The organism is Streptomyces sp. NPDC059850, assembly GCF_042731515.1.
GTDB lineage: Bacteria > Actinomycetota > Actinomycetes > Streptomycetales > Streptomycetaceae > Streptomyces.
In genome coordinates, this window is the sequence record NZ_JBHWJI010000033.1 from 1 (window position 1) to 103,196 (window position 103,196).

The 103,196-nt window shown below is 72.4% G+C and carries 108 protein-coding genes and 2 pseudogenes; 62 read left to right on the forward strand and 48 right to left on the reverse strand.

Features of this window, described 5'->3' with window-relative positions; translation table 11 throughout:
* Nucleotides 1-242: 242 nt before the first annotated feature.
* The 6 genes from ACFV9T_RS25225 to ACFV9T_RS25250 are packed head-to-tail and all read right to left on the reverse strand — an operon-like array spanning nucleotide 243 to nucleotide 6,467.
* Nucleotides 243-1,262, reverse strand: coding sequence for an aldo/keto reductase (locus ACFV9T_RS25225; protein WP_385444128.1), 1,020 nt, complete (start codon nucleotides 1,260-1,262; stop codon nucleotides 243-245).
* Nucleotides 1,259-2,143, reverse strand: coding sequence for an ATP-binding cassette domain-containing protein (locus tag ACFV9T_RS25230; RefSeq protein WP_385444130.1), 885 nt, complete (start codon nucleotides 2,141-2,143; stop codon nucleotides 1,259-1,261). Before ACFV9T_RS25230 ends, ACFV9T_RS25225 begins: the two co-directional genes overlap by 4 nt.
* Nucleotides 2,140-3,000 carry an ABC transporter ATP-binding protein gene (locus tag ACFV9T_RS25235; RefSeq protein WP_385444132.1) on the reverse strand — a complete coding sequence of 287 codons (861 nt, stop codon included), beginning with the start codon at nucleotides 2,998-3,000 and terminating at the stop codon, nucleotides 2,140-2,142. The genes ACFV9T_RS25230 and ACFV9T_RS25235 overlap by 4 nt, the downstream gene beginning before the upstream one ends.
* The gene (locus tag ACFV9T_RS25240; protein ID WP_385444133.1) at nucleotides 3,000-3,956 is read right to left on the reverse strand and encodes an ABC transporter permease; all 957 of its coding nucleotides are present in this window, start codon (nucleotides 3,954-3,956) and stop codon (nucleotides 3,000-3,002) included. Before ACFV9T_RS25240 ends, ACFV9T_RS25235 begins: the two co-directional genes overlap by 1 nt.
* Before the next feature lie 3 nt (nucleotides 3,957-3,959).
* A complete protein-coding gene (locus ACFV9T_RS25245; RefSeq protein ID WP_385444135.1) occupies nucleotides 3,960-4,889 on the reverse strand; it encodes an ABC transporter permease in 930 nt (309 codons plus the stop codon).
* Nucleotides 4,890-4,892: 3 nt separating this feature from the next.
* Nucleotides 4,893-6,467, reverse strand: coding sequence for an ABC transporter substrate-binding protein (locus ACFV9T_RS25250; RefSeq protein ID WP_385444136.1), 1,575 nt, complete (start codon nucleotides 6,465-6,467; stop codon nucleotides 4,893-4,895).
* Nucleotides 6,468-6,654: 187 nt separating this feature from the next.
* On the opposite strand from ACFV9T_RS25250, the gene pdxA reads away from it, so the two are divergent.
* The 3 genes from pdxA (at nucleotide 6,655) to ACFV9T_RS25265 (ending at nucleotide 11,216) form a co-directional block, all read left to right on the forward strand.
* A complete protein-coding gene (gene pdxA, locus ACFV9T_RS25255) occupies nucleotides 6,655-8,910 on the forward strand; it encodes a 4-hydroxythreonine-4-phosphate dehydrogenase PdxA (protein ID WP_385444309.1) in 2,256 nt (751 codons plus the stop codon).
* A 46-nt stretch (nucleotides 8,911-8,956) separates the two neighbouring features.
* Nucleotides 8,957-9,757, forward strand: coding sequence for a DeoR/GlpR family DNA-binding transcription regulator (locus ACFV9T_RS25260; protein WP_385444310.1), 801 nt, complete (start codon nucleotides 8,957-8,959; stop codon nucleotides 9,755-9,757).
* A 490-nt stretch (nucleotides 9,758-10,247) separates the two neighbouring features.
* Nucleotides 10,248-11,216 (forward strand): alpha/beta hydrolase, encoded by a 969-nt coding sequence (locus ACFV9T_RS25265; RefSeq protein WP_385444138.1) that lies wholly within the window; start codon nucleotides 10,248-10,250, stop codon nucleotides 11,214-11,216.
* A 13-nt stretch (nucleotides 11,217-11,229) separates the two neighbouring features.
* Here the strand turns inward: ACFV9T_RS25265 and ACFV9T_RS25270 are convergent, their stop codons facing one another.
* Complete coding sequence (locus ACFV9T_RS25270; RefSeq protein ID WP_385444139.1) at nucleotides 11,230-11,817, reverse strand: HhH-GPD-type base excision DNA repair protein; 588 nt, start codon at nucleotides 11,815-11,817, stop codon at nucleotides 11,230-11,232.
* A gap of 232 nt (nucleotides 11,818-12,049) precedes the next feature.
* Between ACFV9T_RS25270 and ACFV9T_RS25275 the strand changes: the two genes are divergently transcribed.
* From ACFV9T_RS25275 to ACFV9T_RS25285, 3 genes and pseudogenes are all read left to right on the forward strand, one after another.
* A complete protein-coding gene (locus tag ACFV9T_RS25275; RefSeq protein ID WP_385444141.1) occupies nucleotides 12,050-12,835 on the forward strand; it encodes a sigma-70 family RNA polymerase sigma factor in 786 nt (261 codons plus the stop codon).
* Nucleotides 12,836-12,859: 24 nt separating this feature from the next.
* Complete coding sequence (locus tag ACFV9T_RS25280; RefSeq protein WP_385444143.1) at nucleotides 12,860-13,531, forward strand: dienelactone hydrolase family protein; 672 nt, start codon at nucleotides 12,860-12,862, stop codon at nucleotides 13,529-13,531.
* Between the two features lie 80 nt (nucleotides 13,532-13,611).
* A pseudogene (locus ACFV9T_RS25285) lies at nucleotides 13,612-13,779 on the forward strand (haloacid dehalogenase); the annotation flags it as partial.
* Between the two features lie 54 nt (nucleotides 13,780-13,833).
* On the opposite strand, the gene ACFV9T_RS25290 reads toward ACFV9T_RS25285, so the two are convergent.
* On the reverse strand, nucleotides 13,834-14,895 hold the full coding sequence (locus tag ACFV9T_RS25290) for an ATP-dependent DNA ligase (RefSeq protein WP_385444145.1): 1,062 nt from the start codon (nucleotides 14,893-14,895) through the stop codon (nucleotides 13,834-13,836).
* 94 nt (nucleotides 14,896-14,989) lie between these two features.
* Here ACFV9T_RS25290 and ligD point away from each other — a divergent pair, with 94 nt between their 5' ends.
* The 4 genes from ligD to ACFV9T_RS25310 all read left to right on the forward strand — a co-directional run bounded on the left by ligD (nucleotide 14,990) and on the right by ACFV9T_RS25310 (nucleotide 19,329).
* The gene (gene ligD, locus ACFV9T_RS25295) at nucleotides 14,990-15,994 is read left to right on the forward strand and encodes a non-homologous end-joining DNA ligase (protein ID WP_385444146.1); all 1,005 of its coding nucleotides are present in this window, start codon (nucleotides 14,990-14,992) and stop codon (nucleotides 15,992-15,994) included.
* Nucleotides 15,995-16,028: 34 nt separating this feature from the next.
* Nucleotides 16,029-17,021, forward strand: a complete 993-nt coding sequence (locus ACFV9T_RS25300; RefSeq protein WP_385444148.1) for a GlxA family transcriptional regulator — start codon at nucleotides 16,029-16,031, stop codon at nucleotides 17,019-17,021.
* 102 nt (nucleotides 17,022-17,123) lie between these two features.
* Nucleotides 17,124-17,972, forward strand: a complete 849-nt coding sequence (locus ACFV9T_RS25305) for a PhzF family phenazine biosynthesis protein (protein WP_385444312.1) — start codon at nucleotides 17,124-17,126, stop codon at nucleotides 17,970-17,972.
* A gap of 172 nt (nucleotides 17,973-18,144) precedes the next feature.
* Nucleotides 18,145-19,329 (forward strand): trans-sulfuration enzyme family protein, encoded by a 1,185-nt coding sequence (locus ACFV9T_RS25310; RefSeq protein WP_385444150.1) that lies wholly within the window; start codon nucleotides 18,145-18,147, stop codon nucleotides 19,327-19,329.
* 12 nt (nucleotides 19,330-19,341) lie between these two features.
* Here ACFV9T_RS25310 and ACFV9T_RS25315 read toward each other — a convergent pair whose 3' ends face one another.
* Entirely contained in the window at nucleotides 19,342-19,785 is a 444-nt protein-coding gene (locus ACFV9T_RS25315) for an Lrp/AsnC family transcriptional regulator (protein WP_385444152.1), read from the reverse strand.
* A 171-nt stretch (nucleotides 19,786-19,956) separates the two neighbouring features.
* Between ACFV9T_RS25315 and ACFV9T_RS25320 the strand changes: the two genes are divergently transcribed.
* Both ACFV9T_RS25320 and ACFV9T_RS25325 read left to right on the forward strand, forming a co-directional pair.
* Nucleotides 19,957-21,255 (forward strand): amidohydrolase family protein, encoded by a 1,299-nt coding sequence (locus tag ACFV9T_RS25320; RefSeq protein ID WP_385444154.1) that lies wholly within the window; start codon nucleotides 19,957-19,959, stop codon nucleotides 21,253-21,255.
* Nucleotides 21,256-21,315: 60 nt separating this feature from the next.
* Entirely contained in the window at nucleotides 21,316-22,128 is an 813-nt protein-coding gene (locus ACFV9T_RS25325) for an MBL fold metallo-hydrolase (protein ID WP_385444156.1), read from the forward strand.
* Here ACFV9T_RS25325 and ACFV9T_RS25330 read toward each other — a convergent pair.
* The 4 genes from ACFV9T_RS25330 to ACFV9T_RS25345 form a co-directional block, all read right to left on the reverse strand.
* Complete coding sequence (locus ACFV9T_RS25330; protein ID WP_385444157.1) at nucleotides 22,121-23,269, reverse strand: asparaginase; 1,149 nt, start codon at nucleotides 23,267-23,269, stop codon at nucleotides 22,121-22,123. The two genes, ACFV9T_RS25325 and ACFV9T_RS25330, sit on opposite strands and share 8 nt — an antisense overlap.
* Nucleotides 23,270-23,354: 85 nt before the next feature.
* Nucleotides 23,355-25,439, reverse strand: coding sequence for a SpoIIE family protein phosphatase (locus ACFV9T_RS25335; RefSeq protein ID WP_385444159.1), 2,085 nt, complete (start codon nucleotides 25,437-25,439; stop codon nucleotides 23,355-23,357).
* Nucleotides 25,440-25,527: 88 nt separating this feature from the next.
* Nucleotides 25,528-26,382, reverse strand: coding sequence for a caspase family protein (locus ACFV9T_RS25340; RefSeq protein ID WP_385444161.1), 855 nt, complete (start codon nucleotides 26,380-26,382; stop codon nucleotides 25,528-25,530).
* A gap of 130 nt (nucleotides 26,383-26,512) precedes the next feature.
* Nucleotides 26,513-27,145: a TetR/AcrR family transcriptional regulator gene (locus tag ACFV9T_RS25345; RefSeq protein WP_385444163.1), complete on the reverse strand. Its 633-nt coding sequence runs from the start codon at nucleotides 27,143-27,145 to the stop codon at nucleotides 26,513-26,515.
* 94 nt (nucleotides 27,146-27,239) lie between these two features.
* On the opposite strand from ACFV9T_RS25345, the gene ACFV9T_RS25350 reads away from it, so the two are divergent.
* A complete protein-coding gene (locus ACFV9T_RS25350; RefSeq protein ID WP_385444164.1) occupies nucleotides 27,240-27,665 on the forward strand; it encodes a nuclear transport factor 2 family protein in 426 nt (141 codons plus the stop codon).
* Nucleotides 27,658-28,494, forward strand: a complete 837-nt coding sequence (locus tag ACFV9T_RS25355) for an NmrA family NAD(P)-binding protein (RefSeq protein ID WP_385444166.1) — start codon at nucleotides 27,658-27,660, stop codon at nucleotides 28,492-28,494. The genes ACFV9T_RS25350 and ACFV9T_RS25355 overlap by 8 nt, the downstream gene beginning before the upstream one ends.
* A 6-nt stretch (nucleotides 28,495-28,500) precedes the next feature.
* Here ACFV9T_RS25355 and ACFV9T_RS25360 read toward each other — a convergent pair whose 3' ends face one another.
* The 4 genes from ACFV9T_RS25360 to ACFV9T_RS25375 all read right to left on the reverse strand — a co-directional run bounded on the left by ACFV9T_RS25360 (nucleotide 28,501) and on the right by ACFV9T_RS25375 (nucleotide 32,828).
* Nucleotides 28,501-29,265 (reverse strand): SDR family NAD(P)-dependent oxidoreductase, encoded by a 765-nt coding sequence (locus ACFV9T_RS25360; protein WP_385444168.1) that lies wholly within the window; start codon nucleotides 29,263-29,265, stop codon nucleotides 28,501-28,503.
* A 25-nt stretch (nucleotides 29,266-29,290) separates the two neighbouring features.
* A complete protein-coding gene (locus tag ACFV9T_RS25365; RefSeq protein ID WP_385444170.1) occupies nucleotides 29,291-30,688 on the reverse strand; it encodes an MFS transporter in 1,398 nt (465 codons plus the stop codon).
* A 74-nt stretch (nucleotides 30,689-30,762) separates the two neighbouring features.
* The gene (locus ACFV9T_RS25370; RefSeq protein WP_385444172.1) at nucleotides 30,763-32,061 is read right to left on the reverse strand and encodes a flavin-containing monooxygenase; all 1,299 of its coding nucleotides are present in this window, start codon (nucleotides 32,059-32,061) and stop codon (nucleotides 30,763-30,765) included.
* Between the two features lie 47 nt (nucleotides 32,062-32,108).
* Nucleotides 32,109-32,828, reverse strand: a complete 720-nt coding sequence (locus ACFV9T_RS25375; protein ID WP_385444174.1) for an SDR family NAD(P)-dependent oxidoreductase — start codon at nucleotides 32,826-32,828, stop codon at nucleotides 32,109-32,111.
* A gap of 149 nt (nucleotides 32,829-32,977) precedes the next feature.
* On the opposite strand from ACFV9T_RS25375, the gene ACFV9T_RS25380 reads away from it, so the two are divergent.
* Nucleotides 32,978-33,916 carry a LysR family transcriptional regulator gene (locus tag ACFV9T_RS25380; RefSeq protein ID WP_385444176.1) on the forward strand — a complete coding sequence of 313 codons (939 nt, stop codon included), beginning with the start codon at nucleotides 32,978-32,980 and terminating at the stop codon, nucleotides 33,914-33,916.
* Between the two features lie 51 nt (nucleotides 33,917-33,967).
* Here ACFV9T_RS25380 and ACFV9T_RS25385 read toward each other — a convergent pair whose 3' ends face one another.
* The 3 genes from ACFV9T_RS25385 to ACFV9T_RS25395 form a co-directional block, all read right to left on the reverse strand.
* Entirely contained in the window at nucleotides 33,968-34,729 is a 762-nt protein-coding gene (locus ACFV9T_RS25385; protein WP_385444178.1) for a sulfite exporter TauE/SafE family protein, read from the reverse strand.
* Nucleotides 34,730-34,798: 69 nt separating this feature from the next.
* The gene (locus ACFV9T_RS25390; protein WP_385444180.1) at nucleotides 34,799-35,284 is read right to left on the reverse strand and encodes a hypothetical protein; all 486 of its coding nucleotides are present in this window, start codon (nucleotides 35,282-35,284) and stop codon (nucleotides 34,799-34,801) included.
* Nucleotides 35,281-35,862: an ATP-binding protein gene (locus ACFV9T_RS25395; protein ID WP_385444182.1), complete on the reverse strand. Its 582-nt coding sequence runs from the start codon at nucleotides 35,860-35,862 to the stop codon at nucleotides 35,281-35,283. Before ACFV9T_RS25395 ends, ACFV9T_RS25390 begins: the two co-directional genes overlap by 4 nt.
* Nucleotides 35,863-36,216: 354 nt before the next feature.
* On the opposite strand from ACFV9T_RS25395, the gene ACFV9T_RS25400 reads away from it, so the two are divergent.
* On the forward strand, nucleotides 36,217-37,002 hold the full coding sequence (locus ACFV9T_RS25400; RefSeq protein WP_385444184.1) for an SDR family NAD(P)-dependent oxidoreductase: 786 nt from the start codon (nucleotides 36,217-36,219) through the stop codon (nucleotides 37,000-37,002).
* A 120-nt stretch (nucleotides 37,003-37,122) separates the two neighbouring features.
* Here ACFV9T_RS25400 and ACFV9T_RS25405 read toward each other — a convergent pair whose 3' ends face one another.
* Nucleotides 37,123-38,523 carry a hypothetical protein gene (locus ACFV9T_RS25405; protein WP_385444186.1) on the reverse strand — a complete coding sequence of 467 codons (1,401 nt, stop codon included), beginning with the start codon at nucleotides 38,521-38,523 and terminating at the stop codon, nucleotides 37,123-37,125.
* A gap of 292 nt (nucleotides 38,524-38,815) precedes the next feature.
* On the opposite strand from ACFV9T_RS25405, the gene ACFV9T_RS25410 reads away from it, so the two are divergent.
* The 5 genes from ACFV9T_RS25410 to uppS all read left to right on the forward strand — a co-directional run bounded on the left by ACFV9T_RS25410 (nucleotide 38,816) and on the right by uppS (nucleotide 42,550).
* On the forward strand, nucleotides 38,816-39,682 hold the full coding sequence (locus ACFV9T_RS25410; protein ID WP_385444187.1) for a helix-turn-helix domain-containing protein: 867 nt from the start codon (nucleotides 38,816-38,818) through the stop codon (nucleotides 39,680-39,682).
* Nucleotides 39,682-39,921, forward strand: coding sequence for a DUF397 domain-containing protein (locus ACFV9T_RS25415; RefSeq protein ID WP_385444189.1), 240 nt, complete (start codon nucleotides 39,682-39,684; stop codon nucleotides 39,919-39,921). Before ACFV9T_RS25410 ends, ACFV9T_RS25415 begins: the two co-directional genes overlap by 1 nt.
* A gap of 203 nt (nucleotides 39,922-40,124) precedes the next feature.
* Entirely contained in the window at nucleotides 40,125-40,733 is a 609-nt protein-coding gene (locus ACFV9T_RS25420) for a hypothetical protein (protein WP_385444191.1), read from the forward strand.
* 65 nt (nucleotides 40,734-40,798) lie between these two features.
* Nucleotides 40,799-41,617, forward strand: a complete 819-nt coding sequence (locus ACFV9T_RS25425) for an SAM-dependent methyltransferase (protein WP_385444192.1) — start codon at nucleotides 40,799-40,801, stop codon at nucleotides 41,615-41,617.
* Nucleotides 41,618-41,731: 114 nt separating this feature from the next.
* On the forward strand, nucleotides 41,732-42,550 hold the full coding sequence (gene uppS, locus ACFV9T_RS25430; RefSeq protein WP_385444193.1) for a polyprenyl diphosphate synthase: 819 nt from the start codon (nucleotides 41,732-41,734) through the stop codon (nucleotides 42,548-42,550).
* Nucleotides 42,551-42,571: 21 nt separating this feature from the next.
* Here uppS and ACFV9T_RS25435 read toward each other — a convergent pair whose 3' ends face one another.
* Nucleotides 42,572-43,798 (reverse strand): acyl-CoA dehydrogenase family protein, encoded by a 1,227-nt coding sequence (locus ACFV9T_RS25435; protein WP_385444195.1) that lies wholly within the window; start codon nucleotides 43,796-43,798, stop codon nucleotides 42,572-42,574.
* A gap of 177 nt (nucleotides 43,799-43,975) precedes the next feature.
* On the opposite strand from ACFV9T_RS25435, the gene ACFV9T_RS25440 reads away from it, so the two are divergent.
* Nucleotides 43,976-44,635, forward strand: a complete 660-nt coding sequence (locus ACFV9T_RS25440) for a TetR family transcriptional regulator (RefSeq protein ID WP_385444196.1) — start codon at nucleotides 43,976-43,978, stop codon at nucleotides 44,633-44,635.
* Between the two features lie 42 nt (nucleotides 44,636-44,677).
* Here the strand turns inward: ACFV9T_RS25440 and def are convergent, their stop codons facing one another.
* Nucleotides 44,678-45,226 carry a peptide deformylase gene (gene def, locus ACFV9T_RS25445; protein WP_385444198.1) on the reverse strand — a complete coding sequence of 183 codons (549 nt, stop codon included), beginning with the start codon at nucleotides 45,224-45,226 and terminating at the stop codon, nucleotides 44,678-44,680.
* Between the two features lie 176 nt (nucleotides 45,227-45,402).
* Between def and ACFV9T_RS25450 the strand changes: the two genes are divergently transcribed.
* The 5 genes from ACFV9T_RS25450 (at nucleotide 45,403) to ACFV9T_RS25470 (ending at nucleotide 49,856) form a co-directional block, all read left to right on the forward strand.
* Nucleotides 45,403-46,641 carry a MurT ligase domain-containing protein gene (locus ACFV9T_RS25450; protein ID WP_009712884.1) on the forward strand — a complete coding sequence of 413 codons (1,239 nt, stop codon included), beginning with the start codon at nucleotides 45,403-45,405 and terminating at the stop codon, nucleotides 46,639-46,641.
* Between the two features lie 24 nt (nucleotides 46,642-46,665).
* A complete protein-coding gene (locus tag ACFV9T_RS25455; protein WP_385444200.1) occupies nucleotides 46,666-47,406 on the forward strand; it encodes a type 1 glutamine amidotransferase in 741 nt (246 codons plus the stop codon).
* A 156-nt stretch (nucleotides 47,407-47,562) separates the two neighbouring features.
* Nucleotides 47,563-48,588: a 6-phosphofructokinase gene (locus tag ACFV9T_RS25460; RefSeq protein WP_385444201.1), complete on the forward strand. Its 1,026-nt coding sequence runs from the start codon at nucleotides 47,563-47,565 to the stop codon at nucleotides 48,586-48,588.
* 71 nt (nucleotides 48,589-48,659) lie between these two features.
* Nucleotides 48,660-49,610, forward strand: a complete 951-nt coding sequence (locus tag ACFV9T_RS25465; RefSeq protein ID WP_385444203.1) for a cytochrome c oxidase assembly protein — start codon at nucleotides 48,660-48,662, stop codon at nucleotides 49,608-49,610.
* A 93-nt stretch (nucleotides 49,611-49,703) separates the two neighbouring features.
* The gene (locus ACFV9T_RS25470; protein WP_385444205.1) at nucleotides 49,704-49,856 is read left to right on the forward strand and encodes a hypothetical protein; all 153 of its coding nucleotides are present in this window, start codon (nucleotides 49,704-49,706) and stop codon (nucleotides 49,854-49,856) included.
* Between the two features lie 50 nt (nucleotides 49,857-49,906).
* On the opposite strand, the gene ACFV9T_RS25475 is transcribed toward ACFV9T_RS25470, so the two are convergent.
* The 7 genes from ACFV9T_RS25475 to ACFV9T_RS25505 form a co-directional block, all read right to left on the reverse strand.
* Nucleotides 49,907-51,337 (reverse strand): cytochrome P450, encoded by a 1,431-nt coding sequence (locus ACFV9T_RS25475; RefSeq protein ID WP_385444207.1) that lies wholly within the window; start codon nucleotides 51,335-51,337, stop codon nucleotides 49,907-49,909.
* A complete protein-coding gene (locus ACFV9T_RS25480; RefSeq protein WP_385444208.1) occupies nucleotides 51,334-51,957 on the reverse strand; it encodes an ATP/GTP-binding protein in 624 nt (207 codons plus the stop codon). Before ACFV9T_RS25480 ends, ACFV9T_RS25475 begins: the two co-directional genes overlap by 4 nt.
* Entirely contained in the window at nucleotides 51,938-52,300 is a 363-nt protein-coding gene (locus tag ACFV9T_RS25485) for a DUF742 domain-containing protein (protein WP_385444210.1), read from the reverse strand. Before ACFV9T_RS25485 ends, ACFV9T_RS25480 begins: the two co-directional genes overlap by 20 nt.
* Complete coding sequence (locus tag ACFV9T_RS25490) at nucleotides 52,297-52,683, reverse strand: roadblock/LC7 domain-containing protein (RefSeq protein ID WP_385444314.1); 387 nt, start codon at nucleotides 52,681-52,683, stop codon at nucleotides 52,297-52,299. Before ACFV9T_RS25490 ends, ACFV9T_RS25485 begins: the two co-directional genes overlap by 4 nt.
* Nucleotides 52,684-52,707: 24 nt before the next feature.
* On the reverse strand, nucleotides 52,708-54,243 hold the full coding sequence (locus ACFV9T_RS25495) for a sensor histidine kinase (RefSeq protein ID WP_385444212.1): 1,536 nt from the start codon (nucleotides 54,241-54,243) through the stop codon (nucleotides 52,708-52,710).
* A 376-nt stretch (nucleotides 54,244-54,619) separates the two neighbouring features.
* A complete protein-coding gene (locus ACFV9T_RS25500) occupies nucleotides 54,620-56,209 on the reverse strand; it encodes an alpha/beta hydrolase (RefSeq protein WP_385444315.1) in 1,590 nt (529 codons plus the stop codon).
* A 176-nt stretch (nucleotides 56,210-56,385) separates the two neighbouring features.
* Nucleotides 56,386-56,973 carry a TetR/AcrR family transcriptional regulator gene (locus ACFV9T_RS25505; RefSeq protein ID WP_385444214.1) on the reverse strand — a complete coding sequence of 196 codons (588 nt, stop codon included), beginning with the start codon at nucleotides 56,971-56,973 and terminating at the stop codon, nucleotides 56,386-56,388.
* 90 nt (nucleotides 56,974-57,063) lie between these two features.
* Here ACFV9T_RS25505 and ACFV9T_RS25510 point away from each other — a divergent pair, with 90 nt between their 5' ends.
* Complete coding sequence (locus ACFV9T_RS25510; RefSeq protein ID WP_385444216.1) at nucleotides 57,064-57,504, forward strand: 4-oxalocrotonate tautomerase family protein; 441 nt, start codon at nucleotides 57,064-57,066, stop codon at nucleotides 57,502-57,504.
* Nucleotides 57,497-58,519 (forward strand): zinc-binding dehydrogenase, encoded by a 1,023-nt coding sequence (locus ACFV9T_RS25515; protein WP_385444218.1) that lies wholly within the window; start codon nucleotides 57,497-57,499, stop codon nucleotides 58,517-58,519. Before ACFV9T_RS25510 ends, ACFV9T_RS25515 begins: the two co-directional genes overlap by 8 nt.
* On the opposite strand, the gene ACFV9T_RS25520 is transcribed toward ACFV9T_RS25515, so the two are convergent.
* From ACFV9T_RS25520 to ACFV9T_RS25545, 6 genes are all read right to left on the reverse strand, one after another.
* The gene (locus ACFV9T_RS25520) at nucleotides 58,476-59,294 is read right to left on the reverse strand and encodes an urease accessory protein UreD (protein WP_385444220.1); all 819 of its coding nucleotides are present in this window, start codon (nucleotides 59,292-59,294) and stop codon (nucleotides 58,476-58,478) included. The two genes, ACFV9T_RS25515 and ACFV9T_RS25520, sit on opposite strands and share 44 nt — an antisense overlap.
* Entirely contained in the window at nucleotides 59,291-59,977 is a 687-nt protein-coding gene (gene ureG / locus ACFV9T_RS25525) for an urease accessory protein UreG (RefSeq protein ID WP_385444317.1), read from the reverse strand. The genes ACFV9T_RS25520 and ureG overlap by 4 nt, the downstream gene beginning before the upstream one ends.
* A gap of 20 nt (nucleotides 59,978-59,997) precedes the next feature.
* Complete coding sequence (locus ACFV9T_RS25530) at nucleotides 59,998-60,687, reverse strand: urease accessory protein UreF (RefSeq protein ID WP_385444222.1); 690 nt, start codon at nucleotides 60,685-60,687, stop codon at nucleotides 59,998-60,000.
* Nucleotides 60,688-61,658: 971 nt separating this feature from the next.
* On the reverse strand, nucleotides 61,659-63,380 hold the full coding sequence (locus ACFV9T_RS25535) for an urease subunit alpha (protein ID WP_385444224.1): 1,722 nt from the start codon (nucleotides 63,378-63,380) through the stop codon (nucleotides 61,659-61,661).
* Nucleotides 63,377-63,682 carry an urease subunit beta gene (locus ACFV9T_RS25540; RefSeq protein WP_385444226.1) on the reverse strand — a complete coding sequence of 102 codons (306 nt, stop codon included), beginning with the start codon at nucleotides 63,680-63,682 and terminating at the stop codon, nucleotides 63,377-63,379. Before ACFV9T_RS25540 ends, ACFV9T_RS25535 begins: the two co-directional genes overlap by 4 nt.
* A gap of 16 nt (nucleotides 63,683-63,698) precedes the next feature.
* Nucleotides 63,699-64,001, reverse strand: a complete 303-nt coding sequence (locus tag ACFV9T_RS25545; protein ID WP_385444228.1) for an urease subunit gamma — start codon at nucleotides 63,999-64,001, stop codon at nucleotides 63,699-63,701.
* A 188-nt stretch (nucleotides 64,002-64,189) separates the two neighbouring features.
* On the opposite strand from ACFV9T_RS25545, the gene ACFV9T_RS25550 reads away from it, so the two are divergent.
* On the forward strand, nucleotides 64,190-65,143 hold the full coding sequence (locus tag ACFV9T_RS25550; protein WP_385444230.1) for a M28 family metallopeptidase: 954 nt from the start codon (nucleotides 64,190-64,192) through the stop codon (nucleotides 65,141-65,143).
* Nucleotides 65,144-65,162: 19 nt separating this feature from the next.
* Here ACFV9T_RS25550 and ACFV9T_RS25555 read toward each other — a convergent pair whose 3' ends face one another.
* Nucleotides 65,163-65,462 (reverse strand): type II toxin-antitoxin system Phd/YefM family antitoxin, encoded by a 300-nt coding sequence (locus tag ACFV9T_RS25555; RefSeq protein WP_385444232.1) that lies wholly within the window; start codon nucleotides 65,460-65,462, stop codon nucleotides 65,163-65,165.
* A 68-nt stretch (nucleotides 65,463-65,530) separates the two neighbouring features.
* On the opposite strand from ACFV9T_RS25555, the gene ACFV9T_RS25560 reads away from it, so the two are divergent.
* The 6 genes and pseudogenes from ACFV9T_RS25560 (at nucleotide 65,531) to ACFV9T_RS25585 (ending at nucleotide 69,320) form a co-directional block, all read left to right on the forward strand.
* Entirely contained in the window at nucleotides 65,531-66,166 is a 636-nt protein-coding gene (locus tag ACFV9T_RS25560) for an ATP-dependent Clp protease proteolytic subunit (protein ID WP_385444234.1), read from the forward strand.
* An 8-nt stretch (nucleotides 66,167-66,174) separates the two neighbouring features.
* On the forward strand, nucleotides 66,175-66,483 hold the full coding sequence (locus tag ACFV9T_RS25565; RefSeq protein WP_385444236.1) for a hypothetical protein: 309 nt from the start codon (nucleotides 66,175-66,177) through the stop codon (nucleotides 66,481-66,483).
* 305 nt (nucleotides 66,484-66,788) lie between these two features.
* Nucleotides 66,789-67,262, forward strand: coding sequence for a C40 family peptidase (locus ACFV9T_RS25570; RefSeq protein WP_385444238.1), 474 nt, complete (start codon nucleotides 66,789-66,791; stop codon nucleotides 67,260-67,262).
* Nucleotides 67,263-67,351: 89 nt separating this feature from the next.
* Nucleotides 67,352-67,480: pseudogene (locus tag ACFV9T_RS25575) on the forward strand (VOC family protein); the annotation flags it as partial.
* 76 nt (nucleotides 67,481-67,556) lie between these two features.
* A complete protein-coding gene (locus ACFV9T_RS25580) occupies nucleotides 67,557-68,762 on the forward strand; it encodes a hypothetical protein (RefSeq protein ID WP_385444240.1) in 1,206 nt (401 codons plus the stop codon).
* 24 nt (nucleotides 68,763-68,786) lie between these two features.
* Nucleotides 68,787-69,320, forward strand: a complete 534-nt coding sequence (locus ACFV9T_RS25585; RefSeq protein ID WP_385444242.1) for a DUF6328 family protein — start codon at nucleotides 68,787-68,789, stop codon at nucleotides 69,318-69,320.
* On the opposite strand, the gene ACFV9T_RS25590 is transcribed toward ACFV9T_RS25585, so the two are convergent.
* Nucleotides 69,317-69,745 (reverse strand): ATP-binding protein, encoded by a 429-nt coding sequence (locus tag ACFV9T_RS25590; protein WP_385444244.1) that lies wholly within the window; start codon nucleotides 69,743-69,745, stop codon nucleotides 69,317-69,319. The two genes, ACFV9T_RS25585 and ACFV9T_RS25590, sit on opposite strands and share 4 nt — an antisense overlap.
* A 277-nt stretch (nucleotides 69,746-70,022) precedes the next feature.
* Here ACFV9T_RS25590 and ACFV9T_RS25595 point away from each other — a divergent pair, with 277 nt between their 5' ends.
* A complete protein-coding gene (locus ACFV9T_RS25595) occupies nucleotides 70,023-70,895 on the forward strand; it encodes a helix-turn-helix domain-containing protein (RefSeq protein ID WP_385444246.1) in 873 nt (290 codons plus the stop codon).
* 9 nt (nucleotides 70,896-70,904) lie between these two features.
* A complete protein-coding gene (locus tag ACFV9T_RS25600; protein WP_385444248.1) occupies nucleotides 70,905-71,138 on the forward strand; it encodes a DUF397 domain-containing protein in 234 nt (77 codons plus the stop codon).
* A 33-nt stretch (nucleotides 71,139-71,171) separates the two neighbouring features.
* On the opposite strand, the gene ACFV9T_RS25605 is transcribed toward ACFV9T_RS25600, so the two are convergent.
* Nucleotides 71,172-72,338 carry an 8-amino-7-oxononanoate synthase gene (locus ACFV9T_RS25605; protein ID WP_385444250.1) on the reverse strand — a complete coding sequence of 389 codons (1,167 nt, stop codon included), beginning with the start codon at nucleotides 72,336-72,338 and terminating at the stop codon, nucleotides 71,172-71,174.
* A gap of 146 nt (nucleotides 72,339-72,484) precedes the next feature.
* Here ACFV9T_RS25605 and bioB point away from each other — a divergent pair, with 146 nt between their 5' ends.
* From bioB to ACFV9T_RS25625, 4 genes are all read left to right on the forward strand, one after another.
* The gene (gene bioB, locus ACFV9T_RS25610; protein WP_385444252.1) at nucleotides 72,485-73,708 is read left to right on the forward strand and encodes a biotin synthase BioB; all 1,224 of its coding nucleotides are present in this window, start codon (nucleotides 72,485-72,487) and stop codon (nucleotides 73,706-73,708) included.
* Complete coding sequence (locus ACFV9T_RS25615) at nucleotides 73,701-75,017, forward strand: adenosylmethionine--8-amino-7-oxononanoate transaminase (RefSeq protein ID WP_385444254.1); 1,317 nt, start codon at nucleotides 73,701-73,703, stop codon at nucleotides 75,015-75,017. The genes bioB and ACFV9T_RS25615 overlap by 8 nt, the downstream gene beginning before the upstream one ends.
* 56 nt (nucleotides 75,018-75,073) lie before the next feature.
* Nucleotides 75,074-75,808: a dethiobiotin synthase gene (gene bioD, locus ACFV9T_RS25620; RefSeq protein ID WP_385444256.1), complete on the forward strand. Its 735-nt coding sequence runs from the start codon at nucleotides 75,074-75,076 to the stop codon at nucleotides 75,806-75,808.
* Between the two features lie 70 nt (nucleotides 75,809-75,878).
* On the forward strand, nucleotides 75,879-76,550 hold the full coding sequence (locus tag ACFV9T_RS25625; protein ID WP_385444258.1) for a class I SAM-dependent methyltransferase: 672 nt from the start codon (nucleotides 75,879-75,881) through the stop codon (nucleotides 76,548-76,550).
* Between the two features lie 3 nt (nucleotides 76,551-76,553).
* Here the strand turns inward: ACFV9T_RS25625 and ACFV9T_RS25630 are convergent, their stop codons facing one another.
* Together ACFV9T_RS25630 and ACFV9T_RS25635 are read right to left on the reverse strand one after the other, a co-directional pair.
* Nucleotides 76,554-76,925, reverse strand: coding sequence for a fic family toxin-antitoxin system, toxin component (locus tag ACFV9T_RS25630; protein WP_385444260.1), 372 nt, complete (start codon nucleotides 76,923-76,925; stop codon nucleotides 76,554-76,556).
* Nucleotides 76,922-77,167, reverse strand: coding sequence for an antitoxin (locus ACFV9T_RS25635; protein ID WP_385444262.1), 246 nt, complete (start codon nucleotides 77,165-77,167; stop codon nucleotides 76,922-76,924). Before ACFV9T_RS25635 ends, ACFV9T_RS25630 begins: the two co-directional genes overlap by 4 nt.
* 100 nt (nucleotides 77,168-77,267) lie before the next feature.
* Between ACFV9T_RS25635 and ACFV9T_RS25640 the strand changes: the two genes are divergently transcribed.
* From ACFV9T_RS25640 to ACFV9T_RS25650, 3 genes are read left to right on the forward strand one after another with little or no spacing between them, the layout of a single operon-like run.
* Nucleotides 77,268-78,062 (forward strand): ABC transporter ATP-binding protein, encoded by a 795-nt coding sequence (locus ACFV9T_RS25640; RefSeq protein WP_385444263.1) that lies wholly within the window; start codon nucleotides 77,268-77,270, stop codon nucleotides 78,060-78,062.
* A 55-nt stretch (nucleotides 78,063-78,117) separates the two neighbouring features.
* A complete protein-coding gene (locus ACFV9T_RS25645; RefSeq protein ID WP_385444265.1) occupies nucleotides 78,118-79,017 on the forward strand; it encodes a TIGR03621 family F420-dependent LLM class oxidoreductase in 900 nt (299 codons plus the stop codon).
* Between the two features lie 52 nt (nucleotides 79,018-79,069).
* Complete coding sequence (locus tag ACFV9T_RS25650) at nucleotides 79,070-80,062, forward strand: LacI family DNA-binding transcriptional regulator (protein ID WP_385444267.1); 993 nt, start codon at nucleotides 79,070-79,072, stop codon at nucleotides 80,060-80,062.
* Here the strand turns inward: ACFV9T_RS25650 and ACFV9T_RS25655 are convergent, their stop codons facing one another.
* A complete protein-coding gene (locus ACFV9T_RS25655) occupies nucleotides 80,063-81,406 on the reverse strand; it encodes an enolase C-terminal domain-like protein (RefSeq protein WP_385444269.1) in 1,344 nt (447 codons plus the stop codon).
* A gap of 3 nt (nucleotides 81,407-81,409) precedes the next feature.
* Nucleotides 81,410-82,723 (reverse strand): ABC transporter substrate-binding protein, encoded by a 1,314-nt coding sequence (locus tag ACFV9T_RS25660; RefSeq protein ID WP_385444271.1) that lies wholly within the window; start codon nucleotides 82,721-82,723, stop codon nucleotides 81,410-81,412.
* A 210-nt stretch (nucleotides 82,724-82,933) separates the two neighbouring features.
* Between ACFV9T_RS25660 and ACFV9T_RS25665 the strand changes: the two genes are divergently transcribed.
* The 6 genes from ACFV9T_RS25665 to ACFV9T_RS25690 all read left to right on the forward strand — a co-directional run bounded on the left by ACFV9T_RS25665 (nucleotide 82,934) and on the right by ACFV9T_RS25690 (nucleotide 88,305).
* On the forward strand, nucleotides 82,934-83,899 hold the full coding sequence (locus tag ACFV9T_RS25665) for a carbohydrate ABC transporter permease (RefSeq protein WP_385444273.1): 966 nt from the start codon (nucleotides 82,934-82,936) through the stop codon (nucleotides 83,897-83,899).
* A complete protein-coding gene (locus ACFV9T_RS25670) occupies nucleotides 83,896-84,762 on the forward strand; it encodes a carbohydrate ABC transporter permease (protein ID WP_385444274.1) in 867 nt (288 codons plus the stop codon). Before ACFV9T_RS25665 ends, ACFV9T_RS25670 begins: the two co-directional genes overlap by 4 nt.
* A 12-nt stretch (nucleotides 84,763-84,774) precedes the next feature.
* The gene (locus ACFV9T_RS25675; RefSeq protein ID WP_385444276.1) at nucleotides 84,775-85,338 is read left to right on the forward strand and encodes a hypothetical protein; all 564 of its coding nucleotides are present in this window, start codon (nucleotides 84,775-84,777) and stop codon (nucleotides 85,336-85,338) included.
* A gap of 68 nt (nucleotides 85,339-85,406) precedes the next feature.
* Nucleotides 85,407-85,832 (forward strand): GNAT family N-acetyltransferase, encoded by a 426-nt coding sequence (locus ACFV9T_RS25680; protein WP_385444277.1) that lies wholly within the window; start codon nucleotides 85,407-85,409, stop codon nucleotides 85,830-85,832.
* Between the two features lie 107 nt (nucleotides 85,833-85,939).
* Nucleotides 85,940-87,304, forward strand: a complete 1,365-nt coding sequence (locus ACFV9T_RS25685; RefSeq protein ID WP_385444279.1) for a hemolysin family protein — start codon at nucleotides 85,940-85,942, stop codon at nucleotides 87,302-87,304.
* Nucleotides 87,301-88,305 (forward strand): hemolysin family protein, encoded by a 1,005-nt coding sequence (locus tag ACFV9T_RS25690; protein WP_385444281.1) that lies wholly within the window; start codon nucleotides 87,301-87,303, stop codon nucleotides 88,303-88,305. Before ACFV9T_RS25685 ends, ACFV9T_RS25690 begins: the two co-directional genes overlap by 4 nt.
* A gap of 62 nt (nucleotides 88,306-88,367) precedes the next feature.
* Here the strand turns inward: ACFV9T_RS25690 and ACFV9T_RS25695 are convergent, their stop codons facing one another.
* Nucleotides 88,368-88,589, reverse strand: coding sequence for a hypothetical protein (locus tag ACFV9T_RS25695; protein WP_039936516.1), 222 nt, complete (start codon nucleotides 88,587-88,589; stop codon nucleotides 88,368-88,370).
* 149 nt (nucleotides 88,590-88,738) lie between these two features.
* Nucleotides 88,739-88,951 (reverse strand): hypothetical protein, encoded by a 213-nt coding sequence (locus tag ACFV9T_RS25700; RefSeq protein WP_385444283.1) that lies wholly within the window; start codon nucleotides 88,949-88,951, stop codon nucleotides 88,739-88,741.
* Nucleotides 88,952-89,018: 67 nt separating this feature from the next.
* Between ACFV9T_RS25700 and ACFV9T_RS25705 the strand changes: the two genes are divergently transcribed.
* The 3 genes from ACFV9T_RS25705 (at nucleotide 89,019) to mug (ending at nucleotide 91,903) form a co-directional block, all read left to right on the forward strand.
* Nucleotides 89,019-89,789: an SGNH/GDSL hydrolase family protein gene (locus tag ACFV9T_RS25705; RefSeq protein WP_385444285.1), complete on the forward strand. Its 771-nt coding sequence runs from the start codon at nucleotides 89,019-89,021 to the stop codon at nucleotides 89,787-89,789.
* A gap of 95 nt (nucleotides 89,790-89,884) precedes the next feature.
* Nucleotides 89,885-91,318, forward strand: a complete 1,434-nt coding sequence (gene purB / locus ACFV9T_RS25710; protein ID WP_385444286.1) for an adenylosuccinate lyase — start codon at nucleotides 89,885-89,887, stop codon at nucleotides 91,316-91,318.
* A 30-nt stretch (nucleotides 91,319-91,348) separates the two neighbouring features.
* Nucleotides 91,349-91,903 (forward strand): G/U mismatch-specific DNA glycosylase, encoded by a 555-nt coding sequence (mug, locus tag ACFV9T_RS25715; protein ID WP_385444288.1) that lies wholly within the window; start codon nucleotides 91,349-91,351, stop codon nucleotides 91,901-91,903.
* 18 nt (nucleotides 91,904-91,921) lie between these two features.
* Here mug and ACFV9T_RS25720 read toward each other — a convergent pair whose 3' ends face one another.
* The gene (locus tag ACFV9T_RS25720) at nucleotides 91,922-92,341 is read right to left on the reverse strand and encodes a hypothetical protein (protein WP_385444289.1); all 420 of its coding nucleotides are present in this window, start codon (nucleotides 92,339-92,341) and stop codon (nucleotides 91,922-91,924) included.
* Nucleotides 92,342-92,475: 134 nt separating this feature from the next.
* Here ACFV9T_RS25720 and ACFV9T_RS25725 point away from each other — a divergent pair, with 134 nt between their 5' ends.
* Nucleotides 92,476-93,657: an ROK family protein gene (locus ACFV9T_RS25725; RefSeq protein ID WP_385444291.1), complete on the forward strand. Its 1,182-nt coding sequence runs from the start codon at nucleotides 92,476-92,478 to the stop codon at nucleotides 93,655-93,657.
* Between the two features lie 31 nt (nucleotides 93,658-93,688).
* Here the strand turns inward: ACFV9T_RS25725 and ACFV9T_RS25730 are convergent, their stop codons facing one another.
* Nucleotides 93,689-94,432, reverse strand: a complete 744-nt coding sequence (locus tag ACFV9T_RS25730; protein ID WP_385444293.1) for a GntR family transcriptional regulator — start codon at nucleotides 94,430-94,432, stop codon at nucleotides 93,689-93,691.
* Nucleotides 94,433-94,591: 159 nt separating this feature from the next.
* Between ACFV9T_RS25730 and ACFV9T_RS25735 the strand changes: the two genes are divergently transcribed.
* The 7 genes from ACFV9T_RS25735 to ACFV9T_RS25765 all read left to right on the forward strand — a co-directional run bounded on the left by ACFV9T_RS25735 (nucleotide 94,592) and on the right by ACFV9T_RS25765 (nucleotide 102,430).
* Entirely contained in the window at nucleotides 94,592-95,338 is a 747-nt protein-coding gene (locus ACFV9T_RS25735; RefSeq protein ID WP_385444295.1) for an SDR family oxidoreductase, read from the forward strand.
* 124 nt (nucleotides 95,339-95,462) lie between these two features.
* Entirely contained in the window at nucleotides 95,463-97,046 is a 1,584-nt protein-coding gene (locus ACFV9T_RS25740) for an alkaline phosphatase D family protein (RefSeq protein WP_385444297.1), read from the forward strand.
* Nucleotides 97,047-97,105: 59 nt separating this feature from the next.
* Complete coding sequence (locus tag ACFV9T_RS25745; protein ID WP_385444298.1) at nucleotides 97,106-97,633, forward strand: DUF1990 family protein; 528 nt, start codon at nucleotides 97,106-97,108, stop codon at nucleotides 97,631-97,633.
* A gap of 150 nt (nucleotides 97,634-97,783) precedes the next feature.
* On the forward strand, nucleotides 97,784-99,082 hold the full coding sequence (locus tag ACFV9T_RS25750; RefSeq protein WP_385444300.1) for a GNAT family N-acetyltransferase: 1,299 nt from the start codon (nucleotides 97,784-97,786) through the stop codon (nucleotides 99,080-99,082).
* Nucleotides 99,083-99,193: 111 nt separating this feature from the next.
* Nucleotides 99,194-100,876: a DUF885 domain-containing protein gene (locus ACFV9T_RS25755; protein WP_385444302.1), complete on the forward strand. Its 1,683-nt coding sequence runs from the start codon at nucleotides 99,194-99,196 to the stop codon at nucleotides 100,874-100,876.
* A gap of 67 nt (nucleotides 100,877-100,943) precedes the next feature.
* On the forward strand, nucleotides 100,944-101,828 hold the full coding sequence (locus ACFV9T_RS25760; RefSeq protein WP_385444303.1) for an ATP-grasp domain-containing protein: 885 nt from the start codon (nucleotides 100,944-100,946) through the stop codon (nucleotides 101,826-101,828).
* A gap of 71 nt (nucleotides 101,829-101,899) precedes the next feature.
* Nucleotides 101,900-102,430 carry a GNAT family N-acetyltransferase gene (locus tag ACFV9T_RS25765; RefSeq protein WP_385444305.1) on the forward strand — a complete coding sequence of 177 codons (531 nt, stop codon included), beginning with the start codon at nucleotides 101,900-101,902 and terminating at the stop codon, nucleotides 102,428-102,430.
* A 19-nt stretch (nucleotides 102,431-102,449) separates the two neighbouring features.
* Here ACFV9T_RS25765 and ACFV9T_RS25770 read toward each other — a convergent pair.
* Nucleotides 102,450-103,196: SbcC/MukB-like Walker B domain-containing protein (locus ACFV9T_RS25770; protein ID WP_385444307.1), on the reverse strand; the 747-nt coding region annotated here is incomplete at its 5' end.

Here is a 103,196-nt window from a genome sequence, read left to right on the forward strand (position 1 = left end):
GCGGAGCCCCCCAGGGCGGGGGTCCCCGGGCCAAGCCCCCAGCTCGGGAGTCCAGGGGCGAAGCCCCCAGCTCGGGAGTCCAGGGGCGAAGCCCCCAGCTCGGGAGTCCAGGGGCGAAGCCCGCAGGGCGGGGGCCCGGGGGCGAAGTCCTGGTTCGGGGGTCCGAGGGCGGAGCCCCTGGCTCGGGGCCCGGGGGCGGAGCCACTGGTTCGGGGAGGGGCGGGGTGAGGGAAGCCACGGGCTTACCTGTTGTACGCGGGCATCGGGCCCCGCAGCCTCGCGCCCACCTCGTCGCACGCCGCCACCACATCCTCCGGCAGTGGCCCCGCGGACGCCGCCGCCACGTTGGCGCGCAGGTGCTCCAGGCGGGAGCCGCCCAGGAGCAGGGCGTCGACCCCGTCGCGGCCCAGGAGCCAGCGCAGCGAGAGGTCCGTCAGGGGGATGGACGCCTCGTCCGCGATCCGGCCCAGGTCGCGGACCGCCTCGAAGAGGCGGGGGTCCCAGTAGCGCTGGCGGTACATCGCGGCGAGCTTGGAGTCGCCGAAGCGGCCGGACTCGGGGGTCTCCTCGAAGGCATGACGGCCCGTCAGCAAACCGCCGCCGAGCGGGTTGTAGACCATCGTGCGCAGGCCGCTGGTGGCCGCGTACTCCCGGTACTCCTCCTCCACGCGCCGGGCCAGCAGGTTGTACAGCTGCTGCGCCACCACCGGGCGCGGGGCGCCGACGCGGTCGGCGGTGTGGGTCAGTTCGGCGATCTGCCAGGCGGCGTAGTTGGAGACGCCGAGTGCGCGGATCTTGCCCTCGGCGACGAACTCGGCGACCGTGCTCAGCGTCTCCTCCAGCGGCGCCGCGCGGTCCGGCTGGTGGAGGTAGAAGAGGTCGACGTGGTCGGTGCCGAGGCGGCGGAGGCTGCCTTCGAGGGCCGCGCGCATGCCGCGCGCGGACAGCGGGGAGTGCTCACCGGCGTCGGCGTGCGGCATCCCGGCCTTGGTGGCGAGGACGATCCGGTCGCGGCGGCCGGGCAGCAGCTCGGCGAGGATGGTTTCGGTGACGCCCCCGGCGTACGCGTTGGCGGTGTCCACGCCCGTCACCCCGGCGTCGAGCGCGGCGTCCAGCATCGCCTCGGCGCCCGCCCGGTCCACCGTGTCGCCGAAGGTCATGGTGCCCAGCACCAGCCGGGACAGCGGCACCGGGGCACCGGGCACGCTCACTCCGCCGGGGGACGCCTGGGAGGTGGTGTGGGTCTGCGCGTGCGCGTTCACTGCGTTGCTCCTGAAGTTCGGTGATGGTCCTGGCCAGGACCACGGTCCTGACCATGGTCCTGGTCGGTCGCGATCGCGGACACGAGGGCGCGCGGTTTGCGTCCCCGCATCGTCGCCGGGTCGAGCGCCGCGCGCCGCAGCGCCCTGGTGTACGGCTGGGTGGGCGCGGCGAGCACCTCCGCGGTCGGGCCGGTTTCGACGATCCGCCCGCCGCGCATCACCACCACCTCGGAGCTGATCTCGCGGACCACGCCGAGGTTGTGGGAGATGACGATGTACGCGAGATTCTGTTCGGCCTGGAGTTCGCGCAGCAGCTGGAGCACCTGGGCCTGTACGGAGACGTCCAGCGCGGACGTGGCCTCGTCGCAGACCAGCAGCTCGGGCCCGCTGGCCAGGGCGCGGGCGATGCCGATCCGCTGGCGCTGGCCGCCGGAGAACTCGGCGGGGCGCCGCTGGAGGGCGCTGGTGGGCAGGCCCACCTGGTCGATCAGCTGGGCGGCCCGGCGGCCGCGCTCGGCGGCGGACCGCGTCCCGGCCAGCCGCAGCGGCTCGGCCACGATCTCCTCGGCGGTCAGATGCGGGTCCAGGGATCCGTACGGGTCCTGGAACACCATCTGCACCCGGCGCCGCAGCGGCCGCAGCCGCCGCTCGGGCAGGGACGCGATGTCGGCGCCGTCGAGCAAGATGCGCCCCTCGGTGGGGCGCAGCAGCCGGACGATGGCGCGGGCGATGGTGGACTTGCCGCAGCCGGACTCGCCGACGATGGCGAGCGCGCCGCCGGGCGCGACGGTGAAGCCGACGCCGTCGACCGCGCGGAACACGCCGCCCGGGACCGGGTATTCGACCACCAGGTCCTCGACGGCCAGCAGGGGTGTGGTCATCGCGAGGCCTCCTCGGGGGATGGGGCGGCGGGGGTTTCGTCCCAGGGTCCCAGCGTGGGGACGGCGGCGAGCAGATCGCGGGTGTACTCCTCGGCGGGGTGTTCCACGATCTGTTCGACGGGGCCGGATTCCACGAAGCGGCCGCCGCGCATGACATGGATGCGGTCGGAGACCAGCCGGGCCACCCCCAGATCGTGGGTGATCATGAGGATGCCGATGCCGGTGCGTTCCTGAAGCTCCATCAGGAGGTCGAGGACGCCCGCCTGGACGGTGACGTCGAGGGCGGAGGTCGGCTCGTCGGCGACCAGCAGCTCGGGTTCGGCGGCGAGCGCGATGGCGATGAGGACGCGCTGCAGCATGCCGCCGGAGAACTGGTGGGGGTAGGCGCCCCACCGGGTCTCGGGGCGGGGGATCCGTACCCGGCCGAGCAGGTCGATGCCCTGGGCGCGGGCGTCGGCGCGGGACAGCTCCGGGTGGCGGATGCGCAGCGCCTCGCCGAGCTGGCGGCCGATGGTGTGCACCGGGCTGAGCGCGGTCATCGGGTCCTGCGGGATGAGGGAGACGCCGCGGCCGCGGATCCGGCGGGCCGCGCGGGGGTCGGCGATGACGTCGACGCCCCGTACGCGGGCGGTGCCGGACAGCACGGCCAGCCCCTCGGGCAGCAGCCGCAGCAGGCCCATCGCGGTGGTGGACTTGCCGGAGCCGGACTCGCCGATGAGGGTCACGGTCTCGCCCTTGTCGAGGGTGAAGCCGACGCCGTCGACCGCGCGGACCACACCGCGCTCGGTGATCAGCTCGATCTGGAGGTCCTCGACCTCCAGCAGCGGGGCCTGCCGGTCACTCGTCGCGTCGCTCATCAGGAGCCCTCCGTCGTACGTCGCCGGGTACGGTCGCGCAGCCCGTCGCCCAGCAGGTTGACCCCGACCACCAGCAGCGCGATGACGAGACCGGGCAGGGTCACCAGCCACCAGGAGGTGGTGATGTAGTCCTGGCCGTCGGAGATGATGCGCCCCCAGGTGGCGAACGGCCGCTGGGGTCCGGCGCCGAGGTAGCTGAGCGCGCTCTCCAGCAGGACGGCCTGGGCGAGCAGCAGCAGGACGACCAGGGACGCCTGGCGGACGATGTTGGGGATGATGTGCCGGGCCAGGATGGCGATCTGGCGCAGCCCCAGCACCCGGGCGGCAGCCACGTACGGTTTCTCGCGCTCGACCAGCACCAGCGAGCGGGTCAGCCGCGCCACCTCGGGCCACTGGGCGATGGCGATGACGCAGGTGATGACGGTGACGGACGGGCCGAACAGGGCGACGACGAGCAGCAGCATCATCAGCAGCGGCAGCGACATCTGCGCCTCCAGCAGCCGGGAGACGATGGCGTCCACCCAGCGGCCGAAGTATCCGGCGGCGGCGCCCGCGACGATGCCGATGAGACCGGAGACGAGGACGGCGAGCACACCGATCGACAGGGACACCTGGCCGCCGTGCAGCACCCGGGAGAGCAGGTCGCGGCCGAGCTGGTCGGTGCCGAAGAGGTGGCCGTCGGTCAGCGGGGCCAGCCGTCGGCGGGCGAGGTCCTGGTCGTTCGCGCCGGGCAGCGGCAGCACCTGCGCGAGGGCGACGGGCACCACCACCAGCAGGGTGCACACCACGCCCGCCCACAGCTTGAGGCTCGCGCTGCGGCGGCGCCGGGTGGCGGCAGCGCGGGCCAGGTCGCGGGCGGTGACCCGGCTGGGTCGGGGCGCGGACGTGACCTGGGCGGTGGCCTGGGCGCGCGAGGGGGAACCGGCGGGGACCGGGGGTTCGAGGGCGCCTTTCATGGCTCAGGCCGCCTTTCCCAGGCGTACCCGCGGGTCGAGCAGCGGGTAGGCCAGGTCGATGAGGAGTTGGACGAGGACCGCCAGGGCGGCGGTGACCAGAACGGTCGCCTGGATCAGCGGGTAGTCGCGGGTCTCCAGAGCGCGGACGACCAGCGAGCCGACGCCGGGCCAGCCGAACACCACCTCGACCACCACCACACCGTTGAGCATCGCGGCGAACCGGGTGCCGAGCGCGGTGAGCACCGGGATGGCCGAGTTGCCCATGGCGTAACGCCAGGTGAGGGCGCGTTCGGAGACACCCCGGGAGCGGGCGGTGGTGACGTACGGCGAACTGAGGGCCGCGGCCATCTCGCGCCGTACCAGCCGGGAGATGAGTGCCATCTGCAGGGTCGCCACGGTGACGGTGGGCAGTATCAGGCCGCTCCAGGTGGTGAAGCCGGAGACGGGCAGCACCGGCATCAGCACGGCGAAGACGGTCAGCAGCATGACGCCGGTCCAGAAGTCCGGCATGGACTGTCCGGCGATGGTCAGCACATTGGCGCCGAGTTCGCGCTTGGTGTCGGCGCGGCGTGCCATCCACACCCCCAGCGGTACGGCTACCAGGGTGGTGAGCAGGATCGCGGAGAGGGCGAGGGTGATGGTGTACGGCACCCGGTCGAAGACCACCTCGAAGGCGGGGGCGTGGAAGGAGTAGCTGGTCCCGAGGTCGCCGGTGAACAGATCGCGCAGGAAGACGCCGTACTGGGTGAGCAGGCTCTGATCCAGCCCGAACTGTTCACGGATCCGGGCCAGGTCCGCGGTGCTGGGGTTCGGTCCGGCCAGGGCGGCGGCCGGGTCGCCGGGTGCCATGCGCACCAGGACGAAGACGGTGGAGAGGGTCAGGAAGATGGTCAGGACGCTCTGGCCAAGGCGGCGTATCAGATAGCGCGGCACGGCTCAGCCCTCCAGGCGCACGGCGGCGAGGTCGTAGGAGTTGAGCTGCAGGAGCCGTACGTCCCGGACCCGGGAGCGGCGGGCCAGCACCACGTCGGGGACGAAGGCCCACAGACAGGGGCGGGTGTTCCAGATGTCTTTCTGGACGGCGGCGAGCTTGGCGTTCCGGGTCTTCTCGTCGGTTTCGGCGGAGGCGTCGGCCAGCCGGGCGGCGATCTCCGGGAAGACGTAACCCTGGTAGGTGTCGCGGGTCTTCTCCTTCTCCTCGGTGCCGCCGTACATGCCCTGGAGGCTGGTGCTGGCGTGTCCGGTGGGGACGGAGAAGCCGTTGCCGAGGACGTCCCAGTCGCCTCGGCGGCCCTGCCGCCACTGCTGGATGTCGCCGCCGGGCTCGAACTGCTGGAGGGTCGGGCGGACTCCGGCGTCGCGCAGCATCTCCAGGACGGCTTCCATCACCGAGGTGTCGCCGGGGAACTCTCCGGACTCCCAGATGATCTTCACCTTGAGGTCGCGGTGGCCGAGCGCGGCGAGCTGCTTGCGCGCCTTGCCGGGGTCGTGGACGTAACCCCCGGTGCGTATCGCGCCCTTGAGGGCGAGCGGGACCACGCCCTCGGCCTGCTGGGCGGAGCCGGTGAGTACGTCGTCGACGAGGGACTTACCGTCGATGGCGTAGCTCAGCGCCTCGCGTACGCGCGGGTCGGCGAGCGGATGGCCGCGCGGTTTGCGGAAGTTGAAGAACAGCTGGTTGACGCGGGTGCCGGTGGTGCGGTCCAGGCGCACCCCGGGCAGCCCGCGCAGCTGCTCGGCCGAGTCGGGGGTGATGGTGTCGATGACGTCCAGTTCGCCGCTGCGGAGGGCGACCACCCGGCTGGACTCCTCGGGGACGAAGCGGACGCGGATCCCCGGGGTGGCGGGGCGCCGCCCCCAGTAGCGCCGGTTGGCGGCGAGCGCGTACTCACCGGTGCCGGAGTTGGCCGAGGTGACCACGTACGGTCCGGAGCCGACGCCGCCGCCCAGCTCCTCGGGCCGGTTCTTGACGGCCGGGCTGATGAGGATGTTGGCCATCAGCTGGTCGAGGATGGGCACCGGTCGCTTGGTGTGCAGGTAGAACGTCCGCTCGTCCACCGGCTCCAGCGCGGGCCGCTCGGGGAAGAGGCCCACGATGAACGAGCCGTTGACGCCCCAGTACATCTTCAGCGCGGTCGCCACGTCCTTGACGGTGACCGGGCTGCCGTCGGAGTAGCGCACCCCGGTCCGCAGCCGCACCGTCCAGCGGGTGGGCTCGGTCATCTCGAACCGGTCGGCGAGCACCAGCTCCGGCAGCAGCCCCTTGCCCATCCGGGTCAGGCCCTGGCGGACCGCGCGCTGCACCGTGACGGCCGCGTCGAACTGGTTGAGCTTGTTGTCGAGGCTGACCAGGGAACGGTTCAGCCCCAGGCTGATGGCGCCGGGGCCGGGGCCGCCGGTGGGGCCCGCGCACCCGGTGAGCGGGGCGAGGGCGAGACCTGCGGAGGCGCCCGCTCCGAGGCGGAGCATGGCCCGGCGGCTGAGGTCCGGGGCTTGGAGGATTCGGGTCATCGTCGACCTCTCGGCAGTACTAGGTGTCGCGGCGGTCACCGTGACATGGCTGCGCGCTTTACGCAATACCTCTCGCGCGGTTCGCGCAACGTGTGTCATCATCGAGACTGCGGCGACAGCGTGTCCGCTGCCTGACCACGTCTGATCACTCCCCCTGTCATGGCCATTCAAGGAGGTACCGGTGGAGATGCCGCCCTTCCGGAGGCTGCTGGCCATCGCGGACGACCTGTCCGGCGCCGCCGAGACAGCCGCCGGACTGAGTTCGCGCACAACGCGCAGTCAGGTCCACCTTCTTGGGCCCTCCGGGACACCTCCCGAGGAGCGGGCCTGCGCGGAGGTGACCGTGCTGGACCTGGATTCGCGCCACCTCCCGGCCGAGGGCGCGGCCGACGCGGTCCGCGCCGCGCTGAAGTCCGCGCCGGGCGCGCTGGTCCTGAAGAAGATCGACTCGCTGCTGCGGGGCAATGTCGCCGCCGAGGTCGCCGCGCTGGCCGCGGACGGCGCGGGCGTGGTCGTCGCCCCCGCCCTGCCGGTCGCGGGGCGCGTGGTGCGCACGGGTGTGGTGCACGTCGGCGGGGTTCCGCTGCACGAGACCGACGCCTGGCGCGCCGAGGCCACGCCCCCGCCGTCCTCACTGACCGAAGCGCTGGGCGGCCTGCCCACCACCCTGATCCCCCTCGCGACCGTCCGCGCCCCACGGCCCACCCTGCGCTCCGCCCTGCGCGCGGCGGTCGCGGCGGGCCGGGTGGCGGTCTGCGACGCGGAGACGGACACCGACCTGGACGCGATCGTCGAAGCCTCGCTGTCCGCCACCCCGCCCCCGCACCTGGTGGGCACCGGCGGCCTGGCGACGGCCCTGGGCCGCCACCGGACGGCACCCGATGGCGATCGGGCCGACGCGTCAGCGCGGGCAGAAGCTGCCACCGACCGGCCCCTGCTGGTCGTCGTCGGTACCGCCGAGCCGGGCGCCGTCGAGCAGGTGCGCCGACTGGTCGCCGATGGCGCCGTACACGTCCCGCTCGACCTGGCCGGTCTGCTGGCCGAGCCGCCCGAGGCCGCCCTGCCCCCGCTGACGGCCCCCGTCACGGTCGTCACCATCGCCCCGGCCGAGGCCCCAGGACCGCCCCGGCGGCTGGTGCACGGGTTGGCCCGGACCGTCGGCGCCGCGCTCGCGGAGCACGCGGGCGGCGTCGACCTCGTCCTGACCGGCGGGGAGACGGCGCGGCGGGTGCTGGACGCGCTCGCCGTCGACCGGCTCGACCCCGTCGGGCAGGTGCACCACGGCGCCGTACACCTCCGCACTCCCGACGGGCGGTCCGTCGTGACCCGCCCGGGCAGCTTCGGCGATCCCGACTCGCTGCGTCACATCGTCCGGGCGCTGCGCCCCCACACCCGAACGGAAGGTCCGTCCATGCCGTCCACGCCCTCCACGAATCCCTCCACCAGCCCGCTTCCGCTCATCGCGGTCACCATGGGCGACGGCGCGGGCATCGGCCCCGAGGTGATCGTCCCCGCCCTGCTCGCCCCGGAGACGCTGCGGCGCTGCCGTCCGGTGGTCATCGGGGACGCGGAGCGGCTGCGGCAGGCGGCCCGGCTGCGCGACATCGCGTGCGACATCGTCACGGTCGGGGCGCCCGCCGAGGCCGAGTTCACGCCGGGCCGGATCAACGTCATCGACCTCGGGCTGCTCCCCGCCGACCTGCCCTGGGGCGAGCTGTCGGCGGTCGCCGGGGACGCCGCGTACCAGTACGTACGGACGGCCGCCCGGCTCGCCATGGACGGTGAGGTGCAGGGCATCTGCACCGCGCCGCTCAACAAGGGAGCCCTGCACGCGGGCGGGCACTTCTTCCCCGGCCACACCGAGCTGCTGGCCCATCTGACCGGTGTCGAGGAGGTGTCGATGATGCTGGCCACCCCCACGGTGAAGGTCATCCACGTCACCACCCACATAGGGCTCATCGACGCCGTCAACAAGATCGAGCCGGGTCTTGTCGAGCGCACCGTGCGCCGCGGCCACGACGCGATGGTCCGGGCCGGGACCCCGGAGCCGGTGATCGGAGTGTGCGGGATCAACCCGCACGCCGGGGAGAACGGGCTGTTCGGCTACGGCGAGGAAGAGGAGAAGATCGTGCCCGCGCTGGAGGTGCTGCGCGGGGACGGCATCGACGCCCGCGGACCGCTTCCCGCCGACACCGCCTTCTTCCTGGCCGGGCGCGGCGACTACGACCTGATCGTGGCCATGTACCACGACCAGGGGCACGGCCCGGTCAAGGTGCTGGGCCTGGAGGCCGGGGTCAACCTCACCGTCGGCCTCCCCGTCATCCGCACCTCCGTCGACCACGGCACCGCTTTCGACATCGCCGGTACCGGCAAGGCCGACGCCGGTAGCATGATCGAGGCGCTGCGGCAGGCCGCCGACATGTCGCCCTCGCCCGCCAGCTGAAGCCCTGAAGCCACATGATCGAGAAGATCGAGAAGGACGAGTGACATTGCCGGTACAGGGAGCGCGGGCCCGGCGCGACCAGATCGTCCACCTCGCGACGACCACGGGCCTCGCCAGTGTGGAGGAGCTGTCCCGCACCTTCGGGGTCACCGCCTCCACCATCCGCCGCGACCTCGCGCAGCTGACCGCCGACGGACGGCTGGCGCGGACGTACGGCGGGGCGATGGCCCTGGTCGCCCACCCCGAGGCGTCGCTGCGGCAGCGCACCGGCGAGGCGTTCGAGGCGAAGCGGGCCATCGCCCGCTGGGCGGCATCGGCCATCCGTACCGGCGAGACCGTGCTGCTGGACGCGGGCTCGACCGTCGGCGCCCTCGCCCATGAGCTGCGCACGGCCGAGGAGCTGACGGTGGCCACGACCGGGCTCACCGCGCTCCAGGAGCTGGCCGACGTGGAGTCCGTACGGGTCGAGTGCCTGGGCGGTACGCTCCGCCCGCTGAGCCAGAGCTTCCTGGGCCCGCTCGCCGAGGCGGCGTTGGAGCGCATGACGTTCGACCGGGTCTTCCTGGGCGCGGACGGGGTGACGGCCGAACACGGCATCTGCGAGGCGGATCTGCGCCAGACCCGGCTGAAGGAGCTGATGGCCCGGCGCGCCGAGCGGGTGTACGTGCTGGCGCACGCGGCCAAGGTCGGCCGGCGCCCGTTCCACACCTGGATACGGCTGCCACCCGGCTGGACCCTGGTGACCGACAGCGGCTCCGACGAGGCGGAGATCCGGGCGCTGCGCGCCGGGGGCGTCGAGGTCGAGATCGTGGACGCCGCGACTTCACGGCGAACCGCCGAGGAATAGTGTGGACAGGGGGCGATCGGGCACCCGCCCCGAAGATGACGTGACCACCGTCTCACGAGCTTTTGGAGGACACCGTGGCACGGCAGACCGACCCGACTTCCACCGCCGCCGACCCGACGCGGCCCGACCCGGTGCCGCCGAACCCGACTCCGTCGCCCGGGCCGGGCGGACCCGAGCCGGGGCCTCGGCCTGGGCCCGTGCCCGGACCGCCGCCGGGGCCACCGCCGGATCCGGTGCCGTCCCCTCCGCCGGAGCCGCCGAGCCCCACGCCGGGGCCGCCGCCGGGCCCGTCCCCGGATCCCGTACCGCAGCCGCCGGGCCCCGATCCGGTCCCCGACCCGTCCCCGGCGCCGGGCCCGCTGACCTGACCCGGAACCCGGATTCGTCACCCAGATCCAAAACCCACCCCTCCCCCCGCTGGCGTAAGCGGAAGGGTGCGGGCGCGGCGGCGGTGAGATGGTCGGAATCCCGGACCCGTCGAGGAGCCGAGATGCCGCGCACCACACCGCCCCGCCCCGTTCTGGAGCCCGCAGCCACCGCGCTCGCCGAGGCCACCGCGAAGCCGCCGTACCTGTACCAGATGTCGCCCGCGGAGGGCCGCAGGACGGTCGACGAGCTGCAGTCCGGTGAGGTGCCCAAGCCCGAGGTGGACGAGGAGTGGATCAGCGTCACCGGGATTCCGGCCGGGAGCGTGAAGGCGCGGATCATCCGTCCGCCGAATGTCTCCGGGACCCTTCCGGTGATTCTCTACGTCCACGGCGCGGGCTGGGTGTTCGGCGACGCGCGCACCCATGACCGGCTCGTCCGGGAGCTGGCGGTCGGCGTCGGCGCGGCCGTGGTGTTCCCCGAGTACGACCTCTCCCCCGAGGCCCGCTACCCGGTGGCCCTGGAGCAGTGTTACGCGGTCGGGCAGTGGATCGTGGCGCACGGCGAGGGCGCCGGGCTCGACCCGGACCGGCTCGCGGTGGCCGGGGACTCGGTGGGCGGCAACATGACCGCCGCGCTGACGCTGCTGGCCAAGGAGCGCGGCGACGTCTCCCCCGTCCAGCAGGTGCTGTTCTACCCGGTGACCGACGCGAACTTCGACACCGGCTCGTACGAGCAGTTCGCCGACGGCTACTACCTGACCCGCGAGGCCATGAAGTGGTTCTGGGACCAGTACACCACCGACCCCGCGCAGCGCGCCGAGATCACCGCCTCCCCGCTGCGCGCGGACGCCGACCGGCTCAAGGGGCTGCCGCCCGCGCTGGTCATCACCGGTGAGGCCGATGTGCTGCGGGACGAGGGCGAGGCGTACGCGAACAAGCTCCGGGACGCCGGTGTGCCGGTGACCGCGCTGCGGATGCAGGGCATCATCCATGACTTCCTGATGCTCGACGCGCTGCGCGACACCCATGCGGCACGGGCCGCGCTCACCCTGGCCGTGGACACCCTGCGCGACGCGCTCGGCACCGCCTGAGCCCGCCGCCGCTTCAGCCCGCGCCGCCCGCCTTGGCCTGCTTCTTCATCTGCTGCTTGTACGAGCGCACCTTGTCCAGCGACTCCGGCCCGGTGATGTCGGCCACCGAACGGTACGAGGCCTCCTCGCCGTACGCCCCCGCCGCCTCGCGCCAGCCCTCGGGCCGCACGTCGAAGCGCTTGCCGAGCAGCGCCAGGAAGATCTGGGACTTCTGCTTGCCGTAGCCGGGCAGGGCGTTGAGCCGCTTGAGGAGTTCGGCGCCGGTGGCGGCGTCGCGCCACAGCGCGGCCGCGTCACCGTCGTAGTGCGCGACCAGGTACTGGCACAGCTGCTGGATCCGCTTGGCCATCGATCCGGGGTAGCGGTGCACGGCCGGTTTCTCCGACAGCAGCGCCGAGAACCGCTCGGGGTCGTACGCGGCGATCTCATGGGCGTCCAGATCGTCGGCGCCCAGCCGTCGCGCGATCGTGTACGGGCCGGTGAACGCCCATTCCATGGGCACCTGCTGATCGAGCAGCATGCCGGTCAGAAGGGCGAGGGGGCTGCGGGCGAGGAGGGCGTCGGCCTCGGGCTGCTGGGCGAGGCGAAGGGTGGCGTCCATCCCCGGCGGATACCCAGCGCTCCGGTACCGAATCCCCCGGTGTCATAATTCCCCCCAAAGATGCAGAAATGGATGGGCGATTTAGCCGAATTGCACGACCTTGGGGGGCATGCGAGCCTGGTTGCGACCGCAGAACCGACCGTGAAACCGATCGCCCCCAGAGAGCGGGACCCACCGCATCACCGCTGTGCCTCGGGCAGGCCGTGACATCGGACCACGGAGGCGAGTGACCATGCCAGCAACCGTGACTCGCTGCCGACGCCACGACGACACCCCCGACACCGGCGGCGCCTTTCTGCGCATGTCCCGGCTGCCGTCGGGGCCCGAGCGCGACGCGCTGCGCGAGGCGATCATCTGCGCGTGGCTGCCGGTCGCCAAACGGCTGGCGCTGCGCTTCCGCAACAAGGGCGAGAACATGGAAGACCTCACCCAGGTCGCCTCGCTGGCCCTGGTGAAGGCCGTCGACCGCTACAACCCGGACCTCGGCCACGCCTTCCCCTCGTACGCCATCCCCGTCATCACCGGCGAGCTGAAGCGGCACTTCCGCGACTATCTGTGGACGCTGCACATCCCGCGCAACATCCAGGAGGTCCGCTCCCGCACCCGCTCCGCGCGCGACGCGCTGGAACAGGAGCTGGGCGGCCGTACCCCGACCGTCGGGGAGATCAGCGTCCGCACCGGCATGCCGCAGGAGGACGTACGCGCCGGTCTGGAGGCCAGCGCCTCCTGCACTCCGCTGTCCCTCAACGCCGCGGTGCAGGGCGCCGAGGAGCGGCTGCTCGCCGAGACGGTCGGCGCGGACGACGCCGCGATCGAACGGGTCGTCAACCGGGAATCGCTGCGGGTGCTCATCGCGAACCTCTCCGAACAGGACCGCTACGTGCTCTACCTGCGGTTCTTCGCCGGGCTCTCGCAGAGCCAGATCGGCGAGATCCTCGGCTTCTCGCAGATGCACATATCCCGTCGGCTGTCCCGGCTCTACAGCGAGCTGCGCCAGGGGCTGCTGGCCCACGCGTAGCGCTCCTGGGAGGAAGTGGCCACGATGCGCTCCGAGACCGCACGTATCGCCGCGGACGACGCCCTGCTCGTGGGCGATCTGGCCCTTCCCGAACCGCCCGGACAGCCCATCGGGGTAGTGGCCTTCGCCCACGGCAGCGGCAGCTCCCGGCACAGCCCGCGCAACCGGGCGGTGGCCGGGGTGCTCCAGTCGGCGGGGCTCGCGACGCTGCTGTTCGACCTGCTCACGGACGCCGAGGAGCGGGTGGACGCGATCACCGCGGAGCACCGCTTCGACATCCCGCTGCTGGGACGGCGGCTGGTGGCGGCGGTCGACTGGCTCGCCGGGCACCCCGCCACCGGCGGACTGCCGGTGGGCCTGTTCGGCGCCAGTACGGGCGCGGCGGCCGCCCTGACCGCCGCCGCGGAGCGGCCGCAGCGGGTACGGGCCGTGGTGTCGCGCGGCGGCCGCCCCGACCTGGCGGGCGGGGTCCTGAACCGGGTGGGCGCGCCCGTCCTGCTGGTGGTGGGCGGGGACGACCATGAGGTGCTGCGGCTGAACGAGCAGGCCGCCGCGATGCTGGCCGCGCCGCACGAGCTGCGTGTGGTGCCCGGGGCGACCCATCTCTTCGAGGAGCCCGGGGCGCTGGAGCAGGCCGCGGAGGCGGCGCGGGACTGGTTCGCGCGCATGGCCGAGCAGCGCGGCGCCCAGCGCTGAGAGGGCCCCGGACCCCAGCGCCTCCGGGCGCCCCCGTCCGCTGCGGCATCCCGGAGCACAGCCGTGTGCCCAAGTACTACGCGCTCGGTTGGCGCGACCTGGTGGCGGTCGCCCTGTGCCCCGCCGACGCGGGCGGCCGGGGACGGCCGTACCCGGACATGGTGCTGGTGGCGTTCCGCGCGGCCGGGGCGACCCATGTGCTGGACTCGGTCGCCGACCGGCCCGCCCTGCTGCGGGGAGTCGGCTGAGGAGACATCGGGATGGTCGTCCAGAGGCCACCGGCTGCTGAGGCTTCTTGGGCCTCAGCCGCCCAGTACCTCGCTCAGGTCGTACGAAACGGGCTCCTCCAGCTGCGCGTACGTGCACTCCCCCGGCTCGCGGTCGGGCCGCCAGCGGCGGAACCGGGCGGTGTGCCGGAAGCGGTCGCCCTGCATGTGGTCGTACGCCACCTCGCACACCCGCTCCGGGCGCAGCGGCAGCCAGGACAGGTCCTTGACGCCGGTCCAGCGGCTGGGCGCGCCCGGCATCCGGCTCCGCTCGTGCGCCTCCTCCCGTGCCCAGTCCGCCCACGGGTGGCCCTCGACCGACTCCATGCGCAGCGGCTCCAGTTCGGTCATCAGCTCCTGGCGGCGGCGCATCGGGAAGGCGGCGCAGACGCCGACGTGCTGGAGGCGGCCGCTCGCGTCGTGCAGACCGAGCAGCAGGGAGCCGACGACCGGCCCCGACTTGTGCAGCCGGAGCCCGGCCAGCACGCAGTCGGCGGTGCGCTCGTGCTTGACCTTGACCATGACGCGTTCGCCGGGCCGGTAGCCGAGGTCGGGGCGCTTGGCGACGATGCCGTCGAGCCCGGCACCCTCGTAGTGGTCGAACCACCGCCGGGCCACGTCGAGGTCGTCGGTCCAGGGGGCGGTGAACACGGGGTCGGCGGCCTCGCGCAGCGCCTCGGTCAGGGCGTCGCGGCGCGCGGTGAGGGGTGCGTCCAGGTACGAGGTGTCGCCGAGGGCGAGGAGGTCGAAGGCGACGAAGCCCGCCGGGGTGGTCCGGGCCAGCATCCGCACCCGGGAGTCGGCGGGGTGGATGCGCTCCAGCAGGGCGTCGAAGTCCAGGCGGCCCTCGCGGGCGATGACGATCTCGCCGTCCAGGACGCAGCGCGGCGGCAGGTGGGTGCGGAAGGCGTCGACGAGTTCGGGGAAGTAGCGGGTGAGCGGCTTGCCGGTGCGGCTGCCGACCTCGATCTCGTCCCCGTCGCGGAACACGATGGCCCGGAAGCCGTCCCACTTCGCCTCGTACCGCATCCCGGGCGGGATCGTGGCCACCGACTTGGCCAGCATCGGTGCCACCGGGGGCATCACCGGAAGGTCCATGATGTCTTCGATTGTGCGGCCGCCGGGCCCCGCGCGCCCGCCGGGAGACGGTTTCCGGGAGGTGGAGCGGGCGGAGTGGCCCTAGCGTTGGTGTATGGCAGAGACGGTGGAGCTTGACGTCGGTGGGCGCGCGGTGCGGCTGTCCAACCCCGGGAAGGTGTACTTCCCGGAGCGCGGATTCACCAAGCTCGACCTCGCCCGCTACTACCTCGCCGTCGGCGACGGTGTGCTGCGGGCGCTGCGGGACCGGCCGACGACGCTGGAGCGCTACCCGGACGGGGTGGAGGGGGAATCGTTCTTCCAGAAGCGCGCGCCGAAGAACCTGCCCGACTGGATCCCGACCGGCCGCATCTCCTTCCCCAGCGGGCGGTACGCGGACGAGCTGTGCCCCACCGAGGCGGCGGCCGTGGTGTGGGCCGCCAACCTGGGCTGTCTGACCTTCCACCCGTGGCCGGTGCGGCGCGGCGACACCGAGCACCCCGATGAGCTGCGCATCGACCTCGACCCGCAGCCGGGCACGGACTACGCGGACGCGGTGCGGGCGGCGGGCGAGCTGCGCCAGGTCCTGGACGAGCTGGGGCTGCGGGGCTGGCCCAAGACCTCGGGCGGGCGCGGGCTGCACGTCTTCGTACCCATCGCGCCGGAGTGGACCTTCACCCAGGTGCGGCGCTCGGCGATCGCGGTCGCGCGGGAGCTGGAGCGGCGGGCGCCGGAGCGGATCACCACGGCGTGGTGGAAGGAGGAACGCGGCCAGAAGATCTTCGTGGACTACAACCAGACCGCGCGGGACCGCACCATCGCCAGCGCCTATTCCGTACGCCCCCGGCCGCACGCCCCGGTCTCCGCGCCGCTGCGCTGGGACGAGGTGCCGGACGCCCGGCCGCGCGACTTCGACCTGGCCACCATGCCGGTGCGCTACCGCGAGGTGGGCGACGTACACGCGGACATGGAGGAGCACACGTACCGCCTGGACGGCGCGCTGGAACTGGCCGACCGGGACGAGCGGGATCACGGTCTCGGCGACCTTCCGTATCCGCCGGAGCACCCCAAGATGAAGGGCGAGCCGAAGCGGGTCCAGCCGAGCCGCGCCAAGCACTGACTTTGTTGTGCGCCCGAGGTGCGAGAATCGGGCCATGGCCGCTGTCTTCACCCACCCGGACCGCCACCGGGTGGCCGTGCTCGTGCGGCACGGGCTGCTGCCGTTCGAGCTGGGCATGGCGCACCGGCTGTTCGGCCGGGCCGTCTCGGCGTCCGGCGAGCCGCTGTACGAGGTGGTGACGTGTGCGCTGGTGCCCGGTGAGGTACGTACGGACTCCGACGTCAGCGTGAACGTCGCCCACGGGCCGGAAGCGCTGGCCGAGGCCGACACGGTGATCGTCCCGGCCGCCAACGAGAAGGACGAACCTCAGACCGAGGGCCGCCTCGGCCCCGCCCTGGCCGACGCCTTCGCCCGCATCCGGCGCCCCGGCACCCGCATCGCCTCCATCTGCACCGGCGCCTTCGTCCTGGCCGCCGCCGGTCTGCTGGACGGCCGCCGCGCGACGACGCACTGGCAGGCCGCCGACCAGTTCCGGGCGCTGTACCCGTCGGTCGAGCTGGACCCCGACGTCCTGTACGCGGACGAGGGCGACGTCCTCACCTCCGCCGGGGACGCCTCCGGCATCGACCTGCTGCTGCACCTGATCCGGCTCGACCACGGTTCCGCGGTGGCCGGTGAGGTCGCGCGCGGCGCCGTGGTGGCCCCGCACCGCGACGGCGGCCAGGCCCAGTTCATCCGCCGCCCCGTCCCGGCCCCGCACGGCACCTCCACGAGCGAGGCCCGCGCCTGGGCCCTGACCCGCCTCGACCGCCCCCTGACCCTCGCGGAACTGGCCGCGCACGAGTCGATGAGCGTACGGACGTTCTCCCGCCGCTTCCGGGAGGAGGTCGGCATGACCCCGGTCCGGTGGCTGACCCAGCGCCGTGTGGAACGGGCGTGCCAGCTCCTGGAGGAGACGGACCTGCCGGTGGACCAGGTAGCGGCGGAAGCGGGCTTCGGCACGGCGGCGTCCCTGCGGATGCACCTGCGCGAGGCCCTGGGCCTCTCCCCCACGACGTACCGCGCCACGTTCCGCGGCGTGGAGTAGCGGGCCGCGGGAGCGGGCCAGTCCACCTTGTCGTCACTGGCTATGTCCCAACCGACCGGCGCCCGTTGGGATGAAGCTGTTATCCGCTACCGAAAGGCCGTGATGACCATGCCGCGCACCCGCGCGTTCGTACAGGCTGACGTGTTTTCCACGACCCCCTATCGCGGCAATCCGGTCGCGGTCGTCCTCGACGGGACGGACGTGACCGACGAGGAGATGCAGCACCTGGCGCGTTGGACCAATCTGTCCGAGACCACGTTCGTGCTGCCCGCCACCGTCCCGGAGGCGGACTACCGGCTACGGATCTTCACGCCCCAGAGCGAGCTGCCGTTCGCCGGACACCCCACCCTCGGCTCCGCTCGCGCCTGGCTGGACGGCGGCGGCGTGCCGCGGCACGCCGACCGCATCGTGCAGCAGTGCGCCGCCGGTCTGGTCACCGTTCGCCGCGGCGACGGCGTTCTGTCGTTCGCCGCCCCGCCGCTGGTCCGCGACGGCGCGCTGGACGACGCGTACCTGAAGGAGGTCGTCGCCGCGTTCGGCATCGGCCGTGACCGTGTCCTCGCGCACCAGTGGGTCGACAATGGACCCGGCTGGGCCGTGCTCCGACTGCCCACGGCCGAGGAGGTCCTCGCCCTCGAACCCGACCTCTCCCTCATCCCGGACGCGATGGTCGGCGCGATCGGGGCCTACTCCGCCGGTTCCCCGCACGACTTCGAGATGCGCACCTTCGCGCCCCGCTGCGGAGTGGCCGAGGACCCCGCCTGCGGCAGTATGAACGCCGCCGTCGGACAGTGGCTCACCACCGCCGGCACGGTCTCCTCGACCTATCGGGTCTCCCAGGGCGCGCGGGTGGGACGGGCCGCGACCATCGAGGTCACGGCCGACGCGGACGGCACCGTCTGGGTGAGTGGTGCCACGACCATCTGTATCCGCGGCACGATCGCCCTGTGACCCGTCCGCAGGTGGCGCCATGGGCACAATATTGCTCGAATTGCTCCTCTAGCACCATCCAGTGCCTCGCTCCGGCGCAATATGCTGCCAACATTGCTGAGATCGGTTCACTTCGACGGACCCGTCGGCCACGCTTGAGCGCGTCATACCGATGGACCACGAAGGGGCAACCATGCCGGGCCACAGCACCGTCACCGTCCACACCGATCGAGAGGTCCGGCCCAGCCGCGCCGTGGCGCCGCCCATCTACCAGACGGCGGCGTTCTCGGCCGCGGACGCGGAGACGTTCGCCGGCGCCGCGGTCGACCGGCGGGGCCAGGACTTCTACACCCGCTTCGGCAATCCGAACCACGCCCAGGTCGCGGCCGTCGTGGCGGAGCTGGAGGGCACCGAGGCGGCCATGGTCACCGCGTCCGGGATGGCCGCGCTGACCACCGCCGTGCTGGCCCTGGTGTCCACCGGTGACCATGTCATCGGGCAGCGGTCCACCTACGGCGGCACGGCGTCGGTCCTGCTGAACCTGCTGCCCCGCTTCGGTGTGTCGACCACCCTGGTGGACCAGACCGACCCGGAGGCCTTCGAGAAGGCCCTGACCCCGCGGACCCGCCTGATCCTGGTGGAGTCCCCGAGCAATCCGCTGCTCCAGATCACCGACCTGCGCGCCGTCGCGGACCTGGCCCGCGCGCACGACGTACCGACCATGGCGGACAACACCTTCGCCACGCCGCTGAACCAGCGCCCGGCGGACTCCGGCATCGATCTGGTCTGGCACAGCGCGACCAAATACCTCAACGGTCATTCCGACGTGTCCGCCGGAGTGCTGGCCGGCCCGGCCGAGCTCCTGGACCGGATCTGGGATACCGGTCTGCTGACCGGTGCCGTCCTCGGCCCGTTCGACGCGTGGCTGCTGCTGCGCGGGATGCGCACCCTTCCGCTGCGGATGCCCCGGCACAACGCCAACGGCCAGGCGCTCGCGGAGGCCCTGAACGACCATCCCTCCGTGAGCCGTGTGCACTATCCCGGCTTGGCGTCCCACCCGCAGCACGAGCTGGCCGCACGTCAGATGAGCGGGTTCGGCGGGGCGCTCGGCATCGAGTTCGCAGGCGGTTTCGAGGCGGCCGACGCGTTCCTCGGCCAACTGCGCTACGCCCGCCGGTCGGCCAGCCTCGGCGGCGTGGAATCGCTGGCCGTGCACCCCGCGTCCATGTGGCGGGGCATGCTCAGCGAGGACCAGCTCGCCGCCGCGGTTCCGCCGGGCCTGGTCCGGCTGGCCGCGGGCACGGAGGACACGGCCGACCTGGTCGCCGACGCGCTGGCCGCGGCCGACGCGGTGGCCGCCACCGCCGTGGGCACCTGAGCGGATCGTGTGTCACGGGGTGTGGGCGGAGAGCGTCTTCATGGTGACGTAGCTGTTCACCATGGCGACGCCGGGAAGGTCGGCCAGCCGGTTGGCGTGGAAGTCCTCGTAGGCAGCCAGGTCGGCGACCTCGACCTGAAGCAGGTAGTCGTAGTTGCCGGTGACGTGATGGACGTGGACCACCTCGGGCAGTTGGACCACCGCCCGTTCGAACGCGGTCACGTCGGCGCGCTTGTGCCTCATGAGCCGGACACCGGCGAACACGCGGAGGCCGCGGCCGAGGGCCGCGGGGTCGATCTCCGCCCGGTAACCGCGGATCACGCCGGTTTCCTCAAGCCGGTTCACGCGCCGCAGGCAGGGGGACGGCGACAGGCCGACCCGGGCGGCGAGCTCGGCGTTGCTGATCCGCCCGTGCTTTTCGAGCACGGCGAGGATGGACCGATCTACATCATCCATAAGGGCAGATTATTGCTCGATTTTGCTGTGTACCACAACCTGATGGCTCGTTCGGGCGCAATTTCCTGCCAACGTTGCCGAGATCGACCCATGGCGACGCGCTGATCAACAACACTCGGCCGAGTCGTCGACCCGGACGAACAACCCCCTTTCTCGTGGAGGAGTTTTCAGATGAGGACCCTGCTCACCGGCGGCACCGTGGTCAGCATGGACCCGGCCGTCGGCGATCTCGAACGCGGTGACGTGCTGATCGAGGACGGCGTGATCGCCGAGGTGGCCGAATCGATCGAAGCCCCGGACGCCGAGGTGATCGACGCGACCGACCGGATCGTCATGCCCGGCTTCGTCGACACCCACCGGCACACCTGGCAGACCGCGTTCCGCGGCGTCGGCGCCGACTGGACGTTCCCCGAGTGGGCGGTGGCGATGCACGGCACGCTCAAGCCTCACTACCGGCCCGAGGACGTCCACCTGGGCACCCTGCTCGGCCGGCTGGAGGCCCTCCACTCCGGTGTGACGACGATGCTGGACTGGTTCCACTGCGCACAGGGCCCCGAGCACGCCGACGCCGCCGTCGAGGCGCTGCGCGACACGGCCGGACGGTCGGTCTTCTGCCACGGCGCGGGGTGGGGCACCACCGGCCCGGTCGACGCCGAGATCCGCCGCGTCCGGGCCGCGCTTCCCGGAGACGGGCTGGTCACCATGGCGTTCGGGCTGCGCGGCGCGGACGACACCAGCATGGACACCGTCGCCGAGGAGCTGAAGCTGGCGGCCGAGCTGGACCTGCGGACCAGCGTCCACGTCACCTCCGACGGCACCCAGCGCCCGATCGCGGACCTGCGCGAGCACGGGCTGCTGCGGGACACCACGACATTCGTGCACGCCAACGGGCTCGGTGACGACGAGCTGCGGATGCTCGCCGACGCCGGCAGCTCGGTGTCGATCAGCCCGGACGTCGAGCTGCGGATGGGCTTCGGCTGGCCGATGACCGGCCGGATGCTGGCCGCTGGAGTGCGCCCGACGCTTTCCATCGACGACGTCCCGTCCGTCGGCGGCGACATGTTCGCCACCATGCGCACCGCCTTCGTGGTACAGCGCGGTCTGGACGGCGGCCTCAACTCCCGGGACCTGCTGGAGTTCGCCACCGTCGACGGCGCCCACGCGCTGGGCCTCGCCGCCCGCACGGGCAGTCTCACGCCCGGCAAGGACGCCGATGTGATCCTGCTGCGCACCGACGACATCACCGTGCTCCCGGCAACCGATCCGGCCGGCACGATCGTCGCGGCCGGTCACCCCGGCCTGGTCGACACGGTTCTCGTCGCGGGACGGGTCGTCAAGCGGGACGGCGCGCTGGTGGACGTGGACCTGCCCGCGTTGAAGACACGGCTGGTGGCATCCCGCGACCAAGTCGCCGCGGCCGCCGGAATCCCGCTCGACGGCACCTGGCGTCCACGGCCGGAGGCGGCGTAACTCCCACGCCGGCCCCAGGCCCGTCACACCCGTTCATCACCCACGCCCCCGGAGGAATCGATGCGGATCGGTGAGCTCACGATCCATCCCCTCACCGACGGGACCTTCCGCGCCTCGCCCGCCTACTTCGGCGAGCACGCCCACCCCGAAGGCCACGAGGACCTGTTCCTCCGGCCCGACGACATGGCCTGGCTGCCCATCGGCTGCTTCCTCGTCCGCACCGGCGACCGCGTCGTCCTCGTCGACGCCGGTATGGGACCCGCGATCGACGACCACAGCCCCCGCCGGCTTCTCGTCGGCGGTCAGCTCCTGATGGGACTGCGCGCCATCGGTGTGGCGCCTTCCGACATCACTGACGTCGTCTGTACTCATCTCCACTCCGACCACTGCGGATGGCTCTTCGACCGCAACGCCGACCCGGTGTTCGCCGGTGCCACCATCTGGTTCGGCGCGGGCGACTGGGACCACTTCGTCGACGGCCCGAACGGGGCGATGCCCGACCACATCCGCGACGGCCTCAGGGCGACCGCCGAGCGGGGCAGCCGCCTCCAACTGCTTGACCAGGACACGACGGTGGCACCCGGTATCACCCTGACCATGACGCCCGGACACACCCCCGGGCACCTGTGTGTCATCGTCGCTTCCCAGGGCCGCCGCGCGATTCTGCTCGGCGACGCGGTCGTCTGCCCGGTCCAGCTGGACGAGCCCACCTGGCGTTCCATGGGCGACGTCGATCCCGGGCTCGCGCAACGGGTGCGCGAGCGGCTGTTCCGTGAACTCGAAGACGAGACGGCTATCGGCGTCGGCGCCCATTTCCCCGAGCTGGAGTTCGGCCGCGTACTCACCGGGCAGGGCCGCCGCTGGTTCACCTGACCAGGCGTTCTGGGCCCAGGGTGGTGAACCAGCGCTGGATGCGGTCCTCGTTGTGGGTCTTCGCCAGCGACAGGGTCAGCAGCAGCCGGGCCTTCTGCGGGGTCAGATCCTGCGCACCGACCACACCCCGCACATCAGGGTCGTACACCGCACCCGACCCCGTACGCGAGGCCGACGCGAAGAGCACGCCGTCCTTCACCGCGTCCGCACGCGCCTCCGTCATGGCCGGTGAGAGACCGCCCGCCCCCGTGCCCGCGGTGACGATACCGGCCGCGCCCGCGTCGGCGAACGCCTTGACGGCCTCGGGCCCGGCGCCCTGGTAGCTGTAGGCGATCTCGACCTTCGGCAGCGGCCGCCGGGCGAGGCGGTCCAGGTCGAAGGGGGTCTGCCAGCCCGGCTTGCCGCATTCCCGCACCCGCGCCGGGGCCCGGTCGAGGCGGATGTGGTTCTGGTCGACGACGCCCAGCTCACCGCTGCTGCCGCTGGTGAAGGCATCGAGCCGTAGCGCGTCGGCCTTGCGGACGTCACGCGCGGCCTGGATCTGGTCGTTGAGCATGACGACGGTCCCGAAGCACGTGGTGCGGCCGCTCGCCGCGAGGTGGATCGCGTTGTAGAGGTTGGCGGGGCCGTCGGAGCCGATGACCGTCCAGGGGCGCATCGCGCCGGTGAGCACCACGGGCTTGTCGCTGCGGACGGTGAGGTCCAGCCAGTACGCGAACTCCTCCATGGTGTCCGTACCGGTGGTGACGACGACCGCGTCGTTCGTCCGCAGCGCGTCATCGACGGCGGCGGTGAGCCGCCGGTATTCGGGGACGGAGTAGTCGTTGGAGTCCTTGTTGCCGAACTGCCGGGTCCGGACGTCGGCGAGCCGGTTCACCTCGGGCCTCAGGTCATCGACCAGCCGGGACACCGGGAGCTGGCCGGACTCGTAGTTCTGGAAGGACACCCGGCTCTTGGCCACGCCCGCGATGGTGCCGCCGGTGCCGATGACGGCGACCTGCGGCTCGGGGCCGCGCTCCGGCTCGGGCGCCGCGTGGGCCCCGGCCGTACCTCCAACGCCAACACCAACACCAACGCCGAGGCCGAGGACGACGGCGATCAGGACGATCAGGACGGTGGACGCGCGGGCGAGCTGGTGCATGGGAACAATGCCATCTCGATTCCGGCCATTTACGGCCACATACGGCCATGTACAGCTATGTACGGCTTATCCCACCGTACCCATGTCATGAGCGCCCGCACAGCCGGGCCAGCAGCAGCGCCACATCGTCGTCCGGCGCCCCGTGCAGCGCCGCCAGCACCTGGTCGCAGATCCGGTCCAGCGAGCCGTGCCGGTGGCGGCGCAGCAGCTGGACCAGGGTGTGCAGGCCGACGTCCAGCGACTCGTGCCGCTTCTCCACCAGGCCGTCGGTGAACAGGGCCAGCACCGCGCCCTCGGCCAGTTCGCAGTCGACCGAGGCGAACGGAACGCCGCCCACCCCCAGCGGTGCGCCGCTCGGGGTGTCGATCAGCTCGGCGGCGCCGCCCGGGTGGACCAGGACCGGCGGCAGATGGCCCGCGGTGGACAGCTCGCAGTGCCCGGTGCGCGGGTCGCAGACCGCGTACAGACAGGTGGCGATGGAGTCCCCCAGGGTGCTGGTGATCTCGTCGAGGTGGCGCAGCAGCTCGACGGGCGGCAAGTCGAGCTTGGAGAAGGCGCGGGTGGCGGTGCGCAGCTGCCCCATGATCGCGGCGGCGTGGATGCCCTTGCCCATGACGTCCCCGACGACCAGGCCGACCCTGCCGTCCTCCATCGGCAGCACGTCGAACCAGTCGCCACCGGCGGCGCTGACCGCGGGCAGATAGCGGGAGGCGGTCTCCAGGCCGTCGAGGTCGCGCGGCGGCAGGGACAGCAGGCTGCGCTGGAGGGTGAGCGCGGCGTCGCGTTCCCGCCCGTACAGGCGGGCGTTGTCGATGGCGAGGGCGGCGCGGATGGCCAGCTCGCAGGCGAGGGTCAGATCGTCCTCGTCGAACGGCCGGGGGTTGACCGTGCGGTGCAGGCTGAGGGTGCCGAGCACGCTGCCTCGGGCGATGAGCGGGGCCGCGATGTAGGAGTGGACGCCCTCGCGCCGCAGCACGTCGGCGGCGGCCTCGTCGCGGGCGATACGGCGTATGTCCTGCTCGGACGTGTGCGGCACCAGGATCGGCGCGCCGTCGCGCACGCACTGGGCGATCATGCGGTTCGGGCCGTAGCGGGCGATCTCGCCGACCGGGTCGGCGGCGTGGACGGCCTCGGTCGGGTAGCCCGCGGCGACGGCGAGCGCCCGGAAGCGGGCCGAGCCGTCGCTGCGCACCCGGGCCACGGGTTCGCGGTGCACGACCGCGTCGAGGACATCGACGGCGGCGAGGTCGGCGAGCCGGGGCACCGCCACGTCAGCGAGTTCCTGGGCGGTCTGCCGCAGGTCCAGGGTGGTGCCGATGCGGACGCCCGCGTCGGCGACGACGGCCAGCCGCTCGCGCGCCTCAGCGACCTCGCTGGCCGCCCGGTGGCGTGCGGAGACGTCGATGACGGAGACGGCGATTCCCAGGACCCGGCCGCCGGATTCCTCCAGCCGGTAGTACGACTCCGACCAGGCGTGGTCGTGGTCGGGGTCGGCGGGGGTGCGGCCGATGGTCTGCTGGTCGAGGATCGGTTCCCCGGTGGCCAGGACGCGCCGCATGGCGGTCTCGATGGCCTCGGTGTCGAGCCCGGGCAGCAGCTCGCCGATCCGGCGCCCGCGCACCAGGGGTTCGGCCATGCCGTTCATGCTCTGCAGCGACGGGTTGGCGCGCAGCCACCGCAGCTCGGTGTCGAACACCGCGAGCCCCACCGGCGACTGCTCGATCAGCAGGCCCGATACGGCCAGGTCGGTCTCGACGCGCCGTACGGTCGCCTCGTCGGCGGCCAGTCCGAGGGCGTACGCGTCGCCGTGGCGGTCGTGGAGGCCCATGGTGTGGAACTCGACGCGCACGGTGGAGCCGTCCCGGCGGCGGACGGGGAAGACGCCCGCCCAGGTGTCGCCCGCCCGGACCCGGGCGAACAGGTCCGCGGCCGCCCGCCGGTCCTCCGGGCGGACGAGCAGCAGGTCCGCCCGGCGCCCCAGCGCCTCGGCGGCGGGGAAGCCGAACAGCAGCTCCGCCTCAGGGCTCCACAGGGTGATGCGGCCGTCGGCGTCGAGCACCACGGCGGCGACCCGCAGGAGGTCGAGCACCCCGCCCGCGACGGAGGCCAGGCCGTCGTCACCCGTCCGGTCCGCCTCGCTGTCCTGGTCAAGACGGTCATGCGTCGTCATACCGGCACCTCACCGGCTCGCCGTGCCCTCCCTCTGTCATACCTCGCCCCGCGCGCCACCGCACCACCGATGGGGGACCCGGCCACGGTCAGATGGTGAACGGGCGCTGCCCGGCGAAGGCCGGGCGCGCGGCTCCGGCCATGGCCAGATGGGGGGTCTGGTCCGGGGGCATCCGCCGGACGATCTCCCGGTGCAGCGCGCGGTAGCTGCCCGGGAACACCCCGCCCCGCCAGACCTCCAGCAGGGTGCCGGTGAACAGTCCGTTGACGGTGCCGTCGGCGGAGGTCTGGTTGTCCTGGCAGCCGGAGATGTGGAGCACCCCGGCGTCGATCCTCGCGAGGTCCTTGGCGGTGCGGGTCTTCTGGATGCGGTCGTAGAGGTCGCGGTCGCGCGCGTAGACGGCGGCCTGTACGGGCTGCGGCATGGCCCGCAGCCGCCTGCCGATCTCGCGGGGGTCGTCGGTGTCGAAGCGGCGCCCGAGTTCGTCCGCGCTGAGCACCTCGGGCAGCCGCCGGGCGACCGCGCCGCTGTGGCAGCTGTCCGACAGCATCCAGACGCGCACACCCTTGGCGAACTTGCCGAACAGCGCGAACAGCTCGTCGTCGACCAGCTGACGGTCGTACAGCGCCCAGGTCGCGTCCAGCCGGTCGCCGCTCTCGTCGTGGTTGAGGTCGGGCACCTGGCCGCCGTGGCCGGAGTAGGTGAGGAAGAGGATGTCGCCCTCGACCAGCCGCCCGGCCGCGGTCTCCAGCGCGGAGGTGACCGCCTCGGCGGTGGCGCCGCCGCTCAGCAGCGGGCCGGTGACCTCGAAGCCCGCGGCAGCGGCGAGCCGGGCCATGTCGGCCGCGTCCTGCTCGCAGGCCTTCAGCTCGCCGCTCCAGCCGTCGTACGCCACGGGGTCGACCTGGTTGAGTCCGATGTGGACGGAGAGACCGGTGGGCATGGGGGCTCCTCGGGTGGCGGTCGACCGGACAGTGCGCGGCGCGGCCGCCCCGCGGGCGACGGATCGCCCTCCCCAGGATGATGCGGCGCCCTCCCCCGCCCCGCCCTGTTTTCCGGACCCATACGGGGACCTACGCCCGCCCGGCGCCCCCGGCCGACAGGGCGTGCACGAGGACGTCGGCGGTGCGCTCCAGATAGCCGGGCTCGGGCGGCACGCCCCGCACCGCGATGCGCCAGTAGACCGGCGCGGCGAGCAGATCGAGCGCCAGCTCGCGATCCGTGTCCGGCGGCAGCTCACCGCGCTCCACCGCCCGGTCCAGCAGCGCGACCGCGCGGGCGCGGCGCGGCGCGCCGATGCCGACTGCGAGCGCCTGCGACAGCGCCTCGTCCCGGCGCGCCTCCGCGAACAGGTCCGGGAGGACCCGGCTGAACTGCGGATGGGTCAGCCAGTCGGCGACCGCCCGCAGCGCGGCGAGCACATCGCCGCGCAGCGACCCGGAGTCGGGCAGGTCGACCATCGCGACGCTCAGCTCGGACGCGATGTCGATGACCATCTGCTGCTTGGAGGGCCACCGCCGGTACAGCGCGCTCTTGCCCACTCCGGCCCGCTTGGCGACCGCCTCCATCGACAGCCGCCCGTAGCCCTGTTCGGCGAGTTCGTCGAGCACGGCCGCACGGATGGCCTCGGTCTTGGCCGGTCGCAGCGTGGCGGCGCCGCTCGGGGCGCGCCGGGCGGGCGGGGAGGGGCGAGTGGGTTCCGGCATGGGCCAACCCTAGCAGATGGACGGGACGGTACCGTTCTGTTTACAGTGCGGACGGGACGGTACCGTCCCGTCCGCTGAGTGGAAGGTAAGCGTCATGGACGAACGCGTCAGGGTGTACGACCGAATGAAGAAGCTCCTGCTCGCCCACGACATGCGGGGATTCGCCGATCTGTGGGCCGAGGACGGCACCATGGAGTTCCCGTTCGCCCCGCCCGGATGGCCGCGCAGGCTGGAGGGGCGCGAGGCGGTGCGGGAGTACGTGCGCGACTACCCCGACCACATCGATCTGCGGGCCGTCGCCCATGAGGTGGTCCACCGGACCGCGGACCCCGGCGTGCTGATCGTGGAGTTCGCGGTGGACGCCGTCGCCGTCCCCACCGGCCGCCCGCTCCGGATCGACTACGTGGCCGTCATCACCGTCCGGGACGGCGAGATCGTCTCGTACCGGGACTACTGGAACCCGCTCCTGCTGAGCGACGGGCTGGACTTCACCGCCGAGGGAGGCCGGACCGATGGCTGAACCGACTGTGCTGGTCACCGGCGCGACCGGGAACACCGGCTCGCGCGTCGTACGACTGCTGCGGGAGCGCGGCGCGCCGGTGCGCGCGGCCGCCCGGCGGCCGGGCGAGGACGGGGTGCGCTTCGACTGGTACGACCCGGCCACCCACGCCGCCGCCCTGGCCGGAGTGGACCGGATCTACCTGGTCGCGCCCGTGGGCGAGGCCGATCCGGTGCCCGTGGTCGAGCGGTTCCTGGCCGCCGCGCTCGACCGGGGCGTGCGGCGGGTGGTGCTGCTCACCTCCTCCGCGATCCCCGCCGACGCGCCGGGCATGGGCGCGCTGCACCGGCTCGTACGGGACACGGTGCCCGAGTGGACGGTGCTGCGGCCGTCGTGGTTCATGCAGAACTTCACCGGCGACCACGCGGTGGCCCACGCCATCCGCGGCGACGGGCAGATCGTCACCGCCACCGGGGACGGCCGGGTGGCCTTCGTCGACGCGGACGACATCGCCGCCGTCGCCGCCCAGGCCCTGCTGGACGACCGTCCGCACAACACGGACCACGTCATCACCGGCCCCGAGGCGCTCAGCTACGCCGACGCGGCGTGCGTCGTGGCCGAGGTCTCCGGGCGCCCGGTCGGCCATGTCTCGGTGACGGCCGAGGCGTTGTCGGAGAGGCTGGTGGACTCGGGGATTCCGCGGGAGTTCGCGGCGGTGCTGGCGGGCCTGGACGTGGACGTCCGGGGCGGCACGGAGGACCGTACGACGGACACGGTCCGCCGGATCACGGGCCGCGCCCCGAGGTCGTTCGCGGACTTCGCCAAGGCCCACCGGGCGGCCTGGGACTAGCAGGTGTCACCGGGTTCGGAAGCCGCCGTCCACGACCAGTTCGGTTCCCGTGACGAAGCTCGCGTCGTCGCAGACGAGGTAGGCGACGGCGGCGGCCAGTTCCGAGGGGTCCGCGCGCCTGCCGAGCGGGGTCTCCGGCACGACGCCGCCGTCGGGCTCCTGGGCGTTGATGGGAGTGCTCACACCGCCCGGCACCAACGCGTTGACGCGGATTCCGGCGGGTGCGAATTCGAGCGCGGCGGTGCGCGTCAGTCCGAGGAGCCCGGCCTTGCTGGCGGCGTACGCGGCGTACCCGACCGCTCCGGAAGGACCGAAGACGGACGAGGTGTTGACCACGGCACCATGTGAGCTGGCGCGGAGGAGCGGGAGCATCGTCCGCATTCCGAGGAACGCGCCCGTGAGGTTCACCGCGAGGATGCGGTTCCATCCTTCGAGCGACTGGTCGGCGAGGTCGGTCACCTGGACGATGCCCGCGTTGTTGACGAGGATGTCGAGCCGACCGAAGCGTGCGTCGAGCAGCTCGTGGACCCGCTGCCAGTCGTCGGGGGCGGATACGTCGAGGTGGACGTAAGCGGCGTCAAGCCCTTGGGAACAGAGTTCCTCGGCGGTGCGCCGCCCCTCGTCGTCGAGAACGTCGGCGAGGATCACGCTCGCGCCTTCGCCGGCCAGCCGGAGGGCGTGTGCCGCGCCCTGCCCTCGGGCCCCGCCGGTGATGAGGGCGACGCGGTGGGCGAGCCGGCCGGGAACGGGGGCCGGGGGTGTGTGAGACATGTGCGGTCCTTTCCAGGGGTGGACTTCAGGACGCCTCGGCCGAGGTGGTCACGGCCTCGGAGTCAGCGGCGGGGGCCGGGCCGCCGCCCGGGGCCTGTGCCACGTCGGCCAGCGAGCGGTTACGTGTTTCCTCGGCCCAGAAGAGGCTGATCACGAAGCCGAGCGCGGTCACCCCGGCGCCGATGAGCATGGTCGGGCCGGTGCCGATGCCGTCGAGCGCGACCGGGACGAGGTAGGTACCGACAACGGCACCCACGCGGCTGACCGCGGTGGCCAGGCCGACGGCGCTGGCACGCAGCCGGGTGGGGAAGAGTTCGTTCGGGTAGATGAACACCAGGATGTTTCCCGCGCCGTTGATGACGGCGAACAGCATGAAGAAGACCATGGCGAACCAGGCCGGAGCGTGCGGCCACACGCCCAGCGGCACGAGGGCGAGTGCCCCCAGGAGGAAGCTGCCGAGGATCAGCGGTCGGCGCCCTCGCGTCTCGACCAGCCGCATGCCGGGGAAGGATCCGACGAGGAATCCCAGGTTGAGGATGATCTGCCCGAGCGTCGCCCCGGCCGTGTCGTGCTCGAAGCCGAGGTGCGAGAGGATGATCGGGCCGTAGGTGAACAGGGCGAACTGCGGGATGGCGAAGCAGGTCCAGGCCAGGCCGCAGAACAGGATCCGGCGCATGTGGTGACGCTGCAACAGCTCGGTCAGCCGGGTCCGGCCAAGGGGTTCCTCCTCCGCCAGGGCGGTGATCTCCGCGGTGGACACCTCGCGGCCGAGGACCTTCGAGACGTCCCTGCGGGCCTCCTCGACACGGCCTTTGGTGATCAGCCACCGAGGCGATTCGTGGGCTCCGAGCCGAAGGGCCAGGACGATCACGCCGAACACGGCGCCGCTGGCGAGCATCCACCGCCATGAGCCGTCCCCGTAGAAGGTGGTGAGCACATAGCCGACGAGGTAGGCGACGACCGCGCCGGTGAGCCACACCAGGGAGAGCAGACCGATCATCGCCCCGCGGTACTTCCTGGGCATCCACTCGGTGAGCAGCGAAGTGGCGATCGGGTAGTCGGCGCCCACCGCGAGCCCGACGATGAACCGCAGGACGATCAGCTGCCAGCCGGTATCCACCCACAGGCTCACCGCGGATGCGACGATCATCGCCAGCAGGTCTGCGGTGTACATCACGCGCCGCCCGATCCGGTCCGTGATCGGCCCGAAGACCAGGCTCCCCAGGAAGAGCCCGATGAGCGATACCGCACCGACGATGCCCAGCGCGCTCGAGCTCAAGGCGAGGTCGTCATCGGCCCCGGTCAGGGCGACGCCGACGATGCTCAGGAGGAATCCGTCCAGGAACGGGCCGCCTGAACAGGCCACGATCAGGCGCTTGTGATATCTGGTGAGAGGGCTGTCGTCGATGAGGTGGGTGGTCATGGCGGAGTCCTTAGGTCACGGCTGACGGTCTGTTCGTCCAGGGAGAAGGAGGGGACGGATGGTTACCCTGAGGCTCACTTGGTGAGCTGGGCTTCGTCTGTGCCGACGGTGGCCGCATACGCCTCCAGCAGCCGCTCCGTATCGGCGATCTGGGCGTTCCAGATGTCGCGCGGGATATCGATGCGGTCGTCGGCTTCCTGGAGGCGGCCCAGGTAGGCGGCGATGCCCGCGCCAACGTCCCCGGCTTCCTCGTGCATCGCGATCATGCGTTCGGCGATCTTGGCCTGGGTGCCGTAGACGGGGATCTGAGGACCGCGGGGTGCGGACAGCCCGATGTAGTACAGCCTCTCCAGCCCCTGGGGGACGATCCCGCCGCCGTACCTCAGCGGTCGGCCCTCGCGCCGTGGCACCAGTTCCTCGTCGAGGAACGGCAGCGTCGGGTGGAAACCGGTGGCCCAGAGGATGGTGTCGTAGTCCTTGGCGGAGCCGTCCGTGAAGTGCGCGGTGTGGCCGTCGAAGCGCTCGACACCGTGCCCGACGACACCGACGCGTCCGTGGTGGATCCAGTACAGCAGCAGGTCGTTGACCACGGCGGGGCCGTCGGCGAGGGCACGGTGCCGCGGTACGGGCAGTCCTGGGTAGTCGGCGTTCCGGCCGATCGACACGCGGGCGAGCAGCCGTGCGATGAGGTCCTGCTCCGAGGGCGAGAACTCGGCCATGAAGCCCAGCTCCTGGCGTGGGCGGCCGAAGTACATCTTGGGCTGGAAGTAGGTGCCGTGCCGTACGACGATGTCGGCTTCGAGGCGGTGCTGTGCGACGTCGACGGCGAGGTCGCAGCCGGAGTTGCCCGCGCCGACCACCAGCACCCTGGTGCCCTCGATGTCGCCGACGTTCTGGTAGCCGCTGGAGTGGATCTGCTTTCCCGCGAACGAGCCCGGCACCGAGGGAACCTTCGGGTCCCACAGGTGACCGTTGGCGACGAGGACGCCGTCGTAGACGCCGGCCCCGTGGGAGGTGGCGACGTTCCACCCGGCCGAGCCCACGGGACCTTCGGTCTCGACGGGCGTCACCGACACGACCTCGGTGTTGAACGAGATCCGCCGCTCCAGCCCGCGGGTCCGCGCGTAGGAGGCGATGTAGTCGCGGATCTGGTCCCGCCGGGGGAAGTACGGGTAGTCCTCGGGCATCGGGAAGCCCTCGAAGGTGGTCTGATCACGCGAGGTGATCAGATGCAGGGCGTCGTAGTCGGTGTTCCAGTGCCCGCCGACGCGGTCGCTCTTCTCATAGCAGTCGACCTCGTAGCCGCGTTCGGTCAGGACGTTGAGGGCGGACAGCCCGGCCGCACCGGAGCCGACGATGCAGTAAGTGGCCATGAGGTTCCTTTCAACGATGCGCAGGGAGCCGGTCAGCATGGAGCCGGTCAGCGGAGGACGTCGCCGCCGGAGAGGACGACCGTCTCGCCCGTCATGAAGGCCGCGTCCGTACTCGCGAGGATCGACACCCAGCGAGCGATCTCCTCGGGCTGGGCCACGCGTCCCAGCGGGATTCCGGCGGCCGCGGATGCCATGCGGCCGGTCGCCGCGTTGCCGGGCGTGTTCACCCAGCCCGGTGCGATCGCGTTGACCCGGATCTTCCGCGGGGCCAGCTCCAGCGCCATCTCTTTGGTCAGCATGACGACGGCCGCCTTGGACGCGCCGTAGAGCAGCTGGCCCGGCGAGACCGCGAAGGCGTCCACGGAAGCGAAGTTGACCACTGCTCCGCCTTCGGACATGTGCGCCGCCGCCTCGGCGGTGACATTGAGGACGCCGAGGACATTCACGTCGAAGACCTTGCGGTACTGGCTCTCCGAGAAGTCCTCGAGGGTGCTCGGCGGGTAGACGCCCGCGATGTTCGCGACCAGCTCCACGTGCCGTGGGGACTCCGCCAGATGGTCGGCGATGGCGTCGCGTACCTCGTCGCGACGCGTCACATCCACCTCGACGGTACGGATGACCTCGCCCGCGACATCGAACTCAGCCGCCTCCCGGTCGAGCGCCAGGACGTCCCAGCCTTCCTTGACCAGAGCCTCCGCGGTGGAGCGGCCCATGCCGCTGGCCGCACCCGTGACGACCGCGGTCTTCGCCGCCGAACCTTGAGTCATAGCAAATCCCTTGACTGATCTCATTGCGAGTGATGTGGCTCACTCCTGAGCTGCTGGTTCTCCAGTCTGGGAGCTGTCGGCGGACCCGTCTACGGTGATATTTTCACCAGGAGTTCAAGGTTTTTCCTATGAATCAAGGAGTGGTCCTGATGGCTGAAGGGCCCACGCTGCGGCAGCTGCGCTACTTCCTCCGGACCGTCGAGACCGGCTCCTTCTCGGCGGCCGCGGCCGCGGAATTCGTGGCGCAGCCGAGCCTGTCCGAGCAGATCCGGCGGCTCGAGCGCACCCTTGACGCCCAGCTGTTCAGCCGCACGACCAGGAAACTCCAGCTGACCGACTTCGGCCGGCTCATGATCCCTCTCGCGGAACAGACGGTGCGCAGCGCCGACGACCTCACCTCCACCGCGCGGGAGGCAGGAGCCCTGTCACGGGGAGAGGTCCTGTTCGGCACCTTCAGCAGCGCCCACCAGTACCTGCTCGTGCCGTTGATCTCCGAGTTCCGCACTCTCCACCCTCAGGTCCGGGTGCGCATCGTCGGCCTGAACTCGTCCGAGGTCGCCGAGAGCGTGCGACGGGGTGACCTCGAGGCGGGCCTCGTACAGCTGCCGATCGATGAGCACCAACTGAAGGTGAGCGATCCCGTTCTCGTCGACGAGGTGGTGTACGCCAGCGCCGATCCCACGCACACGGCCAAGCCGGTCTCCATCGCCGACCTCGCCGAGGCGAGGCTGATCCTTTCCGAGACGCACTGGCAGACCGAGGACCCGCTCCGCCGCGGCCTCTCCGAGCGTGCCGCGGCGGCGGGGGTGGAGGTCAGACCTGAGATCGAGGTGGAGTTTCAGATGGCGGCGCTTGAGCTGGCACTCAAGGGAATCGGCGACACGCTGGTCTCGTACTTCACCGTGCGCCCCTACGAAAGCGCGAACCGGATCTTCGTGGCGCCGCTCGATCCTCCCTACAGGGAGAGGTTCGCCTTCATCACCCGCGCGAGCGGCGGGCTCTCGCCGGCCACCCGCCGCTTCATGTCGCTGGCACACCGCCACATCAGAGGGTTGCGGTCAAAGGCGGCGCAGGGTGACCGGCACTGAGCGGGAACGGACAAGATCGGGCAGCCCGCCGTCCCCGCCGAGGGTCCCCCGTCAGCGCAGCAGCAGCTGCAGTCCGCCCAGCACGGTCGCCGCGATCACCAGCCGCTCGAAGAGCAGCTGGTTGATGCGGTCGACGCACATCTTTCCGAGGATCGCGCCGGGTATCACGAAGAGCGCGAGGCCCGCGTCCAGCAGCAGGGAGGGGCCGTCGATCAGGCCGAGACCGACGCTGAAGGGCACCTTGCACACGTTCACGATGAAGAAGAACCAGGCCGAGGTACCCAGGAATCCGAGCTTCCGGAAGCCGGAGGAGATCAGATAGAGGGACATCACCGGGCCGCCCGCGTTGGCGACCATGGTGGTGAACCCGCCGAGCGCGCCGTACGAACCGGCCTTGACCCGGCCCCCGGCGCCGCCGTCCGGCCGGGCGGACGCGGCCGCGTCCGCCCCCGTACGCCGCCGCCACACCGTGACCCCGGCCATGAACAGCAGGATCGCGCCGATCGACACGCGCACCGCCGCGTCGTCGGCCCACAGCATGAACACCCAGCCCGCCACCACCCCGACGGCGACCGCCGGAAGCAGCCGCCACAGGGTGGCCCAGTGGGCGTGCCGCCGGTAGGTGATCACGGCGAGCACATCGCCGACGATGAGCAGCGGCAGCAGCACACCCGTCGACTCACGGGCGGGCAGTACGGCCGCGAAGAGGGCGAGGCTGACCGTATTGGCCCCGCTGACGGCGGTCTTGGAGAAGCCGACGAGCAGGGCCGCACCGGCGAGCACGGCCAGTTCCCAGAGGGCGAGGGTGTTCATGCCACGACACGATGCTACGTCCCCACCTGCGCGGATACGGCGGGGTGGGCTTAAGCGGGGTCTTGCCCCCTACGCCCTCCAGAGCGGCCGCGGAGGACCCGCCTCCTCCAGCGCGGCGCGCAGCGTCCGGCTGTCGGTGAGGCCGTCCCCGGGCCGGGTCAGCCAGACGTGGCCGCGCCGTACGCACCCCGGGCGCGGGCACCGCAGCACCCGGCCCGCCCCGGCCGCCGCGACCGTGCGGCGGCGGGCGTACGGGGTCCCGGCCAGCCAGCGTTTCCACTCGGCGGCGGAACCGGGCGGGACCAGGAACGTCAGCACATGGCTGGAGGTCGCCAGCATCACGGGCCCGGTCGCGGCGTCACGCCGCTGCAGGGCCTGGATCACCGCCGTACCGATGTCGTCGGCCATCCGGACCAGGTCGAATACGGTGCCCACCGGCAGGTCGGCGAGGCCGTCCCCGCTGGCCCACTGGAGCCGCACCCGCCCGGGGTCGTCGCTGGCGGACAGCAGCCAGTCGGCCGCGTCGGTCTGCACGGTGCCGCCCACAGGGCTCATGAGGCCCGCTCAAGCGGCAGGGTGAACCACACCTTCTTCCCCTCGCCCCCGGGGTCCGGCGGCTCGGTGCCCCAGTCACTGGCCAGGCAGTCGACGATGGCGAGACCCCGGCCGGACTCCTCGGTCGGCGAGGCGCTGCGGAAGATGGGGATGACGGGCGAGCCGTCGGCCACTTCGACCCGTAACTCATGGCCGAAGGGTCCGGCGGCGACCTCCAGGGAGACCGTGATGGTCACGGTGTCGGCGGCGCCGTTGCTGCCGTGCTCGACCGCGTTGGCGAACAGTTCGTTGGTGGCGAGGACGGCGCCGTCCACGAGCGCGCCGAGCCGCCATTCGTTCAGATGGCCGGTGACCATGCGCCGCACCGCGGCGGCACGGTCGGGAAGGGCGGGGAATTCGGCCCGGAAGAGCCGCCGGGTGACGAGGGCGCTCATCGGCCCCTCCCCGCACGGCTCGGGCCCGGTGATCCGGACGCGGTAGCGGTTGACGGACACCGCGAGGGCAGGGCGGTCGCGCCCCAGGTCCTCGTCATCGGCCGGTGCCGGCCGCTGCGGCAGTCCTGGGAGGGATCGGCTCACGGTGTCCGTCCTCGTCGGTCTGTGGGCTCTCGTGACATACAGGCACATGGGGTGGTTGATGTCCGGGTATGCGGGTAGGCGCTTGCTGGCGACTGACAGCGCCGCATCTGAGCCGGTGGCGGTAGGTGCGCGCCCCCCGTCCGACCCGCCTGGACCGGCTGCCACGGACGGAGTCGACGCGGTCGCGGTTGGTGCCGGAAACCGGCATGGTTCCTCCTTCGAAGGCAGCTCGGAGCGTCATCGGTCACCGTCATGTAGAAAAACGGTTGAACCGACCGGAGGGCGAGAGGGCATGGGGGTTGTCCGGTTGTACGGGCGTAGTGGTTCGGGCTGTACGGCCCGTGCGGGGCAGCCGTGAACGGGGCGTTCCGCCTGGACGGCAAGCGGGTGCTGGTCACCGGGGGCACCCGGGGGCTCGGCGAACAGATCGTGCGGCTGCTGGCCGCGTCCGGCGCGCGGGTGGCCACCTGTGCGCGGACGGCCGGGGATCTGCGGGCCCTTGAGACGTCGTTGGATACGGCGGAACCCGGGGCGCTGTTCACCGAGGCCCTCGACCTCACCGCACCGGACCGGCTGGAGGCATTCGTCCAGGCAGCGGCGGAACGTTTCGGCGGGCTGGACGGCGTCGTCGCGTCCGCCGGTGGCGCACGCGGCCGAGGCCTGGAGGAGGCGGACGCCCGGGACTGGTCCGCGACCTGGGAGCTGAACGTCGGCCATACGGCGCGGCTGGTCACGGCCGCGGCACCGCAGCTGCGGCGGTGCGGCGGCGGCTCGGTGGTAGTGATCGCCTCCATCTCCGGGTGGAAACCGGGGCCCCAGGCGCAGTACGGGGCGGCCAAGGCCGCCCAGATCCATCTGGCGGCCTCACTCGCCCGCGAACTCGGCCCGGACCACATCCGGGTGAACGCCGTCTCGCCCGGCTCGATGCTCATCCCCGGCAAGCGCTGGGACCGGATGCGCGACGAGGAGCCCGAGCGGTACGCCCGGTTCACGGCCGAGGTCCCGGGCGGCGAGCTGGTCACCCCGCTGGAGGTCGCCCACGTCGTGGCGTTTCTGCTCTCCGACGCCTCCAGCGGGGTCTCCGGCGCCCATCTGCCCGTGGACCGGGCCCAGAACGCCCCCACTCCGAACGGCTATTGACACAGCGTCAACACAGGCCTCTGGGGTGCCTCCCGGATCGGGAGACACCCCTGGGCCCCTGCGTCCGCGCACGCGGCAGCCCCCCGGTCCCCCGCTCCGGGGGCCCACCGCGTGCCGCGGTCAGGCCGCGGACCCGAGCACCGACCGGGAGCGATGCTCGAAGTCACGCACCATGGGCTCGCCCCGCCGGGGACGCAGCCGGGAGCGGAAGTCACGCAGCGCCTGGATCGAGCGCTCGCTGTGCACCCCGCTGAGGGTGTCCAGCGCCTCGCCCGCGGTGCCGATGGCCTCGTCCAGCCGGTTCTGCTGGAGGTAGGCCGTGGCGAGGACGGAGCGGCTGATGGCCTGGCGGCGGCGGCGGTCGGCGTTGGCACGCACCGACTCGGCGGCCGCAAGCTCGGCCTCCGCCGCGTTCCCCAGGTCCCGGAAGCACAGGGCCGCCTCGGCCGCCAGATAGTGGTGGTCCAGGAAGCGCACCCAGGGCGACTCCTGCTGGGCACCCCGGCTCGCCTCCAGCTGGGCGTCGGCGGCGCGCAGCGACTTGGACGCCTCCCGGGGCTGGTCGAGCGCGGCATGGCCGCGGGCGGCCATGGCGTGCAGCCGCATCAGGCCGAGCGGGCTGCCCGCGTTCTTCGCGGTGGCGACGCCGACTCTGGCCAGCTCGACCCCCGCCTCCGGCTGGCCGAGGTTGGTGGACAGATGGGACAGACCGGCCAGGATCTGGCCGCCGAGCACCCGGTCGCCGCCCTCGGCGCACAGCCGCAGCGCCTGGGTCATATAGCGCTGGGCCAGGCCGTATTCGGCGTTGTCGTAGGAGCTCCAGCCGGCCATCGCGGCCAGCTTGGCGGCCGCGGTGAACAGCTGGCGCCGCTCGTGCGGCGGCGCGCCGCGCTGCTGGAGCATGGGCACGACCTCGGTCGACAGATAGAGCACGATGCTGGCGCGGACCTGGCCGCCGCCGAAGCGGTTGTCCATCTCGTCGAACATGCTGATGGCCGCGTGGACCTGCTCGACGCGGCCGCCATCGGCCACGGAGGAGAGCCGGGGGGTGTCCTGGTTCTCGACCAGCCACAGCAGCCATTCGCGCTGCGGGGTCACCAGGGCTCCGGCGACGAAGGGCACCGCGCCCAGCAGGCTGCGGCGGGAGATATCGGTGGAGCCGAGTTCGGCGAGCGTGTGCAAGGTCTCTGCTACGTCCTCCCGGTAGGCCAGCGCTCTGGCGACGACGGGGCGCTGACGGTCGGCGATGAAGCCGAGCTCGGCGGGCGCCAGCGGCCGGCCGAGCCGGTGGGAGAGCACGGCGGCGATCAGCTCCGGCGTGTTGCCGCGCGGCTGACCGCCCTGCAACCAGCGGGTGACGGACGCCTTGTCGTAGTTCGACTCGTGTCCTTGTCTGCGGCCCAGCTCGTTGACCCGGTGCGCCAACGAGGCGTAGGAGCACCCGGATTCCTTGAGGGCCGCGGCCAACGCGGCGTTGGCGGGGGCACTCTGGCGCCCGCTTCCCGGCTGTGCGCCCGGCATCACCGTAACCCTCCCCGGCACGCGCCACGGAGGTGTACGGGATCCCCGCCGCGCGGCGCCGCACTGTGCATCGGCTTCGTCAACGACGTTGTGGACAAAGGAGGTTGGGAGCCCCCGCCGTGGAGGGTGAGATGGGTCACCTGCTCACTATGCGTGGTGAGTCGCTCACCCCGCAACCTTCGTTCTGATAATTTCAGAACGATCCGCATAGCTCTGTCTGTGTCGTCCGGCTCGTGGCACACTGTCCAGGCACACTGTGCAGGCATATGACAGCCCTTCAGGGAGGCGGGACGTGAGCGAGGCACGGCCGAGCGGCGCCGCCCCCACCGTCTTACGCAGGGTCCTCGGGAAGCGCCTGCGGCACTTACGGGAGCGGGCCCGGATTTCCTTCGAAGAGGCAGCTCAGGCCATCGAAGTGACCCCGTTGACGGTGCGCCGGATGGAGAAGGCGGAGGTCGGCCTCAAGATCCCGTACGTCAAGGAACTGCTGCGGAATTACGGCGTCCGGGGACCTGAGATCGAAAGCTTCCTCGCCCTCGCCCGGGAGGCCAACCAGCCCGGCTGGTGGCATCAGTTCCGGGACGTACTGCCCGACTGGTTCAGTGCGTATGTCAGCCTGGAAAGCGAGGCTACGGTCATCCGTGCGTACGAGCCGCACTACGTCCCCGGGCTGCTGCAGACGGAGGACTACGCCCGGGCGGTGCTCCGTATCGGTTTCCCCAACGACACCGAGGAGGAGCTGGAGCGCCGGATCGCGCTGCGCCTCCAGCGGCAGTCCCTGCTCACCAAGGCCGACGCGCCGATCATGTGGGCCATCCTCGACGAGACGGTGCTGCGCCGCCCGGTCGGTCCCAGCGAGGTGATGCGGGACCAGATCGACCACATCGTCGACACCCTGTCGATGCCCAAGGTCCGGCTGCAGATCATGCGCTTCGCGTCCGGGCCGCACCCCGGGGCCTTCGGCCCCTTCCACTACTTCCGCTTCGGGTTCTCCGAACTGCCCGACGTGGTCTACACCGAGAGCCTCACCGGCGCGGTCTACGTGGACCGGCCGCATGAGGTCGTGGCCTATCTGGAGGTCCTGGACCGGATGGCCGTCCAGGCCGACCCGATCGGCGATACCAGCACCATCCTGGCCGAACTGCGTAAGGAGCTGTGATGACAGACCCCGTCTACACCGGGATGCCGGCCACGGACCTGGGCACGGAGGGCTGGGAAAAGCCCTGGAGCGGGTCCAACGGAGGCACCTGCATCGAGGCCAAGCGGCTGGAGGACGGCCGGGTGGCTCTGCGCCAGTCCACCGACCCCGGCGGTCCCGCCCTGATCTACAGCCGCTCCGAGGTCGCCTCCTTCCTGGAGGCCGCCAAGGCGGGCGAGGCCGACTTCCTGATCGGCTGACCGCCCGGGAAGACATCGGGGAGTGCGCCGGGCGCACCACCTGACGGGCCACGATTCGAAAACCACTACGGTCGCACAACCGCACAACCCCGTAGCGCACTCCCGCCTCCGCCGTACCGCCACGCACACTGAAGGCGCCGTGGCGGGCGGCGGTGTCGTCCCTCCATCCAATCCGGGTCGCTCCGGAACGACGGGAAGACGGGATGAAGCTCCAGCATGCGGTCGCACAGCGGCGCACACTGATCGTCGAGGGCTGTGAAGGCGTCCGCCGGGACGGGCTGCTGGCCGGGCTCGCGGACCGGCACGGCTTCGCCGTCACCCGCGCCTCCCCCGACCTCCCGCACCTCGACCCGGCCCGCCCCTACCGCGAACTGCTCCAGCAGGACGGGGCGCTCGCGGTGGACGCGGGGCTGGTCGGCGAGCTGGTCTACGGGCCGATGCGGCGCGGGCACTCCCGGGTGACCTGGATCCAGGCGTTCGACTTCGCGGAGGCGGTCGCCGAGCGCGACGGGGCCTTCGTCCATGTGACCGCGCCCGCTGCGGTGCTGGAGGACCGGCTGACGGCCGCGCGCGGCGCGGGTGCGGCCGACCTCGCCGAGATCGGCGCCGCGCTGGTCGGGTTCGACCTGGCCTTCCGCACCCTCGCCCAGCACGCCCCGGTGCTCACGGTCGGCGAGGAGCCGGATCCCGATTCCGGACCCGGCGCCGAGCCGGGCCCCGGCGAGACTCCGGTGACGCTCCAGACCGCCTCGTTCGCCCGCCGCCTGCCACGGATTCGCTCACCCGTCCGCCGCTATGCCGGGAATCGATGAACTCCCGGTAATAGTGGGTAAGTTGGAGCCTCTCGCAGGCATGACGTACGGCAGGAGAAGTCCCGATGACCAACGGTTCGTCCGCCCCCGGCACCAGCCAGCAGGCGTGGTCGAAGATCGACACCACCGTGCCGCACTCGGCGCGGATCTGGAACTACTGGATGGGCGGCAAGGACAACTACGAGGTCGACCGGACCGCCGGTGACCAGTACCGGGAGGTCGCCCCGAACATCGAGGTCATGGCCCGCGCCTCGCGCGCCTATCTCATCCGCACCGTCACCCATGTGGCGGGCGAGTGCGGCATCCGCCAGTTCCTGGACATCGGCACCGGGCTGCCCACCTACGACAACACCCACCAGGTGGCCCAGCGGATGGCGCCCGAGGCCCGGATCGTCTACGTCGACAACGACCCGCTGGTGCTCCGGCACGCCCAGGCGCTGCTGACCAGCACCCCCGAGGGCGTCACCGACTACATCGACGCCGATCTGCACGAGCCCGAGCGGATCCTGGAGATGGCCGCCAAGACGCTGGACTTCGACCGGCCGGTCGCCCTGATGCTGATGGGCATCCTCGGCCACATCCAGGACTACGACGAGGCGGTGTCGATCGTCCGGCGGCTGCAGGCGGCGCTGCCGTCCGGCAGCTACTTCGTCCACTACGACAGCACCGACACCGACCAGGCGCTCAAGGAGGCCCAGCAGGGCTACGACGACACCGGCGCCGTGCCGTACGTGCTGCGCGGCGTGGAGCAGGTCAGCCGCTTCTACGACGGCCTGGAGCTGCTCGAACCGGGTATCGTCTCCTGTCCGCTGTGGCGGCCCGAGCCGTCCGAGACTCCCATCGAGACGACGGATGTGCACGGGGGTGTCGCGCGGAAGCCATGACGACAGCTGTCGCCGTGCCGACCAAACGAATGGTTCGGCCACCGGGGAGGTAACCCGCGGCCCCGCCCCGTCGTCAGACACGGCACCGGGAAGCCGAGGCGGAGGGACGCGCGGGTGTTCGAGGTCGGAGCCTGGAGAGTGCCCTCGGTCAAGCGGCTGCTGCGGGCGTCCGTCACCGGCCCGCCGCCCGCCGTCGTACGGCAGTGCCGAGGCCCCCGTGGCCCCCAGGACGACGCCCCGGGGCTGCCCCGGCACCTCGCCATCATCATGGACGGCAACGGCCGCTGGGCCGCCCTGCGCGGCCTCTCCCGCACCCGGGGCCATGAGGCGGGGGTGCTGGCGCTGCCACGGGTGGTGGACACGGCGCTGGAGGAGGGCGTCGAGCATCTGTCGCTGTTCTTCTTCTCCACCGAGAACTGGAACCGGCCGCGCGCCGAGGTGGCCGCCCTCATGCGGCTCACCGCCCAGCTCGCCGACGTCTTCCGCGCGTACGGCGAGCGGGGCGTGAGGCTGCGCTGGCTCGGCTCCGAGGCCCGTCTCCCCCGCTCCACCCTGGCCGCCCTGCGCCGGGCCGAGGCCGAGACGGCCGACAACCGCGCGATGACGCTGGCCTTCTGCTTCAACCACGGCGGGCGGGAGGAGATCGCCCGCGCTGCGACCTCGCTGGCCCGGGCCTCGGCGGACGGGGCGCTGGATCCGGGCCTGATCGACGAGGCGCTGTTCACCCGGCACCTGCCGCACGGCGACCTCCCGGACATCGACATGCTGGTGCGGACGTCCGGGGAGCAGCGGATCTCGAACTTCATGCTGTGGCGCGCGGCCTACGCGGAGCTGTTCTTCGTGGACACCCTGTGGCCGGATTTCACGGCGGAGGAACTGCGGGACCTGCTGGCGGCGTTCGCCGGGCGCAAACGCCGCTTCGGCGCGAGGTGACCCCAGGATGACTCCGGCGTCTCAGCGGATCGGGACGCCGGAGAGGGTGCGGGCGATGACCAGGCGCTGGATCTCGCTGGTGCCCTCGAAGATCGTGTAGATCGCGGAGTCGCGGTGCATGCGCTCGACCGGGTACTCGCGGGTGAAGCCGTTCCCGCCGAGGATCTGGACCGCCTGGGCGGTGACCGTCTTGGCGGTCTCGCTGGCGAACAGCTTGGACATGGAGCCCTCGGCCGAGTCGAAGGGCTTGCCGTTCACGGCCATCCAGGAGGCCCGCCACACCAGCAGCCGCGCGGCGTCGATCCGGGTGCGCATGTCGGCGAGCTGGAAGGCGACGCCCTGGTTGTCGATGACGGGGCGGCCGAACTGCTGCCGGGTCTTGGCGTAGTCGAGCGCGACCTCGTACGCGGCGCGGGCGGTGCCGACGGCCATGGCGCCGACGGCCGGGCGGGACGCCTCGAACGTGGCCATCGCGGCGTTCTTCAGCCGCTCGCCGCCCGCCGTGGCCCGCTCGCGGGCCCGGGCCAGGCGCTCGTCCAGCTTCTCCTTGCCGCCGAGCAGGCAGCTGCCGGGCACCCGTACGTTGTCGAGGACCACCTCGGCGGTGTGGGAGGCACGGATGCCGTGCTTCTTGAACTTCTGGCCCTGGGACAGACCGGGGGTGCCCGGCGGGATGATGAACGACGCGTGGCCCTTGGAGCCGAGGCCGGGGTCGACCGCCGCGACCACGACGTGGACGCTCGCGATGCCGCCGTTGGTGGCCCAGGTCTTGGTGCCGTTGATGACCCATTCGTCCTTGGCCTCGTCGTAGACGGCCCGGGTGCGCATGGCGGAGACGTCGGAGCCCGCGTCGGGCTCGGAGGAGCAGAAGGCGGCGACCTTCACATCGCCCGCGTCGCCGTACATCTGCGGGATCCAGGTGCCGATCTGCTCCTCGGTGCCGTTGGCGAGCACGCCGACGGCGGCGAGGCCCGTGCCGACGATGGACAGGGCGATCCCCGCGTCGCCCCAGAACAGCTCCTCCATGGTCATGGGAATGCCGAGACCGGTGGGGTCGAAATACTGCTGGGCATAGAAGTCCAGCGAATACAGGCCGATCTTGGCGGCCTCCTGGATAATCGGCCAGGGCGTTTCCTCGCGCTCGTCCCATTCCGCGGCGGCGGGGCGCATGACGTCCGCGGCGAAGCCGTGGATCCACTCGCGCACTGCCTTCTGATCTTCGTTGAGGTCGAACGAGAACTCCGCCATGGCCCCTCCACCTGCTGCATCTGCTGTTACCTGCGGTAACAGCAGTGTGTTACCGGCGAGTAGGCGATGTCAACTCCACGGCTGCGCGAACCCCTTACCCCGGGCGGGTGTTACGTTGCGCAGATACGCGGAGCCCATCTATACGCGTGAAACGTCAGGGGGCGGGGAGGCCACGTCATGGAGACCGGGACCAGTCAGCGCGAGGATCAGCAGCAGGCGGCCGCACGGCGCCGCAAGGAGCTGCTGGAGGCCGCCGACCGGGTGGTGCTGCGCGACGGCCCCGAGGCCTCGATGAACGCGATCGCCGCCGAAGCGGGCATTACCAAGCCCATTCTGTACCGCCATTTCGGCGACAAGGGAGGGCTCTACCGCGCCCTCGCGGTACGCCACACCGACGCCCTGCTCGCCTCGCTGCGCAAGGCCCTGGACGCCCCCGCGCCCGACCGCCGGGGCCGGGTGGCGGCCACGCTGGACACCTATCTGGCGGCGATCGAGGCCCGGCCCCAGGTGTACCGCTTCCTGATGCACCCGGCCGACCAGGGCCACCAGCAGGAGCAGGAGCAGGGCTTCGACGTGGGCCACCACTCCGCCCCGCTGCTGCGCCGCATGGGCGACGAGCTGGCCAAGGTGATCGCCGACCGGGTCGAACTCGGCCCCGGCGGCGAGGAGGTGGCCCGGATCTGGGGCCATGGGATCGTCGGCATGATGCACGCCGCGGGCGACTGGTGGCTGCGGGAACGACCCTGCTCCCGCGAGCGGTTGGTGCACCACCTCACCGATCTGCTGTGGGGCAGGCTGGCCCTGGTGGACGACCGGTTCGGCGCCCCGGGGTTCTGAACCGGGGTTCTGAACCGGGGTTCTGAGCGCCCCGTAAGCCCCCTACGTCCGCTCGCGCGCCCACGGCGCGCGGCGGGCCGCCCACAGCACCCGGCGCCGCCGCAGCCCGTCCAGCCGGTCCAGGAACAGCCCGCCGTCCAGGTGGTCGCATTCGTGCTGGAGGCAGCGGGCGAAGAAGCCGGTGCCCTCGACCCGCACCGGGTCCCCGGTCACCGTCACGCCCTCCACCACCGCGCGGTCGAAGCGCGGAGTGCCCGACTCGACGCCCGGCAGCGACAGACAGCCCTCGGTGCCCCGCACCGTCACCCCGTCGGCCTCCGTGAGCCTCGGGTTGACCACATGCCCCAGATGGCGCCGGTCCTCGTCGTCCGGACAGTCGTAGACGAAGACCCGCAGCCCCACCCCGACCTGGTTGGCGGCGAGACCGACCCCGCCCGCCGCGTACATCGTGGCGTACAGGTCCTCGACCAGCCGGGCGAGCGCGGTGTCGTACGCGGTGACCTCCTCGCACGGCGCGCGCAGCGCCTGATCGCCGAGCAGCCGCAGGGGCCGTACCGTCCCCCGGCTTCCCGGGATCGCGCCGTTTCGCATGAGAGCCAAGCGTACGGTCCCCCGGAAGGGGCGACGGGATTCGGGACACCGCCCGGATCTCGATAGGCTGATCCCCGACCGTGGCCTCCCGGCTGGCGATTCGGCACGGAGGGGGCGTACCACCGGTGCCTCGGGGGGCAGGTGCGGCGCCGGTATGCGAGGAGGATCGAGAGACGATGGCAGGCAACTCAGAGCCGCTGTCGCCACGTGCCAAGCTGGCCGTGACGGCGGGCAAGGCCGCGGCGGCGGTTTCGAAGGCCGCGGGCCGCGGCAGCGGATCGGTGATCGGCGGCAAGGTGGCCCTGCGCCTCGACCCCGATCTGCTCAGCAGGCTGGCGCACCACCTGGACGTGATCCTGGTGTCGGCGACCAACGGCAAGACCACGACGACCCGGCTGATCGCCGAGGCGCTGCGGGCCGCGGGCCCGGTGGTCTCCAACGCGCTCGGGGCCAATATGCCCGCGGGCATCACCTCGGCCCTGGCGGGCGGCTCCGACGCCCGCTACGGCGTGATCGAGGTCGACGAGAAGTACCTCGCCGGGGTCGCCCGCGACACCGAGCCCAAGGCCATCGCGCTGCTCAACCTGTCGCGCGACCAGCTCGACCGGGCCGCCGAGACCCGGATGCTCGCCGAGAAGTGGCGCGAGGGCCTGGCCGGTACGAAGGCCACGGTGATCGCGAACGCGGACGACCCGCTCATCGTCTGGGCCGCCTCCTCCAGCCCCAATGTGGTGTGGGTCGCGGCGGGCCAGGAGTGGAAGGACGACGCCTGGTCCTGCCCGGCCTGCGGCGGTGTGCTCCAGCGCCCCGGCGACGACTGGGTGTGCGGCGAGTGCGGCTTCCGCCGCCCGGTGCCCAGCTGGGCGCTGAACGGCGAATACGTGCTGGACCCGCACGGCGCGGCCTGGCCGATCCACCTCCAGCTGCCCGGCCGCGCCAACAAGGCGAACGCGGCCACCTCGGCGGCCGTCGCCGCGACCTTCGGCGTGCCGCCGCAGGTCGCCCTGGAGCGGATGTACCAGGTGCAGGCCGTCGCGGGCCGCTACGACGTGGTCACCTTCCAGGAGCGCGAGCTGCGGCTGCTGCTGGCGAAGAACCCGGCCGGCTGGCTGGAGACGTTCTCGCTGATCGACCCGCCGCCCACCCCGGTGATCCTCTCGGTGAACGCGCGCGGCGCGGACGGCACCGACACCTCCTGGCTTTGGGACGTGGACTACACCCGGCTCGCCGGGCACCCGATCTGCGTGATCGGCGACCGCAAGCTGGACCTCGCGGTGCGTCTGGAGGTCGCCGGGCTGGACTTCCGGGTCTGCGCCGACGCGGACGAGGCGGTGCGGATCTCGCCGCCCGGCCGCATCGAGGTGATCGCCAACTACACCGCGTTCCAAGACCTGCGCCGCCGGGTCGGCAACTGACCCCCCGTACGAGGAGACACGACGATGCGTAGCACGAGCCAGAATGGCCTGCGTCTGGTCTGGATCTACCCCGACCTGCTGAGCACGTACGGCGACCAGGGCAACGTCCTGGTGGTGGAGCGCCGGGCGCGCCAGCGCGGGCTGGACGTCTCCCGGCTGGACGTCCGCTCCGACCAGCAGATCCCCACCTCCGGGGACATCTACCTGATCGGCGGCGGTGAGGACCGCCCGCAGCGGCTGGCCTCCGAGCGGCTGATGCGGGACGGCGGGCTGAACCGCGCGGTCGCCAACGGGGCGATCGTCTTCTCGGTGTGCGCCGGGTACCAGATCCTCGGCCACGAGTTCGTCAACGACCTCGGCCAGCGCCAGCAGGGCCTTGGTCTGCTGGACGTGATCAGCACCCGCGGCGAGGGCGCCCGCTGCGTCGGCGACGTACTGGCCGACATCGACGACCCGCTGGGGCTGCCGCCGCTGACCGGGTTCGAGAACCACCAGGGCGTCACCCACCTGGGCCCGACCGCGCGCCCGCTCGCGCGCGTCCGGTTCGGCAACGGCAACGGCACGGGCGACGGCTACGAGGGCGCGTACAAGGACACCGTCTTCGGTACGTACATGCACGGCCCGGTGATGGCCCGCAACCCGCACATCGCGGACCATCTGCTGAAGCTGGCGCTCGATGTGAACGGGCTGCCGCCGGTGGACGACCAGTGGTACGAGGCGCTGCGCAACGAGCGCATCGCGGCGGCCACCGCGCAGCCCGCCTGAGCGCTCTCGCGCACGGCTGAGCCGCCGGGTGACCGTATGCCGGACACCTGGCGGCGAAGCGCTTCCCTGGGCGTCCGGCGCTTGTAGGGTGTCGTCGTCCAGCCGGACAGCGCGGTCCGGATGTCCGCTCCAACGCAGACAGAGGAATCACGCGCCATGCGCATCGGTGTGCTCACATCCGGCGGCGACTGCCCCGGGCTGAACGCGGTCATCAGGTCCGTCGTCCACCGCGCCGTCGTCGACCACGGCGACGAGGTGATCGGCTTCCAGGACGGCTGGAAGGGCCTCCTTGAGGGCGACTACCGCAAGCTCGACCTGGACGCCGTGGGCGGCATCCTGGCCCTCGGCGGCACCATCCTCGGCTCGACCCGGGTACAGCCCGCGCATCTGCGGGACGGGGTGGAGCGCGCGAGGGGCCATGTCGAGGATCTGGGCCTGGACGCGGTCATCCCGATCGGCGGCGAGGGCACCCTGAAGGCGGCCCGGCTGCTGTCGGACGCCGGGCTGCCGATCGTCGGCGTCCCGAAGACGATCGACAACGACATCGCGTCGACCGATGTGACCTTCGGCTTCGACACCGCGGTCGGGGTGGCGACCGAGGCCCTGGACCGGCTCAAGACCACCGCGGAGTCGCATCAGCGGGTCCTGATCGTCGAGGTCATGGGGCGGCACACCGGCTGGATCGCGCTGCACTCGGGCATGGCCGCGGGCGCCCACGCGATCGTCGTACCGGAGCGCCCGTTCGACATCGAGGACCTGGCCCGGACCGTCGGGGCCCGGTTCGAGGCGGGCAAGAAGTTCGCGATCGTGGTCGCCGCCGAGGGCGCCAAGCCGCGCGAGGGCACGATGGAGTACGCGGCGGGGGAACGCGACGTCTACGGCCACGAGCGGTTCGCCGGTATCGCCCGCCTGCTCTCCGTCGAACTGGAGCACCGGCTGGGGAAGGAAGCCCGGCCGGTGATCCTGGGCCATGTGCAGCGCGGCGGCACGCCGACGGCGTACGACCGGGTGCTGGCCACCCGCTTCGGCTGGCACGCCGTGGAGGCGGCGCACCGCGGCGAGTTCGGCAAGATCACGGCGCTGCGCGGTACGGACATCGTGCTGGTGCCGCTCGCGGAAGCGGTGGAGCGGCTGAAGACGGTACCCGCCGAGCGGTACACCGAGGCCGAGTGCGTGCTCTGAGCTGACGGGTTCTACGCTGGTGCGGGCACATTTGGTGCACACCGGGTTGAGCAGGAAGGCCGGATACTCAGATGGATCACGGCGGACACGGCATGATGATGGATCTGCCGCCGTTCACCCTCGCACGCGGATTGGCGTTCGGCGGTGATCCCTTCTTCCTGGTCGGCTGTGTGCTGGCGCTCGCGCTGTACGGCTGGGGCGCGGCGCGGCTGTGGCGGCGCGGGGACAGCTGGCCGGTGGGGCGGCTGGTGGCGTTCGTGGCGGGTGTGCTGACGGTCGCGGTCTCGATGTGCACCGCGCTGAACGACTACGGCATGGTCATGTTCAGCGTCCACATGGTCCAGCACATGATCATCAGCATGGTCTCCCCCATCCTCCTGCTGCTGGGCGCCCCGGTGACGCTGGCCCTGCGCGCCCTCCCGGCGGGCGGGCGGGGCCGCAAGGGGCCTCGGGAGCTGCTGGTGGCCCTGCTGCACAGCCGCTACATGCGGATCATCACCCACCCCGTGTTCACGATCCCGCTGTTCATCGCGAGCCTGTACGGGCTCTACTTCACCCCGCTCTTCGACTTCCTGATGGGCTCCAAGGCCGGGCACATCGCGATGATGGTCCACTTCCTGGCGGTGGGCCTGGTCTTCTTCTGGCCGATCATGGGCGTGGACCCGGGCCCGCACCGGCCGGGCTATGTGATGCGGATGCTGGAGCTGTTCGCGGGGATGCCGTTCCACGCGTTCTTCGGGATCGCGCTGATGATGGCGAGCGCGCCCATGGTCGGCAGCTTCGAGCACCCGCCCGGCTCGCTGGGGATCGACGCGCTGGCCGACCAGAACGCGGCGGGCGGCATCGCCTGGGCGTTCAGTGAGGTGCCGTCGGTGATCGTGCTGGTGGCGCTGGTGTACCAGTGGTACAAGTCCGACCAGCGCCAAGCGCGGCGTGACGACCGTACGGCGGACCGTGACGGCGATCAGGAACTCGCCGCGTACAACGCCTATCTGGCCTCGCTCCAGGCTCGCGGACGCTAGCCGGGAACCCCATGGCCGAGAGACGATGGAGTCTCGGCCGTGGGGCCGGTGTTCCGGCGGTGGGGTGCCGGGACCGCCGTGAGGAGGTCGGGGATGACCGGATCTGCCAAGGGAATGACGGCGTGCGCGGTGGGCGGCCTGGTGGTGGTGACGGCCTACACCGTGGCGCTCGGGAGCAACGGCTGGCTGTGGTTCGCCTGGGTCGTGCTCGCGCTGCTGGCGGTGGGGACGCTGCTGGCCCGCTGAGGGGCGTAACGCCCGCTGAGAGGCGTAACGCCCGCTGAGGGGGCGTTACGTCACGCGGAGGTGCCGCGCAGCCACCGCCACAGGGCCGTCCACCACGGGACACGGGCGGGCGGTGCCGTGCTACCGGCGGTGGCGGTTCCGCCCGCGGGTAAGGCTTCCTCGTCGCCCGCGGGCCGTCGCCGCATGGGGCGCAGCTTGGGCGCGAGCAGCATGCCGGAGGTGTCCACCGGATCGGTCTCGGGCCTGCGCGGCATGAACGCGACCGGCAGCGCGACCAGATGGCGGGAGATCCACGACGCCACCCAGGTCAGCTCGGGCTCCGGCACGTCCAGACGCAGATCGGGCAGGCGCAGCAGCAGGGTGTCGATGGCGGTGTCCGCGATGGCGCGGCCGATGTCCTGGCCGGGGCATTCGTGCGGGCCGCCGCTGAACGACAGATGCGAGCGGTTGCCGTACATGGGCGCGCCGAGGTCGGGGCGGATGGCCGGGTCGACGTTCCCGGCGGCGAGGCCGAGCAGCAGCATGTCCCCGGCCTTGATCTGCCGTCCGCCGAGTTCGGTGTCGCCGGTGGCCCAGCGGCCGGGGATGACGGTGAGCGGCGGTTCGTTCCACAGCACGTGCTCGATGGCGTCCGGCAGGGTCATATGGCCGCCCGCCAGAGAGGCGCGGAAGCGCGGGTCGGTGAGGACCATGCGCAGCGTGTTGGCCATGAGGTTGGTGGTGGTCTCGTTGCCGGTGAGCAGCACGAGCCGCAGATGCTGGACGACCTCCTCCTCGGTGAGTTGGGAGGGGTGGCTCAGCAGCCAGGACGCGAGGTCGCTGCCGGGTTCGGCGCGCTTGCGTTCGACGAGCTGGCGGAGGGTGTCGGTGACGTACTGGTCGCTGCGCAGGGCCGTGTCGGAGCCCTTCATCAGGTCGCGGGTGGCCTCGACCAGCCGGGGGCCGTACTCGTCGGGCATGCCGAGCAGCTGGGTGAGGACGAGCATGGGCAGCCGCTGGGCGAAGCCGGTGACCAGTTCGGCCTGTCCGTCGGCGCAGAAGTCGTTGACCAGCTGATGGGTGAAGCGGGTGATGTGGCGGCGGATGCCGCGGCGGTCGACGCGGTTCATGCTGTCGGTGAGCGCGGCGCGCAGCCTCTCGTGCTCGTCGCCGTCGGCGAAGGTGCACATGGGCTGCCAGCCGACCACGGGCAGCAGCGGCGAGTCGTCCGGGATCCGGCCCTCCGCCCAGGCGCTCCAGTACCGGGAGTCGCGGGAGAAGCGGGAGGGGGTGCGGGCGACCTCCAGGTTCTCGCGGTAGCCCAGCAGCAGCCAGGCCGGTACGTCGCCGCCGAGCCGCACCGGGGCCACCGGTCCGTGTTCGGTGCGCAGCCGCTCGTACAGGCCCATCGGGTCCTTCTCGTTCTCGGATCCGAAGAGGTCCACCACACCGGCGAGGGGGCTCCGGGCGTGGGCGGGGCACTGGTCGGGAGGAGGGGTCACGGTGTCTCCGGGGTCACGGTGGTGAGGTGCTGCAGATAGCGCACGAGGCTGAGGAGGGTGTCGCGGCTGGAGGCGCGGTCGCGGGCGTCGCAGTCGATGATGGGGACGGTGTCGGGCAGGTCCAGGGCCGCGCGCAGCCGTTCGACGGGGTGGGCGGGCGCCCCGGGGAAGGCGTTGATGGCGACGACGAAGGGGACGCCGCGCTCCTCCAGCCGTCCCAGGACGTCGAAGCTGACCTCCAGGCGGCGGGTGTCGACGAGGACGACGGCCCCGAGCGCGCCCTCGAAGAGGCCGTTCCACAGGAACCAGAAGCGCTCCTGGCCGGGGGTACCGAAGAGGTAGAGCACCAGCCGTTCGTTGAGGCTGATCCGGCCGAAGTCCATGGCCACGGTGGTCTCGGTCTTGCGCTCCACCCCGGCGATGTCGTCGACGCCGACCCCGGCCTGGGTCATCGTCTCCTCGGTGGTCAGCGGGCGGATCTCGCTCACCGAGCCGACCATGGTGGTCTTGCCGACGCCGAATCCGCCGACGATCACGATCTTGACGGCCGCGGTGGCGGAGGCCGGGAGGGTGTCCTCGCTGCGGGGTCCGGCGAGCGTCTCAGAGGTTCTGTAGTCCATGCATCACCGCTTGGAGGAGTTCGGTGTCGGGCAGCACGGCGGCCGGGACCGGGGACCTGGCCTCCACCTGCTGGTGGGCGAGCAGGTCCGCGAGGAGAACGGTCACGGTGCTGACGGGCAGGGTCAGGTAGGCGGAGATCTCGGCCACGGAGAGCGGGAAGTGGCACATCCTCAGCACGGCGGCGGCCTCGGGCAGCATGCCGGGCTCGGGTTCGGTCCGGGCGACGATCAGGCTGACCAGTTCGATGGTGTCCGCCCGCGCGGACCGGCCGGGGGCGCCGCCGTCGACCATGTAGAGCCGTTCGGGGCCGCCTTCGTCGGCGCCCTTTCCGGTCCGGCTCATGTGAAGCGTCCGTCGGCCCGTGGCGGGCTGCTGAGATGTTCGCCGAGCCGGGCGACCAGGTCTCTCATGCACTGGCCCATCAGCCCGGCGTCCACGCCGTCCTCGGCGAGGACCGCGAGGTAGGAGCTGGTCCCGGCCGCCATCAGATAGAAGAAGCCGCCGTCGACCTCGATGACCACCAGCCGCATCCGCCCGTCGCCGGTGGGGAATTCGGCGGCGATCGCCGTCGACAGGCTCTGCAGCCCCGCGCAGGCGGCGGCCAGCCGGTCGGCGGTGTCCCCGTCCGTGCCGACCTGGGCCATGCACAGGCCGTCCGAGGACAGCAGGACCACGTGGCGGGTCTGCGGAACGCTCTTGGCGAGGTCCCGGAGCATCCAGTCCATGTTGAACCGCGCTTGCGTCACTTGCTACTCACCCTTATCCGAGGCGTTGTCCCAGGCGTGCGACGTGTCCGACGGCTCTTCGCCGTACGGTTGGCCGGAGGTGTCCACCGGATCCGCCTCGCCGGAGACGGCCTTGGTGAACGCGGCCAGCCACATGCCCGGCTGTACGGGCGGCTCGGCCGGGGCCGCAGGGCCCGCCGGGGCGGGCTCCGGGTCGGCCTGGATCCGGATGGGCGGGGTCACGGTCGGCATCCGGCGGCGGCGCTGGGGCAGTCCCGCGGTGTTGTGGCGGATGCCGTTGTGGTCGTGGGCGACCGGGCCGGTGATGTTGTCGGGCAGCGGCGGATAGGGTGCGGCGCGCTTGATGGGCTTGGGCGGCGGCAGCTTCTGGGCCCGGGCGATGGCGCCGCCGGGGGCGGGGGTGGGGCAGATGACGTCCTGCGGGACGACGAGCACCGCGCGGACGCCGCCGTAGGCGGAGGGCCGCAGCGAGACCTGGAGCCGGTACTTCACGGCGAGGCGGCCGACCACGGCCAGGCCCAGCCGGGGCGTCTCGCCGAGGTCGTCGAGGTCGAAGCCGGTGCCCGCCTGGTCCAGTACGTACTCGGTCCGCCTGCGGCTCTCCTCCGAGAGGCCGACCCCGGCGTCCTCGATCTCGACCGCGACCCCGGACTGGACCTCGACGGCGGTCAGATGCACCCGGGTCTTGGGCGGGGAGTAGCGCGTGGCGTTGTCGAGCAGTTCGGCCAGGGCGTGGATCAGCGGCTCCACGGACGGGCCGACGATGCCGACGTCGGCCACCGAGTGCAGATCCACCCGCCGGTATTCGAGGATGCGGGACATGGCGCCGCGCAGCACGTTGTAGAGCGGCACCGGGTTGCGCCACTGGCGGCCGGGGCGGGAGCCGCCCAGTACGGAGATGGAGTCGGCGAGGCGGCCGATCAGGGCGTTGCCGTGGTCGAGGTGGAGCAGATCGTGGAAGACCTCGGGGGCGGCCCCGTGCTTGTCCTCCATGTCCCGCATGTCCATGGCCTGTTGGTGGACGATGGCCTGCACCCGGCGGGCGATGTTGACGAACGCCCGCCCGGCCGCGTCCCGCAGGTCCTCCTCGGCCCGCACGATCTCTAGCACCGACCGCAGGACGGCCAGGTGCGCGGACTCGAAGTCCGGGTCGAGGACGGGCGAGGGCTCGATGCTCCGCATGACGACGTCGACCTCGGCCCCGCGCTGCAGCCGGGCCACGGCGGCGGGCAGCACCTCCTGGGCGAGCCGCCGGGTCTCCGTCTCCTGGTGGGCCAGGCGCCGTTGGTACGCGGCGTCCTGTTCGGCGAGCCGGGCGCGCAGCCTGCCGATCCGGCGGCCGCGGCGGGCCGCCTCGGCCGCCGCGAGGGCCACCGCGAGCGTCGCCGCCGCGCCGCACGCGGCGACCGTGGCCCGCGCTCCGGCGGACACCACGGTCACGGCGAGCGCCGCGCAGGCCGCCATCGCGGCGGGAGGGATGAGCCATACGAGCACGGAGGCGGGCCGTCGGCCTCCAGGTGACGCGCCGGCGAAAACCATCGGCTTCCTTAAAAGCAGCGGGAGAAAATACGTGCGAAGAACTCGCTATGGGCCCTGGAGCATAGCGGTGATGGCACATCTCGAAATGACGATGATTTTTTCTTGGTAACAAATCCAGGGGGTGAATTCCGTGGGCGTAAAAAAGCGATCGCATTCGCTCACACCCCTGGGGAACTCGAAACCCCACACCACCAACTTGTGGCGCATACAAGGTGATTACGGACATCATGCGCCGACTCGCCGGACTCGGCGGTGAGTTGTACAGTCGGCAGTTTTCCCGGACATACGAACGGCGGCCGCCCCGGGGGGGGGCGGCCGCCGTGGTGGGCCCGCTACCGTACGCGCCGACTCGTACGGAAGCGGGCCCGGCCGACCGTTACGAGACGGCCCCGGCGGCCTTCGCGGCCGTGCCGGTCTTCGCGGGCTTCGGAGTGGCGTGCGGAGCGCACGTCACGTCCTTGGCGTCCACCGTGCCCTTGAGCAGGTAGGCGTCCACCCGGTCGTTGACGCAGGCGTTGACCAGCCCGGTGACGCCGTGCGAACCGGCGTCCTTCTCCGTGATCAGACGCGACCCCTTGAGCCGCTTGTGCAGCTCGACCGCGCCCTCGTACGGGGTCGCGGCGTCACGGGTGCTCTGCACGATGAGCGTCTTCGGCAGCCCCTTGCCCGCGCCGACCTCCAGCGGGGTGTGCTGCTTCGACGGCCAGGTGGCGCACGGCAGGTTCATCCAGGCGTTGGACCAGGTCAGGAAGGGGTAGTCGCGGTGCAGCCGGGTGTTGTCCCGGTCCCACTTCCGCCAGCTGGTCGGCCACTTGGCGTCGGCGCACTCCACGGCGGTGTAGACCGCGTTGCCGTTCTCCGAGGCGATGTTGCCCGCGGTGTCGGACAGGTCCGGGCCCGCGGCCTCGACGAGCGCCTTCTCGTCACCGGCCCGGTAGTCGCTCCACACCTGGGCGACCGTGGCCCACGACGAGTCGTAGTACGGCGCGCTCTGGAAGAAGCCGAGCAGCTCGGCCGGGCCGACGACCCCGCCGATCGGCTTCTTCTTGGCGGCCGCGCGCAGCTTCTCCCACTGCGCCTGGACCTTCGCCGGGGTATCGCCGAGGTGGTAGGCCGCGTCGTTCTTGGCGACCCACGCCTTCCAGTCGTCCCAGCGCATTTCGAACGCGACGTCCTGGTCCAGGTTGGCCTGGTACCAGATCTTCTCCCGCGAGGGGTTGACCACGGAGTCCACGACCAGGCGGCGCACATGGTCCGGGAAGAGCGTCGCGTAGACCCCGCCGATGTACGTTCCGTAGGACACGCCCAGGTAGTTGAGCTTCTTGTCGCCGAGCGCGGCCCGGACGACGTCGATGTCGCGGGCGGTGTTGGGCGTCGTCATATGCGGCAGCATCCAGCCGCTGCGCTCCTTGCACCCGTCGGCGTACTCCGCGGCGAGCTTGCGCTGCGCCCGCTTATCCGCCTCGCTGTCGGGTACCGGGTCCGCCTTGGGCGCCTTGACGTACTCCTGCGGGTCGACACAGGAGATGGCGGCCGAGTGGCCGACCCCGCGCGGATCGAAGCCGACGAAGTCGTACGCCTTCGAAGTCTTCGTCCACAGCGGGTTCTTGTTGGTGACCCGGGTCGGGAACCGCAGCCCCGAGCCGCCCGGGCCGCCCGGGTTGTAGATCAGCGAACCCTGCCGCTCGGAGGCGGTGCCGGTGCTGACCGCGCGGTCTACCGCGATCTTGATGGTGCGTCCGTTCGGCTTGGCGTAGTCGAGCGGAACGGTCACATAGCCGCACTGGATGGGCTTGGCCAGGTTCCAGTCGGCGGGACAGTCCGTCCAGTCGATGCCCGTCTTCGCGGCCCGGGCCGCGGCGATGGCCGCCCCGCGGGCCTCGGCGACGCCCCCCGGCGTCCGCGTGGGCTCCGACGCCCCCGCCGTGGGGGCGGCCAGCGCACCGGTTATCAGCGCACCGGTCATCACGCCGCCGGCCACGCCGAAGAGTGCTGTGCGTTTCACGTAGTAATCCCCCTGCTTTGTCGCGCCGCCCGTGCGGCGATGATCACAGAGTGTCAGGAGGATCCTCGCGCCTCGCTTACCGCTGAGTACAGGGCAAACCACCGTTTCTTTATCAACACGTCACCTTCACAGCCCGCTCAGCCTTCGATCGCGGCGGCGATGAGGGCCTGAAGCTGCTCGGCGGTGTGATCGAGCGGCTGAACGCTGCGCTTGGCGCGGCACATGGCCACGGTCCCCTCGACGGCCGCGACGACGAGCGTCGCGAGCTGCTCCGCCTGCGCGGGCGCGGCGCCGTGCCCCCGCAGGGAGGCGGCCAGCAGCTGCTCCCAGTCACCGAAGACGGCCGCGGCGGCCGCCAGGGCGGGCGGGATCTCACCGGGCGGAGGCTCCTCGATGGAGACGGCCAGGACCGGGCAACCGGCCCGGAAATCGGTGTCGATGACGATCCCGCGCCACAGGGCGAGGAACGCCCGCAGCCCTGCGGCCGGGCCCGCCTCCAGCTCCTCGCGGAGGATGCGGGCCACGGTCTCGCCCGCGTACCGGACGGCCTCGGTGGCCAACTGCTGCTTGCCCTCGGGGAAGTAGTGGTACGTGGAGCCGAGCGGCGCCCGCGCGTGCTTGGCCATCTCGCGGATGCTCGTGGCGTTCAGGCCGCGCCGACTGATCATGTCGGCGGCACCGGCCACGATCCGCTGCCGGGCCTGCGGGCCGCCGCTCTTGGTCATACTCACTCCACCCTCTGGCCATAACGCTCGTCATAGTCTAGCGTGACCTCGCGTTATAACGACTGTCATAGTTGAGAGCTGAGGAAAGCCATGCCGATGATCCGGCTGACCGTCCCGATCGGTGCGCTCACCGAGGAAGGCCGCGCGGGCATTCAGCGCGATCTCGCCGCGCTGCTGCTGCGCTGGGAGGGCGCGCCCGACACGGCCTTCTTCCGCGCCCAGGCGTGGAGCCATCTGATCGAACTGCCCGAGGGCGCCCAGACCACCGCGGAGGACGACGCTCCGCGCTTCCTCGTGGACGTCACCGTGCCCCAGGGCGCCCTGTCAGAGCGCCGCAAGGCCGGTCTGGTCGAGGACGCGACCCAGGCCGTGCTGACGGCCGCCGGGCTCTCCCCCGACGAGGCGCTGCGGGTGTGGGTGCTGATCCACGAGCAGCCGGACGGCACCTGGGGCGCCGGTGGATCGGTCATCCGGTACGCCGACCTGGTCGCCCTGGCCCGCCAGAGCCGGGAGGGGTCCGCGGATGCGTGAACTGACGTACGTCGGGCGGCACTCCGTCGAGTGGCGCGAGGCGCCCGACCCCCGGCTGGAGTCCGGCCGGGAGGCGATCGTCGCCCCGGTGGCCGCCACCGCCTGCGACGTGGACTCGGCGATCCTCGCCGGGCATGGCTTCTTGGAGCCGCCGTTCCCGCTCGGCCACGAATGCGTGGCCCGCGTCGTGGACGTCGGCGACGCGGTGACCGGCACCGCGCCCGGCGATCTCGTCGTCGTGCCCTGGTCCATCAACTGCGGTGACTGCGACCACTGCCGCGCCGGGCTCACCGCCCACTGCACGTCGGTGCCGCACATGGCGATGTACGGCGCACCGATCGGCGGCAGTTGGGGCGGGCTCTTCTCCGACCTGGTGCGCGTGCCGTACGCGGACGCCATGCTGGTCCCGCTGCCGCCGGGGCTCGACCCCATCGCCATGGCCTCGGCCAGCGACAACTGGTCCCTCGCCCGGCGCCTGGTCGCCCCGCATCTGGCGGCCCGCCCGGGAGCGCGGGTGCTGGTCGTCGCACGGGGCAGCATCGGGCTGTACGTGTGCGACATCGCCCGCGCGCTCGGCGCCTCCGACGTCCTGTACGTCGACCCCGACCCGGAGCACCGGAAGCTCGCGGAAAGCTACGGCGCCCGTACCGCCGAGGCGATCGAGCCGGTCCGGCACGGCTTCGACATCGCCGTCGAGGCCACCGGGCGCGTCGACCAGCTCGCCCTGGCGCTCACCTCGCTGGCCCCCGAGGGCGTCTGCGAGAGCGCGGGCAACCACTTCCGGCCCGGCGAGCTGCCGCTGCTCGACATGTACCTCACCGGTGTCACCCTGCGCGTCGCCCGGGACAACGTCCGCAGCCATCTGCCCGACGCGCTCGAACTCGCCGGTTCCGGGAAGGTCGCGCCCGAGCGCGTCGTCTCCCATGTCCTGGACTGGGAGCAACTGCCCGAGGCGCTGCCGGAGAAGCGGCTCAAGCCGGTGTTCGTACGGGACATCGCCCCGGCATCGGGCTGAGCGACGCCTCGTCCGACGCCTCGTCCAGCATCCGGCGCAGCCGCAGGCCGTCCGTCGCCACCGCGCTGACCAGGGCGGCGGGACCGGCGAGCGGGGTGATGACGGCCGTGTCGCCGAGCAGGCGGGGCGGTACGGGCTCGTGGTCGAACGCCGGGTCGACGACGAGGAGTTGACCGGCCGCCCGGTGCCCGCCGAGCACCGCGCCGCCGTCCCAGCCGGGCGCGCCGGGGCCGTACGACAGCTCCTGGTCCAGCAGCGGGCGCCCCGCGCGGTGCACGGTGAGGCGGCTGGTCAGCCGCCCCGGGGGCTCGCCGGAGCGGCCGAGGATCTGTTCCTCGCGCAGCACCAGGCGGGCGGTGGGGGCGAGTTCGACGGTGGTGGTCATGCGCAGATCGCTGCCGTGGGCGGAGATCAGGGGTTCCGGCAGCCAGTGCAGGGTGGCGCCGTCGGCGACGGTCAGCCGGACCGCGTAGTGGGCGGGCTCGGCGGAGCGGCCGGGCAGCGCGAGCGTGGCGGCCGCCGAGCCGACGCGGAGCCGGGCGCCGGGGCCGATGCTCGCGGTCAGCGCGATGTGGTCGCCGCCGAGCGGGGCGCTCATCGCGCCGACCACGGTGACGCACGCCGCGCCGTCGCCGGTCGCCCGGGTCCGCCGCAGGGCGAGCGGCCCGTCCCCGGCCAGCACGGGCAGCGCGGTGCCGCCGCGGCCGTCCGCGACGGCGACGAGGCGGGCGGCGGCGCGTACGGCGGTGCCGGGCGCGGTGCTCGTACCGGTCACGCCGCCGCCCAGGCGGCCAGCCGCTCCCGGACCCAGTCGGCGATCGGACGGACGCCGTCCGCCGCGACCAGGGAGGTGAAGGCGACGGGCAGTTCGCCGCGCTGCTCCTTGGCGTCGCGCGCCATGCGCTCCAGGTCGGACCCGACGTACGGGGCGAGGTCGGTCTTGTTGACGACGAGGAGGTCGGCCGTCGTCACGCCCGGGCCGCCCTTGCGCGGGATGTCGTCGCCGCCCGCGACGTCGATGACGAACACCTGCGCGTCGACCAGGCCCTTGGAGAAGGTCGCGGTGAGGTTGTCGCCACCGGACTCGACCAGCACGAGGTCGAGCGGGCCGACGCTCTCCTCCAGGTCCTCGACCGCTTCGAGGTTGGCGGAGATGTCGTCACGGATCGCGGTGTGCGGGCAGGCGCCGGTCTCCACGGCGGCGATGCGCTCCGGTGGCAGCACCGCGTTGCGCAGCAGGAACTCGGCGTCCTCGCGGGTGTAGATGTCGTTGGTGACGACGGCGATCGACAACTCGTCGCGCAGCGCCCGGCACAGGGCGGCGACGGTCGCGGTCTTGCCGGAGCCGACCGGTCCGCCGAGCCCGACGCGCAGCGCCCGGCGGGTGCCGTCGGGGCGGCGGGGATCGGCGCCGTGGGTGTGGCGCTGCGGGAAGGTCTCGGGGTGGTCGAGGTGCATGGCGGCTCCGGGGTGGCGTGTCATGAGGCGAAGAGGCGTACGGGCCAGGCGGCGTGCTGCTCGGCGGCGATGTCGAGCAGCGGCGCCGAGGCGGCGGGCAGGACGCCGGGCCCCTCGGTCAGCGCCCGGTGCGCCGCCTCGGCGGCGCGGGCGGAGACCTGGTCGATCTCGGGGGCGAGGCGGGCGAGGACGCCGGTGGCGTCGAACGGGTCGAGGCTGAGCAGCCGTACGCCGGCGGACGCCGGTCCCCCGGCCGACTCGTACGCGGCGGCGTACGCGGCGGCCGTGGGATCGAGCCCGGCGGCGCGCGCGGCCAGCCCCTGGACGACGGGCTGATGGGCGCCGCGCGGCCGGGCGGCGGCGAGGGCGTCCAGCTCGGGCGAGGGCCAGGTGGCGCGCGCGGCCCGCATCAGCTGCCGCCCGAGCCGCCGCGCGGTGGCGCGCAGCGCGGGAGCGGGGGTACGGGCGTCGGCGGCCTCTTCGAGCACGAGCGGATCCACCCCGGCGGCGGCCGCGGCGGCGAGTGCGGCGGCGGTGAGCCCGGCGGTATGCAACCGCCCCCGGCAGAACGCCTCCAGGGAGGCCGGGTCATGGATGCGCCCGGCCTTGACGGCGCCTTCGGCCCCGCCGGAGTGGGCGTGCCCTCCGGCCGGGAAGCGCCCGTCGGCGAGGATGAGCAACGCGGCGACGCCCCCGGCCCCAGGGGACACCCCCTGACGGTGTCCCCCCGCACCCGGGGACCGGCCCTGTGCACCCACCCCCTCGCCGGACGCCAGGGGCGCAGCCCCACCGGACGCCTGCGCCCCGGCCCCAGCCGAAGCTGCGGGCGCAGCCCCGTCGTCGGCGGCCACCGACACGGCCTCCGCCCGAGCCGCAGGCGAACCCGTACCAGGCACCACGGGCACAACCCCGCCCGGCGCCGAGAGCCCAGCCCCACCGGGCGCCGCAGACACAACCCGCCCGGGCGCCGCAGGCCCAGCCCCGCCAGGCGCCGTAGACACAACGCCGCCCGGCCCCGCGAGCCCAGCCCTGCCGGGAGTCACTGACGAGGCCCCGCCCAGCGCCACAGACCCAGCCCCACCGGGCGCAACCGCCACGGCCCCAGCCCGTGCCGCAGGCGAACCCGCGCCAGGCGCAGCGGCCGCGACCTCGCCAGCCCCCGAGAGCGCACCCCCGATGGGGGCCAGCGGGGCGGCCCCAGCCGAAGCCGGGGGCGAGCCCGCGCCAAGGGCTGCGGGCGCAGCCCCGTCGGAGGCGGCCGCCGACGCGGCCCCCGCCCGAGCCGCAGGCGAACCCGCGTCGGGCGCGACGGGCGCCATCCCGCCAGGCGCAGCCTCATCGGGCCCCTCGGGCCCCGCAGGGGCAACCCCGTCCCGCGCCGCTGGCGCAAACCCACCCGGCACCACCGGCGCGGCGCCGCCCGGGGCAGGGGACACAGCCCCGCCGAGGGCCGTCGGCACAACCCCAGCCGGGGCCGCGGGCCTACCCGCACCAGGCATCGCGGGCAGCACCCCGCCAGGCACCGCCGACGCGGCCCCAGCCATGGGCGCGCCCGCACCAAGCGCTGCGGGCGGCGCCCCACCCGGGGGCGATGGCGCGGCCCCGCTGGGAGACATGGCGGCCGCGCCGGGTATCGGCTGGCGCGGGGGCATCGGCATGGTGTCGTCCATGGTCATCGCGGTCAGAAGAGGAAGTACCGCTGGGCCATGGGGAGTTCGGCCGCCGGGGCCGGGTCGACGGGCGTGCCGTCGATGGTCACCGTGAAGGTGTCCGGGTCGACCTCTACCCGCGGCATCGCGTCGTTCTCGCGCATGTCCGCCTTGGTCACCCCGCGCGTCCCGCGGATCGGGACGAACCGCTTCCCGAGGCCGAGCCGGTCCGGCAGGCCGTCGTCCAGGGCGGTCCGCGTGACGAAGTTGAGGGAGTTGGCGGCCGGGGCGCGGCCCATCGCGCCGAACATGGGCCGGGGCAGCACGGGTTGCGGGGTGGGGATGGACGCGTTGGCGTCGCCCATCTGCGCGTACGCGATCTGCCCACCCTTGAGCACCAGGTGCGGCTTGACGCCGAAGAAGGCGGGCTCCCACAGCACCAGGTCGGCCAGTTTCCCGGGCTCCACGGAGCCGATCTCGCCGTCGAGACCCTGCGCCACCGCCGGGTTGATGGTGTATTTGGCGACGTACCGCCGCGCCCGCCGATTGTCCGCGCGCCCGTCCCCCGGCAGGGCGCCCCGGCGCCGCTTCATGACGTGGGCGGTCTGCCAGGTGCGCAGGATGACCTCGCCGATGCGGCCCATGGCCTGGGAGTCGGAGGAGATGATCGAGATGGCGCCGAGGTCGTGCAGGATGTCCTCGGCCGCGATGGTGCCGGGCCGGATGCGGGATTCGGCGAAGGCGAGGTCCTCGGGGACCGCCGGGTTCAGGTGGTGGCAGACCATCAGCATGTCGAGGTGTTCCTCGACCGTGTTGACGGTGTGCGGCCGGGTCGGATTGGTGGAGCTGGGCAGCACGTTCGGCTGGGAGACCACGGTGATGATGTCGGGTGCGTGCCCGCCGCCCGCACCTTCGGTGTGGTACGCGTGGATGGAGCGCCCGGCGATCGCGGCGAGGGTGTCGGCGACGAACCCGGCCTCGTTGAGGGTGTCGGTGTGGATGGCGAGCTGGGCGCCGCTCTCCTCGCAGACGCCGAGGCAGGCGTCGATCGCGGCGGGGGTCGCGCCCCAGTCCTCGTGGATCTTGAACCCGAGGGCCCCACCGCGCAGTTGGGACCACATGCCGTCCCGCGAGACGGTGTTGCCCTTGCCGAGCAGCCCGATGTTGACGGGGTACGCCTCCAGCGCCTCGAACATCCGGGCCAGATGCCAGGGGCCGGGGGTGATGGTGGTCGCCTTGGTGCCCTCGGCGGGCCCTGTGCCGCCGCCGACCAGGGTGGTGATGCCCGAGGACAGCGCCTGGTCGACGAGGGTCGGGGAGATGAAGTGGACGTGGGCGTCGATGGCGCCCGCGGTGAGGATCCTGCCGTTGCCCGCGATGACCTCGGTCTCGGGCCCGATGACGAGATCGGGGTGGACGCCGTCCATGGTGTCGGGGTTCCCGGCCTTGCCGAGCGCGGTGATACGGCCGTCCCGCAGCCCGACGTCGGCCTTGATCACGCCCCAGTGGTCGAGCACCACGGCACCGGTGATCACCGTGTCGGGGGCGCCCTCGGCGCGGGTCGTGCGGGCCTGGCCCATGGACTCGCGGATCACCTTGCCGCCGCCGAAGACCGCCTCGTCGCCGGAGCGGCCGGGACCGCCGCAGCGGTCCTCCTCGATCTCGACCACGAGGTCGGTGTCGGCGAGCCGTATACGATCTCCGGCGGTCGGTCCGAACAGGTCCGCGTATGTGGCGCGGCTCAGCTCCGTCACAGCGCGCCTCCGCTCTCGCCGCGCAGCCCGGGGACGACTCGCGCGCCCGCCAGCGGCACCAGCTCCACCTCGACGGGGAGGCCCGGTTCGAAGCGCACGGCGGTGCCCGCCGCGATGTGCAGCCGGTGGCCGCGGGCCGCGCCGCGGTCGAACGTAAGGCCCGGGTTGGCCTCGGCGAAGTGGTAGTGGGAGCCGACCTGGACCGGCCGGTCGGCCGCGTTGAGCACGGTGAGCCGGATGACCGGCCGCCCCTCGTTGAGCCGTACCGGCTCGTCCGCGTAAAGGATCTCTCCGGGGATCATGGAACGCCGTCTCCCGTCAGACGATCGGCTGGTGGACGGTGACGAGCTTGGTGCCGTCCGGGAAGGTGGCCTCGACCTGGACGTCGTGGATCATCTCGGGGACGCCCTCCATGACCTCGTCCCGGGTGACCACCTTGCGGCCGGAGGCCATCAGTTCGGCGACGGTACGGCCGTCCCGGGCGCCCTCCAGGATGTGCACGGTGATTAGCGCGATGGCTTCGGGGTGGTTGAGCGACACGCCCCGTGCCCGACGCTTTTCAGCCACGTCGGCGGCCACATGGATGAGCAGCCGTTCCTGCTCGTGCGGCGTCAAGTGCACGTTTCTCCACCTCATCCTCGCCCTCGGTGTCCGCAGGCTAGTTCCGTGGCGTTTCGGTGGCGTTAACGGATATGCGGCGGTCCCGGCGGATGACCCTTGACGATCGTGCGGCCCACCCATGATCCTCATGTGCGCATCACATGATCCATCAGCTTCGCTCCAACCCCCCACACTCATGGAGCCCATCTGTGAACCGAATAGTGCTGATCCGCCGCGGCGCGCTCGCGGCCGGAACCTGTGCCGCCGTCGCCGCCGCCCTGCTGGGCGGCGCACCGGGAGCCGGGGCGGCCGCCTCGCCCCGGGCCGCCGCACCGGACATCGACGTGGCGGCCGTCAAGGCCGACCTCGGCAAGCTGCAGTCGATCGCCGACGAGAACGGCGGCAACCGCGCCCACGGTCAGCCCGGCTACCGGGCGTCCCTGGACTACATCAAGGGCAAGCTGGACGCGGCGGGATTCAAAACTGGCGTCCAGGAGTTCACCTCGGGCGGCGCCAAGGGCTACAACCTCGTCGCCGACTGGCCGGGCGGCAGCGCCGACCAGGTGCTCATGGCCGGATCGCATCTCGACTCGGTCGAGGCGGGCCCCGGCATCAACGACAACGGATCGGGCTCCGCCGCGATCCTGGAGGTCGCGCTCGCCGTGGCCAAGGCCGACCTCAAGCCCACCAAGCATCTGCGGTTCGCCTGGTGGGGCGACGAGGAGGACGGCATGGTCGGCTCCACGCACTACGTGGACAGCCTGAAGTCGGACGAGAAGTCGAAGATCGACTCGTATCTGAACTTCGACATGCTCGGCTCCCCCAACCCCGGGTACTTCGTCTACGACGACGACCCGGAGCTGGAGAAGGTCTTCAAGGACTGGTACGCGGCCAAGGACATCGCGACCGAGAAGGAGACCGAGGGCGACGGCCGCTCGGACCACGCCCCGTTCAAGGACGCCGGGGTGCGGGTCGGCGGGCTGTTCACCGGCGCCGAGACCGCCAAGACCCAGGCGCAGGCGGACCAGTGGGGCGGCGAGGCGGGCGAGCCGTTCGACCCGTGCTACCACTCCGCGTGCGACAAGACGTCCAACGTCGACGACACCGCGCTGGACCGCAACAGCGACGCCATCGCCCACGCGGTCTGGCAGCTCAGCTCCTAAGCCCTCTCAAGGACCCGCATCATTCGCGGCCCGGACGCCGATCCCCGGCGTCCGGGCCGCGGTGTTCTGCCGCGATACCGAAGCGCCGCCGTTCGCCGGGAGCGGACGAGGTCGGGCGCATCGCCGACACCGTACTGATCACCTGCTCCTCCGCCTCCGCCTCGATCGCGTCGAGTCGTTGCAGGTCAGCCGAGGACATGAGGGCGACCAGCGGCTTTCCATGCCGGGTGAGGACCACCCGCTCACCGCCGTAGACCACGCGGTTGATCAGCTCCGCCAGCTCCGCCCGGGCTTGCGTCACCGGAATCTCGTACGCCATGCTCCCCATCGTACTGGACGTACATCCTGTACATTTTTCACAGAGCCGAGTCCCCAGAGGTGACCGCGATGGAACGACCTGCCGCGCGCTATGTCCTGCCCGAGTTCACGGAGCGCACCAGCACCGGCGTGCGCACCATGGACCCCTATTCCAAGCTGCTCTCCGAGCGCATCGTCTTCCTCGGCACGCCCATCGACGACACGGCCGCCAACGATGTGATCGCGCAGCTCATCCACCTCGAACACGCCGGGCCCGACCAGGACGTCTCGCTCTACATCAACTCCCCGGGCGGCTCGTTCGGCGCGATGACGGCGATCTACGACACGATGCGCTTCGTCACCTGCGACATCGAGACCACCTGCCTGGGCCAGGCCGCGTCGGCGGCCGCCGTGCTGCTCGCCGCCGGGGCGCCGGGCAAGCGGCTGGCACTGCCGGGCGCGCGGGTGCTCATCCACCAGGCCGCGTTCAGCGAGCCCGTCGAGGGCACCACCTCGGACCTGGAGATCCAGGCCGCTGAGCTGCTGCGGACCCAGGCGCTGCTGGAGGAGATGCTGGTGCGGCACACCGGCCAGAGCGCCGAGCGGATCCGCGCGGACATCGACCGCGACCGGATCTTCGACGCCCCGGCAGCGGTGGCGTACGGCCTGGTGGACGCGGTTACCGAGAGCCGTAAGTGTCCGGGTTCGCTGCCCGGGGAGAGGTGAGCGCGCCGATGCTTCCGCCGGAACTGCCCCCGCTGCCCGCGCTGACCCGGGCCGAGGGAGACCTCGTGGACGGCTATCTGGAGGCGGTCGATCTGCTCGGCCGGATCAATCCCGCCCGTGGCCATGACACCTACAGCGGGCTGCGCGCAGCCCAGGCGCTGGTCGGGAAGGCCATCGCGCTGCGGGACGCGCTGGCGAGGATGCACGACCGGGGCGAGAGCGAGCTGCACACGGCGACGCTGGCCCGGGCGCTGCGGGTGCTGGACGGGGAGCGGCGCGCCGAGCGGGTGACGCTGCCGACCGTCTCACCGCGCTGAGCCCGACGCCGAGCCCGGTCGATCCTGCCACCGACCGCCCCGCGCGGCTGGGCCCGGGGCCGCGCGGCGTCGCCCGAACGGCGCAGTCCGGATCCCGGCCCGCCGCCGCCCCCGGCTTGCGGCCGCCGTCGCCGATACCGCCGTCGCCGCAGGCCGGAGCCCGGGCCACGGCCCGCCCCTGTCACCCGAACGGCGGAGCCGTGACCACCCTCACACCCCGCCCGCTCGGCTCGGAACCGGCGGCCTCGACGGGCGACCATCCCTGGGAACGACCGAAACCCGGTCACCGAAGGGTGGTGTGCGAGATGACCGCGCACATACGGATCCCCAGAATGGTCTCCCGGGCCGGTGCCGTCTCGGCCCTCACCGCCGCCGCCGTCGGCAGCACCGTGACGGTGCCCGCGCTGCCACAGCAGGCCGACGCGGCGACCGTGGCGGTCAAGGCGCTGCGGATCGCGGCGTCGAAGAAGGGCGCGCCCTATGTGTACGGCGCGGCGGGGCCCCACCGCTTCGACTGCTCGGGGCTCACCCAGTACGCGTACAAGCGGGCCGGGAAGCGGCTGCCGCGCACCGCCGCCGCCCAGTACAACCGCACCCGCCACGTCAAGGCCTCCGCCCGCAAGGGCGGTGACCTGGTGTTCTTCCATTCCGGCGGCAGCGTGTACCACGTGGGCCTCTACGCGGGCAGCGGCCGGATCTGGCACGCGCCGAAGGCGGGCACGGTGGTGCGGCTGGAGCGGATCTGGACCACGAAGATCAGTTACGGCCATGTGCGCTGAGCGGGCCGAGTGTCAGTGCCCGGCGGTAGGTTGACGGCGGATCAGGGCAATCGCCCCTGGTCCCCCGTCACCACCGGAGGAACCGCATGGCGTATCTGGGCGCGCGGACCGTGGACGACCAGCGCACGGAGGACGGGATGGGGTGGGTCGTGATGGCCGATCCCGAGGGCAACGAGTTCTGTGTGGAGCGCGGCGCGGTCGAGCGCGGTCTGGTGTGAGCGTCCCCGTGAGGCGCTAGCGTGGGCGAGGGGCCGCTTGGTTCGGGGAGATCCGGCGGCGGGAGGGGGAGCTACGTTGAGCGATCAGTTCCAGGCGGACCGGACCTACGACCAGGTGTATCTGGTCTTCGTCGACACCTCCGGCTATTCGACGATCGTCCGCTCGAATCCCAGGGACCGGGCAGCGCACGGCTTCGACCTGCTGCGGGAGCGGATGCGGGCGCGGATCGGCCAGGTCTCCGCGCGGCACCGCTGTGCCCGCAGCGATTTGTGGAACTGGCGCGGGGACGGCGGGTTCTTCGCGATCCACGACGACAGCGAGAGCGTCGCGCGGGATGTCGCGCTGGAGGCGGCCCGGGCGTTCCTCACCCTCGATCTGCGGCATCTGCGGGACGAGTTCGCGCAGGCGGGGGTGGACGGCGAGCTGCATGTGCGGATGGCGGTGCACAAGGGGGCGATCCGGCACACCGGCGAGGGCCGGACCGGCACCATCCACTCCCCCGACATCAATCTGGCCGCGCATCTGGAGAAGGCGACGCCGCCGGACTGTCTGGCGGTCTCTGAGGACGTGTACCGCACCGCGGGCCGGTATGCGGAGCTGTTCGCGCACGTCGGCAGCCATGAGGGCAAGGACGTCTATCTGATGGCGGGCGACGGCGGCCCGGCCGAGGCGGCCAAGGCGTGGCTGGCGGGCCAGGGGCTGGCGGGCGGCACGCCCGTGCGCGCCTATCCCGAGCGGCCCAGCTCGCCGGAGAAGGCGCGGCTTCTGGACGCGGCGTCGGCGGAGGTGCTCGACATGGGCACCGCGCTGCGCACCTCGTCGTCCCGGCTGGTCACCACGGAGCGCCCGGCCCGCTACCGCGACGCGGTGCTGGGTCTGCTGCGCCGGGGCGGGGTGTACCGCTGCTATCTGCTGGATCCGTCCTCGGACGCGGCGGCGACCCTGTCGCGGCAGTACCAGGAGGACATGACCCGGAAGATCAAGGATTCGCTGGAGCGGTTCGGCCGGTTCAAGGAGCGGTACGGGGCGGCGGCGGACGGTTTGCGGGTCTACCAGACGGACGAGTTCCCCGGCTTCTCGGCGCTGGCCGTCGATCCGCGCCAGCCGAACGGGCTGATCCTCTACTCCTCGTATCTGATGGGCACGAGCCCGTACGGGGTGATCGAGCGCGGCGATATGCCGCACTATCTGATCAGCCCGGACGCGGGCCGTACGTACGCGCGCATCCTGGAGCTGACCGAGGCGCGGACGGCTACGGGGCAGGTGGAGCGCGTAGTGTGACCGGTTCCGGTAACCCAGATAAGTATGAAGAACGACGCCCCGAGAACCGTCCGTCGCGAGACCGCGCTGGAGCGTGACGACCGGAACTTCGCCGAGCTGCTGCAGGAGCTGCGGGTCACCCAGACGGGTGTACAGATCTTGTTCGCCTTCCTGCTGACCCTGGCCTTCACCGACCGCTTCGCATCGCTGGACGCGGTGCAGCGCGGCACCTACGTCTCCACGCTGCTGCTCGCGGTCGTGGCGGCAGCCCTGTTCACGGCCCCGGCGGCGCTGCACCGGGCGCTGTTCCGGAGGGGCGCCAAGCGTCGGGTGGTGGACGTCTCGGGGAAGCTGGCCACGGCCGGTCTGTGCGTGCTGACGATGGCGTTCACCGGGGCGGTACTGCTGGTGGTGGACGTGGTGCTGGGGCGCGCCGCGGGCATCGCGGCGGCGTCGGGCACGTTCGCGGTGTGCTGCGGGCTGTGGGGCGTCCTCCCACGGTGGATCCGCCACAAGGTGGGCCGCGCCGCCCCGGCCGCACCGAGCCCGCCGCGCACACCGCACGACGGAAGGGCCTAGCGCACCGGCACGGTCCACGGCAGGGCGATCCATACGGTCTTGCCCCCGTCCGGCGTCGGGGTCACGAACACCTCGCCGCCCGATTCTGCGGCCAGCGCGGCGATGATGACCAGGCCCCGTCCGTTGTCCTGATGGGCGGCGGCGGTCAGCCGCCGGGGGCGGCGCGGGTGGCTGTCGGTGACACCGATCTCCAGCCGCCCCTCGTGGTCGAGCCTTATGTCCACGGTGAAGGTGGGCGACTGGCCCAGGGTGTGCTGTACCGCGTTGGTGGCGAGCTCGGAGACGATGAGCCGCACGGTGTCCGCGGCCTCCTCGCCTTCCCCGAGTCCCCATTCGGCCAGCACGTTCGCCACGTGGGCGCGGGCCGCGGGGACCGAGGCGGGCGCGCTCGGCAGAGTGACGGATGCTTCCTGATGGTCTGCCATGACGGTCTGTCCCTTTCCCGCCAGGGCACGGCTGCGGACGCGTTCGGATGGCGCCGGCGCAGCCTTGGGGTCCGGGTGGGCGGCCCCGGCGGCTCCGACCGTCAGACTGCCACCGATGCCCTCCGTGACGGGGGCGATCCACCGAGTTATGCATATATCTGTCGCCCGAAGCGGTGAACTCTGCTACGGAAGACCGGATTTGCCGGGCAGACTGGGCCACGGTCACGACACGGCATGACAGGGCGGGACAGCGGACGGCAAGCGGGAGGGAATTCGGATGCGGTACGGCCCGGCGGTACGCCGCCGCAAGCTCGGCGCGGAACTGCGCCGCCAGCGCGATCTGGCGGGACTCACCAGCGGCGAGGCCGCGCGGCGGCTGGACTGGCACCAGTCGAAGGTGAGCCGGATCGAGACCGGGCGCAGCGGGGCGAAGCCCGGCGACGTGGCACGGCTGCTGGAGGTGTACGGGGTCACCGACCCGCAGCTGCGGGCCCTGCTGGAGGCGCTGTGCGGCGGCGGCCCCTCGGATCCGGAGGGGTCGCGGCGCGGCTGGTGGTACGCGTACCGCGATCTGCTGCCGCCCGCCTACCGGGACTTCATCAGCCTGGAGGCGGAGGCGTCGGAGGCGTACACGCTGGAGACCACGGTGGTGCCGGGGCTGCTGCAGACCGCGGACTACGCGCGGACGGTGACCCGGGCGGCGCTGCCGGACCTGCCGGAGGACCAGCTGAACACGCTGGTCGAGGTGCGGATCGCACGCCAGTCCGTGCTGCGCGAGGGGCGCCGTCCGCTGCGGCTGCACGCGGTGCTCGACGAGGCGGTGTTACGGCGCGGAGTGGGCGACGCGGAGGTGATGAGGGCTCAGCTGCGGCAACTGGCGGAGCTGGCCGCGTTACCCCAGGTGCGCTTGCAGGTACTGCCGTTCTCCGCGGGAATGCCCATCGGTATTACAGGTCCTTTCATTATCTTCTCTTTTCCGCACATTACTGACCTTGACGTGGTAGTTCTCGACCATTTGACGAGTAGCCTCTATCTGGAGCGGAAAGAAGACCTCCGGGCGTACAGCAGCGCATTCGATGTGTTGCGGACCAACGCCCTGACACCAGAGGATTCCTTGTCCTTCATCAGAGAAATCGGGGGCGGCGCCTGAGGGGGCACCATGTCCGATCTGTCCGCCAAGTCCGTCGTCTGGCTGCGCAGCAGCTATAGCGTCGGAATGAACAACTGCGTCGAAACGGCCCGGCTGACTCCGGGCCTGCTCGCCGTGCGGGACTCGAAGAACATCGCGGGACCCGCTCTGCTGTTCCCCCCGTCCGCCTGGGCCTCGTTCGTCGGGGACCTGTGCGACGGCGATCTCGGTGACCCCGGCTCCGGGGGTGCCTCCCGGCCGTAGCCGGGAGTCTCCACACCGCCGGACACCGATCCGTCAGGCGGCCGGTGCGGTCCCCACGATCACGTCGGCCGCCCTCTCCACCTGCTGATCCGTCAGATCCGCGCGAGCGGTGAGCCGTACCCGGGAGATGCCGTCGGGGACGGACGGGGGACGGAAGCAGCCCACCACCAGACCGGCCGCACGGCAGTCCGCGGCCCAGCGCACCGCCTGCTCAGGGGACGGCGCGCGCACCGACACCACCGAGGCGTCGGGCCGCGCCGCCCTCAGCCCGGCGCCGGTCAGCCGCGCGTGCAGGGCCGCCGCGACCGTACGGGCCCGGGCGGCGCGCTCCGGCTCCCGGCGCAGCAGCCGCAGAGCCGCCAGGGCGGCGCCCACGGCGGCCGGGTTGAGGCCGGTGTCGAAGATGAACGTACGAGCGGTGTTCACCAGGTGCTCGATCACCCGGGCGGGCCCCAGCACCGCCCCGCCCTGGCTGCCCAGCGACTTCGACAGGGTGACCGTGACCACCACGTCCGGCGCGCCCGCGAGCCCGGCGGCGTACGGGGCGCCGCGCCCGCCGTCGCCCACCACCCCCAGCCCGTGCGCGTCGTCCACGACCAGCGCCGCGCCGTGCGCCCGGCAGGCGGCGGCGAGCCCGGTCAGCGGCGCCACGTCGCCGTCCACCGAGAAGACGGAGTCGGACACGGCGAGCGCGCGGCGGCCCGGATCCTCCTTCCGGGCCCCGTCGAGGACCTTGGCGGCGGCCGTGGGATCGGCGTGCGGGGCGACGGCGACCTCGGCGCGGGAGAGCCGGCAGCCGTCGATGAGCGAGGCGTGGTTGCCCGCGTCGGACACGATGAGCGCGCCCCGGCCGCTCAGCGCCGAGACCGCGGCCAGGTTGGCGGCGTACCCGGAGGAGAACACGAGCGCCGCCTCGAAGCCGCAGAACGCGGCCAGCTCCTCCTCCAGCGCCGCGTGCAGCTCCGTGGACCCGGTGACCAGCCGGGAGCCGGTCGATCCGGCGCCCCAGCGGTGCGCCGCCTCCGCCGCCGCCGCCGTCACCTCGGGGTGCCGGGACAGGCCCAGATAGTCGTTGCTCGCCAGGTCCAGCAGCGGCGAGTCGGCGGGCCGGGGGCGGAGTACGCGCCGCAGCCCGGCACGGCCGCGCTGCTCCCGCCCCGCGTCGATCCACGCGAACGGGTCCTGGCGATCCTGGGGCATCGGCTTCCTCGCCTTCCTGTGGGGTCCGGATAGAACGTAGTCGTGCGCACGCGTGGGCAGGGTGTGGCAATACACACACCCCGAACGCCGCGTCTTGTACGGTCCCTCCTTGGCCAAGCGCGGTGGGGTAAGACAGGATCTCCGCCATGGACCTGCTGAATACGCTGGTGGACAAGGGGCTGCGGGGCGAGTCGCCGACCCGCGCAGAGGCTCTCGCGGTATTGGCGACTTCCGACGACGACGTACTGGACGTGGTGGCCGCCGCGGGCAGGGTGCGCCGTCGCTGGTTCGGGCGGCGGGTGAAGCTCAACTACCTGGTGAACCTCAAGTCCGGGCTGTGCCCGGAGGACTGCGGGTACTGCTCGCAGCGGCTCGGCTCGAAGTCCGAGATCCTCAAGTACAGCTGGCTCAAGCCGGACCAGGCGGCGGCCGCGGCGGAGGCCGGGGTCGCGGGCGGCGCCAAGCGGGTCTGCCTGGTCGCGAGCGGACGCGGGCCGACGGACCGGGACGTGGACCGGGTCTCGAAGACCATCGCCGCGATCAAGGAACAGAACGAGGACGTCGAGATCTGTGCCTGTCTCGGACTGCTGTCCGACGGGCAGGCGGCGCGGCTGCGGGACGCGGGCGCCGACGCGTACAACCACAACCTCAACACCTCCGAGGCCACGTACGGCGACATCACCACCACCCACACCTACGCCGACCGGGTCTCCACCGTGCAGCAGGCCCAGTCCGCGGGGATGTCGGCCTGCTCCGGGCTGATCGCGGGCATGGGCGAGCGTGACGAGGACCTGGTGGATGTGGTCTTCTCGCTGCGCGAGCTGAACCCGGACTCGGTGCCGGTCAACTTCCTGATCCCCATCGAGGGCACCCCGCTGGCCGGGGACTGGAACCTCACCCCGCAGCGCTGTCTGCGCATCCTCGCCATGGTCCGGTTCGTCTGCCCGGACGTGGAGGTACGGCTCGCGGGCGGGCGCGAGATCCATCTGCGGACGATGCAGCCGCTGGCCCTGCACCTGGCGAACTCGATCTTCCTCGGGGACTATCTGACCACCGAGGGCCAGTCGGGCAAGGACGACCTGGACATGATCGCCGACGCCGGTTTCGAGGTGGAGGGCACGGACACCAGGACGCTGCCCGCGCACCGCGCCGACGCGCTCGCGGCGGCCGGGGGCGGCTGCGGCTCGCACGGCGCGGAGGGCGGCGGCTGCGGCCCGTGCGGTGACGCCCACGAGGCCCCGGTGGCCGACACCGAGCCTCTGGTAGAGCCCGCCGCCGAGCCGGTCGCCGTGGCGGCCGGGGAGTCGCACGCGGATCTGGTCGCGGTGCGCCGCCGGGGCGCGGGGACGGAACTGCCGCCCAATGCCTGAGCCGCTGACGCCCGACGCGCTGCTGGCCCTGGACCGGCAGCACGTCTGGCATCCGTACGGCCCGATGCCCGGCCGCACGGACCCCCTCGTCGTGGAGTCCGCGGCCGGGGTCCGGCTGCGGCTCGCCGAACCGGCCGAGGGCGTACGGGAGCTGGTGGACGGGATGTCGTCGTGGTGGTCCGCCATCCACGGCTACAACCACCCGGTGCTCAACGAGGCGGCGCGCGGCCAGCTCGACCGGATGAGCCATGTGATGTTCGGCGGGCTCACCCATGAGCCCGCCGTGCGGCTGGCCGCCCGGCTCGTGGAGATCACCCCCGAACCGCTGCAGCACGTCTTCCTGGCCGACTCGGGCTCGGTGTCGGTCGAGGTCGCGGTCAAGATGTGCCTCCAGTACTGGCGCTCGCTCGGCCGCCCCGCCAAGCAGCGGCTGCTGACCTGGCGCGGCGGCTACCACGGCGACACCTGGCAGCCGATGGCGGTGTGCGACCCGGACGGCGGCATGCACCGGCTGTGGTCGGGCGTCCTGCCCGAGCAGATCTTCGCGGACGCGCCGCCGCCCGGCTTCGACGCCGAGCCCGACCCCGCGTACGAGGCCCACGTACGCGAGCTGGTGGCCCGCCACGCGGACGAGCTGGCCGCGGTGATCGTGGAACCGGTGGTGCAGGGCGCGGGCGGTATGCGGTTCCACTCCCCCGCCCTGCTGCGGATGCTGCGCGAGGCGTGCGACGAGCACGATGTGCTGCTGGTGTTCGACGAGATCGCCACCGGCTTCGGGCGCACCGGCACCCTCTTCGCGGCGGAGCACGCCGGGGTCAGCCCGGATGTGATGTGCGTGGGCAAGGCGCTGACCGGCGGCTATCTGACGCTGGCCGCCACCTTGTGCACCTCGCGGGTGGCGGAGGGCATCTCGCGCGGCGAGCTTCCGGTGCTCGCCCACGGCCCGACGTTCATGGGCAATCCGCTGGCCACCGCCGTCGCGGGCGCCTCGATCGACCTGCTGCTGTCCTACGACTGGCGGCAGGAGGTCAAGCGGATCGAGACGGGGCTGCGGGAGGGGCTCACGCCCGCCGCCGAGCTGCCGGGCGTACGGGACGTACGGGTGCTCGGCGCGATCGGCGTCGTCCAGCTGGACCAGCCGCTGGACGACGCGGGCATGGCGGCCGCGTCGCGGGCGGCGGTGCGCGCGGGCGTCTGGCTGCGGCCGTTCCGCGACATGCTCTACACCATGCCGCCCTTCATCACGGGCGACGACGATCTGGCCCGGATCTGCGCGGCGGTACGGTCCGCCGCCGCCACGGCGGGCTGACGGCACAAGAAGACGGCACAACAGACAAGACAACAGCGAAAGGCACGAAGCAACAGATGTCAGTACTGGTCGTGACCGGCACCGGCACGGAGGTCGGCAAGACCGTCACCACAGCGGCCGTCGCGGCGGCCGCGCTCGCGCGCGGCCGGTCGGTCGCCGTGCTCAAACCCGCGCAGACCGGCGTGGGCCCGGATGAACCGGGCGATGCCGCCGAGGTGGCCCGGCTCGCCGGTGACGTGACCCTCCGGGAACTCGCCCGCTACCCCGAGCCGCTGGCGCCCGACACCGCGGCGCGCCGCGCCGGGCGCCCCGCCGTGCGGCCACGGGAGATCGCGGAGGCGGCGGAGAAGCTGGCCGCCGAGCACGATCTGGTGCTCGTCGAGGGCGCGGGCGGGCTGCTCGTACGGTTCGACGAGACCGGCGCGACGCTCGCCGACGCGGCCCGGCTGCTCGACGCCCCCGTCCTGGTCGTCGCCCACGCGGGGCTGGGCACGCTCAACGCCACGGCCCTCACGGCGGAGGCGCTGCGCGCCCGGGGTCTGCGCTTCCCCGGCGTCGTCATCGGCAGCTGGCCCGCCGACGCGGACCTCGCCTCCCGCTGCAACCGGACCGATCTGCCCGAGGCGGCGGGCGCCCCGCTGCTGGGCGCCGTCCCCGAGCGGGCCGGGGCCCTTTCGCCCGCCGACTTCCGCGCGGCGGCCCCGGGGTGGCTGGCCCCGCGGCTGGACGGCGTCTGGGACGCGGAGCAGTTCGCCAAGGAGCTTTTCGTGAAGGAGCACCGCACGGCGTAGCGGTGGGGGCGGCATGGGCAGACTCCCGGTACCGGTACACAGCCGTCCCGCTGGAAAAGGGGTGTCACCCATGCCCGTCCGCCTCCGTCGGCCCCCGCGTGAAACCGTCCACCACCCGCTCTTCGCCCGCTTCTATGCCAAGGTCAGCCCCCTGGCCGACGAACGGGCCGGGGTCGCCGAACTCCGCGGCGAGCTGCTGGCCGGGCTGTCCGGCCGGGTCATCGAGATCGGCGCCGGGAACGGCCTGAACTTCGCGCACTACCCGAACACCGTCTCCGAGGTCGTCGCCATCGAGCCCGAGCGCCATCTGCGCCGCCTCGCGGTGCGGGCGGGCCACCGGGCCGAGGTGCCGGTGGACGTGGCGCCCGGGGTCGCGGAGGCGCTGCCGGTCAAGAGCGAGGCGTTCGACGCGGCGGTGGCCTGCCTGGTGCTGTGTTCCGTACGGGACGTCCAGCGCACCCTGGCGGAGCTGCTGCGGGTGCTGCGGCCGGGCGGGGAACTGCGGTTCCTGGAGCACGGACGGGCCGAGGGTCGGGCGATGGCGGCGGCCCAAGGGGTGCTGGACCGGACGGTGTGGCCGCTGATGTTCGGCGGCTGCCACACGGGGCGCGACGTACGGGCGGAGCTGGCGCGGGCGGGCTTCGAGCCCGTCACCCGCCGGGCGCTGCGGCTCCCGGAGCGAGGGCTGCCGCTGCCCACGTCGCACTGCACCCTGGGTGTGGCGCGGCGCCCTCCGGCGTAACGGCTAAACGCTCCAGCTGCGCAGCTCGTCCGCGATCGCGTGCACGTCCACCGCGCCGTCGTGCACCAGGCGCGCCAGGTCCCGCACCCGCTCCGGCGAGGTGGTCACTTTCAGCCCGCTCGCGACCAGGTACGCGTACGCGACGGCCGACGCGAACAGCGCGTTCGACCGCTCCAGGGCCGGGACGAGGAGCAGCAGCTGCAGGAGCGCGGCGGCCCGTTCCTGCGGGTCGGTGTAGATCGGGGTGCCGAATATCTCCGCCTCGTGGCGGCTCACGGCGGCCACCAGCACGCCGTAGTCGGTGACGCGCGGGTCCCCCGGGGTGTTGTGTTCGGCGATCATCAGAAGCCAGGCGAGGTCGATACGCACGGTCAACGGCGCGCTTCGCCCCCGAGCTGCCGTCCGGGTTCCCGGCCGAACTCCTCGTCGAAGACCGACTCGTACTGCTTCATGAAGTCGGCGGCGGCTTCCACGAACTTCTGGCCCACCTCGCCCGCGTCCTGCCGGACCAGCTCTTCGATGTAGCGGTTCACGCTCACTCCCCGCTGCAGTGCACGCTCCCGGGCCACCTCAGCGGTGGTCTCGTCGACCCGGACGTTCAGCTGTGTCTTAGCCACACCCTCACGCTAGCGCATAATTGCTAGCGGCGCCAATGGCGCGCAAATCCGTGCCGGTCCCTACCATCGAGGGCAAACCGTTCCGACACGGGAGGCGTTTGTGTCCACACCGGCGGCAACGAAGACAGACGGGTTCGCGGAGGGCGGCGCTCGCCCGGCGGCCCGGGCCCACGGCCTGACCAAGGCGTACGGCAGCGGCGAGACCGCCGTGGTCGCGCTGGACGCGGTGGACGTGGAGATCGAGCGGGGCAGGTTCACCGCGGTGATGGGGCCGTCCGGCTCCGGCAAGTCCACGCTGATGCACTGCCTGGCGGGTCTCGACACGGTCTCCGCGGGCCAGGTCTGGCTGGGCGACACCGAGATCACCGGACTGGGCGACCGCCAGCTGACCCAGCTGCGCCGCGACCGGATCGGCTTCATGTTCCAGTCGTTCAATCTGCTGCCCACCCTGAACGCGGCCGAGAACATCACCCTGCCGATGGACATCGCGGGCCAGAAGCCGGACCCGGCGTGGCTGGAGCGGGTCATCGACACCCTCGGACTGCGGGACCGGCTGAAGCACCGGCCCGCCCAGCTGTCCGGCGGCCAGCAGCAGCGGGTGGCCTGTGCCCGGGCGCTGGCCTCCCGCCCCGAGCTGATCTTCGCGGACGAGCCGACCGGCAACCTGGACTCGCGCGCGGGTCTGGAGGTGCTGACCTTCCTGCGCGAGGCGGTGGACGACCTGGGCCAGACGGTGGTCATGGTGACCCATGACCCGAGCGCCGCCGCCCACTCCGACCTGGTGCTCTTCCTCGACGACGGCCGGATCGTCGACCGGATGGAGCGACCCACGGCCGAGTCGGTGCTGAACCGCATGCAGATCTTCACCCGGGCGTACGCGGCCCACGAGGGCTGACCAAGGAGAGCCGTTCTCCGATAGGTTCGGGGCATTTCCCGATCAAGGAGGGCTCATGGCAAGGCCGTTCCGTTTCGGAGTCAATCTGCTCACGCTCGAATCGGCCCCGACCTGGCGCGAGAAGTGCCGCCGCGCCGAGCGTCTGGGCTACGACGTGCTGCTCGTCCCCGACCATCTGGGCATGCCCGCGCCGTTCGCGGCGCTGGTGGCCGCCGCCGAGGTCACCGAGCGGCCGCGGCTCGGCACCTTCGTCCTCAACCTGGGCTTCTGGAACCCGGCCCTGCTGGCCCGTGAGGTGGCCACCTGCGACGCGCTCACCGGGGGACGGCTGGAGCTGGGCCTCGGGGCGGGGTATGTGAAGGCCGAGCACGACAGCGCCGGGCTGCCGTTCGGCTCGCCGCGCGAGCGGGTGGACCATCTGGAGCACACCGTCCAAGAGCTGGAGCGGCTGCTGACCGACCCCGAGCAGCAGCCGCGCCCCGCGCAGGCCCCGCGCCCGCCGCTGGTCCTCGGCGGCAACGGCAACCGGCTGCTGCGGGTGGCCGCACGGCATGCGGAGATCGCGGCGTTCACGGGCGCGGTCCCGGCCCCGGACGACGCGCCCGTCCCGCTGAAGATGATCAGCCCGGAGGCGCTGGAGGAGCGGGTGGCGGCCTTCCGCGGCTTCGCGGCCGACGCCGGAAGGGGACCGGATCCCGCCGAGCTGAACTATCTGATCCAGCTGGTCGAGAACACCGGCGACCACCGTGCCAAGGCCCGCGAGCTGCGGCCGTACGCTCCCGACCTCACCGAGGACCAGCTGCTGGCACACCCCGCACTGCTGCTGGGCAGCCCCAAGGAGATGGCGGACCAGCTGCGGGCCCACCGCGAGCGCTTCGGCTTCACGTACTTCGCCGTGCTGGAGCACAACATGGAGGCCTTCGCCCCGGTGATCGAGGAGCTGCACGGAGCGTGACCGACGTGCATTGACGTAACAGGAGCGGGGGTGCAAACCTCAGGTCGTGCAGGTGACCATTCGAGACGTCGCGAAGGCCTCAGGGGTCTCGCCGTCCACGGTGTCGCGGGCGCTGGCGCCCGGGGGAACGGTCAGCGTCGTCACGCGCGAGCGGGTGCGGGCCGCCGCCGACCGGCTCGGCTACCAGCCCAACCGCGCGGCACAGGGCTTGATCACGGGACGTACCGGCCATCTGGGCGTGATCGTCCCCGACCTGCTGAACCCCTTCTACGCGGAGTGCTGCAAGGGCGTCCAGTCCCGGGCCCGGGGCCTCGGCTACGCGGTGTTCGTATCCGACGCCGAGCGCGACGAGGCCCTGGAGCTGGACGCCATCCGCACGCTGGCCCCGCAGGTGGACGGGCTCGTCCTGGTCTCCCCGCATCTGAGCGGCGAGGAGCTGCGGTCGCTGGACGAACTCGCCGCGAAGCCGACCGTGCTGCTGCACCGCAGGGAGCCCGGCTTCGCGAGCGTCACGGCCGACCTGATGGCGGGCATGAGCGACGCGGTGGCCCATCTGCACGCCCTGGGCCACCGCAAGATCGCGTACGTCGGCGGGCCGCGCAGCTCCTGGGCCGCGCGGGAGCGGGCGGCGGGCGTCGAGGCGATGGCGGAGTCGGGCAAGGTCGAGATCGTCCACGTGGGGAGCGTGGCCCCGCAGTTCGACGGCGGGATCACCGGCGCGGCCGATGTGGTGCTGGCCAGCGGGGCGAGCGCGGTGGTGGCGTTCAACGACATCGTCGCGTTCGGGCTGATCAGCCGGTTCACCGCGCGCGGGGTGCGGGTGCCGGACGAGATGAGCGTGGTGGGCTGCGACGACTTCGCGCTGTCCGGGATGGCCGCGCCCCCGCTGACCACGGTGTCCGTGCCGAAGGCGTACGCCGCGCGGGCCGCCGTCGATCTGCTGTCCCGCATCCTGGGCACGCCCGCGGTGGAGGGGGCGGAGCCGATGCAGCGGGTGCTGGAGACGCATCTGGTGGTGCGGGGGTCGACGGCCGCGGTGGAGTGACTACCAGCGCGGCAGCGCCGGGTCGAAGTCCGGCTCCACGGTCCTCATGTAGAGCGCGTCGTGCCGGTGCTCGCGCCCCAGGTCCAGGTACGTGGCGTGCAGCCGGTCGAGGACGGCGCGGTCCAGCTCGACCCCGAGACCCGGACCCGGCGGGACCCGCACGGCTCCGTCGGCGAAGGCCAGGGCACCGGGCGCCACCACGTCATCGGCGGCGTTCCACGGGTAGTGGGTGTCGCACGCGTAGGCCAGCTCCTCGGTGGCGGCGGCGACATGGGTCATCGCGGCGAGGCTGATACCCAGGTGCGAGTTGGAGTGCATGGACAGCCCCCAGCCGACCGCCTCGCAGACGTCCCCCAGCGCGGCGGTGGTCCGCAGCCCGCCCCAGATGTGGTGATCGGCCAGCACGATCCGCACCGCGCCGTGGTCAAGGGCGGGGCGCATGGTCTCCAGCGAGTTCACGCACATGTTGGTGGCGAGCGGGATCGAGGTCCGCTCGGCAAGGGCGCCCATGTCCTTCGCCCCGGCCACCGGGTCCTCCAGGTATTCGAGGACGCCTTCGAGTTCGCGGACCGCCGCCAGAGAAGTCCGTAGCGTCCACGCGGCGTTGGGATCGATACGGAGCGGATGCCCGGGGAACGCCGCCCGCAGCGCGTGGATGGCAGCGATCTCCTGATCCGGCGGGAAGACCCCGCCCTTGAGCTTGAGCGAGCGGAAGCCGTACCGGTCCACCATGCGCCGCGCCTGGGCGACGATGCCCTCGGGGTCCAGGGCGGCGCCCCACTCGTCCTCGATCGCGGGGGCGCCGTCCCGTGCGGGGTGCCGCTCCCACTTGTAGAAGAGGTACGCGCTGTAGGGCACGGCGTCCCGCACCCGGCCGCCCAGCAGATCGACCACCGGTACGCCGGTCAGCCTGCCCTGCGCGTCCAGGCACGCGACCTCGATCGCCGCGTATACGCGCCGTACGTCGAAGGCGGGCGCGGGAATCGGGGCGGGGCCGCGCGATTCGGGCGGGCTCGTACGGTCGGACCAGCGCCGCCACGGCGCGTCGGGGCCGTAGTCGACGCCGTCCGCCCGGCCGGACAGCAGTGCGCGGACGGTCCGGCCGACCGCCGCCGTGTCGAAGACGGGGAGGCCCGCCAGCTGGGTGCCGACGAGGGTCAGCCAGTCGAGCTGCCAGGCGTGACCGGCGCATTCGCCGAGTCCGGTCACCTCGCCGCCCCGGCCGTCGTCCACGACCAGTTCGACGACCGCGCGCAGGACGTGGGGCTGGTGCACTCCGTCGGCGTTGAGCAGCGGGGGGTCGCGGAAGGCGATCGGGGTGACCCTCAGTTCGCGGATGATCATGGCTCAGCCCTGCGGCACGGTGGTGTGGAACTTCTCCATCATCTGGGCGGCGGCCGCCCGTACGCTCTGCTTGCCGAAGATCACGTCCTGGTAGACGCTCTCGAACTCCAGCTTGTCCTCGTCGGAGCCGGGCGGCGGCAGCGGGGCCGGCGCGAAGTCCTTCTCGTACGCGGTGACGTACTCGTAGACCATGCGGTCGCCCTTGGTGAAGCCGGGCGCGAGGCGGTCGAGGTTCGGCCGGTTCGGCGGCAGGCCGCGTACGACGCCGAGCGCGCGGCCCGCCCCCGGGTCGTTGAGCAGGAAGTCCAGCAGCAGCGCGGCCTCCCGCTTGTGCGGGCTGCGCTGCTGGACACACATCATCCCGGCCCCTGCGGTCAGCCCGAGCGGGGCGCCGGAGGACACCGTGGGGAACGGCACGGCGGCGACCTCGCCGTAGGCCTCGAAGTAGGGCGTGACCGTGGAGGTGAGCTTGAACTCGGCGGTGGAGAGCTTCCGTACCATCGGAGAGCTTTCCGTCGAACCGTCGTAGGAGGCGGTGATGTGGGGCGGGGTGAAGATGCCCTGGTCCCGCAGCCGCGAGGTCAGCTCCCAGAACCCGGCGAGATCGGCCGTGGTGAAGCCGAGCGAGGTATCGGGTTTGTAGATCGTCTTGCCGCGCTGGGCGAGCCAGACGTTGAAGCACTCGCTGTAGCCGCCGAAGTCGGTGAGCGGGCTTCGGCCCGGCACCGCCCGCTTCACGGCGGGGCCGACGTCGTGCAGGAGGTCGTCCCAGGTCCAGCCCTTCTTCGGCAGGCCGACGCCCGCCTTGCGCCAGAGGGCCGGGTCGACGAACAGGGCCTGTGACACAAGTCCGGTCGGGACCGCGTACAGCTTCCCGCCCAGGCGGTTGGCGTTCACATAGGCGGCGGGCACCTGGTCCAGGGAGAGGGCGGAGAACTCGGGGCCGCCGAGGTCGGCGAGCAGTCCGTAGTCGGCGTACGCCCGCGCCTGGTAGTAGTCCATCTGCAGCACGTCGGGGCCGCCACCGGCCGCGACTTGGGTGGCGAGCCGCTGGAAGTAGGCGTCGTAGCCGGTGAAGGAGACCGACACCCTCACCTTCGGATGGCGGCGTTCGAAGAGCCGCAGCGCCTTGGCGGTGGCCAGGTTGCGATCGTCGGCGCCCCACCACTGGAAGTCGAGCGTCACCGTGTCGTCGTCGGCGGCCCGCGCGGTGGCGCACCCGGCGGTGGCGGCGCCCAGGCCCAGCGCGCCGAGCGAGGTGAGGAGTCGGCGGCGCGAGGGCGAGACGGGGGTGGGGGGACGGCGTGTTGCGGACATCGCGGCCCTTCACTCTGCTGGCGGAGGAGTGGCTGCAAACGTTGCCACTCTGTTTCAGGCTGAGCCGGAAATTACGCTTGCGTGCAGCACTCAGTCAATGTCAAGAACCTAATCATCAGGGAAAAGTTCAACCGCGCCCGCCTCTTGCCGCAAGCGCTTTCCCGTGCAACCGTTGCCGCCGTCATCCACCCTCGCCTCGGAGGAGCACGCATGGCCCAGGCGACCGCACCGCCCCGTCCCCTGCCCCGCCCCGGCGGTGTCGCCGACGCCGTCGCCCTGGCGCGGCGCCGCCGCCGTTCATCGGTGCTGTCGGCACATGTCTTCCTGGCGCCCTGGCTGATCGGCGCGGTCGTCCTGACCCTCGGCCCGATGCTCGCCTCGCTGTATCTGTCGTTCACCGACTACGACCTCTTCTCGAAGCCGCAGTGGGTGGGGCTCGCCAACTACCGCTACATGCTGGAGGACGACCGGTTCCTCACCTCGGTGGGCGTGACCCTGAAGTTCGTCCTCATCGGCGCGCCGCTCAAGCTCGCGGCCGCGCTCGCCGTGGCGCTGCTGCTGAACCGCGCAAGCCGCGGAGTCGGCCTGTACCGCGCCGCGTTCTACGCTCCGTCACTGCTCGGCGCGAGCGTGAGTGTCGCCCTGGTGTGGCGGTCCCTGTTCGCCACCGGCGGTCTCACCGACCGCTCGCTGGCCTTCTTCGGCCTGGAGATCGGCGGCCTCACCGACAACCCGGACTACGCCCTGTATCCGCTGATCATGCTGACCGTCTGGCAGTTCGGCGCACCCATGGTGATCTTCCTGGCCGGGCTGAAACAGATCCCGAAGGAGCTGTACGAGGCGTCCTCGATCGACGGGGCGAGCCGGACGCGCACCTTCTTCTCCATCACGCTGCCGATGCTGACGCCGGTCCTCTTCTTCAACCTGATCATGGAGATCATCCACTCCTTCCAGTCCTTCACCTCCGCGTTCGTGGTCAGCAACGGCACCGGAGGGCCGTCCGACTCGACCCTCTTCTACTCGCTGTACCTGTACCAACAGGCTTTCACCAACTTCCACATGGGATACGCCTCCGCGATGGCGTGGGTCCTGCTGGCCGTCATCGCCCTGGTCACGTTCCTCGTCTTCCGCAGTTCCCGGCTGTGGGTCTTCTACGGACAGGAGGAGACGTCATGACGACCGCGACGTCCCCGGCCCCCGCCACCACCCCACGCGTGCGTTCCGCGGTGTGGCACCTCGTGTGCGTGGCGCTGGGCCTCGTACTGCTCTATCCGGTGCTGTGGCTGGTCACGGCGTCGGTGAAGTCCGGCACCGAGATCATCTCGAATCTGAGCCCCGTCCCGGAGGTCTTCACCCCGGGCAACTACACCAAGGCGGCCGAGGGGATCAGCGGCATCACACTGTGGCGGCTGTTCGGCAACTCGCTGCTCGTCTCCACCGGCGCGGTCCTCGGCAACGTGGTGTCCTGCTCCCTGGCCGCGTACGCCTTCGCGCGGCTGCGCTTCCGGGGCCGCGGGCTCTACTTCGCGGTGATGATCGGGACGCTGATGCTGCCGATGCACGTCGTGCTGATCCCGCAGTACATCATCTTCCAGAAGCTCGGCATGGTCGGCACGTTCCTGCCGCTCATCCTGCCGAAGTTCCTGGCCACCGAGGCCTTCTTCGTCTTCCTGATCGTCCAGTTCATCCGCTCGCTGCCGCGCGAACTGGACGAGGCGGCGGTCATCGACGGCTGCGGGCCGTACCGCACCTTCTGGCACGTCATCATGCCGCTGCTCAAACCGGCCCTGGTGACCACGACGATCTTCTCGTTCATCTGGAGCTGGAACGACTTCCTCTCCCAGCTGATGTACCTCGCCGACCCGAAGGACTACACGCTGCAGCTGGGCCTGCGGATGTTCGTCGACCAGTCCGGCAGCGCCGCGTTCGGGCCGATGTTCGCGATGTCGGTGCTCACCCTCGTGCCCGTGCTGCTGTTCTTCCTCGCCTTCCAGCGGCTGCTGGTCGAGGGCGTGCACACCTCCGGGCTCAAGGGATAGGGGGCCGGGCCGATGCGCCGCTTCTGGTTCGCGCCGTTCGCCGACTGTCTGCTGCTCGGGGTGTTCCTGCTGCTCGCCTCGCTGCCCGTGGTCACCGCCTACCCCGCCCTGGTGGCGGGCTGCACCGTGCTGCGCGAGCAGGCGCACGGCGGGCCGGGCGTGACACCACGCCACTTCCTGGCCGCGCTGCGCCGGGTGCTGCGCTCGGGGCCGTCCGTCTGGCTCGCCCCCGCCGGGGTGCTGGCGCTGCTGTGGCTGGACGCGCTCGCCCTGGACGCCCACGGCGGGCCGGGCGCCGGTCCGGCCTTCGCCGTCGCGACCGCCGCCCTCGCCGCCCTGGGGCTGCGGTGCGCCGCGGCCTGGCGGGACGGGGTGCGCTGGCGGGCCGTCCTCGCCTCGGCGTTCCGGTCGGTGCCGGGGCAGCCGCTCGTACCGGTGCTGCTGGCCGGGTCCACGGCCGCAGCGGCGGTCCTGCTGACCATGTCGCCGGTACTGCTGCTGGTCGTCCTCGGCCCGCTCGCGCTCGCCGCGACCGCCACCGACACCTGGCGCCCTCTCGACCCCCGTACCCCCTGACCTCGCGCCCCTCCTGACCTCACAAAAACGGGTCGCCGGACGGGCCGGTGCTCTGCTTGGCTCGCCCCATGAGCGATCTTCATATCCGCCATGCCACCCCCTCGGACGCCGACGCCGTGCTCGCCTTCTGGCGCGAGGCCGCGGAAGGTACGAGCATCAGCGACGACCGGGACGGGGTGGCCCGGCTGATCAGCCGGGACCCCGAGGCGCTGCTGCTGGCCGAGCGGGACGGGGCGCTCGCCGGGACCGTCATAGCGGGCTTCGACGGCTGGCGCTGCCATCTGTACCGGCTCGCGGTCCACCCCGGCCAGCGCCGCCGGGGCGTGGCGACCGCGCTGCTCGCGGCGGCCGAGGAGCGGTTCGCGGCGCTCGGCGGGCGGCGCGGGGACGCCATGGTGCTCGACGAGAACGCGCTCGCCCACCACGCGTGGAGCGCGGCCGGGTACGCCCGGGAGCCGCAGTGGAGCCGCTGGGTGAAGCCGCTGACGCCCTGAGGCGACGCCCGCACGGCGCTGTGCCGCCGCTTTACGATGAGAGTGCGCGGCGGCTCCCGTCGCGCGCTCCTCCGGGCCCTGCCGGATCATGGGACGGAGGTGACCCCATGACCGAAGTCCTCCTCCTGGCCGTGGCGCTCCTGCTGGCGCTCGCATGCGGCGCGTTCGTGGCGGCGGAGTTCTCGCTGACCACGGTCGAGCGCAGCGAGCTGGACCGGGCGGTGGAGCGCGGCGAGCGCGGTGCGGACAGCGCCCTGAAGGCCGTGCGCGGCCTGACGTACCAGCTCTCGGGCGCCCAGCTCGGCATCACCGTCACCAACCTGGTCGTGGGCATGCTCGCCGAGCCGTCCATCGCCGCGCTGCTGGGCGGGCCGCTCGGCGCGCTCGGAATGTCCCCCTCCGTCGCCCACACCACGGCCCTCGTCATCGGCACCGCCCTGTCGACGGTGGTGATGATGGTGGTCGGCGAGCTGGTCCCCAAGAACTGGGCGATCTCCCGCCCGCTCCCGGTCGCCCGGGCCGTCGCCACCCCGCAGCGCGCCTTCAGCGCGGCCTTCCGCCCGCTGATCGCCCACCTCAACAACACCGCCAACCGCTTGGTGCGCCGGATGGGCCTGGAGCCCGCCGAGGAGCTGGCCGGGGCGCGCGGCCCGCAGGAGCTGATCGCGCTCGCCCGGCACTCCGCGAAGGAGGGCGCGCTGGAGGAGGACACCGCGGAGCTGTTCGTCCGCACCCTCAACCTGGGCGAGCTGACCGCGCAGAACGTGATGACGCCCCGGGTGCAGGTGATCGCGCTGGACGTACGGGCCACCGCCGAGGACGTCGCCAACGCGACCCGCGCCACCGGGCTGTCCCGCTTCCCCGTGCACCGCGACAGCCTGGACGAGGTGGCGGGCATCGTGCACATCAAGGACGTCCTGGCGATCCCCGCCGAGGCGCGGCCGCGCCACCCGGTGTCCGAGCTGATGCGCGAGGCCATGCTGGTCCCCGAGTCGCTCACCGTGGACCGGCTGCTGGACCGGCTCTCGGTCATGCGCAGCATGGCCGTGGTCATCGACGAGTACGGCGGCACGGCCGGTGTCGTCACCCTGGAGGACATCGTCGAGGAGGTGGTCGGCGAGGTACGCGACGAGCACGACCCGCACGAGACCCCCGACCTGGCCCCGGCGGGCGAGGACGCCGAGGGCCGGGCGGTGTACGACGCGGACGGCGCCGCCCGGGTCGATCAGCTGGAGCAGATCGGGCTGCGGGTGCCCCCGGGGCCGTACGAGACGCTGGCCGGGCTGATCGCGGCCGCGCTGGGCCGTATCCCGGTCGTGGGCGACACGGTCGAGCCGGAGGGCTGGCGGATGGAGGTGGTGAACGCGGCGGGTCACCGCGCCGCCCGGGTCCGGCTGCACGCCCCGCTCCCCCACCACCACCATCACCACGGCGATGACCAGGGCCGGGACCACGGCGGGGCCGGACCATGATCGTCGTACAGCTGCTGATCGGCCTGCTGACGCTGGTCGCGAACGCGTTCTTCGTGGGCGCCGAGTTCGCCCTGATCTCGGTGCGGCGCAGCCAGATCGAGCCGTACGCCGAGCGGGGCGACCGCCGGGCGCGGGCCGTGCTGTGGGGGCTGGAGCACGTGTCCGCGCTGCTGGCCGCGGCCCAGCTCGGCATCACGCTGTGCACGCTGGTGCTGGGCGCCGTCGCGGAACCGGCCATGGCGCATCTGCTGGAGCCGCTGTTCCACGCGGCCGGTCTCTCCCTCGGGCTGATCCATCCCATCTCGTTCGTGATCGCGCTGAGCCTGGCGACGTATCTGCACATGCTGGTCGGCGAGATGGTGCCGAAGAACGTGGCGCTGGCCGAGCCGGTACGTACCGCGCTGCTGCTCGGGCCACCGCTGGTGGCGCTCGCGCGGGCGCTGCGCCCGGTCATCTTCTCCGTCAACGCGTTCGCCAACGGTCTGCTGAAGCTGTTGCGGGTCGAGCCCCGGGGCGAGGTGACGGCCACGTTCTCGGATGACGAACTGGCCCGTATGGTCGCGGACTCCAGCCAGGCCGGGCTGCTGGACGACCGGGGTGCCGAGCGGCTGCGGGAGTCGCTGGAGCTGGGGCGGCGGCCGGTGCGGGACGTGGTGCTGCCGCTGGACCGGGTGGTCTCGGCACGGCTCGGGGTGACGCCCGAGGAGCTGGAGCGGATGTCGGCCGAAACCGGGTTCTCCCGCTTCCCCGTGATCGACGACGCGGGGCAGATCCTGGGCTATCTGCATGTGAAGGACGCGCTGGACGAACATCCGCGCGATGTTCCGTTCCGCCCGGATCAGCTGCGGCCGGTCGCCCGGGTGCGGTCCCAGACGCCGCTGGACGACGTGCTGACCGCGATGCGCGACAGCGGAACCCATCTCGCGCCCGTGATCGACGCGGAGGGGCGATTGGAGGGGCTGGTCACGATGGAGGATGTGCTGCGCCTCCTGGTGGCGTGACGAGCGCGCCGAGGCGGCGCGCGTACCGAGGCGGCGTGACGGGAAGCGGCGGAACCGGGCCGTCACTGGTCCCGTCTGGACTCATGGGCGATGATGCACGCCTGCCAGTGGGCGAGGGCCTCCTCCCGTCCGCCGCCGCCCTCCTCGGCCACGGCCAGCAGCGCGTCGGCGGCCATCGCGGCGAGCCGGACGGCGACCCGGCATACGTCGCGCGTCTCCAGCGGCTCCAGCAGGGCCGCGGCACCCTCACCGTCGTCGGCGAGGGCGGCAGCGACGATCGCCATCGTCGTTCGGTCGCATTCAAAGGCATCCACGGGCACCAGACTGCCCTACTCGGCGCCGTCCGGAACCCTGCTCCGCCCAACCGAGCGACCCGTTCGCATCCGCGCGCCGCCCCCGCCGCACGTTCCCGGCCATACCCGGGCGGGGCCGCTCAAGGCCGACCGCGGGGCCGGGCAGCCGTGGGGTCGTAGCGGAAGACGACGTACTCGACGTGCCCGATCACCTTCGTGCGGTCCGTCCGCCGGTACAGCTCGGGCGGCCGGAAGATGTTGTCGTCGTAGATGTCCGCGCCCGGTTCGAGGTTCCAGCTCGCCGTCGTCCCGTTCCGGGCGCCGCCCTCGAAGTAGATGTGGGTCAGCGCCATGCGGCTCATGATGCGCGCGCCTCGGCCTCCGCGCAGCCCGCGTGCACCGGATAAGATCGCCCGAGCCATGCAGACGAACACCACCTACACCAGTTATGTCGCGGTCGGCGACTCCTTCACCGAGGGCATGTCCGACGTCCTCCCGGACGGCGGCTACCGCGGCTGGGCGGATCTCCTCGCCGCCCGCCTGGCGGCCCGGACCCCCGGATTCCAATACGCCAATCTCGCCGTGCGCGGGAAGCTGATCGGCCAGATCGTCGACGAGCAGACGGGACCGGCGGCCGCGATGGGCGCGGACCTGGTCACGCTGGTCGGCGGCGGGAACGATGTCCTGCGGCCGAAATGCGACGTCGGACGGGTGTGCGGCCTCCTGGAGGAGGCGGCCGAGCGGCTCGCGCCCAGCTGCAAGACGCTGGTGCTGATGCGCAGCCCCGGGCGGCGTGGCCCGGTGTTCGAGCGGTTCCAGCCGCGGATGGAGCAGCTGTTCTCCTTCGTGGACGAGCTGGCCGCACGGCATGACGCGCTGGTCGTGGACGTGTTCGCCTCCGAGGCGGTCGGCGATCCCCGGATGTGGGCGGACGACCGGCTCCATCTGAACGCCGAGGGGCACCGGCGGGTCGCCGAGGCCGTCTGGCAGGCGCTGGGCCATGAGCCGGAGGGGGACTGGGACGCGCCGCTGCCCCCCGCGGTCCGCCCGGGCTGGCTCGCCCGCCGCACCTCGGACGCGCGGTTCGCCCGCGAGCACCTGGGCCCGTGGATCGTCCGGCGGCTGACGGGCCGTTCCTCGGGCGACGGCCGGGCGCCGAAGCGGGGCGAACTCCTGCCGTACGAGGGCTGACCGGGGGCTGACCGGGGCAGGCCGGTGGGCGCCGGTCGGGCCGGACCGGTGGGCACCGGTCTGGCCTGGGGATACGGCCAGTAGACTCTGTGCACGTGACTGGTAAGCCGCGCATTCCGAACGTCCTGGCCGGCCGCTACGCCTCCGCGGAGCTGGCCGTCCTGTGGTCCCCCGAGTACAAGGTGACGCTGGAGCGGCGGCTGTGGCTCGCCGTACTGCGTGCCCAGAAGGATCTGGGCATCGAGGTGCCGGACGCGGCCCTCGCCGACTACGAGCGGGTCCTGGAGGACGTCGACCTCGCCTCGATCGCCGAGCGCGAGAAGGTCACCCGGCACGATGTGAAGGCCCGCATCGAGGAGTTCAACGCCCTCGCCGGTCATGAGCACGTCCACAAGGGCATGACCTCCCGTGACCTGACCGAGAACGTCGAGCAGCTGCAGATCCGGCTCTCCCTGGAGCTGGTCCGGGACCGTACGGTCGCCGCGCTGGTCCGGCTCGGCAAGCTGGCCGCGGACAACGCCGAGCTGGTGATGGCGGGCCGCTCGCACAACGTCGCCGCGCAGGCCACCACCCTCGGCAAGCGCTTCGCGACCGCGGCGGACGAGCTGCTGGTGGCCTACGGGCGGCTGGAGGACCTGCTCGGCCGGTACCCGCTGCGCGGCATCAAGGGCCCGGTCGGCACCGCACAGGACATGCTGGACCTGCTGGGCGGCGACGCCCGGAAGCTGGCCGAGCTGGAGGACCGGATCGCCGGTCACCTGGGCTTCGCGCAGGCGTTCACCTCGGTGGGCCAGGTCTACCCGCGCTCGGTGGACTACGAGGTCGTCACCGCCCTGGTGCAGCTGGCCTCGGCCCCGTCCTCGCTGGCCAAGACGATCCGGCTGATGGCCGGGCACGAGCTGGTGACCGAGGGCTTCAAGCCGGGCCAGGTCGGCTCGTCCGCGATGCCGCACAAGATGAACACCCGCTCCTGCGAGCGCGTCAACGGCCTCGCCGTGATCCTGCGCGGCTACGCCTCGATGACCGGCGAGCTGGCGGGCGACCAGTGGAACGAGGGCGATGTGTCCTGCTCGGTGGTGCGCCGGGTCGCGCTGCCGGACGCGTTCTTCGCCTTCGACGGGCTGCTGGAGACGTTCCTGACCGTGCTCGACGAGTTCGGCGCCTTCCCCGCCGTCGTCGCCCGCGAGCTGGACCGCTACCTGCCCTTCCTCGCCACCACCAAGGTGCTGATGGGCGCCGTGCGGGCCGGGGTGGGCCGCGAGATCGCCCATGAGGCGATCAAGGAGCACGCGGTCGCCGCCGCCCTCGCGATGCGCGAGCAGGGCGCCGAGCGCAACGAGCTGCTGGACTCCCTCGCCGCCGATGAGCGGATTCCGCTGGACCGGGCGGCGCTGGAGGCCCTGATGGCCGACAAGCTGTCGTTCACGGGCGCGGCCGCCGACCAGGTCGGCGCGGTGGTCGCCCGGATCGAGGAGATCGCCAAGCAGCACCCCGAGGCGGCGGCGTACGCACCGGGCTCGATCCTCTGACGCCCCGGTGACCCCCGAGGAGCTGCCCCGGTGACCCCCGACGAGCTGGAGGCCGCCCGCGACCGCGTCGTCCCCGATGTGGTCGGGGACGGCCTGCGGGTCCTCTTCTGCGGCATCAATCCCGGACTGATGACCGCCGCCACCGGCCACCACTTCGCCCGCCCGGGCAACCGGTTCTGGCCGGTGCTGCACGCGTCGGGGTTCACCCCGCGGCTGCTGCACCCCTCCGAGCAGGGGGAGCTGCCGTCGTACGGGCTGGGCATCACCAATGTGGTGTCCCGGGCCAGCGCGCGGGCCGACGAGCTGTCGGACGAGGAGTACCGGGAGGGCGGCCGGATCCTGGAGGAGAAGGTCCGCCGCCTGCGGCCGCGCTGGCTCGCGGTGGCGGGCGTCACCGCCTACCGGGTCGCGTTCGGCGACAAGCGGGCGAAGATCGGCCCGCAGGAACGGACCATCGGGGACACCCGCGTCTGGGCCCTGCCCAACCCCAGCGGGCTCAACGCGCACTGGACGAAGGCGGCGATGGCGGAGGAGTACGCCCGGCTGCGCGCCGCCGCCGAGGCGGACGCGCAGGCCCCGGGCTGACCCGGCTGACGGCTGGCCTCAGGCGGCGCCCGGCTCCCCTATCGCCACCAGCAGCTGGAACGGCAGCTCCCGGTCGCCCTGCCCCACCCCGAGGCCTACCCAGCGCCCGTCCACCTGCCAGAGGTGCAGCGCGGGCACATAGCCGCACAGGTCGTCCAGCAGCGGCGGCACCGGCTCGCCCATCGCCGAGCGCTCCAGGACGTCCGCGAGGTCGAGGACGCTGGGGGCGCCCCACCGTAAGGTCAGCACCTGGACGAGGACGCTCAGCTCGGCCTCGAACTCCTCCAGCACCTCCTCCACCCGGGTCAGGTCCGCGTCCCAGAAGTCCTCGCTCACCCGGAGGTCGGCGACGTGGAACCCCGGGCCCCGGCGCTGCGCGGGAAAGTCCCGGGCGCGCAGAACGTCGATCGTGGCCAGGTGGTCCGCCGTACTGGTCATGCCATCAGTAAACAACCCGGGACCGACATCTGGCCGCCCGTCAGGTGCCAGGCGTACGCGGGTTCGCGGGCGGCTCGCCGTGCCCGCCCCCAGCAGATACGATCCGGCACACACTCAGTGGGAGGGGGACCGACGTGGGGCGGCTGACCGGCGGGGATCCGTCCCTGCTGCGGCGCATCAACTCCGCCGTGGTGCTGCAGGCGCTGCGCGCCGCCACCGCTTCCGCGCCGCCGGACGCCGCCTCCGTGTCGCTCACCGACCTCACCCTGGCCACCGGCCTGTCCCGGCCCACCGTCGAGGGCGTGGTCGACGGGCTGATCGACAGCGGGCTCGCGGCGGAGGTGCCCGCCGAGGAGGGCGGGGTCCGCCGCCAGGGCCGCCCCGCGCGCCGCTTCCGCTTCCGCGCCGAGGCCGGACATCTGCTGGGCATAGAGATAGGAGCGCACCGGGTCGCCGCCCTGCTGTCGGACCTGGACGGGCGCGCGCTCGGCTCGACCGTGCGCGAGGTGTCCGAGAAGGCACCGGCGGACGAACGGCTGGACCGGGTGCGGGCCGCCGCCTCGGAACTGCTCCGGAGCGCCGGAGTCGCGCGCCCCTCGCTGCGGGCGGTCGGGGTGGGCAGCCCCGGCATCGTGGAGGCCGACGGCACCGTCCATCTGTGCACCGCCCTGCCCGGCTGGACGGGCCTGCCGCTCGGCGAGCGGCTGCGGCGCTCGTTCCAGTGCCCGGTGCTGGTGGAGAACGACGCGAACACGGCGGCCGTGGCCGAGCACTGGAAGGGCGCCGCGACCGGCTCCGACGACGTCGTCTTCGTCCTGGCCGGGCTGAGTCCGGGCGCCGGTTCGCTGATCGGCGGGCGGCTGCACCGAGGCTACGGCGGCGCGGCCGGGGAGATCGGCGCGCTGCATCTGCTGGGCCGCGAGGCGAGCCCCGAAGAGGTGCTGTCCACCACCGGCGAACCGCTGAACCCGCTGGACGAGGCGCAGGTCGTACGGGTCTTCGCGCTCGCCCGGGACGGCGACGCGCGGGCCCGCGCGGCCGTGGACCGCTTCATCCGGCGGCTGGTGCACGACACGGCGGCCCTGGTGCTGGCGCTCGACCCCGAGGTGGTCGTGGTGGGCGGCTGGGCCGCGGACCTCGACGGCATGCTGGACCCGCTCCGCGACGAACTGGCCCGCTACTGCCTGCGCCCGCCGCAGGTCGCCCAGTCGCTGCTGGGCGAGGCCGCGGTGACGACGGGCGCGCTGCGGCTGGCGCTGGACCATGTGGAGGCGGAGCTGTTCGCGGTGGACAGCACGGTGACCGCTCGCCGCTGAGGCCCGTAGAAGCGGACCGGACCAGGTCGGCTCAGCCCGCCAGCAGCTCGACGCCGCTCTGGTCGCCGAAGGTGAGGCGGCAGGTGTCGGCGCGGTAAGTGGCCACGGCGACCGCCGCGGTGCGGTTCTCCGCGACGTAGCGGGTGGTCACCACGAGGACGGGCGCGCCGGGCAGCCGGTCCAGCTCCTTGGCGTCGTCCGCCCGCGCCGACCCCAGCTCCACCGACTGCTCCCGGCCCTCCAGCTTCAGGCGGCTCAGCTCGCGCAGTACGGCGCGGGCGCGGGCCAGCCCGCTGGGGGTGTCGATCGCGGCGAGGCCGGGAACGGACGCGGCCGGTACGTACAGCAGCTCGGCGGCGAGCGGCTGGCCCTGGCTCACCCGGGTGCGCCGCACCCGGTGCACGGGGGCGTCGGCGTCGGTGTCGAGGAGCCGCACGACCGCGGCGGGCGGCACGGCCTCGACGCTGTCGACGCAGGCCCAGGCGTCGTCGCCCGCCTCGGTCCAGGTGTGGGTGTAGTCCCCGACAGCCACGCCGACGCGCGGCGGCGCGACGGTGGTGCCGACCCCACGGCGGCGCTGCAGCCTGCCCTCCAGCTCCAGCTGTTCGAGGGCCTGCCGGAGGGTGGCGCGGGCGACGCCGAAGCGGGCGGCCAGCTCACGCTCGTTGGGCAGGATCTCCCCGACCGCGAACTCCGAGTCGAGGGCGTCGCTGAGCACGGTCTTCAGATGCCAGTACTTCGGCTCCGGCACCGAGTCGAGCTGCGTGGTCCCCACCCTGATCTCCCCCTGCTGTTTATGCGTGCTTATTTATTAAAGATTGTTGCAGTATCCATGTGACCATAGGGCGGGGCCCACACTTGGTCAAGACCAATGCACGATCAGCTATCGTCATGATCATTCGATCGGGGACGTAACGGGGCGGGAGCTGAGGCAATGGACCAGGTCACGGTCGTGACGGGCGGCAGCCGTGGCATCGGGGCGGCGGTGGCGGTGCGGCTGGCGCGCGCCGGGCACAGCGTGGCGATCGGCTACGAGCAGGCGCGGGAGGCCGCGGAACAGATCGCGGAACTGGTGCGCGCGGAGGGCGTACGGGCCACCGTCGTCCAGGCCGACACGAGCGTCGCGGAGCAGGTCGAGGCGATGTTCGACGCGGTGCGCGAGGAGCTGGGCCCGGTCACCGGGCTGGTCAACAACGCCGGGATCACCGGGCCTTTGGGCCGCTTCACCGAGACGTCACCCGAGGTCATGCGGCGGGTCGTGGACGTCAACGTGACCGGTGCCCTGCTGTGCGCGCGGCGCGCGGCGCGCGAGATGTCCACCCGGCACGGCGGCCGGGGCGGCGCCATCGTGAACGTCTCCTCCGGCGCGGCGACGACCGGCAGCCCCGGGGAGTACGTGCACTACGCGGCCAGCAAGGCGGCCGTGGACGCGATGACGGTGGGCCTGTCGAAGGAACTGGCCGCGGAGGGGATCCGGGTCAACTCGGTCCAGCCGGGTATGACGCTGACCGACATCCACGCGCGGATGGGTGACCCGGAGCGGCCGTGGCGGAATCCGGAGCGGGTGCCGATGGGGCGGCCGGGCGAGCCGGACGAGATCGCGGGCGCGGTGGTGTGGCTGCTCTCCCCGGAGGCGTCGTACACGACGGGAGCGGTGCTGCGGGTGGCGGGCGGTCTGTAGCCGCCACGCCGCGCCGGGTCTCCTGGGAACAGCCTGCTGTTTACTGTCCGTTCGGGAATGAGGCATCTCGCACCGATAGCAACAGACCTGCACAGCTGTTCTACGAGCAACGGGAGGCTCCACCATGGCGCGGGAATCCGGCAGAGGGATCGGGCGGCGTTCAGTACTGCAGGGGTCGGCGGCCGCGTCCGCGGCGCTGGCGCTGCCCGCCGCGGCGTCGGGGGTGGCATCGGCGGCGCCCGCGCAGGCGCTGTCGGGCCGTCCGAGCGCCCGGTGGGGCGTGCAGACCGGGAACGTGACGTCGTCGTCCGGCCTGGTGTGGGTGCGCTCCGACCGGCCCGCCCGGATGATCGTGGAGACCTCCGCGACGGAGTCCTTCACGCGCCCGCGCCGCTGGCGGGGGCCGCTGGTCGGGCCGGGTACGGACTTCACCGGCCGCACCGCGCTGCACGGTCTGCCGTCCGGCAGCCAGGTGCACTACCGGGTGCTGCTCGCCGACCCGGAGGACCCGCGCCGCACCGGCGAGCCGGTGTACGGGACGTTCCGTACGGTGCCCGAGCGCCGCGAGGGCGTGCGCTTCGTCTGGTCCGGCGACCTGGCCGGGCAGGGCTGGGGCATCAACCCGGACCAGGGCGGCTACCGGGTCTTCGAGGAGATGCGCCGCCGTAACCCGGACTTCTTCCTGTGCAGCGGCGACAACATCTACGCCGACGGCCCGCTGACCGAGACCGTCAAGCTGCCCGACGGCTCGACCTGGCGGAACCTCATGACGCCGGAGAAGTCCAAGGTCGCCGAGACGCTGGACGAGTACCGCGGCAACTTCCGCTACAACCTGCTGGACACCAATCTGCGCCGGTTCCACGCCGAGGTGCCGACCATCACCCAGTGGGACGACCACGAGGTGGTGAACAACTGGTACCCGGGCGAGATCCTGGCCGACGACCGCTACACCGAGAAGAAGGTGGACGTGCTGGCGGCCCGCGCCCGGCAGGCGTTCGCCGAGTACTTCCCGATCAGCAGCCTGCGGCCGGACGCGAGCGGCCGGGTGTACCGGGTGCAGCACCACGGCCCGCTGCTCGACGTCTTCGTGCTGGACTGCCGTACGTACCGCGACGCCAACTCACCCGGCCGCCAGCCCGAGGACACCCAGGGCATCCTGGGCGCCGAGCAGCTGAAGTGGCTGAAGCGGGAGCTGTCGCGGTCGCGCGCGGTGTGGAAGGTCATCGCCTGCGACATGCCGCTGGGCCTGGTCGTCCCGGACGGGACCAGCGACTTCGAGGCGGTGGCACAGGGCGACCCGGGCGCCCCGCTCGGCCGCGAGCTGCAGCTGGCTGAGCTGCTGCGGCACATCAAGCACCAGAAGATCACCGGCACGGTGTGGCTGACGGCCGACGTCCACTACACCTCGGCGCAGCACTACGACCCGTCGCGGGCGGCGTTCAAGGACTTCGCGCCGTTCTGGGAGTTCGTCACCGGCCCGCTGAACGCGGGGTCCTTCCCGGCGGTGAAGCTGGACGGCACGTTCGGCCCGGAGCAGCCCTTCGTCAAGGCCCCGGACCGCGCGAACGTCTCGCCCGCCGAGGGCTACCAGTTCTACGGCGAGGTGGAGATCGACGGCGACAGCGGCGAGCTGACGGTCCGCCTGCTGGAGGTGGGCGGCGCGATCCTGTACACCAAGGCCCTCAAGCCGGGCCTGGTCGGCCAGTAGCGGGAACCTGTCGGCTACGGTACGCGGCCCCCTTCCGGGGGACGCGTACCGTACCGCTCATGGCCTCCTCCGTTCCGTCGCCCTCCCGCCTCACCTATCCGGAGGTGGGCGCCACTCGGCGGTGGCCGCTGCCTGCCGGGTACGGGCATCTGCGGGTGCGGACCCGGGTCGGGGACGGGCCTGAGGTGTTCGCGGCCGCGGGGCGTGCGGTGCTGGACTGGCGGATGCACCGGGCGGCCTGGGTCACGGTCCGCGTCCGGGGGCACGCTGCCGAGGGGCAGACGGTCGTGGTGGGGTTGAGGGTCGGGCCACTGCGGTTTCGCGCACCGTGCGAGGTGGTGTGGACGGTGACGGATGAAACGGAGACCGGCTTCGCGTACGGGACGCTGCCGGGCCATCCGGAGTGCGGCGAGGAGTCGTTCGTGGTGAGCCTGGAGCGGGACGGCTCGGTGTGGCTGACGGTCACGGCGTTCAGCCGACCGGCGGTGCGGCTGACCCGGGCGGTGGCGCCGCTGGTGCCGCTCTTCCAGCGGGCGTACGCGCGCCGCTGCGGGCGGGTGCTGCGGCGGCTCGCGGGTGGGGGATAGGGGAATCCGCCTCCGCTTGAGTGCGCGACTTCTTGATCGCGTGACCATTTAGTATCGGACAAAATGAGCTTCTGCGAGCAGATGCACACTTAACCCATAGGTCACAGAGCGTTTGTGATCACGCAACACCCTTGCGCGAGGCTGTTTTCCATGACTCCTCGAGCGACATCCGACCACCGCCCCACCCGACTCCGTGACGGCTGGCGGCTGCCCGCCTGGTGGCGCCGACTACACGGCCACGCCCCGCCGGTGCCGGAGTCCTCACCGGAGCCCGCGGACGACATGCGGACCGATGCGGCCGAGGCCGCGGGCGCCCCGGAGAACTCCCCTCAGGAAGACGCCGCGACCGCGCTGTGGCGTATACGGACGACCGTACGGGACGAGCCGGGCACCCTGGCCGTGCTGTGCGGGGCGCTGGCCGGTCACCGGGTCGACATCCTGTCGCTGCAGACCCATCCGCTGGCCGACGGGACCGTGGACGAGTTCCTGCTGCGCGCCCCCGCCGCCGTACCCGTCGACGAGCTGAGGCGCGCGATCGCCGCCGGGGGCGGCAGCGACACCTGGATCGAGTGCGCGGACGCCCACGATCTGGTGGACGCGCCCACCCGGGTGCTGACGCTGGCGACCCGTACCGCGCTGGACGGCGCCGAACTGCCGCTGGCGCTGCGCCAGTTGCTCGGCCGCTGCACGCTCCACTCGCTCCCCGCCACCTCGCTCGGCGGCCGCCCGCTGGAGGACACGCCGCCGGTCGAAGGGGTGCTGGAGGAGACCGTGATACGGCTGCGGGACCCGTCCGGCGGGGCGCTCATCATCGAGCGGCCGCATCTGCCGTTCACCCCGACCGAGTTCGCACGCGCCCGCGCGCTCGTCGAACTGGACTCCCGGCTCGGCCCCCGGCTGCCGCACCGCCGCGATGTGCTGACGCTGCCCGAGGGCAACGAGGTCACCGTGCGCCGAGCCGACACCCGGGACGTGGCCGCGGCCCGCGCGATGCACGAGCGCTGCTCGCCCGCCACGCTCGGCGGGCGCTACCACGGCCCGGTCGGCGACGCCGACCGCTATCTGGACCATCTGCTCAGCCCGCGCTTCGGCCGCACCCTCGCCGCGTACACCACCTCCGGACGGCTGGTGGCCCTCGGCCATCTGCTGTGGGACGGGGACGAGACCGAGGTCGCGCTGATCGTCGAGGACGCGTGGCAGCGGCGCGGCATCGGCGGGGAGCTGCTGCAGCGGCTGGTCGCGATGGCCGTCGAGACGGGCAGCGAATGCGTGTACGCGGTCACCCGGTCGGCCAACACCGGGATGGTCGCGGCGATGCGCGGCCTCGGGCTGCCGCTGGACTACCAGATCGAGCAGGGCACGCTCGTGATCACCGCCCAGCTCGACCCGGCGCAGGTTCCCGCCCCGGCGCCTGCCCCTGCCCCTGCCCCTGCCCCGCAGACCGGCTGATGAGCGGTCGGCCGGGGCCCGGGCGCGGGTCCCGGCCACGCCTCGGCGGCGCGGGCGCGTGACATGCCTACGCTGATGACGCCGCGCCCCCGGTCGTACGAGGATGGCCCCATGTCCGATTCCAAGAACGCTCCGCTGCCCCGACAGGTCGCCGACACCTACGTCGACGCCCTCATCGCACTCGATCCGATCACCGGCACCTTCCTGGGCGTTCCCGAGAGCGCACGCCGTCTGCCCGACTTCTCCCCCACGGGCGCGGAGGCCGCCGCCGAGCTGGCGCGCACCACCCTGGAGCGGCTGGCCGAGGCCGAGGCGCGGCCCGGTGCGGACAGTGACGCCGAGCGGCGCTGCGGGCGGCTGCTGCGGGAGCGGCTGACCGCCGAACTCGCCGTGCACGAGGCCGGTGAGTCGCTGCGCGCGGTCAGCAATCTGCACTCCCCGCTGCACTCGGTGCGCAGCGTCTTCACCGTGATGCCGACCGCCACCGAGGACGACTGGTCGGCGATCGCCGCCCGGCTGCGCGCCGTCCCCGGCGCGCTGGAGGGCTACCGCGCCTCGCTCGCCGAAGGGCTGCGGCGCGAGCTGCCCGCAGGTCCCCGGCAGGTGGCCACGGTCCTCGGCCAGCTGGAGGAGTGGATCGGCACCGACGGCGGCTGGTTCGCCGATTTCACCGCCGAGGGGCCGGACGCGCTGCGCGCCGAGCTGGACGAGGCGGCGGCCGCGGCCACCGGGGCGCTGGCCGCCCTCCGCGACTGGCTGCGCGACGTGTACGGCCCGGGCATCGAGGGCGCCCCGGAGGTGGTGGGGCGCGAGCGCTACCAGCGCTGGTCCCGCATGTGGAACGGCACCGACCTGGACCTGGACGAGGCGTACGCGTACGGCTGGGCCGAATACCACCGCATCCACGCCGAGATGCGCGCCGAGGCGGAGAAGATCCTGCCCGGCTCCACCCCGTGGGAGGCGCTGCGCCACCTCGACGAGCACGGCGTGCACATCGAGGGCGTCGAGGAGACCCGGGTCTGGCTGCAGGGGCTGATGGACGAGGCCATCGAGCAGCTGGACGGCACCCACTTCGACCTCGCCGAGCGGGTCAAGCGGGTCGAGTCGATGATCGCCCCGCCGGGGAGCGCGGCCGCCCCGTACTACACCCAGCCGTCGGTGGACTTCTCCCGCCCCGGCCGCACCTGGCTGCCCACCATGGGCGAGACCCGCTTCCCCGTCTACGACCTGGTCTCGACCTGGTACCACGAGGGCGTCCCGGGCCACCATCTGCAGCTCGCCCAGTGGGCCCACGTCGCCGACCGGCTCTCCCGCTACCAGGCCACGGTCGGCATGGTCAGTGCCAACGCGGAGGGCTGGGCGCTGTACGCGGAGCGGCTGATGGACGAGCTGGGCTATCTGACCGACCCGGAGCGGCGGCTCGGCTACCTCGACGCGCAGATGATGCGGGCGCTGCGGGTGATCGTCGACATCGGCATGCACCTGGAGCTGGAGATCCCCGGCCACTCGCCGTTCCACCCCGGTGAGCGCTGGACGCCGGAGCTGGCGCGGGAGTTCTTCGGGCAGCACTGCGGCCGCCCCGCCGACTTCCTCGACAGCGAGCTGGTGCGCTACCTGGGCATGCCGGGCCAGGCCATCGGCTACAAGCTGGGCGAGCGGGCCTGGCTGACCGGCCGGGAGGCGGCCCGTAAGGCGCACGGCGACGCCTTCGACGCCAAGAAGTGGCACATGGCGGCGCTGTCCCAGGGGTCGCTGGGTCTTGACGACCTGGTGGCGGAGCTGTCCGCGCTCTGATCCTCGCGGACCTTCGTGGGGTGGCCGGGGTTGTACCCCGGCCGCCCCGCTTCTTAGGGTCCGTTCCATGCGTCCCGTCTTCCTCTTCTCCCGCGATCCGCTGGCACCGCGCCGTGTCGACCCCGAGTTCGCCGAGGAGGCCCGGACCGTGCGCGCGACCGGGGCGGCGGTCGCGCTGGTCGACCACGAGGCCCTGATCGCCGGGGACGCGGCGGGCGCGGTGCGGGCGGTGGCGCGGGGCGAGCGCGACGCCGGTCCCGTCTGGTACCGAGGCTGGATGCTGTCCGCCGGGCGGTACGCCGAACTGTCCGCCGCCCTCGCCGACCGCGGCCACACCCTGCTCACCTCGCCCGAGCGGTACCGCACCGCGCATGAACTCCCCGGCTGGTACGAGGTCTTCGCCCCGCTGACCCCGCGCAGCGCCTGGCTGCCGCTGCCGCCCGGCCGGGCGGTGGCGCCGGGCGCGCTGGCGCGGCTGGCCGCGCGGCTCGGCGGGGCGGGTCCGGCGGTGGTGAAGGACTGGGTCAAGTCCCGCAAGCATGAGTGGGCGGAGGCGTGCTACGTCCCCGACCTCGCCGACACCGCCCGGCTGGCCTCGGTCGTCGCCCGCTTCGTGGAGCTGCAGGGCGACTACCTCACCGGGGGTGTGGTGCTGCGCGCGTACGAGCCGTACCGGCCGGTGGGCGAGGCCCGGGTCTGGTGGCTCGACGGCGAACCGGCCCTCATAGGCCCCCACCCCGACACGCCCGGCCTGACCCCCGCCCCCGACCTGTCCGAGGTGGCCCCGGCCGTCCGCCAGCTGGCCTGCCGCTTCATCACCACGGACCTGGCCCTGCGCGAGGACGGCCGCTGGCGCGTGGTGGAGGCCGGAGACGCCCAGGTCAGCGGCCTGCCGCGGACCACCGAGGCCAAGCCCCTGTTCACCGCCCTCACCACGGCCGCCGCCCGCTAGGGGGCTACCCCGGTACAGTCTCGCTGGGCCGCGCGCATCCTCGCCGTGGCTCAGGCGAGGAAGGGCCCCAGGTGGCGTACCAGCAGGCGCACGAGAACGGCCGGTTCGTGCTGCGGAACGACCGGATGACGCTGCGCGAGCACACGCCCGGGGACGCGGCCGTCGTGGCCGACGGCAAGCCCGGCGATCTCGACTGGATCGACGGCGTCCCCGGCGACGCGTCCATCGGTGCCGCCGGAATGACCGCGCGCGCCGCGGCGGCCGGGTACTACGAGTCCCCCTGGGGGACCTACGCCATCCTGCGCGCCGAGGACGGCGTCGCCCTCGGCAGCATCGGCTTCCACGGGCCACCCGCGCCCGGCGAGTACGAGGTGGAGGTCGGCTACGACCTGTCCCACTCGGCGCGCGGCGCGGGCTGGGCGACCGGTGCGCTGCGGCTGATGATGGAGTGGGCCGCGGAGCGGGCGGAGGTCCGTACCGTCATCGCGACCACCGAGCCGTGGAACATCCCCTCCCAGCGGGTGCTGCACCGCGCGGACTTCTCGCGCACGGCGGACCGGGGCGACCTGTACGTCTACGAGCGCGCCGTGACCCGGGCCTGACGGGCTCGGCCTGACGGGGTCACCCCAGGGCGGCGGTGGCGGTGCGGTGGCGCACCGCCGAGCCCTCGCGCCCCTTCACCACCTCCAGCCGCGCCGGGATCCGCTGGCGCAGATCCGCGACGTGGCTGACGATGCCGACCGTACGGTCCCGTTCGCGCAGCGAGTCCAAGACGTCCAGGACCTCGTCCAGGGTCTGTTCGTCCAGGCTGCCGAAGCCCTCGTCGATGAAGAGCGTGTCGAGCCGGACGCCGCCCGCCTCGTCCGTGACGACGTCGGCGAGGCCGAGCGCGAGGGCGAGGGAGGCGAAGAACGTCTCGCCGCCGGAGAGGGTGGCGGTGTCGCGCTCGCGGCCGGTCCAGGCGTCGATGACGTGCAGCCCGAGCCCGGAGCGGCCGCGGCCGCCCGTCCGGGCGTCGGAGTGCACCAGGGTGTAGCGCCCGGAGGACATGTGCCGCAGCCGCGCGCTGGCCGCGGCCGCGACCTGTTCCAGCCGCGCGGCCAGTACGTACGCCTCCAGCCGCATCCGCCGCTCGTTGTCGGCGGAGGTCCCGGCGGCGAGGGTGGCGAGGCGGGCGACGCGGTCGTACTCCTCGCGCAGCGGGGCGAGTGTGCGCGCGTCCGTGACGGCCCGCGCGGAGAGTCCGTCCAGGTCCTGGCAGCGGGTACGGGCCGCCGCGTCGGCGCTCGATGCGTCGCGCAGGGCGCGGGTGGCCGCGTCGGCGGCGGCCCGGGCCGCGGCGAGGTCGGCGGGCGGCGCCTGCGCCCG

Bases quoted from the DNA above. Each gene is read 5' to 3' on its own strand.
- ACFV9T_RS25555 (WP_385444232.1), bottom strand. From the start codon at position 65,462: ATGGCGTACGAGATTCCGGTGACGCAAGCCCGGGCGGAGCTGGCGGAG.
- ACFV9T_RS25380 (WP_385444176.1), top strand. From the start codon at position 32,978: ATGGCTGAAGGGCCCACGCTGCGGCAGCTGCGCTACTTCCTCCGGACC.
- ACFV9T_RS25465 (WP_385444203.1), top strand. From the start codon at position 48,660: ATGGATCACGGCGGACACGGCATGATGATGGATCTGCCGCCGTTCACC.
- ACFV9T_RS25270 (WP_385444139.1), bottom strand. From the start codon at position 11,817: ATGGACGCCACCCTTCGCCTCGCCCAGCAGCCCGAGGCCGACGCCCTC.
- ACFV9T_RS25460 (WP_385444201.1), top strand. From the start codon at position 47,563: ATGCGCATCGGTGTGCTCACATCCGGCGGCGACTGCCCCGGGCTGAAC.
- ACFV9T_RS25230 (WP_385444130.1), bottom strand. From the start codon at position 2,143: ATGACCACACCCCTGCTGGCCGTCGAGGACCTGGTGGTCGAATACCCG.
- ACFV9T_RS25605 (WP_385444250.1), bottom strand. From the start codon at position 72,338: ATGCCCCAGGATCGCCAGGACCCGTTCGCGTGGATCGACGCGGGGCGG.
- ACFV9T_RS25370 (WP_385444172.1), bottom strand. From the start codon at position 32,061: ATGGCCACTTACTGCATCGTCGGCTCCGGTGCGGCCGGGCTGTCCGCC.
- ACFV9T_RS25585 (WP_385444242.1), top strand. From the start codon at position 68,787: ATGAAGAACGACGCCCCGAGAACCGTCCGTCGCGAGACCGCGCTGGAG.
- ACFV9T_RS25415 (WP_385444189.1), top strand. From the start codon at position 39,682: ATGACAGACCCCGTCTACACCGGGATGCCGGCCACGGACCTGGGCACG.
- ACFV9T_RS25450 (WP_009712884.1), top strand. From the start codon at position 45,403: ATGGCAGGCAACTCAGAGCCGCTGTCGCCACGTGCCAAGCTGGCCGTG.
- ACFV9T_RS25325 (WP_385444156.1), top strand. From the start codon at position 21,316: ATGCGGATCGGTGAGCTCACGATCCATCCCCTCACCGACGGGACCTTC.
- ACFV9T_RS25510 (WP_385444216.1), top strand. From the start codon at position 57,064: ATGCCGATGATCCGGCTGACCGTCCCGATCGGTGCGCTCACCGAGGAA.
- ACFV9T_RS25595 (WP_385444246.1), top strand. From the start codon at position 70,023: ATGCGGTACGGCCCGGCGGTACGCCGCCGCAAGCTCGGCGCGGAACTG.
- ACFV9T_RS25305 (WP_385444312.1), top strand. From the start codon at position 17,124: ATGACCATGCCGCGCACCCGCGCGTTCGTACAGGCTGACGTGTTTTCC.
- ACFV9T_RS25750 (WP_385444300.1), top strand. From the start codon at position 97,784: ATGACTCCTCGAGCGACATCCGACCACCGCCCCACCCGACTCCGTGAC.
- ACFV9T_RS25300 (WP_385444148.1), top strand. From the start codon at position 16,029: ATGGCCGCTGTCTTCACCCACCCGGACCGCCACCGGGTGGCCGTGCTC.
- ACFV9T_RS25570 (WP_385444238.1), top strand. From the start codon at position 66,789: ATGACCGCGCACATACGGATCCCCAGAATGGTCTCCCGGGCCGGTGCC.
- ACFV9T_RS25670 (WP_385444274.1), top strand. From the start codon at position 83,896: ATGACGACCGCGACGTCCCCGGCCCCCGCCACCACCCCACGCGTGCGT.
- ACFV9T_RS25290 (WP_385444145.1), bottom strand. From the start codon at position 14,895: ATGGACCTTCCGGTGATGCCCCCGGTGGCACCGATGCTGGCCAAGTCG.
- ligD (WP_385444146.1), top strand. From the start codon at position 14,990: ATGGCAGAGACGGTGGAGCTTGACGTCGGTGGGCGCGCGGTGCGGCTG.
- ACFV9T_RS25240 (WP_385444133.1), bottom strand. From the start codon at position 3,956: ATGAAAGGCGCCCTCGAACCCCCGGTCCCCGCCGGTTCCCCCTCGCGC.
- ACFV9T_RS25265 (WP_385444138.1), top strand. From the start codon at position 10,248: ATGCCGCGCACCACACCGCCCCGCCCCGTTCTGGAGCCCGCAGCCACC.
- ACFV9T_RS25330 (WP_385444157.1), bottom strand. From the start codon at position 23,269: ATGCACCAGCTCGCCCGCGCGTCCACCGTCCTGATCGTCCTGATCGCC.
- ACFV9T_RS25340 (WP_385444161.1), bottom strand. From the start codon at position 26,382: ATGCCCACCGGTCTCTCCGTCCACATCGGACTCAACCAGGTCGACCCC.
- ACFV9T_RS25685 (WP_385444279.1), top strand. From the start codon at position 85,940: ATGACCGAAGTCCTCCTCCTGGCCGTGGCGCTCCTGCTGGCGCTCGCA.
- ACFV9T_RS25425 (WP_385444192.1), top strand. From the start codon at position 40,799: ATGACCAACGGTTCGTCCGCCCCCGGCACCAGCCAGCAGGCGTGGTCG.
- bioB (WP_385444252.1), top strand. From the start codon at position 72,485: ATGGACCTGCTGAATACGCTGGTGGACAAGGGGCTGCGGGGCGAGTCG.
- ACFV9T_RS25440 (WP_385444196.1), top strand. From the start codon at position 43,976: ATGGAGACCGGGACCAGTCAGCGCGAGGATCAGCAGCAGGCGGCCGCA.
- ACFV9T_RS25420 (WP_385444191.1), top strand. From the start codon at position 40,125: ATGAAGCTCCAGCATGCGGTCGCACAGCGGCGCACACTGATCGTCGAG.
- ACFV9T_RS25315 (WP_385444152.1), bottom strand. From the start codon at position 19,785: ATGGATGATGTAGATCGGTCCATCCTCGCCGTGCTCGAAAAGCACGGG.
- ACFV9T_RS25490 (WP_385444314.1), bottom strand. From the start codon at position 52,683: ATGGACTGGATGCTCCGGGACCTCGCCAAGAGCGTTCCGCAGACCCGC.
- ACFV9T_RS25655 (WP_385444269.1), bottom strand. From the start codon at position 81,406: ATGATCATCCGCGAACTGAGGGTCACCCCGATCGCCTTCCGCGACCCC.
- ACFV9T_RS25680 (WP_385444277.1), top strand. From the start codon at position 85,407: ATGAGCGATCTTCATATCCGCCATGCCACCCCCTCGGACGCCGACGCC.
- ACFV9T_RS25390 (WP_385444180.1), bottom strand. From the start codon at position 35,284: ATGAGCCCTGTGGGCGGCACCGTGCAGACCGACGCGGCCGACTGGCTG.
- pdxA (WP_385444309.1), top strand. From the start codon at position 6,655: ATGCCGCCCTTCCGGAGGCTGCTGGCCATCGCGGACGACCTGTCCGGC.
- ACFV9T_RS25745 (WP_385444298.1), top strand. From the start codon at position 97,106: ATGGCCTCCTCCGTTCCGTCGCCCTCCCGCCTCACCTATCCGGAGGTG.
- ACFV9T_RS25645 (WP_385444265.1), top strand. From the start codon at position 78,118: ATGGCAAGGCCGTTCCGTTTCGGAGTCAATCTGCTCACGCTCGAATCG.
- ACFV9T_RS25755 (WP_385444302.1), top strand. From the start codon at position 99,194: ATGTCCGATTCCAAGAACGCTCCGCTGCCCCGACAGGTCGCCGACACC.
- ACFV9T_RS25310 (WP_385444150.1), top strand. From the start codon at position 18,145: ATGCCGGGCCACAGCACCGTCACCGTCCACACCGATCGAGAGGTCCGG.
- ACFV9T_RS25275 (WP_385444141.1), top strand. From the start codon at position 12,050: ATGCCAGCAACCGTGACTCGCTGCCGACGCCACGACGACACCCCCGAC.
- ACFV9T_RS25590 (WP_385444244.1), bottom strand. From the start codon at position 69,745: ATGGCAGACCATCAGGAAGCATCCGTCACTCTGCCGAGCGCGCCCGCC.
- ACFV9T_RS25560 (WP_385444234.1), top strand. From the start codon at position 65,531: ATGGAACGACCTGCCGCGCGCTATGTCCTGCCCGAGTTCACGGAGCGC.
- ACFV9T_RS25320 (WP_385444154.1), top strand. From the start codon at position 19,957: ATGAGGACCCTGCTCACCGGCGGCACCGTGGTCAGCATGGACCCGGCC.
- ACFV9T_RS25735 (WP_385444295.1), top strand. From the start codon at position 94,592: ATGGACCAGGTCACGGTCGTGACGGGCGGCAGCCGTGGCATCGGGGCG.
- ACFV9T_RS25675 (WP_385444276.1), top strand. From the start codon at position 84,775: ATGCGCCGCTTCTGGTTCGCGCCGTTCGCCGACTGTCTGCTGCTCGGG.
- ACFV9T_RS25625 (WP_385444258.1), top strand. From the start codon at position 75,879: ATGCCCGTCCGCCTCCGTCGGCCCCCGCGTGAAACCGTCCACCACCCG.
- ACFV9T_RS25350 (WP_385444164.1), top strand. From the start codon at position 27,240: ATGGACGAACGCGTCAGGGTGTACGACCGAATGAAGAAGCTCCTGCTC.
- ACFV9T_RS25600 (WP_385444248.1), top strand. From the start codon at position 70,905: ATGTCCGATCTGTCCGCCAAGTCCGTCGTCTGGCTGCGCAGCAGCTAT.
- ACFV9T_RS25705 (WP_385444285.1), top strand. From the start codon at position 89,019: ATGCAGACGAACACCACCTACACCAGTTATGTCGCGGTCGGCGACTCC.
- ACFV9T_RS25665 (WP_385444273.1), top strand. From the start codon at position 82,934: ATGGCCCAGGCGACCGCACCGCCCCGTCCCCTGCCCCGCCCCGGCGGT.
- ACFV9T_RS25345 (WP_385444163.1), bottom strand. From the start codon at position 27,145: ATGCCGGAACCCACTCGCCCCTCCCCGCCCGCCCGGCGCGCCCCGAGC.
- ACFV9T_RS25455 (WP_385444200.1), top strand. From the start codon at position 46,666: ATGCGTAGCACGAGCCAGAATGGCCTGCGTCTGGTCTGGATCTACCCC.
- ACFV9T_RS25485 (WP_385444210.1), bottom strand. From the start codon at position 52,300: ATGAGCCGGACCGGAAAGGGCGCCGACGAAGGCGGCCCCGAACGGCTC.
- ACFV9T_RS25615 (WP_385444254.1), top strand. From the start codon at position 73,701: ATGCCTGAGCCGCTGACGCCCGACGCGCTGCTGGCCCTGGACCGGCAG.
- ACFV9T_RS25695 (WP_039936516.1), bottom strand. From the start codon at position 88,589: ATGGCGATCGTCGCTGCCGCCCTCGCCGACGACGGTGAGGGTGCCGCG.
- ACFV9T_RS25235 (WP_385444132.1), bottom strand. From the start codon at position 3,000: ATGAGCGACGCGACGAGTGACCGGCAGGCCCCGCTGCTGGAGGTCGAG.
- ACFV9T_RS25375 (WP_385444174.1), bottom strand. From the start codon at position 32,828: ATGACTCAAGGTTCGGCGGCGAAGACCGCGGTCGTCACGGGTGCGGCC.
- ACFV9T_RS25360 (WP_385444168.1), bottom strand. From the start codon at position 29,265: ATGTCTCACACACCCCCGGCCCCCGTTCCCGGCCGGCTCGCCCACCGC.
- ACFV9T_RS25335 (WP_385444159.1), bottom strand. From the start codon at position 25,439: ATGACGACGCATGACCGTCTTGACCAGGACAGCGAGGCGGACCGGACG.
- ACFV9T_RS25760 (WP_385444303.1), top strand. From the start codon at position 100,944: ATGCGTCCCGTCTTCCTCTTCTCCCGCGATCCGCTGGCACCGCGCCGT.
- def (WP_385444198.1), bottom strand. From the start codon at position 45,226: ATGCGAAACGGCGCGATCCCGGGAAGCCGGGGGACGGTACGGCCCCTG.
- ACFV9T_RS25660 (WP_385444271.1), bottom strand. From the start codon at position 82,723: ATGTCCGCAACACGCCGTCCCCCCACCCCCGTCTCGCCCTCGCGCCGC.
- ACFV9T_RS25565 (WP_385444236.1), top strand. From the start codon at position 66,175: ATGCTTCCGCCGGAACTGCCCCCGCTGCCCGCGCTGACCCGGGCCGAG.
- bioD (WP_385444256.1), top strand. From the start codon at position 75,074: ATGTCAGTACTGGTCGTGACCGGCACCGGCACGGAGGTCGGCAAGACC.
- ACFV9T_RS25540 (WP_385444226.1), bottom strand. From the start codon at position 63,682: ATGATCCCCGGAGAGATCCTTTACGCGGACGAGCCGGTACGGCTCAAC.
- ACFV9T_RS25500 (WP_385444315.1), bottom strand. From the start codon at position 56,209: ATGACCGGTGCGCTGATAACCGGTGCGCTGGCCGCCCCCACGGCGGGG.
- ACFV9T_RS25505 (WP_385444214.1), bottom strand. From the start codon at position 56,973: ATGACCAAGAGCGGCGGCCCGCAGGCCCGGCAGCGGATCGTGGCCGGT.
- ACFV9T_RS25280 (WP_385444143.1), top strand. From the start codon at position 12,860: ATGCGCTCCGAGACCGCACGTATCGCCGCGGACGACGCCCTGCTCGTG.
- ACFV9T_RS25700 (WP_385444283.1), bottom strand. From the start codon at position 88,951: ATGGCGCTGACCCACATCTACTTCGAGGGCGGCGCCCGGAACGGGACG.
- ACFV9T_RS25470 (WP_385444205.1), top strand. From the start codon at position 49,704: ATGACCGGATCTGCCAAGGGAATGACGGCGTGCGCGGTGGGCGGCCTG.
- ACFV9T_RS25405 (WP_385444186.1), bottom strand. From the start codon at position 38,523: ATGCCGGGCGCACAGCCGGGAAGCGGGCGCCAGAGTGCCCCCGCCAAC.
- ureG (WP_385444317.1), bottom strand. From the start codon at position 59,977: ATGCACCTCGACCACCCCGAGACCTTCCCGCAGCGCCACACCCACGGC.
- ACFV9T_RS25495 (WP_385444212.1), bottom strand. From the start codon at position 54,243: ATGGTTTTCGCCGGCGCGTCACCTGGAGGCCGACGGCCCGCCTCCGTG.
- ACFV9T_RS25355 (WP_385444166.1), top strand. From the start codon at position 27,658: ATGGCTGAACCGACTGTGCTGGTCACCGGCGCGACCGGGAACACCGGC.
- ACFV9T_RS25690 (WP_385444281.1), top strand. From the start codon at position 87,301: ATGATCGTCGTACAGCTGCTGATCGGCCTGCTGACGCTGGTCGCGAAC.
- ACFV9T_RS25480 (WP_385444208.1), bottom strand. From the start codon at position 51,957: ATGGACTACAGAACCTCTGAGACGCTCGCCGGACCCCGCAGCGAGGAC.
- ACFV9T_RS25720 (WP_385444289.1), bottom strand. From the start codon at position 92,341: ATGACCAGTACGGCGGACCACCTGGCCACGATCGACGTTCTGCGCGCC.
- ACFV9T_RS25740 (WP_385444297.1), top strand. From the start codon at position 95,463: ATGGCGCGGGAATCCGGCAGAGGGATCGGGCGGCGTTCAGTACTGCAG.
- ACFV9T_RS25250 (WP_385444136.1), bottom strand. From the start codon at position 6,467: ATGACCCGAATCCTCCAAGCCCCGGACCTCAGCCGCCGGGCCATGCTC.
- ACFV9T_RS25515 (WP_385444218.1), top strand. From the start codon at position 57,497: ATGCGTGAACTGACGTACGTCGGGCGGCACTCCGTCGAGTGGCGCGAG.
- ACFV9T_RS25385 (WP_385444178.1), bottom strand. From the start codon at position 34,729: ATGAACACCCTCGCCCTCTGGGAACTGGCCGTGCTCGCCGGTGCGGCC.
- ACFV9T_RS25435 (WP_385444195.1), bottom strand. From the start codon at position 43,798: ATGGCGGAGTTCTCGTTCGACCTCAACGAAGATCAGAAGGCAGTGCGC.
- ACFV9T_RS25365 (WP_385444170.1), bottom strand. From the start codon at position 30,688: ATGACCACCCACCTCATCGACGACAGCCCTCTCACCAGATATCACAAG.